100 protein-coding genes and 1 pseudogene (2 of these 101 only partly in view) are annotated in these 111,785 nt (G+C 72.1%); 56 read left to right on the top strand and 45 right to left on the bottom strand.

What is annotated here, in order from left to right; all coding sequences use genetic code 11:
• Nucleotides 1-240, top strand: partial view of a TetR/AcrR family transcriptional regulator gene (locus tag BLV24_RS10270; protein WP_092681344.1) — the end only. Its footprint begins 390 nt before the window's first position; only the last 240 of its 630 coding nucleotides appear in the window; its start codon lies beyond the left edge, outside the window; the stop codon is at nt 238-240.
• Here the strand turns inward: BLV24_RS10270 and BLV24_RS10265 are convergent.
• The 3 genes from BLV24_RS10265 to parA are packed head-to-tail and all read right to left on the bottom strand — an operon-like array spanning nt 237 to nt 2,131.
• Nucleotides 237-872: a GntR family transcriptional regulator gene (locus BLV24_RS10265; protein ID WP_092681342.1), complete on the bottom strand. Its 636-nt coding sequence runs from the start codon at nt 870-872 to the stop codon at nt 237-239. The genes BLV24_RS10270 and BLV24_RS10265 overlap by 4 nt on opposite strands.
• A gap of 51 nt (nt 873-923) precedes the next feature.
• Nucleotides 924-1,496 carry a GNAT family N-acetyltransferase gene (locus BLV24_RS10260; protein WP_092682033.1) on the bottom strand — a complete coding sequence of 191 codons (573 nt, stop codon included), beginning with the start codon at nt 1,494-1,496 and terminating at the stop codon, nt 924-926.
• 20 nt (nt 1,497-1,516) lie between these two features.
• On the bottom strand, nt 1,517-2,131 hold the full coding sequence (gene parA, locus BLV24_RS10255; RefSeq protein ID WP_092681340.1) for a ParA family partition ATPase: 615 nt from the start codon (nt 2,129-2,131) through the stop codon (nt 1,517-1,519).
• Between the two features lie 180 nt (nt 2,132-2,311).
• Between parA and BLV24_RS10250 the strand changes: the two genes are divergently transcribed.
• The gene (locus BLV24_RS10250; RefSeq protein WP_092681338.1) at nt 2,312-2,890 is read left to right on the top strand and encodes a PA14 domain-containing protein; all 579 of its coding nucleotides are present in this window, start codon (nt 2,312-2,314) and stop codon (nt 2,888-2,890) included.
• A gap of 52 nt (nt 2,891-2,942) precedes the next feature.
• Here the strand turns inward: BLV24_RS10250 and BLV24_RS22835 are convergent, their stop codons facing one another.
• Complete coding sequence (locus BLV24_RS22835) at nt 2,943-3,077, bottom strand: hypothetical protein (RefSeq protein WP_281242906.1); 135 nt, start codon at nt 3,075-3,077, stop codon at nt 2,943-2,945.
• Nucleotides 3,078-3,367: 290 nt separating this feature from the next.
• Here BLV24_RS22835 and BLV24_RS10245 point away from each other — a divergent pair, with 290 nt between their 5' ends.
• Nucleotides 3,368-3,760, top strand: coding sequence for a BrnA antitoxin family protein (locus BLV24_RS10245; RefSeq protein ID WP_092681336.1), 393 nt, complete (start codon nt 3,368-3,370; stop codon nt 3,758-3,760).
• 53 nt (nt 3,761-3,813) lie between these two features.
• On the opposite strand, the gene drt2 is transcribed toward BLV24_RS10245, so the two are convergent.
• Entirely contained in the window at nt 3,814-5,154 is a 1,341-nt protein-coding gene (drt2, locus tag BLV24_RS10240; RefSeq protein WP_092681334.1) for an antiviral reverse transcriptase Drt2, read from the bottom strand.
• Nucleotides 5,155-5,415: 261 nt separating this feature from the next.
• Nucleotides 5,416-6,780: a 30S ribosomal protein S12 methylthiotransferase RimO gene (gene rimO / locus BLV24_RS10235; RefSeq protein WP_092681332.1), complete on the bottom strand. Its 1,365-nt coding sequence runs from the start codon at nt 6,778-6,780 to the stop codon at nt 5,416-5,418.
• Nucleotides 6,781-6,987: 207 nt separating this feature from the next.
• Here rimO and BLV24_RS10230 point away from each other — a divergent pair, with 207 nt between their 5' ends.
• From BLV24_RS10230 to BLV24_RS10210, 5 genes are all read left to right on the top strand, one after another.
• The gene (locus BLV24_RS10230) at nt 6,988-7,812 is read left to right on the top strand and encodes a VPLPA-CTERM sorting domain-containing protein (protein ID WP_143040286.1); all 825 of its coding nucleotides are present in this window, start codon (nt 6,988-6,990) and stop codon (nt 7,810-7,812) included.
• 330 nt (nt 7,813-8,142) lie between these two features.
• Nucleotides 8,143-9,423, top strand: a complete 1,281-nt coding sequence (locus BLV24_RS10225) for an MFS transporter (protein WP_092681328.1) — start codon at nt 8,143-8,145, stop codon at nt 9,421-9,423.
• A 152-nt stretch (nt 9,424-9,575) separates the two neighbouring features.
• A complete protein-coding gene (locus tag BLV24_RS10220) occupies nt 9,576-11,081 on the top strand; it encodes an MATE family efflux transporter (protein ID WP_092681326.1) in 1,506 nt (501 codons plus the stop codon).
• A 130-nt stretch (nt 11,082-11,211) separates the two neighbouring features.
• A complete protein-coding gene (locus BLV24_RS10215) occupies nt 11,212-11,532 on the top strand; it encodes a 2Fe-2S iron-sulfur cluster-binding protein (RefSeq protein WP_092681324.1) in 321 nt (106 codons plus the stop codon).
• A gap of 203 nt (nt 11,533-11,735) precedes the next feature.
• A complete protein-coding gene (locus tag BLV24_RS10210; protein ID WP_143040285.1) occupies nt 11,736-11,969 on the top strand; it encodes a hypothetical protein in 234 nt (77 codons plus the stop codon).
• A gap of 82 nt (nt 11,970-12,051) precedes the next feature.
• On the opposite strand, the gene xseA is transcribed toward BLV24_RS10210, so the two are convergent.
• Entirely contained in the window at nt 12,052-13,614 is a 1,563-nt protein-coding gene (gene xseA, locus BLV24_RS10205) for an exodeoxyribonuclease VII large subunit (protein WP_092681320.1), read from the bottom strand.
• 102 nt (nt 13,615-13,716) lie between these two features.
• Between xseA and BLV24_RS10200 the strand changes: the two genes are divergently transcribed.
• Together BLV24_RS10200 and BLV24_RS10195 are read left to right on the top strand one after the other, a co-directional pair.
• A complete protein-coding gene (locus BLV24_RS10200) occupies nt 13,717-14,763 on the top strand; it encodes a hypothetical protein (RefSeq protein ID WP_143040284.1) in 1,047 nt (348 codons plus the stop codon).
• A 150-nt stretch (nt 14,764-14,913) separates the two neighbouring features.
• A complete protein-coding gene (locus BLV24_RS10195) occupies nt 14,914-15,447 on the top strand; it encodes a hypothetical protein (RefSeq protein WP_092681316.1) in 534 nt (177 codons plus the stop codon).
• A gap of 86 nt (nt 15,448-15,533) precedes the next feature.
• Here the strand turns inward: BLV24_RS10195 and BLV24_RS10190 are convergent, their stop codons facing one another.
• On the bottom strand, nt 15,534-15,926 hold the full coding sequence (locus BLV24_RS10190; protein WP_092681314.1) for a hypothetical protein: 393 nt from the start codon (nt 15,924-15,926) through the stop codon (nt 15,534-15,536).
• A 175-nt stretch (nt 15,927-16,101) separates the two neighbouring features.
• On the opposite strand from BLV24_RS10190, the gene BLV24_RS10185 reads away from it, so the two are divergent.
• The 4 genes from BLV24_RS10185 to BLV24_RS10170 all read left to right on the top strand — a co-directional run bounded on the left by BLV24_RS10185 (nt 16,102) and on the right by BLV24_RS10170 (nt 21,483).
• On the top strand, nt 16,102-17,313 hold the full coding sequence (locus BLV24_RS10185) for a hypothetical protein (RefSeq protein ID WP_092681312.1): 1,212 nt from the start codon (nt 16,102-16,104) through the stop codon (nt 17,311-17,313).
• A gap of 137 nt (nt 17,314-17,450) precedes the next feature.
• Nucleotides 17,451-18,473, top strand: a complete 1,023-nt coding sequence (locus BLV24_RS10180; protein WP_092681310.1) for an aspartate-semialdehyde dehydrogenase — start codon at nt 17,451-17,453, stop codon at nt 18,471-18,473.
• Nucleotides 18,474-18,835: 362 nt separating this feature from the next.
• Nucleotides 18,836-20,371, top strand: coding sequence for a hypothetical protein (locus BLV24_RS10175; RefSeq protein WP_092681308.1), 1,536 nt, complete (start codon nt 18,836-18,838; stop codon nt 20,369-20,371).
• A 134-nt stretch (nt 20,372-20,505) separates the two neighbouring features.
• Nucleotides 20,506-21,483, top strand: coding sequence for a hypothetical protein (locus BLV24_RS10170; protein WP_092681306.1), 978 nt, complete (start codon nt 20,506-20,508; stop codon nt 21,481-21,483).
• Between the two features lie 93 nt (nt 21,484-21,576).
• Here BLV24_RS10170 and BLV24_RS10165 read toward each other — a convergent pair whose 3' ends face one another.
• Nucleotides 21,577-21,975 carry a hypothetical protein gene (locus BLV24_RS10165; protein ID WP_092681304.1) on the bottom strand — a complete coding sequence of 133 codons (399 nt, stop codon included), beginning with the start codon at nt 21,973-21,975 and terminating at the stop codon, nt 21,577-21,579.
• 330 nt (nt 21,976-22,305) lie between these two features.
• On the opposite strand from BLV24_RS10165, the gene efp reads away from it, so the two are divergent.
• The 7 genes from efp to BLV24_RS10130 all read left to right on the top strand — a co-directional run bounded on the left by efp (nt 22,306) and on the right by BLV24_RS10130 (nt 29,745).
• Nucleotides 22,306-22,866 (top strand): elongation factor P, encoded by a 561-nt coding sequence (efp, locus tag BLV24_RS10160; RefSeq protein WP_092681302.1) that lies wholly within the window; start codon nt 22,306-22,308, stop codon nt 22,864-22,866.
• Between the two features lie 145 nt (nt 22,867-23,011).
• Nucleotides 23,012-23,809 (top strand): inositol monophosphatase family protein, encoded by a 798-nt coding sequence (locus BLV24_RS10155; RefSeq protein ID WP_092681300.1) that lies wholly within the window; start codon nt 23,012-23,014, stop codon nt 23,807-23,809.
• Nucleotides 23,810-24,014: 205 nt separating this feature from the next.
• On the top strand, nt 24,015-25,229 hold the full coding sequence (locus BLV24_RS10150; protein ID WP_092681298.1) for a hypothetical protein: 1,215 nt from the start codon (nt 24,015-24,017) through the stop codon (nt 25,227-25,229).
• A gap of 3 nt (nt 25,230-25,232) precedes the next feature.
• Nucleotides 25,233-27,011: a peptidoglycan -binding protein gene (locus BLV24_RS10145; protein WP_092681296.1), complete on the top strand. Its 1,779-nt coding sequence runs from the start codon at nt 25,233-25,235 to the stop codon at nt 27,009-27,011.
• A 214-nt stretch (nt 27,012-27,225) separates the two neighbouring features.
• Nucleotides 27,226-28,512, top strand: coding sequence for an aminotransferase class V-fold PLP-dependent enzyme (locus BLV24_RS10140; RefSeq protein ID WP_092681294.1), 1,287 nt, complete (start codon nt 27,226-27,228; stop codon nt 28,510-28,512).
• A 3-nt stretch (nt 28,513-28,515) separates the two neighbouring features.
• Nucleotides 28,516-29,103: a 16S rRNA (guanine(966)-N(2))-methyltransferase RsmD gene (gene rsmD / locus BLV24_RS10135; RefSeq protein ID WP_092681292.1), complete on the top strand. Its 588-nt coding sequence runs from the start codon at nt 28,516-28,518 to the stop codon at nt 29,101-29,103.
• Nucleotides 29,104-29,256: 153 nt separating this feature from the next.
• The gene (locus BLV24_RS10130; protein WP_092681290.1) at nt 29,257-29,745 is read left to right on the top strand and encodes a peroxiredoxin; all 489 of its coding nucleotides are present in this window, start codon (nt 29,257-29,259) and stop codon (nt 29,743-29,745) included.
• 617 nt (nt 29,746-30,362) lie between these two features.
• Here BLV24_RS10130 and BLV24_RS10125 read toward each other — a convergent pair.
• Together BLV24_RS10125 and BLV24_RS10120 are read right to left on the bottom strand one after the other, a co-directional pair.
• Nucleotides 30,363-31,865, bottom strand: coding sequence for a calcium-binding protein (locus BLV24_RS10125; RefSeq protein WP_092681288.1), 1,503 nt, complete (start codon nt 31,863-31,865; stop codon nt 30,363-30,365).
• A 135-nt stretch (nt 31,866-32,000) separates the two neighbouring features.
• Nucleotides 32,001-32,822: an alpha/beta fold hydrolase gene (locus BLV24_RS10120; RefSeq protein WP_092681286.1), complete on the bottom strand. Its 822-nt coding sequence runs from the start codon at nt 32,820-32,822 to the stop codon at nt 32,001-32,003.
• Between the two features lie 344 nt (nt 32,823-33,166).
• Here BLV24_RS10120 and BLV24_RS10115 point away from each other — a divergent pair, with 344 nt between their 5' ends.
• The gene (locus tag BLV24_RS10115) at nt 33,167-34,183 is read left to right on the top strand and encodes a ribose-phosphate pyrophosphokinase (protein ID WP_092681284.1); all 1,017 of its coding nucleotides are present in this window, start codon (nt 33,167-33,169) and stop codon (nt 34,181-34,183) included.
• Nucleotides 34,184-34,265: 82 nt separating this feature from the next.
• Here BLV24_RS10115 and BLV24_RS10110 read toward each other — a convergent pair whose 3' ends face one another.
• Nucleotides 34,266-35,501 (bottom strand): MFS transporter, encoded by a 1,236-nt coding sequence (locus BLV24_RS10110; protein ID WP_176954704.1) that lies wholly within the window; start codon nt 35,499-35,501, stop codon nt 34,266-34,268.
• A 650-nt stretch (nt 35,502-36,151) separates the two neighbouring features.
• On the opposite strand from BLV24_RS10110, the gene rpmE reads away from it, so the two are divergent.
• Together rpmE and BLV24_RS10100 are read left to right on the top strand one after the other, a co-directional pair.
• A complete protein-coding gene (gene rpmE / locus BLV24_RS10105; protein WP_092681280.1) occupies nt 36,152-36,373 on the top strand; it encodes a 50S ribosomal protein L31 in 222 nt (73 codons plus the stop codon).
• 559 nt (nt 36,374-36,932) lie between these two features.
• Complete coding sequence (locus BLV24_RS10100) at nt 36,933-37,739, top strand: division plane positioning ATPase MipZ (RefSeq protein WP_092681278.1); 807 nt, start codon at nt 36,933-36,935, stop codon at nt 37,737-37,739.
• A gap of 206 nt (nt 37,740-37,945) precedes the next feature.
• Here BLV24_RS10100 and BLV24_RS10095 read toward each other — a convergent pair whose 3' ends face one another.
• On the bottom strand, nt 37,946-39,031 hold the full coding sequence (locus BLV24_RS10095) for a D-alanyl-D-alanine carboxypeptidase family protein (protein WP_143040282.1): 1,086 nt from the start codon (nt 39,029-39,031) through the stop codon (nt 37,946-37,948).
• 289 nt (nt 39,032-39,320) lie between these two features.
• On the opposite strand from BLV24_RS10095, the gene BLV24_RS10090 reads away from it, so the two are divergent.
• The 3 genes from BLV24_RS10090 (at nt 39,321) to clpA (ending at nt 42,941) form a co-directional block, all read left to right on the top strand.
• Complete coding sequence (locus BLV24_RS10090; protein WP_092681276.1) at nt 39,321-39,749, top strand: phasin family protein; 429 nt, start codon at nt 39,321-39,323, stop codon at nt 39,747-39,749.
• Nucleotides 39,750-40,006: 257 nt separating this feature from the next.
• Nucleotides 40,007-40,321, top strand: coding sequence for an ATP-dependent Clp protease adapter ClpS (gene clpS, locus BLV24_RS10085; protein WP_245710532.1), 315 nt, complete (start codon nt 40,007-40,009; stop codon nt 40,319-40,321).
• Nucleotides 40,322-40,604: 283 nt separating this feature from the next.
• A complete protein-coding gene (gene clpA, locus BLV24_RS10080; RefSeq protein ID WP_092681272.1) occupies nt 40,605-42,941 on the top strand; it encodes an ATP-dependent Clp protease ATP-binding subunit ClpA in 2,337 nt (778 codons plus the stop codon).
• A gap of 279 nt (nt 42,942-43,220) precedes the next feature.
• Here the strand turns inward: clpA and BLV24_RS10075 are convergent, their stop codons facing one another.
• The 6 genes from BLV24_RS10075 to BLV24_RS10050 all read right to left on the bottom strand — a co-directional run bounded on the left by BLV24_RS10075 (nt 43,221) and on the right by BLV24_RS10050 (nt 49,900).
• The gene (locus tag BLV24_RS10075; protein ID WP_092681270.1) at nt 43,221-43,526 is read right to left on the bottom strand and encodes a 4a-hydroxytetrahydrobiopterin dehydratase; all 306 of its coding nucleotides are present in this window, start codon (nt 43,524-43,526) and stop codon (nt 43,221-43,223) included.
• On the bottom strand, nt 43,526-44,728 hold the full coding sequence (locus tag BLV24_RS10070; protein ID WP_092681268.1) for a GNAT family N-acetyltransferase: 1,203 nt from the start codon (nt 44,726-44,728) through the stop codon (nt 43,526-43,528). Before BLV24_RS10070 ends, BLV24_RS10075 begins: the two co-directional genes overlap by 1 nt.
• 180 nt (nt 44,729-44,908) lie before the next feature.
• Nucleotides 44,909-45,679 carry a glycerophosphodiester phosphodiesterase family protein gene (locus tag BLV24_RS10065; protein ID WP_092681266.1) on the bottom strand — a complete coding sequence of 257 codons (771 nt, stop codon included), beginning with the start codon at nt 45,677-45,679 and terminating at the stop codon, nt 44,909-44,911.
• A 22-nt stretch (nt 45,680-45,701) separates the two neighbouring features.
• Nucleotides 45,702-46,169: a RidA family protein gene (locus tag BLV24_RS10060; protein WP_092681264.1), complete on the bottom strand. Its 468-nt coding sequence runs from the start codon at nt 46,167-46,169 to the stop codon at nt 45,702-45,704.
• A 135-nt stretch (nt 46,170-46,304) separates the two neighbouring features.
• Nucleotides 46,305-48,119, bottom strand: a complete 1,815-nt coding sequence (locus BLV24_RS10055) for an HlyD family type I secretion periplasmic adaptor subunit (protein WP_342707989.1) — start codon at nt 48,117-48,119, stop codon at nt 46,305-46,307.
• Entirely contained in the window at nt 48,116-49,900 is a 1,785-nt protein-coding gene (locus tag BLV24_RS10050; RefSeq protein ID WP_092681262.1) for a type I secretion system permease/ATPase, read from the bottom strand. Before BLV24_RS10050 ends, BLV24_RS10055 begins: the two co-directional genes overlap by 4 nt.
• Before the next feature lie 495 nt (nt 49,901-50,395).
• On the opposite strand from BLV24_RS10050, the gene BLV24_RS10045 reads away from it, so the two are divergent.
• Nucleotides 50,396-51,262, top strand: a complete 867-nt coding sequence (locus BLV24_RS10045; RefSeq protein WP_092681260.1) for an MlaA family lipoprotein — start codon at nt 50,396-50,398, stop codon at nt 51,260-51,262.
• 53 nt (nt 51,263-51,315) lie between these two features.
• On the top strand, nt 51,316-51,960 hold the full coding sequence (locus BLV24_RS10040) for an MlaC/ttg2D family ABC transporter substrate-binding protein (protein WP_176954703.1): 645 nt from the start codon (nt 51,316-51,318) through the stop codon (nt 51,958-51,960).
• A gap of 102 nt (nt 51,961-52,062) precedes the next feature.
• On the opposite strand, the gene BLV24_RS10035 is transcribed toward BLV24_RS10040, so the two are convergent.
• A complete protein-coding gene (locus tag BLV24_RS10035) occupies nt 52,063-53,046 on the bottom strand; it encodes an alpha/beta hydrolase (protein WP_092681256.1) in 984 nt (327 codons plus the stop codon).
• Nucleotides 53,047-53,240: 194 nt separating this feature from the next.
• Between BLV24_RS10035 and BLV24_RS10030 the strand changes: the two genes are divergently transcribed.
• From BLV24_RS10030 to BLV24_RS23030, 3 genes and pseudogenes are all read left to right on the top strand, one after another.
• Complete coding sequence (locus BLV24_RS10030; protein WP_092681254.1) at nt 53,241-54,086, top strand: universal stress protein; 846 nt, start codon at nt 53,241-53,243, stop codon at nt 54,084-54,086.
• Nucleotides 54,087-54,546: 460 nt separating this feature from the next.
• Complete coding sequence (locus tag BLV24_RS22230) at nt 54,547-54,726, top strand: hypothetical protein (RefSeq protein ID WP_245710499.1); 180 nt, start codon at nt 54,547-54,549, stop codon at nt 54,724-54,726.
• Between the two features lie 57 nt (nt 54,727-54,783).
• Nucleotides 54,784-54,963, top strand: a pseudogene (locus BLV24_RS23030) (glycosyltransferase family 4 protein); the annotation flags it as partial.
• A 240-nt stretch (nt 54,964-55,203) separates the two neighbouring features.
• Here the strand turns inward: BLV24_RS23030 and BLV24_RS22510 are convergent.
• Together BLV24_RS22510 and BLV24_RS10015 are read right to left on the bottom strand one after the other, a co-directional pair.
• On the bottom strand, nt 55,204-55,530 hold the full coding sequence (locus tag BLV24_RS22510; RefSeq protein ID WP_245710497.1) for a hypothetical protein: 327 nt from the start codon (nt 55,528-55,530) through the stop codon (nt 55,204-55,206).
• 99 nt (nt 55,531-55,629) lie between these two features.
• Entirely contained in the window at nt 55,630-56,397 is a 768-nt protein-coding gene (locus BLV24_RS10015; protein WP_176954702.1) for an acyltransferase family protein, read from the bottom strand.
• A gap of 593 nt (nt 56,398-56,990) precedes the next feature.
• Here BLV24_RS10015 and BLV24_RS10010 point away from each other — a divergent pair.
• From BLV24_RS10010 to BLV24_RS10000, 3 genes are all read left to right on the top strand, one after another.
• Nucleotides 56,991-58,112, top strand: coding sequence for a CaiB/BaiF CoA transferase family protein (locus BLV24_RS10010; RefSeq protein WP_092681248.1), 1,122 nt, complete (start codon nt 56,991-56,993; stop codon nt 58,110-58,112).
• Nucleotides 58,113-58,323: 211 nt separating this feature from the next.
• Entirely contained in the window at nt 58,324-59,022 is a 699-nt protein-coding gene (locus BLV24_RS10005; protein WP_092681246.1) for an HD domain-containing protein, read from the top strand.
• Entirely contained in the window at nt 59,019-60,512 is a 1,494-nt protein-coding gene (locus BLV24_RS10000) for an amidase (RefSeq protein ID WP_092681244.1), read from the top strand. The genes BLV24_RS10005 and BLV24_RS10000 overlap by 4 nt, the downstream gene beginning before the upstream one ends.
• A 32-nt stretch (nt 60,513-60,544) precedes the next feature.
• Here BLV24_RS10000 and BLV24_RS09995 read toward each other — a convergent pair whose 3' ends face one another.
• The 4 genes from BLV24_RS09995 to BLV24_RS09980 form a co-directional block, all read right to left on the bottom strand.
• A complete protein-coding gene (locus tag BLV24_RS09995) occupies nt 60,545-61,507 on the bottom strand; it encodes a DMT family transporter (RefSeq protein ID WP_092681242.1) in 963 nt (320 codons plus the stop codon).
• A complete protein-coding gene (locus BLV24_RS09990) occupies nt 61,504-62,535 on the bottom strand; it encodes a histone deacetylase family protein (RefSeq protein ID WP_092681240.1) in 1,032 nt (343 codons plus the stop codon). Before BLV24_RS09990 ends, BLV24_RS09995 begins: the two co-directional genes overlap by 4 nt.
• 197 nt (nt 62,536-62,732) lie before the next feature.
• Complete coding sequence (locus BLV24_RS09985; RefSeq protein ID WP_092681238.1) at nt 62,733-63,779, bottom strand: phytanoyl-CoA dioxygenase family protein; 1,047 nt, start codon at nt 63,777-63,779, stop codon at nt 62,733-62,735.
• A 139-nt stretch (nt 63,780-63,918) separates the two neighbouring features.
• Nucleotides 63,919-64,863 carry a LysR family transcriptional regulator gene (locus BLV24_RS09980; RefSeq protein ID WP_092681236.1) on the bottom strand — a complete coding sequence of 315 codons (945 nt, stop codon included), beginning with the start codon at nt 64,861-64,863 and terminating at the stop codon, nt 63,919-63,921.
• Between the two features lie 152 nt (nt 64,864-65,015).
• Between BLV24_RS09980 and chvE the strand changes: the two genes are divergently transcribed.
• From chvE to BLV24_RS09935, 9 genes are all read left to right on the top strand, one after another.
• Entirely contained in the window at nt 65,016-66,089 is a 1,074-nt protein-coding gene (gene chvE / locus BLV24_RS09975; protein WP_092681234.1) for a multiple monosaccharide ABC transporter substrate-binding protein, read from the top strand.
• An 87-nt stretch (nt 66,090-66,176) separates the two neighbouring features.
• Nucleotides 66,177-67,712, top strand: a complete 1,536-nt coding sequence (gene mmsA / locus BLV24_RS09970) for a multiple monosaccharide ABC transporter ATP-binding protein (protein WP_092681232.1) — start codon at nt 66,177-66,179, stop codon at nt 67,710-67,712.
• Nucleotides 67,713-67,726: 14 nt separating this feature from the next.
• Nucleotides 67,727-68,938: a multiple monosaccharide ABC transporter permease gene (gene mmsB, locus BLV24_RS09965; RefSeq protein ID WP_092681230.1), complete on the top strand. Its 1,212-nt coding sequence runs from the start codon at nt 67,727-67,729 to the stop codon at nt 68,936-68,938.
• A gap of 3 nt (nt 68,939-68,941) precedes the next feature.
• Entirely contained in the window at nt 68,942-69,940 is a 999-nt protein-coding gene (araD1, locus tag BLV24_RS09960; RefSeq protein ID WP_092681228.1) for an AraD1 family protein, read from the top strand.
• Nucleotides 69,937-70,746, top strand: a complete 810-nt coding sequence (locus BLV24_RS09955; protein ID WP_092681226.1) for an SDR family NAD(P)-dependent oxidoreductase — start codon at nt 69,937-69,939, stop codon at nt 70,744-70,746. The genes araD1 and BLV24_RS09955 overlap by 4 nt, the downstream gene beginning before the upstream one ends.
• Nucleotides 70,743-72,488: an L-arabinonate dehydratase gene (gene araD, locus BLV24_RS09950; protein WP_092681225.1), complete on the top strand. Its 1,746-nt coding sequence runs from the start codon at nt 70,743-70,745 to the stop codon at nt 72,486-72,488. The genes BLV24_RS09955 and araD overlap by 4 nt, the downstream gene beginning before the upstream one ends.
• A gap of 40 nt (nt 72,489-72,528) precedes the next feature.
• The gene (locus BLV24_RS09945; RefSeq protein WP_092681223.1) at nt 72,529-73,500 is read left to right on the top strand and encodes a 2-dehydro-3-deoxygalactonokinase; all 972 of its coding nucleotides are present in this window, start codon (nt 72,529-72,531) and stop codon (nt 73,498-73,500) included.
• The gene (locus tag BLV24_RS09940) at nt 73,497-74,162 is read left to right on the top strand and encodes a 2-dehydro-3-deoxy-6-phosphogalactonate aldolase (RefSeq protein ID WP_092681221.1); all 666 of its coding nucleotides are present in this window, start codon (nt 73,497-73,499) and stop codon (nt 74,160-74,162) included. The genes BLV24_RS09945 and BLV24_RS09940 overlap by 4 nt, the downstream gene beginning before the upstream one ends.
• The gene (locus BLV24_RS09935; protein WP_092681219.1) at nt 74,159-75,040 is read left to right on the top strand and encodes an SMP-30/gluconolactonase/LRE family protein; all 882 of its coding nucleotides are present in this window, start codon (nt 74,159-74,161) and stop codon (nt 75,038-75,040) included. The genes BLV24_RS09940 and BLV24_RS09935 overlap by 4 nt, the downstream gene beginning before the upstream one ends.
• 39 nt (nt 75,041-75,079) lie before the next feature.
• Here BLV24_RS09935 and BLV24_RS09930 read toward each other — a convergent pair whose 3' ends face one another.
• Complete coding sequence (locus tag BLV24_RS09930) at nt 75,080-76,879, bottom strand: acyl-CoA dehydrogenase family protein (protein WP_092681217.1); 1,800 nt, start codon at nt 76,877-76,879, stop codon at nt 75,080-75,082.
• 339 nt (nt 76,880-77,218) lie between these two features.
• Here BLV24_RS09930 and BLV24_RS21540 point away from each other — a divergent pair, with 339 nt between their 5' ends.
• Entirely contained in the window at nt 77,219-78,130 is a 912-nt protein-coding gene (locus tag BLV24_RS21540; protein WP_176954701.1) for a LysR substrate-binding domain-containing protein, read from the top strand.
• Here BLV24_RS21540 and BLV24_RS09915 read toward each other — a convergent pair.
• The 4 genes from BLV24_RS09915 to BLV24_RS22830 all read right to left on the bottom strand — a co-directional run bounded on the left by BLV24_RS09915 (nt 78,103) and on the right by BLV24_RS22830 (nt 81,158).
• Complete coding sequence (locus tag BLV24_RS09915; RefSeq protein ID WP_092681213.1) at nt 78,103-78,768, bottom strand: DsbA family oxidoreductase; 666 nt, start codon at nt 78,766-78,768, stop codon at nt 78,103-78,105. The genes BLV24_RS21540 and BLV24_RS09915 overlap by 28 nt on opposite strands.
• A gap of 144 nt (nt 78,769-78,912) precedes the next feature.
• Complete coding sequence (locus tag BLV24_RS09910) at nt 78,913-79,614, bottom strand: RES family NAD+ phosphorylase (protein WP_092681211.1); 702 nt, start codon at nt 79,612-79,614, stop codon at nt 78,913-78,915.
• Nucleotides 79,611-80,114: an MbcA/ParS/Xre antitoxin family protein gene (locus BLV24_RS09905; RefSeq protein WP_092681209.1), complete on the bottom strand. Its 504-nt coding sequence runs from the start codon at nt 80,112-80,114 to the stop codon at nt 79,611-79,613. The genes BLV24_RS09910 and BLV24_RS09905 overlap by 4 nt, the downstream gene beginning before the upstream one ends.
• Before the next feature lie 84 nt (nt 80,115-80,198).
• Complete coding sequence (locus BLV24_RS22830; RefSeq protein WP_092681207.1) at nt 80,199-81,158, bottom strand: AEC family transporter; 960 nt, start codon at nt 81,156-81,158, stop codon at nt 80,199-80,201.
• A 104-nt stretch (nt 81,159-81,262) separates the two neighbouring features.
• Between BLV24_RS22830 and BLV24_RS09895 the strand changes: the two genes are divergently transcribed.
• Entirely contained in the window at nt 81,263-82,147 is an 885-nt protein-coding gene (locus BLV24_RS09895) for a LysR family transcriptional regulator (RefSeq protein WP_092681205.1), read from the top strand.
• Nucleotides 82,148-82,173: 26 nt separating this feature from the next.
• Here the strand turns inward: BLV24_RS09895 and BLV24_RS09890 are convergent, their stop codons facing one another.
• From BLV24_RS09890 to BLV24_RS09875, 4 genes are all read right to left on the bottom strand, one after another.
• Complete coding sequence (locus BLV24_RS09890; RefSeq protein WP_092681203.1) at nt 82,174-83,325, bottom strand: CaiB/BaiF CoA transferase family protein; 1,152 nt, start codon at nt 83,323-83,325, stop codon at nt 82,174-82,176.
• A gap of 1,069 nt (nt 83,326-84,394) precedes the next feature.
• Nucleotides 84,395-85,360, bottom strand: a complete 966-nt coding sequence (locus tag BLV24_RS09885) for a hypothetical protein (protein ID WP_092681201.1) — start codon at nt 85,358-85,360, stop codon at nt 84,395-84,397.
• A gap of 136 nt (nt 85,361-85,496) precedes the next feature.
• Nucleotides 85,497-86,801 (bottom strand): replication-associated recombination protein A, encoded by a 1,305-nt coding sequence (locus BLV24_RS09880; protein ID WP_092681199.1) that lies wholly within the window; start codon nt 86,799-86,801, stop codon nt 85,497-85,499.
• Between the two features lie 351 nt (nt 86,802-87,152).
• Nucleotides 87,153-89,477 carry a molybdopterin-dependent oxidoreductase gene (locus BLV24_RS09875; protein ID WP_092681197.1) on the bottom strand — a complete coding sequence of 775 codons (2,325 nt, stop codon included), beginning with the start codon at nt 89,475-89,477 and terminating at the stop codon, nt 87,153-87,155.
• Nucleotides 89,478-89,811: 334 nt separating this feature from the next.
• Here BLV24_RS09875 and BLV24_RS09870 point away from each other — a divergent pair, with 334 nt between their 5' ends.
• A complete protein-coding gene (locus BLV24_RS09870; RefSeq protein WP_143040279.1) occupies nt 89,812-90,552 on the top strand; it encodes a GNAT family N-acetyltransferase in 741 nt (246 codons plus the stop codon).
• Between the two features lie 3 nt (nt 90,553-90,555).
• Here the strand turns inward: BLV24_RS09870 and BLV24_RS09865 are convergent, their stop codons facing one another.
• From BLV24_RS09865 to BLV24_RS09850, 4 genes are all read right to left on the bottom strand, one after another.
• A complete protein-coding gene (locus BLV24_RS09865) occupies nt 90,556-91,416 on the bottom strand; it encodes an amidohydrolase family protein (RefSeq protein ID WP_092681193.1) in 861 nt (286 codons plus the stop codon).
• 4 nt (nt 91,417-91,420) lie between these two features.
• Complete coding sequence (locus BLV24_RS09860) at nt 91,421-92,554, bottom strand: mandelate racemase/muconate lactonizing enzyme family protein (protein WP_092681191.1); 1,134 nt, start codon at nt 92,552-92,554, stop codon at nt 91,421-91,423.
• Between the two features lie 3 nt (nt 92,555-92,557).
• Complete coding sequence (kdgD, locus tag BLV24_RS09855) at nt 92,558-93,460, bottom strand: 5-dehydro-4-deoxyglucarate dehydratase (RefSeq protein ID WP_092681189.1); 903 nt, start codon at nt 93,458-93,460, stop codon at nt 92,558-92,560.
• A 134-nt stretch (nt 93,461-93,594) separates the two neighbouring features.
• Entirely contained in the window at nt 93,595-94,416 is an 822-nt protein-coding gene (locus BLV24_RS09850) for a FadR/GntR family transcriptional regulator (protein WP_092681187.1), read from the bottom strand.
• Between the two features lie 222 nt (nt 94,417-94,638).
• On the opposite strand from BLV24_RS09850, the gene BLV24_RS09845 reads away from it, so the two are divergent.
• From BLV24_RS09845 to BLV24_RS09830, 4 genes are all read left to right on the top strand, one after another.
• Nucleotides 94,639-95,640: a TRAP transporter substrate-binding protein gene (locus BLV24_RS09845; RefSeq protein ID WP_092681185.1), complete on the top strand. Its 1,002-nt coding sequence runs from the start codon at nt 94,639-94,641 to the stop codon at nt 95,638-95,640.
• Between the two features lie 70 nt (nt 95,641-95,710).
• Entirely contained in the window at nt 95,711-96,337 is a 627-nt protein-coding gene (locus tag BLV24_RS09840) for a TRAP transporter small permease (RefSeq protein WP_218133389.1), read from the top strand.
• Complete coding sequence (locus tag BLV24_RS09835) at nt 96,328-97,611, top strand: TRAP transporter large permease (protein WP_092681183.1); 1,284 nt, start codon at nt 96,328-96,330, stop codon at nt 97,609-97,611. Before BLV24_RS09840 ends, BLV24_RS09835 begins: the two co-directional genes overlap by 10 nt.
• Nucleotides 97,612-97,615: 4 nt before the next feature.
• Nucleotides 97,616-98,416: an NAD-dependent epimerase/dehydratase family protein gene (locus BLV24_RS09830; RefSeq protein ID WP_092681181.1), complete on the top strand. Its 801-nt coding sequence runs from the start codon at nt 97,616-97,618 to the stop codon at nt 98,414-98,416.
• A gap of 129 nt (nt 98,417-98,545) precedes the next feature.
• On the opposite strand, the gene BLV24_RS09825 is transcribed toward BLV24_RS09830, so the two are convergent.
• Nucleotides 98,546-98,743 carry a CsbD family protein gene (locus BLV24_RS09825; RefSeq protein ID WP_092681179.1) on the bottom strand — a complete coding sequence of 66 codons (198 nt, stop codon included), beginning with the start codon at nt 98,741-98,743 and terminating at the stop codon, nt 98,546-98,548.
• 300 nt (nt 98,744-99,043) lie between these two features.
• Here BLV24_RS09825 and hisS point away from each other — a divergent pair, with 300 nt between their 5' ends.
• The 4 genes from hisS (at nt 99,044) to BLV24_RS09805 (ending at nt 103,457) form a co-directional block, all read left to right on the top strand.
• On the top strand, nt 99,044-100,552 hold the full coding sequence (gene hisS, locus BLV24_RS09820; protein WP_092681177.1) for a histidine--tRNA ligase: 1,509 nt from the start codon (nt 99,044-99,046) through the stop codon (nt 100,550-100,552).
• A 4-nt stretch (nt 100,553-100,556) separates the two neighbouring features.
• Complete coding sequence (locus BLV24_RS09815; protein ID WP_245710495.1) at nt 100,557-101,693, top strand: ATP phosphoribosyltransferase regulatory subunit; 1,137 nt, start codon at nt 100,557-100,559, stop codon at nt 101,691-101,693.
• A 2-nt stretch (nt 101,694-101,695) separates the two neighbouring features.
• Complete coding sequence (gene hisG / locus BLV24_RS09810) at nt 101,696-102,448, top strand: ATP phosphoribosyltransferase (RefSeq protein WP_092681175.1); 753 nt, start codon at nt 101,696-101,698, stop codon at nt 102,446-102,448.
• A gap of 145 nt (nt 102,449-102,593) precedes the next feature.
• Nucleotides 102,594-103,457 (top strand): pantoate--beta-alanine ligase, encoded by an 864-nt coding sequence (locus BLV24_RS09805; RefSeq protein WP_176954700.1) that lies wholly within the window; start codon nt 102,594-102,596, stop codon nt 103,455-103,457.
• A gap of 40 nt (nt 103,458-103,497) precedes the next feature.
• Here BLV24_RS09805 and BLV24_RS09800 read toward each other — a convergent pair whose 3' ends face one another.
• The 5 genes from BLV24_RS09800 to BLV24_RS09780 form a co-directional block, all read right to left on the bottom strand.
• Nucleotides 103,498-104,190: a hypothetical protein gene (locus BLV24_RS09800; protein WP_092681171.1), complete on the bottom strand. Its 693-nt coding sequence runs from the start codon at nt 104,188-104,190 to the stop codon at nt 103,498-103,500.
• 34 nt (nt 104,191-104,224) lie between these two features.
• On the bottom strand, nt 104,225-104,653 hold the full coding sequence (locus tag BLV24_RS09795) for a DUF1489 family protein (protein ID WP_092682025.1): 429 nt from the start codon (nt 104,651-104,653) through the stop codon (nt 104,225-104,227).
• A 158-nt stretch (nt 104,654-104,811) separates the two neighbouring features.
• Entirely contained in the window at nt 104,812-108,060 is a 3,249-nt protein-coding gene (gene carB, locus BLV24_RS09790; RefSeq protein WP_092681169.1) for a carbamoyl-phosphate synthase large subunit, read from the bottom strand.
• A gap of 111 nt (nt 108,061-108,171) precedes the next feature.
• Entirely contained in the window at nt 108,172-109,503 is a 1,332-nt protein-coding gene (locus BLV24_RS09785) for a glycosyltransferase 87 family protein (protein ID WP_176954699.1), read from the bottom strand.
• Complete coding sequence (locus tag BLV24_RS09780) at nt 109,500-110,846, bottom strand: glycosyltransferase family 87 protein (protein ID WP_143040277.1); 1,347 nt, start codon at nt 110,844-110,846, stop codon at nt 109,500-109,502. The genes BLV24_RS09785 and BLV24_RS09780 overlap by 4 nt, the downstream gene beginning before the upstream one ends.
• A gap of 198 nt (nt 110,847-111,044) precedes the next feature.
• On the opposite strand from BLV24_RS09780, the gene BLV24_RS09775 reads away from it, so the two are divergent.
• A protein-coding gene (locus BLV24_RS09775) for a monovalent cation:proton antiporter-2 (CPA2) family protein (RefSeq protein WP_092681165.1) crosses the window boundary here: on the top strand, nt 111,045-111,785 show its start. It continues 1,011 nt past the right edge of the window; 741 of the gene's 1,752 nt are visible here — the first part of the coding sequence; it begins with the start codon at nt 111,045-111,047; the stop codon falls past the right edge of the window.

The raw sequence follows: 111,785 nt of genomic DNA, 5'->3' as shown, positions 1-111,785 counted from the left end.
GAGGCGCGGCTGGCGGCGCGGTTCGAAGCCGCCCGCGCCGCCGGCGAAGTCCCCGCCGAGGCCGATCCCGCGAAGCTCGCCCGCCGCATGCAGTCCCGGCTGATGGGTCTGCGGGCCTATGCCCAGCGGGCCGGGGCCGAGCAGGACGCCCGCGACATGGCCGAAGATCTGGCCGCCGAGATCGAGGCCATGCGCCCCGTTCCGATCCCGGCCCCCATCGCCGCCCCCGCCCCGGGTTAGCGCTCCGCCTCCACGCTCAGGCGCTTTTCGTAGGCGCGGGAGATGTGGCGCTGCGCGGCGGCGTCGGCGCCGTCCTCGTCCCGCGTCTCGATCGCCTGAACGATGGCGTCATGCTCGTCCACCGTCTCGGCCCCGCGCAGCGGATCGGACAGGGAGGTCATGGTCAGCAGCGCCATCGACCGCCGGATCCCGTCCAGCATCGTGTTCAGATAGCGGTTGTGGGAGGCGAGATGCACCTGCCGGTGAAAGCGCCGGTTGTTGTCGCGCAGCGATTCCGGATCCGCGGTCAGTCGGCGGCTGTCCTCCACCAGGCGGCGCAGCAGGGCCTTTTCCTCCGGCGCCGCGTGGCGGGCGGCGAGGCGGGCGGCCAGGCCCTCGACCACGGCGCGGACCTCATACAATTCGCCCAGCTGGTTGTGGTCCAGAGAGGCGACCACCAGCCCGCGCCGTCCGTCATGCTGGACGACGCCCTGCGTCTCCAGCCGCCCCAGCGCCTCGCGGATCGGGGTGCGGGAGACGCCGAAGCGCTCGGCCAGCTCCGTCTCCACCAGCCGGGCGCCGGGCGGATAACGGCCGCGGTCGATGGCGTCGAGGATCAGGGAATAGGCGTCGGTCGCGCCATCGCGGGACATGGATCGGGCCTCCGGTGGGGAGGGCGGGACCTCCGGGTTCGGGCGACGAACTTAGCGGTCCGGGGCGAAGTCGCAAGCGCGCAGCCGGTATAGCGCGCCGGCGCGATGGGGATGGCCGGGGGGAAAGTCCGGCAGGGCGAAGTCGTCGGCGGGGTCGCGGGTCATGCCCAGCCGCTCCATCACCGCCAGCGAGGGCGCGTTGGCGGCGACGGCGAAGGCCACGATTTCGGCCAGGTCCAGCCCGCCCTCCGCGCGGGGCGCGAAGCCGCGGGCGATGTCGGCGCGGGCGGCCTCCGTGGCGTAGCCTTGTCCCCAGGCGGGACGGGCCAGCCGCCAGCCCACCTCGACGCAGGGCGCGTCGGTCCCCGGCATGACCGAGGCGTGGAGCCCGGCGAAGCCGATGCATTCGCCGGTCGCCTTCAGCTCCAGCGCCGGGAAGGCGGCGAGGGCCGCGGCCCGATGCGCTTCCAGCCGGTCGATCAGCGCGTCGGAGCGGGCGCGATCCAGCGGCGCGGGGAAAAAGCGCATCACCTCCGGGTCCGCGACCAGGGCCGCGAAGGCGTCGCGGTCGCGGTCCTCGAACGGGCGCAGGATCAGGCGGGCGGTCTCCAGGGGCGGGGGCATGGTCGGGTTCACGGGCGCGGTCACAGGCGGGACATCAGGTCCTCGGCCAGCGCCCCGACCTCCTGCGCGGCGCGGGAGCGGGGCGAGACCTCGGAGGCCGCGCGCCCCTGCAGGAAGGCGGTGGAATAGGCCACCCGGGCGCCCAGCGCGGCGGGGGAGATGTCGGCGCCGCTCTCGGCCAGCATGCGCAGCGTCTCCTCCATCGCGCCGCCGCGGGGCGGCACGCGGTTGAGCACGATGACCGCGCGGGTCTTCTCCCTGGCGCACATCTCCAGCGTGGCGCCGGTGGCCCAGGCGTCCATGGGCGAGGGCTGGCAGGGGATGACCACCAGATCGGCCTGGCGCACGGCGGCGCGCAGCAGGATGTCGGCGTTGCCCGGACAGTCCACCAGCACGTGGCCGGCGGCGCGGGCGGCCTTGCGCAGCGCGGCGCCGGCCTGCCAGTCGGCGGCGGCGTCCACGGGGATCTCGGGGTCGTTGCGGATCTCCGCCCAGCGGGTCAGGCTGCGCTGCGGGTCGAGGTCCACCAGCGCCAGCGTGCAGCCCCGCGCCGCCATGGCGACCGCGGTCTGCACCAGCAGCGTGGTCTTGCCGGCCCCGCCTTTCTGCTGCGCGAACACGACGATCTTCGCCATACCCGGCCCCCTTTCCGGTTGCTGCCCGGCGCCAGAGAAGCGCGTTTCCCCAACGCGCACAAGGCCGCGCGGCGCCCGGCGTCGGTTTCCCGCGGTCGGGCGCGAGAAAACCGTTGGCGTCCGGCGCGGGGGCTTCTAGCGTCGGCTCCGGTTCGAGACATGACACCACGGGGGTCCGGCATGAGACGGCAAGTTGCGGCGGCGCTTCTGGCGCTTGGAGCGGTCTGGGCGTCGGGGGCCTGGACGGAGGCGGCGGCCGAGGTCCTGACCCGCGCCGATCCCCAGCCCGAGGGGCTCAAGCCCGGGCTCGAGGTGCGCTACGTCTATCCGCCGGACGTGCGGTTCCTCAACCAGATCGACGGGCTCAAGGGCAACGCCCAGCTTGGCGAGCCGCTGGTGGGCTTCGACTATCCCGACACCGCGCCGGGGCAGAAGGCGCTGACCTCGCAGGCGGCGGAGAAGGTGGCGGCCTACATAAAGGGTTACATCCACTTCGAAAAAGCCGGGAAGTGGAAGGTCCGCCTGCAGTCCAACGACGGGGTCCGGCTGCATATCGGGGGCGTCAACGTCTATGAGCATGACGGCCGGCATGGCTGCATGACCATGGGCTGGAAGGACGAATACGAGGTGCCGGAGCCGGGCTGGTACGAACTGGAAGCCACCTGGTTCCAGCGGCTGTCGACGTCCTGCCTGCTCATGGAATGGGCCGGGCCGGGGGAGGACTTCGACTGGACCCCCAACGAGGCCTTCGGCCACTGAGCCTCTCCCGCGTCCCCGGGGCGTCGGCCCCGGGGACGCGGGGGCCGGGCGATCACTTGCCCTTCTTGGGTTTCGCCTGATTTTCCATGATCTTGGCGGCGAGGGGATGGACGGCCGTGGTGGCGGCCGCCTTCTCCTTCTTGGGTTTCTTGGCTTCCTTGTTGGAACGCATCTGGCCCTTGGCCATGGTGTCTCTTTCGTCCGGCTGAGCCGCGCGAGGCCGGGAGGCCGGGGCGGCGGAGGGCGCGCCGGAATGCGTCCGCCGGCAGGGCGGGCGCGCGCGGTCTCGCTTCGCGCGCGGATCATGCGCCTGTCGGGAGGCGGCGTCGAGAGGGCGCGAAAGCGGGGGGTGACATGCGTGCGCCGGACGTGCGCCGCGCGTATGCCGGGCGAAAGACTCGGGCTTTATGCGAATTTTAAGCGATTTCGACGAGGATCGGCCGCGGGACCGGAGAGCGGAAACGGGAGGCGCGGCCGATGAGCCGGTATGAAATCGACCCCTATGACCCGGATTACGACGGGTCGGACTTCGACCCGGCGGCGGCGCTGGTCGAGGCGACCTCGCTGCTGGAGAAGGGCGACGACGACGAGGCGATGTGGGTGCTCGAAAAGGGCGAGCGCGCGATGAAGCGCTGGGAGGCGTGGAAGGAGTTCGACGCGCGCCAGAAGGCGATCGAGGCGGTGCTGCGCGAGGCCTGGTCGAAGACGACGCAGAAGGTCCCGGTGCGGCCGAAACAGACGCGGGTGACGCTGCGGCTGGACGAGGACGTGGCGAAATGGTTCCGCAGGCTGGGGCCGAACTATGGGCGCCGGGTGAATGCGGTGCTGCGGGATTATGCGATTCTGGAGGGGTTTCGGGCGCGGCGGTGAGGGGGGCGAGGGCGGGAGCGGCGGGTTGGCGCCAGCCCTACGCTAAAACTGCATCAATCTTTATCGATCACATATCGGGTTGCTCTGAACGACTCGCGAATCCATGCACTTTTGAACCAAGTCATGTGTCGCTTGACTTGCTGCCTGATTTCCGGAGCGTTCATCTCATCCGCGCAGCGAAGAGCATACTTCACAAAATTTCGCCGCTTTCCAAGGTGCGTGTATCGACTCAAGAGTTCTCGCTTGTGGGTGTTGGATGCAGGTATTCCATGTTGCCGCGCGGCGAGCATTTTTGCTCGAATGCCACGTTGCATTTTCTTTTTGTAGTTGAGGATTGTAGATTCACGCAGCAATGTCTTCTCACCATCAAATGTGAAGCCCAAATACTGAATGTGTGACGTGTCTTTCGAAGCGATGCCGTCGCGAAATTCGCAAATTTCAGTCTTCTCGTCACTAATAGATAGATGCGATTCGGATGCGACTTTCAGCACGATCTGGGAGATGTGTTTTGCCTTCATATTAGGTGGAATCACTATTGCGATGTCGTCGGAATATCTTCGATAGCTGCCGCCGCACTTCTCGACCATCTTTGAAATGGTTTCATCTAACGTCAGCATGTATATATTCGCAAGTAGACCTGAAATAGGTAGGCCTTGGGGTATTCCGAAAGGCATTTCATTTGACCGGACTAAAGTTTTATCATTCCTGATATGTTCTTTAAAAGCATCTGGCGAACAGATGCGGCCTGGCCGGTCTCTCAATTTCCCTAATATAGTATCTAAATCTGCGATCTCTACCCAAGAAAATTTTGTCACATTTTTAAATATTGACCATTCAACTTCGCTGAGCTCAGTCTCTCCTTTGATGCGGAGAATTTCTTGCCGAAGAAGTTTGTGATCCAGTGTGTCGAAAAATGCGGAAATATCAAGTGCAACTACCGTGCAGTCCTGGCGAAGGCGTATTTCAGCAAAGAGTGATTTTGCATGATCTATATTTGTTAGTCCGGTTGACCTGTACGCTAGAACGTTTTTCGAGAGCGCCCTAGATTTCAGATAGGCCTCGTAGGGTTCATTGAGTGCCAAGCTATAAGCTTCTAGATACGCCGCATCAGAATGGCTGGCATAGCGAATATTTCTCGGCTTGATTTTAGCTTGGATTGTGCCGTCGTCTAATTTTCGGACTCGACGAGTGAAATTAGTATAGCCAAGTAAAGGAAGGAAACGGTGCTTCTCTTTGAATTCGTGAGTTTTCGTGAAGGCGGTGCGCTGTTGATCCGATAGGCGCAGGTCAAAGTGGTCGTAGTTTCGCTCTTTGGTTTGATACGCCTCGGGAAATTTTAGGGTTTTATGATCGGGAATTTCTTCGTCCGATTGAGGCAGGTTCAGCCAGGACATAATGACTCCGTTCGTCCAATGTCCTGGCTATCTTACCTAGCTCCCCAAGCCCTGCGGCCCGAGTTCGTTTTCAACCTAGTGTGGTATGTTGGAACTGCTGACTGCAGAGGAGACCAAGCGATGAGCCCAGCGACCTGGATCCCGCTTGCGCGAACGGCGCTTGCGGTCCTTAACACACCTCGCTCAAGCCTAGCGCCTGAGGCACGACTTACGTAGGGGCGGTCTCGATATGATGCAAGGGGCCGCGGGAACGAAAAGTGATCATCTGAGTGCCTCCCCCCAAAGATCATGCTCCTCGGCCCCGGTCACTTCGACCTCGACGATCTCGCCGACCTTAAGGCCCTCGCCCTCCACGAAAATGCGGCCGTCGATCTCCGGCGCGTCCGCCACCGTGCGGCCGGTGGCCTCGTCCTCCTCGACCTCGTCGAGGATCGCCCAGACCTTCGTCCCCACCTTCGCCTCAAGCTTCTCGGCGGAGATGCGGGCCGAGACCTCCATGAAACGGGCCTGACGCTCGGCGGCGATCTCGGGGTCGACGTGGTTCGCGAGCGCGTTGGCGGGCGCGCCGGCGACGTCCTCATAGATGAAGCAGCCGACGCGATCGAGACGCGCCTCCTCCAGCCAGCCCAGCAGATGCTCGAACTCGGCCTCGGTCTCGCCGGGGAAGCCGACGATGAAGGTCGAGCGCAGGGCGATGTCCGGGTTGATCGAGCGCCAGGTCCGGATCCGCTCCAGCGTGTTCTCGGACGCGGCGGGGCGGGCCATGCGGCGCAGGATGTCCGGATGCGAGTGCTGGAAGGGGATGTCGAGATAGGGGAGCAGGCCGGCGGGCTTCGCGGCGGTGCTCATCAGCGGGATCAGGTCGTCCACCTGCTTGTAGGGATAGACGTAGTGCAGGCGGGTCCAGAGGCCGAGCGAGGCCAGCCCCTCGGACAGGTCCTTGATATGGGCGCGATACTCGGTCCCGCGCCAGTCGCCGGGCGCGTGGCGGATGTCGCGGCCGTAGGCGGAGGTGTCCTGGGAGATCACCAGCAGCTCGCGCACCCCGGCCTCGGCCAGCTTCTCCGCCTCGCGCAGCACGGCGCGCACGGGGCGGGAGGCGAGTTTGCCGCGCAGCTGCGGGATGATGCAGAAGGCGCATTTGTGATTGCAGCCCTCCGAGATCTTCAGCCAGGCGTAATGGCGCGGCGTGAGGCGGAGGCCCTGGGGGGGGAGCAGGTCGAGGAACGGCTCGTGCGGGCGGGGGTTGGCCTCATGCACGGCGTCGAGGACCTGTTCGTATTGGTGGGGGCCGGTGACGGCGAGCACCCGGGGATGGGCCTCGCGGATCGCGGACTCGTCGGCGCCCATGCAGCCGGTGACGATGACGCGCCCGTTCTCGGCCAGGGCCTCGCCGATGGCGTCGAGCGATTCGGCGCGGGCCGAGTCGAGGAAGCCGCAGGTGTTGACGATCACCGCGTCGGCGCCGGCGTAATCGGGCGAGATTGTATACCCTTCCGCACGCAACCGGGTGAGGATACGCTCGCTGTCCACAAGAGCTTTGGGGCAGCCGAGCGACACCATGCCCACGGAGGGCGGGCGCGGAATGGCGGTTCGGTTCGGTTCGTCGGCGGTTTCGTGGGTCATGCGGCGCGTTTACCCTTGTTTTTCGGGCGCGGGAAGGGAAATGCGCCTTGCAGCGGCTTCATTTACCTAACGAATCCTGAATGGTCAGTCTTTCCATGCCAGGGTCCTTCTGCTATCAAGATGGCGAGTGTGGGACTGCGACGTGAGTCGATGTGCCCTCTTTCGGGGAAACCAGCGACTCGTCGCTTAACTGAAACGGAGCTTGAGATGCGGGGTCTTAAGACATTTGCCGGGGGCGTGACCCTCGCCGCGGGAGCCGCCGTTCTGGCGCCCCAGGCGGCGAACGCCCTGGCCACCTATTCCGCCACGGCGGACATTCAGGTGTCCGCCTATTCTTCGACCTACACGCGGGGCTGGAGCCCGGTCGCGCCGTTCACCGGCACGTCCAGCTCGACCTACGCGCTGGGCGGGCCGACGGACGCCGGTGAGACGGTCCTCACCGACATCGGGAACACGACGCATTCCTATGTGGCGGTGTCGTCCGTCTATAACTACGTCTATGCCAACACCTCGCCGCGCAAGGTGGTGAACGCCTCCAAGACGCTGTCGGGTTCGGCCGAGGCGACCGGCGGCGCCGGCGCCGAGGTTCAGGCGGCCGGCGGCCCCTGGACGACCTATGTCTACCTGTTCAACAAGGATCCGAACGGGATCGACGCCATCTTCTCGGCGAACGTCACGCTCGACCTGCTGACCAGCATCTCCGATCCCGGGAACGAGACGGCCTATGCCGGCGGTACCGTGAGCGCGACGCTGAACACGCCCGGCTCCCTGCCCGAGGATGTGGACTCGTTCGATCTGGACACGTTCTCGCTCAACGGATCGGGCACGGGCGACTCGACCGGCGTCTTCACCTACGACTTCTCGGTGGCCTCCGGTTCCTACGCCTACCTGGCGATCACCGTCGATCTGGAAGGCGCCGCGATCTCCAACCCGGAGCCGGTTCCGCTGCCCGCGGCCCTGCCGATGCTGGGTCTGGCGCTGGGCGGTCTGGGCTTCGTCGCCCGCCGTCGCGCGAAGAACGCCAAGAACTGATCCCGACGCGCCAAGCGCGCGAGCCGGGACATTGGACGGGCCGCCCCTTGCCGGGGCGGCCCGTTCGCGTTGCGGGGAGGGCCGTTCCAGCGCGGCGGCGGAGCGGAGCGCGCGCGGCGGCGGCGTTCGCGCGGTCTTGACGCCGGACGGGTTCGCCGAGGATACCCACCGGGTCTGGCGCCGCCCGCCCCAGCTCTCTCCGGTCACGTCGAGCCCGATCCGGCCCGACCTCCGCGCCAGGCGGACGAGCCATACCTGAACCGCAGCGCGGAACATGTATTCCGCCCGATTTCGCTCGCCTTGCACGAGCGGCGAGCGTAAGGATGCCTTATGACAAGACGGCCCGTTCCCATCGCCGAAGCCGCGAACTATCCGCGCTGGAGGCGACCCGAGGCGCTGCTGCTGCTGATGGCCGCCGGCCTGCCTCTGGCCTTCGCCACCTGGAGCGCGCTGCTCAACAATTTCGTGGTCGAGGCGGCGGGCTTCGACGGCTCCGACATCGGTTGGCTGCAGACGGTGCGCGAGATCCCGGGCTTCGCCGCCATCGGGGTCATCGCGGTGATCCTGTTCGTGCGCGAGCAGACGCTGGCGCTGATCTCGCTGGGGATGCTGGGGATCGCGACGGCGCTGACCGCGCAGTTCCCGACCTTCGGCGGCCTGCTGATCACCACCTTCGTGGGCAGTCTCGGCTTCCATTACTACGAGACCGTGAACCAGAGCCTCCAGCTGCAATGGCTGTCCAAGCAGGAAGCCCCGCGGATGCTGGGGCGGATCCTGGCGGCGGCCTCGGGCGCCTCGCTGCTGGCGTACGGGCTGATCGTGGGGGCGTGGAAGGCCTTCGATCTCAGCTACAACACGGTCTACATGGTCGGCGGCTTCGCGACGCTGGCGGTGGCGCTGTTCGCGCGCTTCGCCTATCCGAACTGGGAGGCGCCGCATCCGCAGATCAAGAAATTCGTGCTGCGGCGTCGATACTGGCTGTATTACCTGCTGACCTTCTTCGCAGGGGCGCGGCGGCAGATCTTCATTGTCTTCGCCGCCTTCATGATGGTCGAGAAATTCGGCTACGAGGTGCATGAGGTCACCGCGCTGTTCCTCATCAACTACCTCGCCAACATGCTGTTCGCGCCGCTGGTCGGGCGGATGATCGGCCGCTTCGGCGAGAAGCTGGCGCTGACGCTGGAATATGCCGGGCTGGTCGGGGTCTTCGCGCTATACGCCGGGGTCTACCATTTCGACTGGCCGGCCTGGGCGGCGGCGGCGCTCTATGTGGTGGACCATCTGCTGTTCGCCATGGCCTTCGCGCTGAAGACCTACTTCCAGAAGATCGCGGCGCCCGGCGACATCGCGCCGACCGCGGCGGTGGCCTTCACCATCAACCATATCGCGGCGGTGTTCCTGCCGGCGGCGCTCGGTTACCTGTGGCTGGTCAGCCCTCAGGCGGTGTTCGTGCTGGCGGTGGGCCTGGCGGCGAGCAGCCTGGGCCTGGCCCGGATGATCCCCCGCCACCCCGAAGAGGGCCGCGAGACGGTGTTCGTCCGCGCGCCGGCTCCGAGCGCCACGGGCGCGGTTCCCGTCGCGCCCCCGCCGCCCGCGACGCCGGCGGGGTGAGCGCATGAGGGCCGCCCCGAACGATCCGAGCGCCCGGCCGAAGGCTTTCGGCCCAAACGCGCGGAGCGCTGGCGGCCCAAACGCGCGGAGCGCTGGCGGCCCAAACGCGCGGAGCGCTGGCGGCCTTGACCCGCGCGGCGGAGGGCGGTCCGATGGCTGAGCCCCCCAACCCGACGCCCAATCCCAGTCTCGCCCCCGCGCCCGCCCCCGCCCCCCGCCCGGGGCTGGGCGAGGAGGGCCGCTTCACCCGCGGCTCCACCATGCGGCATGTGGCGGTGATGACGCTGACGGGCTCGCTGGGCCTGACCTTCATGTTCCTCGTGGATTTCGTGACGCTGCTCTACGTCTCGATGCTGGGGGACGAGCGGCTGACCTCCGCCGTGGGCTACGCCTGGACCATCCAGTTCTTCACGGTGGCCATGGGCATGGGCTTCGGCGTGGCGGCGACGGCGCTGGTCAGCCGGGCGCTGGGGGCGCGGGACAAGGCGCGGGCGCGGCGGATCGCGGGGTCGGTGATGACCTCGGCCTTCGTGTTCCTGCTGGTCATGGCCTTCGTGCTGACCGCGATGCGGGACTGGGTGCTGCACCTGCTGGGGGCGGAGGGCTTCGTGCATGCGCAGGCCTCGGATTTCCTGCTGGTGACCATGCCGACGCTGCCCTTCATGGCCTCGGGGATGCTGGGATCGTCGGTGCTGCGCGCGATGGGGGATGCGCGGCGGGCGATGATGGTGACGCTCTCGGCGGGGATCGTGGTGGCGCTGGCGGCGCCGTTCCTGATCTTCGAGGACGTGTTCGGGATCCCGGCGCTGGGTCTCGGCATCTTCGGCGCGGCCGGGGGGCTGGCGTTGACCCGGGTGTGGACGGCGGGGATGGGGTTCTACTACGCGGTGATCCACCACGACCTGGTGCAGCGGCCGCGGCTGGCGACGGTGCTGGCGGACCTGCCGGCGATCGTGCGCATCGCCACGCCCTCGGCGCTGACGCAGCTGTCGACGCCGGTGGCGAATTTCCTGCTGACCGCGGCGATCTCGGGCTATGGCGCGGGCTATGTGGCGGGCTGGGCGGTGGTGAGCCGGATGACCGTGCTCGCCTTCGCCGGGGTCTTCTCGCTGTCGTCGGCGATCGGCGGGATCGTCGGGCAGAACTACGGCGCCGGGCGATTCGACCGGGTGCGGATGACCTATCGCGACGCGCTGATCTTCTGCGCGGGCTATGTGGCGGTGGTCTGGGCGATCATGGCGGCGGCGTCGGACGCGCTGGCGGACGGGTTCTCCCTGTCGGAGGAAGGCTCGGAGGTGGTCCATGCCTTCGGGGAGATCGGGGCCGGCGGGTTCCTTTTCGCCGGGGCGGCCTTCGTGGCGGTGGCGGCGTTCAACAGCCTCGGGCGGCCGGTCTGGTCCACCTGCGTGAACTGGGCGCGGGACGCGGGCGCGATCCCGCTGATGCTGGTGGTGTTCGGCGCGCTGCCCTTCGGGGCGACGGGCGTGATCTACGCGCAGGCGGCGGGCGGGGCGCTGGTGGGCGTGGCCGCGGGGCTCATCGGCTGGCGCTATGTGCGGCGGCTGGAGCGGCGCGCGGAGGCGCAGGCGCCCGCCGGAACCGAGGCCGGAACCGACGCCGGAACAGAGGCCGGGCTGGGCCGGCCGGCCGCCGAATAGGCCGCGCGCGGCGCCCGCGGATTGCGCGAGGGGGCTGGCGAAATCCGCTCAGGCGACCTATCACGGCCAGCGAGCCAGTGGACGAACACCCAAGGCAATACCCAGGACCCAGGCGCCGGAGGCTGCGAGCATGGTCAAGATCACCTATGTCGAGTTCGGCGGGACCGAGCATGTCGTGGACGTGGAAGAGGGCCTGACCGTGATGGAAGGCGCCCGGGACAACGGGATCCCGGGCATCGAGGCCGATTGCGGCGGCGCCTGCGCCTGTTCCACCTGCCATGTCTATGTGGACCCCGCATGGTTCGACAAACTGCCGGAGCGCGAGGCGATGGAGGAGGACATGCTCGACTTCGCCTTCGAGCCGAAGGAGACCTCCCGCCTGACCTGCCAGCTCAAGGTGACGCCGGAGCTGGAAGGCCTGCGCGTGCAGATGCCCGAGAAGCAGGTCTGATCCGGAGCGGCGTTCTCGGGGCCGCGGCGGCGCTTCTGGCGCTCGTCGCCGGCGCCGCGGGGGCCGAACCCCTGACCGGCGAACCCCTGACCGGCGAACCCCTGACCGGCGAGGCCTTCGGCCGGGAGGTCGAGGGCTGGACCCTGGACTTCGGCCAGGGCGGCGCGCCGGCGGGGCGCGAGCAGTATTTCAAGGACGGCGCGGTGTTGTGGGAGAGCGCGGAGGGCGCGTGCCTCCGCGGTCGCTGGCTGCCGGTCGAGGACCTGATCTGCTTCGCCTATGAGGATTTCCCCGAGGACCTGCGCTGCTGGTCCGTGTCGCTGGAGGAGGGCGGCGTGACCGCCCGCCTGCCGGGCGCGGACCCGCGCGACGCGCTGCGCGAGATCGGCCGCAGCCAGGAGCCGTTGACCTGCCCGGGGCCGTCGCTCGGGGTTTGAGCGGGGCGCCCGGCGGGGCGAGGGCGGGGGCGGCGGGTTCGCACCCGCCCTACGGCGTCGCGCCCGCCCTGCGAGGCCTCGGTCAGCCGAAGAGATCGCCCTGGTCGGGCTTTTTCGGCGGGGTCTTGGGTTTGCGGGGTTTGGGCGCGGGGTCGGGCGCCGGCGCCGTTTCGGGCGTTGCGGGCGGCGCGTCGGGGGCGCCGTCGATCACCGCGTTGCGGCGGGTGTCGGCGAACTCGATCTCCACCATCGCGCCGGCGGACAGGGCGCCGCCCTGCGTGGCCACGGCCCCGTCATGCCGGACCACCGCGAAACCGCGGGCCAGCACGTTCTGATAGGAAAAGCTCTCCAGCAACCGCCCGGCGCGGTCGAGCCGCTGACGCTCGGCCGTCATCGCCTGGGCGCCGGCGCGGTCGAGCCGGGCGGAGAGGCCGGCGAGGGTCTCGCGGCCGCGCCGGGTCTCGGCCCGCAGGCCGCCGGGGCGCAGGCGCAGCCGGTCCAGGTCGGCGCGGCGACGCGCGATCAGGCGGGTCAGCAGGTCGGCGGAGAAGCGCCCGGCCTTGCGGTCGAACCCGGCCCGCTTGACCGTGGCGAAGCCGGACAGCGCGCGGGGCAGACGCTCGGCCAGCGCGTCGAGCCGCTGGGCGCGGTCGGAGAGAAGCCCCTCGGGCCGCGGCAACAGGCGGGAGAGGTCGCGCAGGCGCCGGGTCCGGTCGTCGAGCATCCGGGCGACGGCGCGGCGGCGGCGTTCCTCGAACCCGGCCAGCACGGCGCGCAGCTCGGCGCGGACCGGCACGGCCAGCTCGGCGGCGGCGGTGGGCGTCGGCGCGCGGCGGTCGGAGGCGTGGTCGATCAGGGTCGTGTCGGTCTCATGCCCCACGGCGGAGATCAGCGGGATGCGGCTGTCGGCGGCGGCGCGGACCACGATTTCCTCGTTGAAGCCCCAAAGGTCCTCCACCGAGCCGCCGCCGCGGGCGACGATCAGCACGTCGGGGCGCGGCACGGGGCCGTCGGGGGAAAGCGCGTTGAAGCCGCGGATGGCGGCGGCGACCTCGGCGGCGCATTTCTCGCCCTGCACGGCGACGGGCCAGACCACCACATGCACCGGGAAACGGTCGGCGACCCGGTGGAGGATGTCGCGGATCACGGCGCCCGACGGCGAGGTGACGACGCCGATCACGCGGGGCAGGTAGGGCAGGGGGCGCTTGCGCTCGGGCGCGAACAGGCCCTCGGCCTCCAAGGTCTTTTTGAGGCGCTCCAGCTTGGCGAGCAGGGCGCCCATGCCGGCCAGCGCCATGTCCTCGACGATGAGCTGATAGCGGGACTGGCCGGGGAAGGTGGTGAGGCGGCCGGTGGCCACGACCTCGTCGCCCTCCGTCGGCTGGACCGAGAGGCGGCCGGCCTGGCCCTTCCACACGATGGCCGCGAGCACGGCGCGATCGTCCTTCAGGTCCAGATAGATATGGCCCGAGCGGGGGCGCGAGACGCGGCCGACCTCGCCGCGCACGCGGACCCGGCCGAAACCGTCCTCGATAGCCTTCTTCACCGCCCCCGACAGGTCGGAGACGGAGAGCTCCGGCAGGTTGCCGGGGCCGGAGGGGCCTTCGGGGCGCTGGGGCGGGGGATCGTCGAATAGGGCGGCCATGGGGAGATTTCTAGACGGATCGGACGGGGGGCGGAAGGGGCGGGATTTGGCGGATCGGGGGGGCGGCCTAGGTGATGGCGCGAGGTTAGAGGAGGATCAGCGATGACCCGACCCGTTCGAACCAACCGATTTGCGCGACCCGTCCGGCCGATCCTGGCCGGTTCCGCGGTGGCGATGATGGCGGCGCTGGGCGCCCAGGCGGCCAATGCGCCGCTGGCCCCCGCCGCGCCGGAGACGCCCGCCGCCCCCGCCGCCCCGCTCACCGTGGGCGCGCCGCCGCTGGCGCGCGCCGTCGACCCCGCCCAGACCCCCGCCCAGACCCCCGCCCAGATCCCCGCCGACACCCCCGCCGCGGCCCCGATCACGCTGGATGCGGCGCCCGAGGCGCGGCCCATCGTGCTGGCGGCGTCGGACACCGCATCGGCGGCGCCCGCGGCCGCGGGGTCGATCCAGGCGGAGGCCGACCGCGCCGCCGCCGCCGCGCGCCGGGCCGCGGAGGCGTCCCGCGACGCCGCCCGCGCCGCCGCCGAGGCGGAGGAGGCCGCCAACGAGGCCGCCGAAGCCGCCGCCGCCGTGCGCGACGCGGTGGACGCGGGCCAGGCGGCCGCCCCCGTCGCGGCCCCGACCCCCGCGCCGGCCCCTGCCGCGGCCCCCGCCGCAGCGCCGGCCGAAGACCCCAACGATCTGGCCGTGGTGGCGCGCTACGCCGCCGCGCCGGGCTTCAAGCTGGGCGAGGCCGAGCTCGACCGCTGGACCGAACGCCCGGTCTCCGCCGGGGGGAGCAAGGGCGCGGTCGCCCAGGTCAACGCCCGCGGCGAGGGCCGTTTCGCGGTGGTCTGCATGGAGGGCGACCGCGGCGCGCTCGCCTATCGCGCGCCGCTGAAGATGCGCGAGGCGCTGCTGGCCTCGGGCGACACGCTGACCGTCGACTTCATCTTCGACGGCAGCCAGGTGATCTCCCGCACGATGGCGTGGAACGAGGAGGGGCGCTACTGGACCGGCCCGTTCGGACCTGAGAGCGCGCTCGCCGACCGCATGAAGAAGGCGCTGGCGGTGACCATCGACGTGAAGGGGTTCGACGGCGTGGCCTCGGAGTTCTCGCTCGACAACTCGTGGCGCTCGATCGAGGCGATGTTCAACGACTGTTGAACGGCGCTGTCGCATAATGGCGCAGTGCGGCGCGGACTCGAATTAACCGGGTCCGCGCCCGAGTTTCGCCGTGATCCGGCGTATTGCTGACAGTCTGGATTTTCAGCCGCCGCCGCCTTCCGCGTCGCGCCGCCTACGGGAGAACCCGCCTTGAACGCCCTCGCCCTATCGCTTGTTGCGCGTCGCGGCCGCCGGACCGGGGCGCTGATCGCGGCGCTGGCCGTCGGACTGGGGCTGGGCCCCGCGCTGGCGCCCGCGCCGGCCGGGGCCGCGGCGCCGGACCTGCCGCCCGCCATGGCGCAGGGCTGGTCGGTGCATCGCTACATGGGCGGCGGGCTGGCGCAGGTGCGGGCGCGGGACGGCGGCTGGTTCGCGGTGCGCTGCCAGGGTGGCGCGCGCAACGGCGAAATCGCCTACAGCCGGCCCGGCCGGGATGGCGGTGAGGACGGCCGCCTGCGGGTCGAGTTCAGCTTTGACGACGGCCGCGCGCAGGTGAGCCAGGATCTAGGCTGGGACAATGTGGAGCGTCACTGGTCGGCGCGCCTCTCTCCCGCCGAGCCGATGGCCGGCTGGATGCGCGACTCCGGCGTGATGCGGGTGACGGCGGAGGATCGGCCGGGCTCGGACTTCACCCTGCGGGGCGCGTCCGAGGCGCTGAGCCGGATGTACGAGATCTGCGGCTGACCGGGCCGCGGCCCGATCCGACCTGACCGCGCCGTCCGGGGGAGCCCCCGGGCGGCGCGTTCGCGTTCGGGGCGCCCGTTCCGGGGTCAGTCCGCGGGCAGGGCCAGGTCGAACGCCGTCTCCGCCCAGCCGTCGAGGCTGTCGCGGGCGCGCAGGCGCACGGCCTCGGTTCCCTCCGGCACGACGACGCCGCCGAGGCTGCGGGTGAAGGGCTGTTCGTCCACATGGGGGTGGAGCAGTTCCCGCACGCCCAGCGTCTCGCCCTCCGGGCTCTCGACCCGCCAGGCGTCGGCGTAGTGGTCCCAGCCGGTGTCGGGATGCGCGACGGTGGCGGAGAATCGCCAGGTCCCGCCGCCCTCCGGCCGGGCCTCGGCCCCCACCACCTTCGCCTCCGCCGCCGCCGCGGGCGGGGCGGGCAGCGCGACCAGGAGCGCGGCGAGGGCTGCGGGGAGGGCGAGGGCGGTCAGGGCGGGACGCATGGCGGGGCTCCGGGGGCTGCGGCGTGGGGGGCTGGGGCGTGCGGGGGGAGGCGGGGGGCAGTCTGGCACGGGCCGCGTCGGGCGGGGCCTCACGTCTTCGGGGGCGTTGCGGGGAGGGGCGGGCGCGTCCATGCTGGCGCTGCGTAAAGCGTGATCCCGGACCGCGGAGCCTGCCATGCCCATCGACGACGAAACGCTGGAGCTGCTGGAACGCCGCCTGGCCGAGAAGGTCGAGGCGCGGGTGCGCGGGCGGCTGTTCAAGCTCTATGGCGGGATCGGGTCGGGGATCCTCGCGGGGCTGGGGCTGCTGGGTTACGACCTCTACGGCGACTTCAAGGAAGAGGTGAACCGCACTGCGAAAGGCTACGCGCAGGATGCGGTGCGGGGCTCGGTCTCCGACGCGGAGGCCGCCGCGCGCGAGGCCCGCGCCGCCGCCGAGGCCGCCGAGGTGCAGGCCCGCGACGCCGGCGCCAGGCTCGCCGCCATGGACGAGTGGCGGCACCTGGGCGCGGCGAAGCTGCAGGGCGCGCTGGAGACGGTGGGGGCGCTGACCGCCTCCGTCGACGGCTCGAAGGCGGAGCTGGAGTCCCGGCTGGCCGACATGCGCGCCCGGGTGGAGGAGGCCGAGGGGCGGATCGAGAACGCCAAGGCGAGGGGGGAGAGCTATTACCTCAACGCCCAGTACGAGCAGGTGATCCTGGACCTGTCGGCGGAGGTCGAGCGCATGGACCGGGAGCTGGACGAGCTGCACGCGATGTCGCTGGCGATGGCGGGGGACATGCCGCCGGTGGCGATGGGCGCGCCCGCGCCGCCCCGGGCCGAGCCGGAGGAGGCGCCTACCATTTCCAACCCGGTCGCGCCCCATCCCGACGACCCGGATGCGGCGGCGCCCGACGTCGCCGACCGATATGAGGAGAAACCCGACGTCCTGGACCCGGAGCCCGATCCCGAGCCCGATCCCGAGCCGGTCGCGCTCGCGCCGCTCCCCGATCCGCCGGACGTTGCGGACATCCTCCATCCGCCCCGCCAGACCGCGGCGATCACCGACAAGGCCCAGCAGCTCGCCGCGCCGAGCCCGGTCACCATCTTCGTGCAATATGACGGCGTGCCCCGCGCCATGGCCGAGCGCCTGAACCGCGCGCTCTCGGCCGAGGGCTATGCGGCGCCGGGGGTCGAGCGGCTGGACAGCGCCGCGGGCAAGCGGGAGCTGCGCTTCTTCTACGAGGACGACCGCCCCGCGGCCGAGTTCGCCGCCCGCGCCGCCGACGACGCGCTGGCGGCGCTGGGCTTCGCCACCGGGGTGGAGGCGCGGCTGCTCGACCATATCCGGGTCAAGCCGCGGCCCGGGGTGTTCGAGCTGTGGGTGGAGCCGGTTCCGGCGCGCTGATCAGGCGCGCTGATCGGGCGCCTGACGCCGCGCGGGGCGGGCATTTCGCCCGGATCGAGGGGCGCCGCCTTTCCTTTCGCCCCGCGCCGCGCTACATGCCGCCCACTGCAACAGACAGCCGAAAAGGGCTTTATCCGATGGGCTACCGAGTCGCCGTCGTCGGCGCCACGGGCAATGTGGGCCGTGAAATGCTGAACATCCTCGCCGAGCGGGAATTCCCCGTCGACGAGATCGTCGCTCTCGCCTCCCGGCGTTCGCTGGGATCCGAATGCGCATTCGGCGACAAGACTCTCAAGACCAAGGATCTGGACACTTTCGACTTCACCGGCTGGGACATGGCGCTGTTCGCCATCGGCTCGGACGCGACCAAGATCTACGCGCCCAAGGCGGCCGCGGCGGGCTGCGTGGTGATCGATAACTCGTCGCTCTACCGCTACGACGCCGAGGTGCCGCTGATCGTTCCGGAAGTGAACCCGGAGGCCATCGACGGCTACGCGAAGAAGAACATCATCGCCAACCCCAACTGCTCGACCGCGCAGATGGTGGTGGCGCTGAAGCCCCTGCATGACCGCGCGACGATCAAGCGGGTGGTGGTCTCGACCTACCAGTCCGTCTCCGGCGGCGGCAAGGAGGCGATGGACGAGCTGTGGAACCAGACCAAGGGCATGTATGTGCCGGGTCAGGAAGTGGCGCCCAGCAAGTTCACCAAGCAGATCGCCTTCAACGTCATTCCTCACATCGACGTCTTCATGGAAGACGGCTCGACCAAGGAGGAATGGAAGATGGTCGCCGAGACCAAGAAGATCGTCGACCCCAAGATCAAGGTCACCGCGACCTGCGTGCGGGTGCCGGTGTTCGTGGGCCACTCGGAGTCGATCAACATCGAGACCGAGGACTTCCTCGACGAGGACGAGGCCCGTGAGATCCTGCGCGGCGCGCCGGGGATCATGGTCGTCGACAAGCGCGAGGACGGCGGCTACGTCACCCCGACCGAATGCGTGGGCGAATACGCGACCTACATCTCGCGCATCCGCCAGGACGGGACCATCGAGAACGGCCTGAACTTCTGGTGCGTCTCGGACAACCTGCGCAAGGGCGCGGCGCTGAACGCGGTGCAGATCGCGGAGCTGCTGGGCCGCCGGGTTCTGAAGAAGGGCTGAGGCGCGGGCCGGGTCGGGGGTCGCCCGACCTGACGCGCCGATGCGGGAATCGAACGCCGCGGCCCTTCGGGCCGCGGCGTTTTTCGTGATCGCCTCCGGCTGGCGAAGCGGGGCTTCGCGGGGCGGAAAGACGCCGGCCGGACGGGGCGAGACGGGGTGCGGCGGGCGGCCGCAGGGCGCGGATGACGCTGCGTCTCGAATTAGGGCGAACTTGCGGCAGCCGGGCGACGCGGCCATGTCGGTGAGTGGGGGGCGACCTCGAACTTCGAGATCGAGACGCCATGCGACTTCGACATTTTCCGGTCGGGCGGGTCTTCGGGCCCGCTCTCGGACCTGTTTTCGGCCCCGTTTTCGGGGTCGGGATGATCTGCGCCGCGGGGATCGCCGCGGCGGGAGCGCCTGCGCGCGCGCCGGAGCCTCCGGCGCGGCCGGCGGCGCTGGCGGCGACGCTGGGACCCGCGCCCTCGCCCGCGGCGGCCGCGCGCCCCGATCTGCCCGACGCCGCCCTGCGCCCGCCGGCGCTGCGGCCGGACCGCGCCGGCCCCTTCGCCGGTCTGGCGGCGCTGCGCCGCGACCCGCCCGCCTTCTCCTCCCGCTTCGCCGCCCGGGCCGATCCGGTGAAGCCCCGCCCGGTCGCCGAGCCCGGCGCGGCGCCGGCCGAGACCTCGGGCACGCTGGCCCGCAGCGCGCCGCGCATGGACGCGGCGCCGGGGGCGGAGGCGGCCGCGACGCTCTCGGGCCTGCGCGACGCCCCCATCGGCTCGGCCATCGGCGCGCCCCTGGCCGGCGCCTGGCAGGCGGGGATCGAGGCGCTGGGCGCGCGCCGCTACGCCGACGCGGCCGAACGCTTCCGCGCCCTGGCCGAACGCCGCCCCGACCTGGCCCGCCCGCGGCTGGCGCTGGCCCGGGCGCTGTCCATGCAGGGCGATTGCGTGGGCGCCCGCGCGGCGATGGCGGCGGGCGCGGCGAACGCCGCCCGGCTGGCCCCGCGGCTGGCGGCGCAGGTGGAGGGCGACGTGGCCCGCCAATGCGCCGAAGGTCATGACTGGACCGCGGCGCTCGCCCTGCGCTTCGGCCTGCCGGAGCGCGACGTGCGCCTGCCCGGCGAGCTGCCGGAGCTGGGCTTCGGCCCGGCGCGGGTGGCGATGGCGCCGGCCGAGACCGCCTGGGCCGATATCGGGCTGGCGATGACCGAGTCGGTCCGGCCGAGCGCGGGGCTGCGGCTCGACCTCACCGGGCGCGGCGCGCTGCTCTACGCGGGCCGGTCGCCGGCCCGGGCGCTGGCCGAAGCGGCGCTGGTGGCGGCGGCCGACAATCCCCGCGGCGCCGCGCATCGCGCGGGGGCGGAGGCGGCGCTGGACCTGGGGCCGGAGGCGCAGGCGGCGCGCGGGCGGCTCTGGGCGCGGTGGGAGCCCGCGGACCTGCGGCTGGGCTGGGCGGAGGTGTCGACCGGGTTGGAGGCCTCGCAGGCGCGGGCCGCCGAAACCGCCGCACGGATGGAGCTGCGCGCCGCCGCCGGCCATGGGCTGGGCCGTGTCGCGGGCGCGGATTACGAGATGCAGGCCGAGCTGGGCCACGCCGTCGCCGCGGCCGGAGGCGGGGCGCGGCAGGCCTGGGCCGGGCTGGCCCTGCGGCGCGAGGGACGGGCGGAGATGGAGCACGGCGCCGACCTCGCCCTGCGCGGAGAGCTTTTCGCCACGCTCGACGCGGCGCGCGAGCCGGGAACCGGCTGGCGGCCGGCCGCCGTGCGGGCCGGGGCGCGGCTGGCGGGCGTGGGCCCGGACGCGGGCGCGCCGTCCTGGGGCGGGGTCGCGGCGGCGCTGGAGCTGGCGGTGATCCGCGAACTGGGCGCGACCGACGGCGCGGCGGTGGAACTGGCGCTGACCCAGGGCTTCTGAGCGCCCCGATTCCGGGCGCTCCGCCCCCCCGCTTGACCCCCAGGTGAGGGGTGCGCGCAACGGTTCCGCGCGCGATGACACGGACCCCGGGCCAAACGTTGCGAGGCGGCCACGGCGGGACTAACGCTCAGGCGATGAGGCGCATCCTGATTCACCTGCTGGCTTACTGCGTGCCGCTGCTGGGCGGGACGGCGGCGGCCGATTGCGTGGAGGTCGGGCGCGGCGCCGGAGAGATCCTCGCCGGCATGACCCAGGTCGAGCTGAACCCCGCCGAGCATGAGCTGGTCTCCGAACGCTTCGCCCCCGATTTCGCCGAAGCCGCGCGGCTGGGCATCGCCGCCGACGCCTTGTTCCGTTTCGCCCGCTGCGACCTGAACGCCGCGGCGCCGGCCGAGCTGGTCGCGGTCGGCCGCTCTCCGGCGCATTGCGCGGGGGCGGCGGCCTTCGGGGATCGCGGCCGGGCGCCGGTCTGCGGGATCTGGGTCTTCGCCGAGACCTCGGAGGGCTGGGTGCAGGTGCTGGAGACGGCGGGGGCGGCGCGGGTCTCCGGCTCGACCACCAGCGGCTGGCGCGACCTGGTGGTGGAGCGGGGGAACGCCCCCTTCGTGATGAAATTCGGCGGCGCGGTCTACCAGGAGGACCTGGGCGACGCGGACCCGCGGGCCGACGCGCTGGACGATTACGGCGGCTATGGCGTGGGGCCGGGCGGGATCGCCTGGTATGCGTTCGACGACCCGATGCCCGAGCAGGTGGAGCGCGCTTTCCTGTGGTTCTACGGGGCCGAGATCCGGGCCGGGGAGGGCCGCATCGGCGTGCTGCCGGACGCCTTCCGGGTGGGGGTGGCGGAGCTGGACGGCGCGGCGCCCGAGGAGGCCGTGATCCAGGGCGTGTCGCCGGATTTCTGCGGGCCGGAGGGCTGCGAGAACTGGGTGCTCAGCGGGCTGGACGGCGATCCGAAGGTGATCGGCCGGCTGCTGGGCTTCGACCTTCAGGCGGCGAGCAGCGGCGGGGCCGGGGGGCGCGACCTGATCGCCGCGACCCAGGCCGGGTTGCAGGTCTGGCGCAATGACGGCGACGGCTACGCGCTGCCCGAGGGCCTGCCGGCGCGCTGAGCGCCGCCGCCTTCCGATGTTTCATGTCGCGAGCAAGCCCGGCCCCGGCCCGGCCCCGGCCCGGCCTGACCCCGCCCGGCCCCGCCGGCGCTGTCAGCGCGCGGCGGCGTCGAAGGGCAGGGGGGCGCCGTCAAGCTCCAGCCGCGACAGACGCCAGCATTCGGCCCGGTCGAGGCCGGTTTCGCAGATCGGGCTGGCTTCCAGATAGACCGCGGCGGGCCAGCCGGCGGATGGCCCTGACGCAAGCCGGGCGCGGGCGCGCAGTCGCCAGGACGTGTCGGCGCGGGCGTCGGCGGGCGCCCGGTCGGCGACCAGCGGCGCGATCAGCGGCCCGCCGGCGGCGGTCGCGGTCAGCGCGGATTCAGCCAGCGCGGCGAGCCCGATACGGGCTTCGTCCGGCGACGGGGCGGGAAACAAGGGAGGCGGCGCCGCCTGGGCCCAGACCGTGGCGAGCCCTACGAGCGGCAGCAGCAAGGTCGCGGAAAGGCGCATATGCGTCCCCGGTTGACTGACCCGACCCCTCGACCCGTCGCCGAGATTACGCCCGCCGCGCGGCGAGGTCAAATGAGTCGCGACGATTTGTTAAAAATTAACAGTAATTTAACCGGGGTTAACGAAACCTTCGCGCCCGGCGTTCCGCGCCTCCCGCCCCGCGTCCGGAGCCCCCGGCTTGCCAGCCCGGCGGCGCCCGGCTATATCGGCCCGAAACGCGCGACGCCCCACCGGCGCGCGCCTTGCGGCTTGGGCGCGTGATGCGCCTTGACCCACGCGCAGCCCGCGCCGATCCGCTCGGCGCCTTCTCGGACGAGCTTCGACCACGCCATGAAGATCAACGGCAACGAAATCCGCCCCGGCAACATCATCGAGCATGACGGCGGCCTGTGGGTGGCGGTCAAGACCGCCCATGTGAAGCCCGGCAAGGGCGGCGCCTTCGCCCAGGTCGAGCTGAAGAACCTGCGCAACGGCTCCAAGCTGAACGAGCGTTTCCGGTCGGCCGACAAGGTCGAGCGGGTGCGGCTCGACCAGAAGGACCAGCAGTTCCTGTTCGAGACCGACGGCCTTCTGACCTTCATGGACAGCGAGACCTTCGAGCAGACCGCGCTGCCGGCCGACCTGCTGGGCGACCGCCGCCCGTTCCTGCAGGACGGCATGACCGTGGTGATCGAGTATCACGAGGAAGAGGCGCTCTCGATGCAGCTCCCCGAGAAGGTGATCTGCACGATCGAGGACACCGAGCCGGTGGTGAAGGGCCAGACCGCGGCGAATTCCTTCAAGCCGGCGGTGCTCGACAACGGCGTGCGCATCACCGTGCCCCCCTTCGTCGGGACCGGCGAGCAGGTGGTGGTGAACACCGAGACCTTCGAATACGTCGAGCGGGCCTGACCGGCCCCGGCGCCGCCCGGACCCCGGGTCGGCCGCCGCGCAAGACGTCCGAGCCCCTATCCGCCGCCGCGCGACCCCGCGCGGCGGCGCGCCCTTTCGTCCGGGCGCCCGCGCATCCGGCCGGGCGCGACAGGAGAGACAGACCATGTCCGCTTCGGGTTCCGCCAATCTCAACATCATGATCAAGGCCGCGCGCCGCGCCGCGCGCTCCCTGATCCGCGACTTCGGCGAGGTCGAGAACCTGCAGGTCTCGCGCAAGGGCGCCGCCGACTTCGTGTCGCGCGCCGACATCAAGGCCGAGGAGATCCTGCAGAAGGACCTGATGGAGGCCCGCCCCGCCTATGGCTGGCTCGGCGAGGAATCCGGCAAGGAGATCAAGGGCAAGGACCAGACCCGGCGCTGGATCGTCGATCCGCTGGACGGCACCACCAACTTCCTGCACGGCATGCCGCACTGGGCGATTTCGGTGGCGCTGGAATACAAGGGCGAGATCGTCGCCGGCGTGGTGCTGGACCCGGTGAAGGACGAGATGTTCGTGGCCGAGAAGGGCGCGGGCGCCTGGCTCAACGATCGCCGGCTGCGGGTCTCCGCCCGCCGCGACATGACCGAGATGGTGTTCGCCACCGGCATCCCCTTCGCCGGCACGCCGGGCCTGCCCGACATGCTGACCGACCTGTCGCGGGTCATGCCGCGCTGCGCCGGCGTGCGCCGCTTCGGCGCCGCGGCGCTGGACCTGGCCTGGGTCGCCGCGGGCCGCTTCGACGGCTACTGGGAGCGCGGGCTGAAGCCCTGGGACATGGCCGCGGGCCTGCTGATGGTGCGCGAGGCCGGCGGCTTCGTGGACAGCCTGTCGATCCCCGACGCGCGCCCGATCGACACCGGCGACGTGATCGCGACCAATTCCGAGGTGTTCGAGAAGTTCTGCGGCCTGATCCGGGGGTGATCCTTCCCCGGCGAGGGAGAAGCGCGGCGGCGCGGGGCGGCGGGTTGAAACCCGCCCTACGGGCCGCGGCGCCCCGGGATCATACCCCGCGATCGCCCCTCGAATGACGGGGAGGCCGCGACTTGCGGCGTCCCCGCGCTTCCCCGCGCGGCCGGCCTCTGCTAGGGGATGAACCGACAGGGCAAGGGGGAGCCGCAGGCCGCGCATGAGCATCGTCCAGGACCGACGGATCGAATTCTCGCAGCCCATCAGGCAGATCGTGCTGATGGTCATCGTGCTGGGGCTGACCGCGGCGGGGGTTTCCTTCCTCTACGGCCCGATCTCGGCGGTGTTCAACGCCAACCCCTATCTCAACGGATTCATCGGCGGCGTCTTCGTGATCGGCGTGCTGGCCTGCTTCTGGCAGGTCATGGCCCTGATCGCCGCGGTGTCCTGGCTCGAAGGCTTCGCCATCGACCGGCCGGGGCATGAATTCGTCAATCCGCCGCGGCTGCTGACCTCGCTCGCCTCCATGCTGCGCGACAAGCGGGCGCGCGCGGCGCTGACCGCGACGTCGACGCGCTCGATCCTCGACACGGCCGCCCAGCGGCTGGACGAACAGCGCGACATCACCCGCTACATCATCAACCTGCTGATCCTGGTCGGCCTGCTCGGCACCTTCTGGGGGCTGTCCAACGTGGTCCCCGGCATCGTCGAGACCATGCGCAATCTCGGCGCGCAGGACGGCGACGACGCGCTGGCGGTGTTCGAACGGCTGATGGGCGGGCTGAACGCCCAGCTCGACGGCATGGGCACGGCCTTCGCCTCGTCCCTTCTGGGGCTCGCCGGGTCGCTGGTGGTCGGGCTGCTGGACCTGTTCGCCGGCCACGGCCAGAACCGGTTCTACCGGGAGCTGGAGGAGTGGCTGAGCTCGATCACCCGCCTGTCGCGCGGCGGCGAGGACGGCGAGGCCTCGGCCACCGCCATCGCCGCCGAGCTGATCGAGCGCAACGCCGAGCAGATGGAGGCGCTGGTCTCCGCCCTGCGCGACGCCGAGGACCGCCAGCGCGTCGCCGACGCGCGGATGGAGACGCTCGCCGCCGGCCTGTCGGGCCTGGTGCGGGTGATGGAGGAGGACCGCGAGACCCGGCTGGCCGAGACCCGCCAGGCCGCGTCCGTCCCCGCCGCGCCGCCGCTGGACCCGGCGGAGACCTACGCCAAGCTGGACCGTATCGCGACGGCGCAGGAGCGCGCGGCGCATATGCTGGAGAAGGCCCAGGACCGCGAGGAAAGCGACGAGGGGCGTCAGCGCCTGCGCTCCATCGACCTGCAGATCACCCGCCTGCTGGAGGAGGTCTCGGCCGGCCGTCAGGAGGCCACGGCGGAGCTGCGCATGGACATCGCCCGCCTGACCCGCGCGATCACGGGCGAACGGTCCTGATCCATGGCCCTGTCGCGGAGATCCCAGCGCTACGAGGGCAATGTCTGGCCCGGCTTCGTGGACGCGATGACCGCGCTGCTGCTGGTGCTGATCTTCGTGCTGTCGATCTTCATGATCGTGCAGTTCGTGCTGCGCGACCTGGTGACCGGCAAGGACGCGGAGCTGGACAACCTGACGATGCAGCTGGCCGAAATCGCGCAGGTGCTGTCGACCGAACGCAGCCGCGGCGATGCGCTGGAGGGGGAGGTCGGGGACCTGACCGCCAGCCTGGAGGGCGAGCGGGCCGAGGTCGGGCGCCTGTCGTCGCTGGCCGAGAGCCTGGCGAACGAGCGTGACGCGGCGCAGGCCCGCAACGCGGAGTTCGAGGCGCGGGTGGCGGCGCTGCTGGCGGACGTGTCCTCGGCGCGCGAACGCATCGGGGTGCTGACCGCGGCCCGCGACGAACAGGCCGAGCGCGCGGAGGGGGCCGAGCAGGCGCTGACCGAGGCGCGCGCCTCGATCTCCGAGCTTGAGGCGGCGCAGACCCGCGCGATCTCCGACGCCGAGCAGATGCGGCTGGCCCTGGCCCGCCTGCGCGACGAGGTGTCGGAGGGCGAGGAGGCCGCCCGGCTCGCCGCCGCCCAGCGCGAGGCGTTGCAGGCCATGGTCGCGGACCTGAAGGCCGAGGCCGAGGCCGAGCGGCAGGCGCTGGAAGCCGCCCGCGACGCCGCGCGAACCGAGGTCATGGAACTGCGCGTGACGGCGGAGGAGAAGGACAGGGTTCTCGCCGCCCTGCAGGAGGAATTGTCGGAGGAGGAGCAGGCCCGCGCCGCGCAGGCCGCCGCCGCCGACGCCCTGCGCGCCCGGCTGGAAGGCTCGGAGACCGAGCTGACCGCCATGCAGCTGGCGCTGGAGGAGCAGCGGAAGAAGGCGGAGGAGACGCTGACCCTGCTCGCCGCCGCCGAATCCGCCAAGGCGGAGCTGGAAGGCGAGGTGACGGCGACCGAAGACCAGCTCGCCGAAGCCCGCGCGCGGATGACGGAGCGCGAAGCCATGCTGGCCTCGGCCGAACGGCGGCTGGCGCAGGAGAAGACCGTCTCGGCCGACGAGGCCCGGCGGGTGGCCCTGCTGAACGCCCAGGCGGAGGCGCTGCGTCGCCAGCTGGGCGGGTTGCAGGAGCTGCTGAACGCCGAGGAAAGCAAGAACGAGGAGATGCAGGTCCAGCTCTCCAACCTCGGTTCGCAGTTGAATTCGGCGCTGGCCCGCGAGTTGCAGCTGAAACAGCGGGAGGCCGAGCGCAACGCCGAGGAAGTGGCGCGGCTGGAGGCGGAGAAGAAGTCGCTGGAGGCGCGCCGCTCGGAGTTCTTCGGCCGCATCCGCGAGGCGATCGAGGGGCGCGAGGGCGTGAAGGTGGTCGGCGACCGCTTCGTGTTCCAGTCCGAGGTGCTGTTCGACCCCGGCTCCGCCGATCTGGGCCAGGACGGGCAGGCGGCGCTGAGCGAGTTCGCGGAGATCTTCCGGTCCTTCCGCGACGCGCTGCCGGACGAACTGCCCTGGGTGCTGCGGGTGGACGGGCATACCGACGACGTGCCGCTGTCGGGCGGGGGACGCTATCGCGACAACTGGGAGCTGAGCCAGGCCCGCGCGCTGTCGGTGGTCCGTTACCTGTCGCAGGAGCAGAGCTTTCCGCCCGAGCGGCTGGCGGCCAACGGCTTCGGCGAATATCAGCCGGTCGATCCCGGCGACAGCCCCGAAGCCCGCGCCCGCAACCGCCGCATCGAGCTGAAGCTGACCGAACGCTGACCCGAACGCTGGCCCGAACGCTGACCGAATGCTGGCCCGAACGCTGACCGGAGCGCGCCCCGGCGGCCGCCGCGTTTCGTGCGCCGAACCGCGGCGCAGCGAGGATCGGCGTATGCGTCGGGCCGTCAGGCGGTTGCTGGTCGCGCCATATGGCAAGAGGCGGGAAGGTGATATACTCCCCTTATGAACCGCTCATGATGATGGAACGCGCCTGATGCCCGACAGTCGACTGGATGTGGTGGACCTGCCCGAGGGGTTCGACCTCGATTTCGTCCGGTCCCGCTTTCCGGCGTTCCAGGAGCCGTCGCTGGCCGGCTGGGCGCATTTCGAGAATGCCGGCGGGTCCTATCCCTGCATTCATGCCGTCGATCGGCTGGCGGAGTTCTACCGCACCGCCAAGGTCCAGCCCCACGCCCCCTACCCGGCGGCGCAGGAGGCCGGGCGGATGATGGACGAGGGCGCGGAGGCGCTGGCCCCCTGGCTGGGCGTGCCGGCGCGCGCGCTGCATATCGGTCCCTCGACCACCCAGAACGTCTATGTGCTGGCCCGCGCGGCGCTGCCGCTGTTCGGCCCCGGCGACGCGCTGGTGGTGACCAACCAGGATCACGAGGCCAACACGGGCGCCTGGCGCCGGCTGGCCGACGAGGGGGTGGAGATCCGCGAATGGCGGGTGGACGGGGACGGCGCGCTCGACCCCGCGGCGCTGGAGACGCTGATGGCCGACGGCCGCGTGCGGCTGGTGGCCTTCCCGCATTGCTCCAACATCGTGGCGGAGATCAACCCGGTGCAGGAGATCTGCCCGATGATCCGCGAGGCCGGGGCGATCAGCGTGGTCGACGGCGTCGCCTACGCCCCCCATGCGCTGCCCGACATCGGCAAGAAGGGCGCGGACGTCTACCTGTTCTCGACCTACAAGACCTTCGGTCCGCATCTGGGCGTCATGGCGATGGACGAGTCGCTGGCCATGCGCTTCGAGAATCAGGGCCACTATTTCAACGGCGACGACCCTCGCAAGCGGCTGACGCCGGCCGGGCCGGACCATGCCCAGGTGGCGGCGCTGGCCGGCATCGCGGACTACATGGCGGAGCTGGACGTCCGTCATTACGAGGGCGCGGAGGACGACTGCGTGCTGCGCCGCGGCCGGATGCAGGCGCTGCTGCGATCGCGGGAGCGGGCCCTGGCGGCGCCGCTGCTGGACTACCTCTCGGGCCATGCGCAATTGCGGCTGCTGGGGCCGTCGGAGCCGACGCGGCGGGCGCCCACCGTCTCGGTGGTCGTGCCGGGGATGACCGGGGCCGAGGCGGCGGCGGAGATGGCCAGGCACGGGCTGATGTGCGGGGGCGGGGATTTCTACGCCCGCCGCCTGATCGAGGCGCTGGGCGTGGACCCGGATTCGGGCGTGCTGCGCATGTCCTTCCTGCACTACACCGCGGAGGAGGAGATCGAGCGCCTGATCGAGGGGCTGGAAAGCCTCTGCCGCGCGCGCTCGGGTCGGGCCTGACGCATGCGTATCGTCGGAGGCAAGCACCGGGGCGCCAGGCTGGCGACGCCGGAGGACGCGGGGATCGGGGACGACGGCGGCGAGGCGCGGCTGCGGCCGACCAGCGACCGGGTGCGGGAATCGCTGTTCAACCTGCTGGCGCATGGCGGTTACGCCGAGCCCTCGGCGCCGATCGGGATGCGGGCGCTGGACCTGTTCGCCGGGGTCGGCGCGCTGGGGCTGGAGGCGCTGTCGCGCGGCGCGGTCCGGGTGCAGTTCGTCGATGACCTTCCCGCCGCGCGCGCCCTGATCCGGCGCAACGTGGAGACGCTGAACGTCATCGGCCAGTGCAAGATCTTCCGCCGCGACGCGACCCGGCTGGGGGTGTGCCGGGGCGAGCCCTACGATCTGGTGTTCCTCGACCCGCCCTATGGGCGCGGATTGGGGGAGGCGGCGCTGGACGCGGCGCTGTCGGGCGGCTGGTGCGCGCCCGGGGCCCTGGCGGTGTGGGAGGAGGACGCGGCGGCCCCCGTGGCCCTGCCCGTCGGCGCGACCCTGCTGGACGAGCGCCGCTACGGCGGCACGACGATCCGGATCCTGCGGCTGCCCTGAGGGGGCGCGTCGGCCCGGGGGGGGCGGCGCGAGTTTCGCAGCAAGTTTCGGGGCGCGTCGAGGCGCGGGGGTTGGGCCGGGGGCGGCGGCGCGCTACATGGGCGGGGACCTCCCGTTCCGAGGAGGCGCGCTCCCCGACTGGAGGACAGCCTTATGACCATTTCCGTGGGCGACACCCTGCCCGACGCCACCTTCGTCGCCATCGGCCCCAACGGGCCGGAGCCGAAGACCACCGCCGACGTGTTCGCCGGCCGCAAGGTGGCGCTGTTCGCGGTGCCGGGGGCGTTCACGCCCACCTGCTCGCTGAACCACCTGCCCAGCTTCGTGGACAACGCCGCGGCGCTGACCGAGAAGGGCGTGGACGCGATCGTGTGCGTGTCGGTGAACGATCCCTTCGTGATGAAGGCCTGGGGCGAGAGCTCGGGCGCCATCGCGGCGGGGCTTCAGATGATGGCGGACCCGCAGGCCGAGTTCACCAAGGCGCTGGGGCTGGACTTCACCGCGCCGCCGGCGGGGCTGATCTCGCGGTCCAAGCGTTACTCGATGGTGGTCGAGGACAAGGTGGTGAAGGTGTTCAATCTCGAGGAGACGCCCGGCAAGGCCGAGGTGTCCTCGGGCACGGCGATGCTCGACCAGCTCTGAGATTTTCGGGCGGACGGATCGGACGGCGGCGCGGGGGCGACCCTGCGCCGCCGTTCGGCGTTTTGGGGCCGAGGTCGGGCGCCGCGTCGCGGGCGCGCGGGTGGCGAGGGGGCGCCCGCGGCGCGCGGAGAGGGGGGCGCGGGCGGGACCGTTTCCAGGGGGCGGGCGGGGGACGTCGCGGCGGGGCTGCTCGCCGGGTGAGCCGCGGCGTGGGGCGATCCGGGTCAGGTCTCGCAGGACAGGACGCGCGCGCCATGGGCCGTGGCGGTTGATGTAGCGGCGTTCTGCGACCCCCGGTGGAGGGGGGCGGGCGGGATGCTCGGTCCGGCGGGTCGGCGTCCTGCGGATCGGCCGGACGACGCGGCCGGCACAGGTCTCATCCGCAAACAATCTGAGCGCGACGATGGGGCGCCGGGGACGCGTTGGCGACCGGGGGCATCCGGACGTCCGGATGCCCGGGGGGGGCTTCGTGGCCTCTCAGCCCGCGGCCCCGGTTCCGCGCGCCGCGGGCGTGAGCTTGCAACCGGCGCGCGGGTGGACGCGGCGCCTGCGGGACGGCCAGGCCAGGCGCCTCGGCGGGGGAAGCGGCCAGGCGCGGCGAGGCCGGATGCGGGCGCTCAGCCGCGGGCGTCGAGGGGCGGCGGGGGCGGAGGCGCGAGGGGGAGGGCGTCGTCCAGGCCCTCGGGGCCCACCAGCCGCAGGGCGCCGGCCTGACCTGCCCCGAAGATCGCCAGCCGCTCGCCGCCCGAGAGGGTCAGGAGGGCGTCGCCCGCCTCGGTCCACTCGACGGAGACGCGCGCCGCCGGCTCGTCCACGTGGACCTCCAGCGCCGCTCCGGCGGAGATCCGCACCCGGTCCATGCCGTCGCCCCGGCCGAAGACCAGCCCGGCGGCGTCCACGTTCAGCAGGATCACGTCGTTCCCGGCCCCGCCGCTCACCCGCTCCACCGTGCCGGCGGCGACCGAGATCACGTCATCCCCCGACCCGCCCGACGCGTGCCGCACGGTGGCGGCGACCAGCGTCAGCGCGTCGTCCCCGGCGCCGCCCGAGGCGGTGAGGTCCGCCGCGCGGACGGAGATCGCGTCGCCCCCCGCCCCGCCCGAGACCCGCGCCCGGTCCGCGACCACCGCGATGGCGTCCGCGCCGGTCCCGCCGTCCACGGAGGCGCGGCGGGCCGCGACCGTGATGGCGTCCGCTCCGGCCCCGCCCGACACGTCCGCGACGTCCCCGGCGGCGATGGCCAGCGCGTCGTCGCCCGCGCCCCCCGCCACGAAGCCCGAGCCGGCCACGTTCAGCGATACCGAATCGTTCCCCGCGCCTGCGTCCAGCGAAGGCATCGCGTCCAGGGAGCCGGAGAAGGCGTCGTTCCCGTCGCCCAGGCGCACCGCGCCCAGCGACAGCCCGTAGACCTGCACCACGTCGTCGCCGCCGCCCGCGTCGATGTCGGCGCGGGCGCCGCGATCCCCGAACCGGGCGTCGGACATCACCGCGATTTCGATATTGGTGATCGTGTCGGCCTGGTCGCCGCCGGTCAGCCGCTCGGATATTTCGGAGAGGGGCGGGCCGTCGCGTCGCTCCGAATAGGCGGCGTCATAGGCGTATTCGAGGGTCGAGGCGCCGGTCTCGACCCGGAAGCTTTCGGACATGACGAGGGTGACGAGGCCGCCGAGGGCGTTGAGGCTCGCCTCCATCTTTTGCGAGATCCTGGCGGTCTCTCCGTCCAACAGCGCCGAGACTTCGGCCGCGTAGCTGACGGACAGGCGCCCCGAACGGGGGAACCGCCCCTCCGCCGCCGAGAGGGCGAGGCGGGGGCGCAGTCCGGCGAGGTTCTTCATGCGGGCCAGCGCCCGGGACATGCCGCGGATGCGCTGGTTGAGCGCGGCGCGGTCGCCGGGCGACAGGCCGCGGGTGCGGTCATGGTCGCCCTGCCGGGGCGGGTCGCCGCGGCGGGGGGGCAGGGCCTCCGCTCCCGGATCGGCGAAGCCGGGGCCCCGCGCGTCGTCCGGGCCGCCGGTCGCGGTCCCGCGCCCGGCGGAGATCAGGGCGGCGAGCGCCCGCCCGTCCCGGCTGCGCGCCGCGAGCGTGTCGGCGCCGCGCGCCGCGATCGCGAGGTTGAGCATCGGTCGCCCTCCGCCTTCCGTCCGCAGGAGAGCGCAGAGGCTGGACCCGCAAGGTTAGCGAAAGGTGAAACTCGCAATTGGAGGGAAACCGCGCGCGCGCCCGCCCCGCAAAGCTCAGGGCTCAGGGCTCAGGGCTCAGGCGACCGCGGCGGCGTCGGCCTCCGCCGCGGCGAAGAAGGCCTGCAACTCGGCCAGCACGTCCTGCCAGTGGGTCACGGGGCTCATGTGACCGGCGCCGGGAATGTCGCGCCGCCGGGCGCCGGGCAGCACGCCCTTGATGGCGTCGAGCACCCGCAGCGCGTCGGGCTGGCTCTCCGCCCCGCCCAGAAGGAACACCGGCATCGGCAGGCGGGCGAAGTCGGGCAGCTCGATCTGCCCCTGCGGCCGCGCCACCACCCAGGCGTTGTCGAGCCGAAGCTCCCGGTAGCAGCGCATGAAATAGGCGCGGCGCTCGGCCGTCATCTCCTTCACCCGGCCCGGCGCGCCCCAGGCCCCGATGAACTCGTCCAGCGCCTCGCCCAACGCCTCGTCGGAGATGTCGGGGTCGTAGACCGGCGGCTCCTCGCCCGGCTTGTGGAGCAGGTGGAACAGCACCGGCTCGATCATGGTCAGGGAGGCGGCGAGCTCGGGGCGCTTCCAGGCCGCCCGGCTCTGCGCCGCGCCGCCGAGGCTGAGGCCGACGAGATGCGCGGGCCGCCCGAAGCTTTCGGCCATCATGGCCAGCATCTCGGCGGCGAAAAGCTGGAGCGACTCGCCCGCGGGCGGCAGGTCGGAGCGGCCATGGGCGGGCATGTCGGGGGCGATCACGGGCCGGTCGACGGACAGCGCCTCGGCGATCGGTTTCCACAGGCCGCTATGGGCCAGCGAGCAATGGGCGAGCAGCACCGGGGTTCCGGGCTTGTCCTCGCCATAGCTGCGGTATTGCACGCGCGCGCCGCGCAGCATGGCCTCGGGCATCGGGGTCTCCTCTCCGTTTCGCGTCGCGGCCCTTGGCGGGTCGTCGTTGGGCCTGCGGGCCGGGGGCTCGTCAGGCGGGCTTATGATCGGGGGGCGGAGCCCGGAAGGCAAGGGAGCGCGGAGGCGGGGCGCGCGGAGGCGGGGCGCGGGTAGAACCGGGCGCGCGGGGGGGAATCGTGACGGATGCGCGACGCCCGGACGGAGGCGCGCCCCGCGCGGCGGAGCGCGCCCTAGCCAGCCTGCGCCCCCGGTGCTACGGGGACCGAAAGGCCGCGCCGGGCGCGGCGGCAGGGCGGAGCGCGCGGCGGCGGGCTCCCGCCGCGGATCTCGTTGCGGAGGGGCGCATGAAGGCCGACATCAACCTCAAGCTCATCGCCGGCAATTCCAACATGGACCTGGCCCGCGCGATCTCGCGCCGGATGAGCGTCTATCGCGGGATGCCGGTGGATCTGGCCAACGCCAGGGTCGAACGGTTCAACGACAAGGAGATCTTCGTCGAGATCTACGACAACGTCCGCGGCGAAGACGTCTTCATCATCCAGTCGACCTGCAACCCGGCCAACGACAACCTGATGGAGCTGCTGATCATCGCCGATGCGCTGCGGCGGTCCTCGGCGGCGCGGGTGACGGCGGTGATCCCCTATTTCGGCTATGCGCGGCAGGATCGTCGGACCTCGGCCCGCACGCCGATCTCGGCCAAGCTGGTCGCCAACCTGATGGCCCAGGCGGGCATCAACCGGGTGCTGACGCTCGACCTGCATGCCGGCCAGATCCAGGGGTTCTTCGACATCCCGGTGGACAACCTCTACGCCTCGCCGGTGTTCGCCATGGATATCCAGCACAATTTTGAGGATCTCTCGAAGGTCACGATCATCTCGCCCGACGTGGGCGGCGTGGCCCGCGCGCGGGAGATCGCCAAGCGGCTGAACCTCGCGCTCGCCATCGTCGACAAGCGGCGGTCGCGGCCGGGCGAGGTCGACGAGATGACCATCATCGGCGAGGTCGAGGGCCGGACCTGCATCATCGTCGACGACATCTGCGACACCGCGGGGACGTTGTGCAAGGCGGCGCAGCTGCTCAAGGACAACGGCGCGGAGGCGGTGCACGCCTATATCTCGCACGGGGTTCTGTCGGGGCCGGCGGTGGAGCGGGTGAAAAGCTCGGTGATGGAGAGCCTGGTGATCACCGACTCGATCCCCCTGTCGGACGAGGCCAAGGCGGCGAAGAACATCCGCACCGTCTCGGTCGCGCCGATGCTGGCGCAGGCGATCCTGAACGTGGCCAACGACACCTCGGTGTCGTCGCTGTTCTCCGAGGACACGCTGCGGCCGATCTACGAGGCGTTCTACCGCTTCGACTGAGGCGCGCGCCCGCCGTTTCGCGGCCGTCCCCGGGGAGCCCCGGGGGCGGCCGTTTTCGTTTCGGGGGAGGGCGGGCGCCGGGTCAGGCGCGCAGGCGGCGGCGGGCGGCCAGCAGCGGGATGACCGCGGCGAAGGTCAGGACCAGCGCCAGCACGAAGGGCGCGCCGGGGGCGCGGATCGGGGCGGCGGGGCCGGCGAAGGCCTCGAAGATCGCGGTGAAGAGCGGGGGCGACAGCGCGGCGGTCAGCGCCTGGAGGCTGGCCAGCACGCCCTGGAGGCGGCCCTGGGCGTCGGCCTCGACCCGATGGCTCATCATCGCCGCGATGGCCGGGTTGGCCAGCGCCGAGAGCGCGATCAGCGGGATCGCCACCAGCACCCATGCCTCCGGCGGCGTGACGGCGTAGATGGCCAGCGACAGCGCGCAGAAAGCGAGCCCGGCGAAGGCCACCCGCATCTCTCCGAACCGGGCCACCGCGGGGCCCATCAGCACCCCCTGCGACAGCGCGAGGCACAGGCCCACGAAGCCCAGCGACAGGCCGATGGCGGCGGGCGTCCAGGCGAAGACCTCGATGGCGTAGAAGCTCCAGATCGAGGGGTAGACGCCGAAGGCCAGCTCCAGCAGCGCGAGGCAGGCGAGGAAGGGCGCCATGCCGGGCAGGCGGGCGGCGCCGCGCAGGGCGGTGAACGGATCGGCGCGCCGCCAGTCGAAGCGGCGGCGCAGCTCGGGCGCGAGGGATTCGGGCAGGGCGAGCGCGGCGCCGAGGGACATGGCGGCGCACAGGCCGGCGGCGGCGAGGAACGGGGCGCGGGGCCCGAACTCTCCCAGCAGGCCGCCCAGCATGGGGCCGAGCACGAAGCCCGCGCCGAAGCCGGCGCCGATCAGGCCGAAGGCGCGGGCGCGCTGGTCCGCCGGGGTGATGTCGGCCAGGTAGGCCGCGGCGGCGCCGTAGGTGGCCCCGGCCATGCCCGAGAGCGCGCGGGCCACGATCAGCAGCCAGATCGAGCCGGCGAGGGCGGCGATCATGTAGTCGAAGGACAGGGCGGCGAGGGCGGCGATCAGCACCGGCCGGCGTCCGAAACGGTCCGAGAGGTCGCCGACCAGCGGGCCGCAGAGGAAGGCGGCGGCGGCGTAGGCGAAGGCCATCCACCCGCCCCAGGGCGCGGCCTCGGCCGGGCCGAGCCCGGCGATCTCGGCCAGCAGGTCGGGGGCGACGGGCATGATCAGGCCGATGCCCATGGCGTCCACCACCACCACGGCGACCGCGAAGCCGGCCCGGGCGCGGCGGGCGCGGCGGGCGGGGACGGCGGGTTCGGTCATGGGAGGGCTCCGGGGCGGGCGGGGAGACGGAAGCGGGGGACCGGCGGGGAGGCGTGGGACGAAAGCCCTGACCCGGACCCGAGGCGATGGCGCGGCGACATTAGGCCCGCGGCGTGGCCGGGCAATCTTCCCGAGGCGCGGCGCGCGCGTCGGACGGCGGCGCGTGGGCGGCCGGCAACAGTCGCGGCCTTGCGCAAGGACTGGGCGGGGGGCGGGCGGGGGGGCGAGGCCCGGGGGCATCGAGCCCCCGTCCCCCGCCGTCGGCTGCGCCGCCGCGCCCGGTTCGACCGGCGGCGCGAGGGCCTTGGGGGCAGGGCCGGAGGCCGCGGGGGGAGCGCGGGATACGCGCGGACGGGACCGTGTCCGCGGGGGGCTCCGGGGAAAGGGGCGGCAGGCCGCGCCGCGAGTTCCGGGAAGCCGGCGAGGGACGCGGATCGGGGCGCCGGCGCGGCGGGCGGGGCCGCAGGGCGGAGGCGAGCCCGCGCGGCGTGACGCCCCGGCGGCAGCTAATTCCGGCGCGACGCTTGCCGCGCCCCGCGATTCGCGGTATGCGCTCGCGCTCAGTCACGGGGTATGCGCGCCGACCGCGCCGCAACACGCCCCGGCCCCGGAATTGCAAGCCCCGGCGCGGCCCGGGGGAGAGACGCGCCATGAAAGCTGACATCCATCCCGAATACCATGTCATCGACGTGAAGATGCTCGATGGCACCATCGTTCAGATGCGCACCACCTGGGGCGCCGAGGGCGATGTGATGACCCTCGACGTGGACCCCTCGGTGCACCCCGCCTGGACCGGCGGCGGCGCGCGTCTGATGGACACCGGCGGCCGCGTCACCCGCTTCAAGAAGAAGTTCGCCGGCCTGGATTTCTGATCCGGACCGACGCGCGCCGCCGCCCTGCGGGGCGCGCGCCGCGACACGAACTCACGGGCGCGCCCTGACCGGGCGCGCCCGTTCGCATGTCCGGGCCTGACGCCGGCCCTGCCGAGGCGCCTGCGCCGCGGCGGCGGGCCGTTCAGAGGCCGCGGCCGTTCCGCGCCGGGTGAGCCGCGAGGCCGCTTCGGGCTTGCGGACCCTCGGCCTTCCCGCGCCACGCTCTCCTCCATGCCCATGCGCCCCCGGCGGAGGCGGACCCGAACGGGCCGCGCGCGCGTCGCGGAGGCGCCCGCATGCCGCCGAACGGCGCCACGCCGGCGGCGCGAGGCCGGGCGCGGATCGCCCGCCGTCCCCGCCTCCGCGGCGGCGGACCGGCCCGCCCGCGCGCGGCGCCGCGGCGCCGGGGCTTTTCTCCACCGCGCCCGGCGGCTAGGGATTGGACGTCCCCTCCGGAACCGCTCCGGGCGGGGCGCGTTCCGCGTCGGGGGGGGCCGTGCGGAGCGCCTTTCCCGCCGGCCCGGCGCCGGCCCCGCCCCAAGGCAGGAGCGCGGCGCAGTTGGCGCATGTCATCGTCACCGGCAACGAGAAGGGCGGCTCCGGCAAGTCCACCACCGCCATGCATCTTTTCGCCGCCATCGCGCGCGCGGGGTTCGAGGTGGGGGCGCTCGATCTCGACCTGCGCCAGACCACCTTCTTCCGCTACCTGGAGAACCGCGCCGCCTTCGCCCGGCGCACCGGCCAGACCCTGGCGCTGCCCCGGCAGATCCGCCTGCGCCCCTCCGACCTGCGCGACCGGGTCGAGGCCGAGCAGGAGGAGGAGCGCTGGTTCGCCCAGGCGCTGGCCGAGCTCGACCGCGAATGCGATTTCGTGATCATCGATTGCCCGGGCGCCGACAGCTATTACAGCCAGATGGCCCATGCCTCGGCCGACACGCTGATCACGCCGATCAACGACAGCCTGGTGGATTTCGACCTGCTGGCCCGCATGGACCCGGAGACGGGGCAGGTGCTGGGGCCGTCGATCTATTCGGAGATGGTCTGGCAGGCGCGTCGGCTGCGGGCGGGGGCGGGGCTGAAGCCCGTGGACTGGGTGGTGCTGCGCAACCGGCTGAGCCACATCGAGGCGCGCAACAAGCGCAAGGTCGGCGACGCGCTGGAGAGCCTGTCGAAGCGCATCGGCTACCGGGTGGTGCCGGGGTTCTCGGAGCGGGTGATCTTCCGCGAGATGTTCCTCAACGGGCTGACCCTGCTGGACCTGCGCGATCAGGGATTCAGTTTCTCGATCAGCCATGTCGCGGCGCGTCAGGAGATCCGGGACCTGATCAAGGCGCTGGACCTGCCGGGCATGGCCGACGCCGGCTGAGGCCCCGCCTCCCAGGCCCGCCACCAGGGCCCGTCTCCCGATCCTGCGTCCCAGGCCCGCCTCCCCGCCCCGTCTCGCGGTCCGGCCGGTCGCCTTGCGCGGCCCGCCGGCTCCCCGGTCCGCCGTCGAGGACGCCCTGCGCCTCCCACGAAAAAGGGGCGCGCCCGGCCCGGACGCGCCCCCCAAGGTTCCGGTCGATCGCCCCGTCAGGGGCGGCGCGGCGGCATGTTGATGGCGAAGCCGATCTCGGTCACCGGACGCGCCCGGGGCGTCGCGGCCCGGCTGGGGGCATGGCGCGAGGACGAGACCGCCGGCCGCTCGGAGGCCATGGCGGTCGGGGCGATGACCGCGCCGACCCGGTCCAGCAGCGACTGCGGCGCCTGCGGGCGGGTCGGCGGCGTCGCGGCGCGCGCCACCTGGGTGTGCGAGACGTTGCGCGGCGGGATCACCGCGGTGCGGGTCGGCGAGCGCGCGAAGCCCTTGTCGAGCAGCACCGAGACCTTCTGCGTCCGGTCCGCCGAGGACCGGGCCCCGAACACCGTGGCGATCACGTGCTGCTGCCCGCGATGCGCCGAGGCGACCAGGTTGAAGCCGGCGGCGCGGGTGTAGCCGGTCTTGATCCCGTCGGCCCCGCGATAGGAGCCGAGCAGCCGGCGATTGGTGGCGTGAATGGTGCGCCCCATGGCCGTCGTCTTCTTGCGCGCGAACAGGTTGTAATATTCGGGGTGATCGAAGAACAGCCGACGCCCCAGCACCGACATGTCGCGGGCCGTGGACAGGTGGCCCGACTGGGTCAGCCCGTGCGGGTTCTTGAAGGTGGTGTTCGACATCCCCATCGAATGCGCCCGCGCCGTCGCCATCCGGGCCCAGTTCTCGACCGACCCGGCGGTGGCTTCGGCCAGCGCCACGGCGGCGTCGTTGGCGGACTTCACCGCGGCGGCGCGCATCAGATTGCGAATCGACACGCGCGACCCGGCGCGCAGGCCGATCTTCGACGGAGGCTGCTTGGCGGCGCGCGACGAGACCCGCACCTTCTGGTCAAGCGACAGCCGCCCTTCCTTCACCGCCTCGATCGCGAGGTAGAGCGTCATCATCTTGGTGAGCGAGGCGGGGTGCAGCCGCCGGTCGGCGTTGGACGTGTGCAGCACCTCTCCGGTGCGGGCGTCCATGACGAATGCCGCGTAGGGAGCCGCCTTCGCGGTCTCCGGCGTGGTTGCGAGAAGGCCCGCGATCATCGCCAACGCGGCCATCGCCAGGCGCGCGAAGCGCCATGGTCCGGTCCAAAACATCATCACCCTCGATCGTCCGGTTTCGTTGCCTGTCGGCTGTTGCCGCGCTTCCTTCGCGCGATCTCTCCGCTTGTAAGCGTAACATACTGCTATCACGAATCAAACTATGGAATCTTAACCACGTTCAGGAAGTTTCGGCGTGAAATCGGGTTCGCTGCGCCGCAATGATTCTCTTGACGCAGCGCAACATAAAGCCTATCTCCGAGGCGCAGCTCAGGAGGCTGCGCGGCCTCTCCGCGAACGCCGATCGGGGCGGCCTTGCCTGGACATTTCGTTCAATAGGAGCAGCGCCATGAACGCCATGACCGAGACCACCGCCCAGCTCGAGACGTTCGCCGCGGAGGCGCAGAAGTCGATGACCGAGTCGATGGAGAAGGTCGCCAAGTCCTTCGAGGACATGGCCGCTTTCAACCAGGCCAGCCTGGACGCCGTCATGAAGTCGGCCAGCACCTCGATGAAGTCCGCCGAAGAGATCAACGGCGAGCTGGTGACCTACTCCAAGAAGTCCGTCGAGGAATCGATGGCAGCCGCCAAGGACTTCGCCGCGTCGAAGTCGGTGATGGAGCTGGTCGAGAAGCAGTCCGATTTCGCCAAGACCTATTTCGACGGCTACATGAAGCAGATGACCAAGGTCAACGAGATGGCCATGGCCGCCGCCAAGGAAGCGCTGGAGCCGCTCTCGGCCCGCGTCGCCGCCGCCAAGGACATGGCGAAGCTCTGATCCGGAGGCCCGCGAGCGGCCTCCCCGGCGCGGTCCTGAGCGCCGTCAGGTAAAATCCGACGCGAGTCGGGCGAAAAGGGGGCTTCGGCCCCTTTTTCTATGCGGGGCGAGTCATATATGGTCGCTCCATGCAGTCAGTTCCGGTCATCGATGGGGTGAGTCTCCGCCACGGCGTTTCCGACGCCGGGGAGCGGTTGGTTCCCGTGCGCCTCGCGGCCGTCGGGCGTCTCGCCGCCGGCCCCGACGAGGACGCGCCCATCGGCCCCGGCGGCGGCGATCCGGACGGCCAGCTCGCGGTCAAGCCGCGGAGCAAGCCGCAGCGCCCGTCGATGTACAAGGTCCTCCTGCTCAACGACGACTACACGCCCATGGAGTTCGTGGTTCACGTGCTCGAGCGGTTCTTCGGTCTGCGGCATGAGGGCGCGGTGGAGATCATGCTCACCGTGCATCGGCGCGGGCTCGCGGTCGTCGGCGTCTTCTCCTACGAGATCGCCGAAACCAAGGTCACTCAGGTCATGGATTACGCGCAGCAGCATCAGCATCCGCTGCAGTGCACCATGGAAAAAGAATAAGTCGCGCTCCGGCGGCTTCCCGTTCTCAAGCCCTCGTTAACCCCTGTCCCGCAACGCTTCGTCCGCATCGCGCGTGTCGAAGAAGGTTTACGTGCGGGTCCGATCACGAGCTTGTCGGCGCCGCGGCGCTCAAATTTGCAGGATCGCGCTAACCCGCCCTTGATCCGTTGCTGACAAACTCGAAGTTTAGTGATGCACTACGATCCAAGGGCCCGGTTCCACGGGTCTTCCCGGATCGCTCCGCGCGGCGTCCCGCGCGGTTCCAGCGGAAAGGTGACGCGCTATGCCCTCGTTCTCCAAGACCCTTGAGGAAGCCATCCACTACGCGCTGAGCCTCGCGAACGAGCGAAAGCATGAGCTTGCGACGCTCGAACATCTGTTGCTCGCGCTGATCGACGAACCCGACGCGGCCCGCGTGATGAAGGCCTGCGGCGTGGATCTCGATTCCCTGCGCGAAAGCCTGACCCGCTTCGTGGACAACGAGCTGGAAGCGCTCGTCTCCGATGTCGACGGGTCGGAAGCCGCGCCGACCACCGGATTCCAGCGGGTGATCCAGCGCGCCGCCATCCACGTCCAGTCCTCGGGGCGCACCGAGGTCACCGGCGCCAACGTCCTGGTCGCCATCTTCGCCGAGCGGGAATCCCACGCCGCCTTCTTCCTGCAGGAGCAGGACATGACCCGTTACGACGCGGTCAACTACATCTCCCACGGCGTGGCCAAGAACCCCGCCTATGGCGAGGCCCGCCCCGTGCGCGGCGCCGAGGAGGAGGAGAGCGCCCGCGCCTCCAACCCCCGCCAGGAGAAAGAGGCCGAAAAGGACGAGACCGCGCTTGGCAAATATTGCGTCGACCTCAACGTCAAGGCCCGCCAGGGCGACGTCGACCCGCTGATCGGGCGGGAGACCGAGGTCGAGCGCTGCGTGCAGGTGCTCTGCCGCCGCCGCAAGAACAACCCGCTGCTGGTCGGCGACCCGGGCGTGGGCAAGACCGCCATCGCCGAGGGGCTCGCCAAGAAGATCGTCGACGGCCAGACCCCCGACGTGCTGTCCGGCGCCACGATCTTCAGCCTCGACATGGGGGCGCTGCTGGCCGGCACCCGTTACCGCGGCGACTTCGAGGAGCGCCTAAAGGCCGTGGTGAAGGAGCTGGAGGATCACCCCGACGCGATCCTGTTCATCGACGAGATCCACACGGTGATCGGCGCCGGCGCCACCTCGGGCGGGGCCATGGACGCCTCCAACCTGCTGAAGCCGGCGCTTCAGTCGGGCGGCCTGCGCTGCATGGGCTCCACCACCTACAAGGAGTTCCGCCAGCATTTCGAGAAGGACCGCGCGCTCTCCCGCCGGTTCCAGAAGATCGACGTCTACGAACCGACCGTCGAGGACACCGTGAAGATCCTCAAGGGCCTGAAGCCCTATTTCGAGGAGCATCACTCGGTCCGCTACACCGGCGACGCGATCAAGGTCGCGGTGGAGCTGTCGGCGCGCTACATCAACGACCGCAAGCTGCCCGACAAGGCCATCGACGTGATCGACGAGGCCGGCGCCTACCAGCACCTGCTGCCGGACAGCAAGCGCCGCAAGACCATCACGCCCAAGGAGATCGAGGAGGTCGTGGCCAAGATCGCCCGCATCCCCCCGAAATCCGTCTCCAAGGACGATGCCGAGACGCTGCGCGACCTGGAGGCCAGCCTCAAGCGGGTGGTCTTCGGCCAGGACGCGGCGATCGAGGCGCTGTCCTCGGCGATCAAGCTGTCGCGGGCCGGTCTGCGCGAACCCGAGAAGCCGATCGGCAACTACCTGTTCGCGGGCCCGACCGGCGTCGGCAAGACCGAGGTGGCCAAGCAGCTCGCCTCCACGCTGGGGGTCGAGCTGATCCGCTTCGACATGTCGGAATACATGGAGAAGCACTCCGTCTCCCGCCTGATCGGCGCGCCTCCGGGCTATGTCGGCTTCGACCAGGGCGGGCTGCTGACTGACGGCATCGACCAGCATCCGCATTGCGTGCTCCTGCTCGACGAGATCGAGAAGGCGCATCCGGACGTGTTCAACATCCTCCTGCAGGTGATGGACCACGGCAAGCTGACCGACCACAACGGCAAGTCGGTGGATTTCCGCAACGTGGTCCTGATCATGACCTCGAACGCCGGCGCCTCGGAGCTGGCCAAGGCGGCCATCGGCTTCGGCCGCGACCGGCGCGAGGGCGAGGACACCGCGGCCATCGAGCGGACCTTCACGCCGGAATTCCGCAACCGTCTGGACGCGGTGATCTCCTTCGGGCCGCTGCCGCGCGAGGTGATCCTGCAGGTGGTCGAGAAGTTCGTCCTGCAGCTTGAGGCGCAGCTGATGGATCGCGGCGTGGCGATCGAGCTGACCCGGCCGGCCGCCGAATGGCTGGGCGAGAAGGGCTATGACGACCGCATGGGCGCCCGCCCGCTGGGCCGGGTGATCCAGGAGCACATCAAGAAGCCGCTGGCGGAGGAGCTGCTGTTCGGCAAGCTCGCCAAGGGCGGGCTGGTGAAGGTCGCCATCAAGGACGGCAAGATCGATCTGCAGATCAGCCAGCCCGGCGCGCCGAAGCTGGCCAGCGCCAAGAAGCCGCCGCTTCTGACCGCGGACTGACCTCGCGCCCCCCGCTTGCAGGCGGGGACCGGCGGCCTGACGGCCTTGCATTCCCGCCCGGGTCACCGGGCGGGAATTTTATTTCAAGGCGGAACCATGAGGCGCCGCTGACCCGCGATCCGTGGGGGATCGCGGAAATCCGCGCAAAACGAGACGCCGGCCCGGACATGGTCGGTTTGTCGACGGTTCGCCTCGCCAACCATCGGGGGGCGCATCCGGTTCCAGGGCGCCGCCCCGGCCTCCGGGTCGGTCGCGGATCCGTCGCGGATCCGTAGCGGGTCAGGCCAGCCCGGCCAGCCTGTCCATGGCCGCGGCCATCTCCACATCCAGCCCGGTGACCCCGCCGGCGTCATGGGTGGTCAGCTCCACCTCCACGGCGCGGTGGACATTGGACCATTCGGGATGGTGGTCCAGCGTTTCGGCGACCATCGCCACGCGGGTCATCCAGCCGAAGGCCTCCGAGAAATCCCTGAACACAAAGCGCTTGATCAGCGCGTCGCGGTCCTCGGCCTCCGTCCAGCCGGCGGCGAGAAGGGAGGCGAGAGCGGCCGCGCGGGGCTCGCCCTCCAGTTTGGCGGGGCGCATCAATCCTGCTCCTCGGTCGGTTGCGAAAAGTCCTCGCGCCGGAAGGGGGAGCGTTCGGAGAGCCAGTCGATCTCCTCCCCCACCGCCTGGCGCTCGGCCTCCAGGTATTCGGCCACGGCGCGGCGGAACCCGGCATCCCCGACCCAGTGCAGGGAATGGGTTTTCGCCGGCATGTAGCCGCGGGCGAGCTTGTGTTCGCCCTGGGCGCCGGCCTCCACCCGCGCCCGTCCCTGCGCGATCGCCCAGTCGATGGCCTGGTAGTAGCACAGCTCGAAATGCAGGCAGGGATGGTGGGCCGAACACCCCCAGTAGCGGCCGTAAAGCGCCTCGCGCCCGATGAAGTTCAGGGCCCCGGCGATGGGGCGGCCGTCGCGATGGGCGAGGACCAGCAGGGCGTCGTCGCGCAGGTTCTCCTGCACCTCGTCGAAGAAGGCGCGGGTCAGGTAGGGCTGCCCCCATTTGCGCGCGCCGGTGTCCTGGTAGAACTGCCAGAAGGCGTCCCAATGCGCGGGGCGCAAGGCGTCGCCGGTCAGGGTCTCGATCTCCACCCCGGCCTGCGCGGCGGCGCGCTCCTTGCGGATGTTCTTGCGCTTGCGCGACGACAGGTCGGCCAGGAAGGCGTCGAAATCGGCATAGCCGCGGTTCACCCAGTGGAACTGCTCGCCCACCCGCTGCAACAGGCCCAGTTCGGCGCCCGCCTGCCATTCGGCCTCGGTGCAGAAGGTGATGTGCAGCGAGCTGAGCCCGTTCTCCGCCGCGATCCGCACCGCGCCCTGGGCCAGCGCGCCGATGGCGACCGCCTGCGGCGCGTCGGGCGCGGTCAGAAAGCGGCGCCCGGTGGCCGGGGTGAAAGGGGCGGCGGACTGCAGCTTGGGGTAATAGTCGCCGCCCGCCCGTTCGAAGGCGTGGGCCCAGGCGTGGTCGAAGACGTATTCGCCCTGCGAATGGGTTTTGACATAGAGCGGCATGACCCCGATGACCTCGCCGCCCAGCCGCGCGACCAGGTGCCGGGGCGTCCATCCGGACCGCCCGCCAACCGAGCGCGAGACCTCCAGCGCCCGCAGAAAGCGATGCGTGACGAAGGGGTTGTCGGGCGCGCGCCCCGGGGCCCCGCCGGGGTCGGCGCAGCGATCCCAGACCTCCGGCGCGATCTCGTCGAGACCGGCGATCACCGAGATTTCGACGATGTCGGATCCGTCCATGGCGAGGCTCCCCGGCCCGGGCTGCGACCCGTCTAGAGTGGGGCCGTCGCCGCGCAGGTCAATGGTCCGCGCCGGGGGGCGCGACGAAAGGGCCGGCGCGGCGGCTCAGGATGCGATGGCCCAAGATCCGGCGGCCCAGGATCCGGCGGCCCAGGAACCGGCGGCCCAAGGTTCGGCGGCTCAGGCTTCGGGGACGTAGCCCTCGAAGGTCACGTTGTCGGCGTGGCGACGGGCGGCCGCGTCCTCTTCCGGGCTGCGGGTGGTCCAGCACAGGGCGGGAACCCCGGCGTCGCGCAGGGCGCGGGTGCGCGGGGTCGGCAGGTCGCGCCAGCGGTAGGAGAAGAAGTCGGCCTCTGAGGGCTCGAAGCTCGCCATCCGGGTCATGTCGCGGCGGGTCTCCGGGTCGAATTCGCCGCCCGCGTCGTCCCGGTCCCAGTCCATGGAGACGAGCCCGCGGGGGATCTCCGGCGCGTGCTGGTGGAACCAGGCGACGGAGCGGGGATCGAAGCTCATCACCGCCACCGGGCCGCGGCCGGCGGCGACATGCTCGGCGATCAGGGAGGCGGCGCGGAATTCCAGCTTGCCGGCGGCGACCTCCGGCCCCTGGCGCTTGATCTCCACCAGCAGGGGCGCGTCGCCCGCGGCCTCCAGCGCCTGGGCGAAGCTGGGCACCAGGTCGCCGCCGCCGCCCTTGAGCCCGATCTCCGCCAGATCCTCCGACCGCCATTCGCGCACCGCGCCGGGCTCGCCGGTCAGGCGTTGCAGGTCGTCGTCATGGAAGCAGATCGCCTCGCCGTCGGCGGAGCATTGCAGGTCGATCTCGATCCCGTAGCCCGCCGCCGCCGCCGCCCGGATCGCGGACAGCGAGTTCTCGATCACCTTGCCCTTGCGGTCATGCAGGCCGCGATGGGCGATGGGACGGGCGAGGAAGGCGGCGGGCAGGCGGGTCATGGGCGGCGCTCCGGAGACGGGATCAGGCGATCTCGAAGATGCCCTCGACCTCGGTGGCGACGCCGAAGGGCAGGTTGGCGACCCCGAAGGCGGAGCGGGCGTGAGAGCCGATCTCGGCGCCGAACACCGCCACCATCAGCTCGGAACAGCCGTTGATGACCTTGGGGTGGTCGGGGAAATCGGGGGTGGAGTTCACGAAGCCGGTCAGCTTGACCACCTTTTTCACCCGGTCGAGATCGCCGTCGCAGGCGACCTTGAGCTGCGCGAGCAGCGCGATGGCGGAGGTCTTGGCCGCGGCGGCGCCGGCCTCGACATCCGCGTCGGCGCCGAGCTTGCCCTTGATCAGCCCGTCGGCCCCGGCGGAGACCTGGCCGGAGATGTAGACCAGCCCCGCGGCCTTCACGAAGGGCACATAGGCGGCGGCGGGGGCGGGGGGCGTGGGCAGCTCGATGCCCAGTTCGGCCAGGCGCGCGTCGATCTTGCCGGTCATGGGGGTCTCCTCGGGTCCAGGGATGCGGGCGCGCGCCGGGGGCTGCGCGCCGGAAAGCTTCGGGCGGACCGTGCCCCTACTCGTCGCGCCGCGCAAGCCCGCCCGCGCCACCGGGGGCGCCGGCGGGCGGGCGGATCACTCCTCGCGCAGCGACTTGGCGAAGTAGTCTTCCATCGGTTTGACGAGGTAGTTCAGCGGCGTGCGCTCATAGGTCTTGATATAGGCCTCGACCGGCATGCCGGGCACCAGCGTCAGGCCGTCCAGCTTCACGTCCTCGCCCTCGTTCAGCGCCAGCTCCACGGGGAAATAGCTCAGGCCCGTGCGCTCATCGAGGATGGCGTCGGCGGAGACCTTGACCACGTGGCCGTCGATCTCCGGCGTGGTGCGGGTGTTGAAGGCGGAGAAGCGCAGCGTCGCGGCCTGGCCGGGATAGACCTCGTCCACATGGATCGGTTCGATCCGGGCGTTGAACACGAATTCCACGTCCGAGGGCAGGATGTAGAGGATCGGCTGCGCCGGGCTGACCACGGCGCGCCGCGCGAAGACGGTGGAGCCGTAGACGGTGCCGGCGATGGGGGCGCGGACCTCCATGCGCGACAGCTGCTCGTTGATCGAGGCGAGCTGCTCGCGGACCTGATTCTCCTGGTACTGGATGTCCCGGACCTGGGTGATCGCCTGCTCCTGCCGCTGGGTGGTGGCCTGGACGATCTGGATCTCGATCTCCGCGACCTTGCCGCGGAATTCGGCGATGGAGGCCATCAGCGACCCGACCTCGCCCTGAAGGCGGGCCTGTTCGCGCTGCAGCGACAGCAGGCGGTTGAGCTGGGCGAGGCCCTGGTCGAACAGCCGCTGCTGGCCCTCCAGCTCCTGCTCGATCAGCTCGTTCTGGCGGGAGAGGGCGGTGGCCTGGGCCTCGGCCCCCTCGATCTGGCGGGCGATCTGGGCCTGCCGTTCGCGCAGCTGCTCCGTGGTTTCGTTGAGCGCGCGGATGCGGGTGTCGAACAGCGAGGTCTGGCCGTCGACGATGACCTTGATGGCCGGATCGGTCTTGGCCTTTTCGATCAGGCGGGGGTCGAAGTCGACGGCGTCCTGGCCGAACTGCTCGGCCTCCAGCCGGTTGCGGCGAGCGACCAGCTCCCAGTACTGGCCGTCGAGGATGATGGATTCGGAGCGCTGGAGGGTGTCGTCGAAGCGCAGCAGAACCTCGCCGGCCTCCACCACGTCGCCGTCCTTGACCATGATCTCCCCGACGACGCCGCCGTCGGGGTGCTGGACGACCTGTTCGCGGGTCTCCACGTCGACCTCGCCGGCGGCGATGACGGCGCCGGCGATGTTGGTGAAGGCGCCCCAGGCGCCGAAGCCGAAGACCAGGGCGAAAAGCGCGACCAGGCCGATGGTCTGGGCGGTGCGGGCCGGGAAGCGCGACGCGACGCCGGCGGCGTCCAGCCGCTCGGGCCCCGGGCCGTCGCTCGGCGGGGGCGGAGGGGTGAGCGCGCCGCCCCCGCCGGGAGCGACGGCGGGGGGCGCCGCGGCGGCGGCGTTGGCGGCGTTGGCGTTGGCGTTCGCGTTGGCGGGGGCGGCGTTGGCGGTGGTCGCCGGCGGCGGGCCGGCTTTCGCCGCCTCCGCGGTCGGGGGCAGGGGGCGGTGCGGCATTCCGCCGGGCATTCCGCCGGGCGGGGGCGGGCGGCGGCGCGACAGCACGGCCTTGCCCGCGGCCTCGGCGGCGGCGTCGGCCGACGGGTCGGCGGCGGGGGCGCGGCGCAGCTCGGGCGTGGGCGCGCCGGTCCGCTCCGGAGTCGCGGCGGGCGTGGGAAGAGGGCGGGAGGACGGATCGGGGGCGACCGCGTCCTCGGCCCCGGAACGGTCGCGGGGCCGGGGGGCCGGCGTCTCGGCGAAGATGTTCGAGATCTCGGGGCTCTCGTCGGCGGCGTTGCGGCGATCTTCGGTCATCGGGCGGGCTCCGGCGCGGGGGCGGGCGCGGGGCCTGCGGGCGCGCCGCTCTTGCCGCCGGGCGCGGTTCCGGCGCCGCCGACCTGGGGATAGTTGCGCACATGCTGGCGCAGCACTTCGTCCTTGGGTCCGAAGGCTTTCCGCACCCCGTCCTCCATCATCAGGATCAGATCGCAATGCTGGATCGCCGCCGGCCGGTGCGCCATGATGATCACCGCCTTGCCGCGCCCCTTGAGGTCGGCGATGGCGTTGTTCAGCGCGTCCGAGCCCATGGCGTCGAGGTTCGAGTTCGGCTCGTCCAGGATCACCACCGCCGGGTCGCCATACATGGCCCGCGCCAGCCCGATGCGCTGCCGCTGCCCGCCCGAGAGCTTGCCGCCCCCCGCCGCCACCTGGAAATCATAGCCGCCGGGCAGGCTGAGGATCATCTCGTGCGCCCCGGCCCGCTTGGCCGCCATCACCACCGCGTTGGCGTCGGGGGCCATGGACATGCGGGCGATGTTCTCGGCCACGGTGCCGTCGAACAGCGCGATCTCCTGGGGCAGGTAGCCGACATGCTTGCCCAGATCGTCGTCCCCGTACTGGTCGAGCGCGGCGCCGTCGAGCCGGACCTGCCCCGCCGCCGGCTTCCAGATCCCCGCGATGGCCTTGGCCAGCGTGGACTTGCCCGACGCCGACGGGCCGATCACGCCCATCGCCTGTCCCGGCTCCATCCGGAAGGAGACCATGCGGATCGCGGCCGACTGCTCCCCCGGCGCGACCACGGTGACCTGCTGGGCCTCCAGGATGGCGCGGGGGGCGGGAAGCTTGGTGCGCTCCTCGGGCTCCGGCGTCTTCTCCAGCAGCTCGCCCAGCGACTTCCAGCCCTGCACGGCGCGCTGGACCATGGCCCATTGCCCGATCGCCTGCTCGATCGGGGCCAGCGCGCGGCCCATCAGGATCGAACCGGCGATCATCATGCCCGGGCTCAGCTGCCCGTCGATGGCCAGATAGGCGCCCAGCCCCAGCATGCAGGACTGAAGGAAGAACCGCAGGGTCTTGGAGGCGTTGGAGAAGGCGCCCGTGCGGTCCGAGGCCGTGATCGTGGTCAGCAGCGACTTGGAGCGCAGCTTCTGCCAGCGCGCCAGCACCGCCCGGCGCATGCCGAGGCCCTGCACCGTCTCCCCCTGGGCGCGGACGGCCTCGGTGAAGCCCTCGGACTGTGCGGAGGCGACGTTGGCGTCGATCTGAAGCTGCTTGGAGAAATACTGGTTGGCCCAGGTCAGCGCGATCAGCAGGCAGCCGCCGAACACGGCCAGACAGCCGAGCATCCAGTGGAACATGAAGATCGCCGCCAGGAACAGCGGGGTCCAGGGGATGTCGAACACCGCGAAGGGCGCCGGGCCGGACATCAGCCGCTGGATGGATTCCAGGTCGCGCAGGCCGGACGCGGGGCGCGCGCGCTCGGTCGGCGACACGGAGCGGCGCAGCACCGCCTCGAACACCCGGTTGTCGAGCCGCGACTGGAACCGCGCCCCGACCCGCGCCAGAACCCGGCCGCGGGCGTAGTCGAGCACGCCCATGATGAGGAACATGAAGGCCATGATCGCGGTCAGCGCGACCAGCGTCGCCTCCGACCGGCTGGCCATGACCCGGTCGTAGACCTGGAGCATGTAGATCGGCCCGGTCAGCATCAGCAGGTTCACGAACACGCTGAACAGCGCGATGGAGATGAACAGCGTCCGCCCCTCGGCGAGCACCGACCTGAGCTCCGCCCGACCCGCCTGGCCCTGTGCCTTCACGACATCCCCCTAAAATCGCCTGTCCGCGACGCGATCCCGAAGACCCGCGGCCGCCGTGGCGAGCGCCGAGGCGCCGCGTCACGATGCTCGGCGCGCCCCACGCCGCCCCCAAAAGGCGCGAAACGCCGCGCCGGACGTTTCTCCCATACGACTCCGCGCCCCTGCGCGCCAGTGCGAGACGCGCAATCGGGGCTGTGCGAAACATCAGAACGTCGCGATCCGGCGCCCTGTTTCCGCTACGCAACAGCGGCCGGTCTTTCGCATGCGCCTGCGGACGCTTTGTCATTCGCTTAACGGCGAAAGGTTTCTTCTCCCCTACCTGCTCCGGCAGACCGCGGCGCGGGACGCGAACGGCCCGGCGCGCGCTCCGCGCTTCGCGCCGGTCGCGTTCACTTGACGGACACGTCGTCCGCGCCGGATTGCACGCAGGGCCGTGGGCCGCTATCTGGAGACAGGCTTTTGTCGCAACGCAAAAAATCGAGACCTTCCGTCGTGATGCCATTCCGCTCCGACCTGTCCCGGGTCAACGTCGCCGGGACCGCCTCCGTCTCCGCGCCCGCCGCCCCCGGGGCGTCCCCGTCCCGCGCGGTCAGGCCTGCGCTGCGCGTCGCGGGCGCGCTGGCGGCGGCGGCGCTGCTCGCCGGCTGCGCGTCGACCCCGGACGCCGGGGCGACCAATGACGGCTTCGTCTACGATCCGTGGGAAGAGACCAACCGCGAGATCCACGAATTCAACAAGGGTCTCGACACGGTTCTGCTGCGCCCGGCCTCCAAGCTCTATGAGATCGCGACGCCGGGGCTGTTCAAGCACCTGATCCGCAACGGTCTGGACATGCTCCAGATGCCGGCCTTCATCGTGAACCACGCCCTGCAGGGCGACGTGGACAAGACGCTGACCGCGCTGGGCCGCTTCGGGATCAACGCGGTGATGGGCCTCGGCGTGCTCGATCCCGCCACGGAAATGGGCCTGCCCAAGGAATACACCGATTTCGGCCTGACTCTCGCCTCATGGGGGGTGGAGCAAGGGCCCTACCTGGAGCTTCCGGTTCTGGGGCCGGCGAACCTGCGCGACGGGCCGGCGCGGATCGGGCACTGGGCGCTGGACCCGGTGACCTATGTCACCTCGATCTCCGCCTTCGACGGGATCCGCGATACGATGGACCTGCTCGGGTCTCCGTGGATGTACGGCGTGCGCGCGGCGGTGGTGAGGTCGGAGATCGGGTCGCAGGCCGACCAGGTGCTCTATGGCAGCGAGGACAGCTACGTGACCTTGCGGACCTTCTACACCCAGCTGCGCCGGCGCCAGGAAACCGGGGGCGAAACGACGGAAGAATCGCTGCCGGACGTGTTCGCCGACGAGTAGGCCGCGGCCGCGCCGGCGCGGCCTGCTGAGCAACGGAACATGGGGTGGACCCGATGCAGTTTGATCGACGTGGAATTCTCGGGGGCCTTCTGGGGCTCGGGGCGGCCGCGGCGCTGGGCCTGGGCTTCGGCCTGACCGGCGCCGGCCCCGCGCAGGCGGCGGCGAGCGCGGAGGACGCGCAGGGCTTCGTCGCCGGCATGGTCGACGAGGTCACGCAGCTGGTGCAGTCCGGCAAGCCGATCGAGGCGCAGGCCGAGGACTTCTCGACCCTCTTCGCCCGCTACGCCGCGGTGCCGCAGGTGACCCGTTTCGTCATGGGCCGCACCTGGCGCGACATGTCTCCCGCGCAGCATAGCAAGGCCCAGGACGCGCTGGTGGCCTATGTCGGGCGCGTCTACACGAGCCTGCTCAACGACTACCAGGGCCAGACGCTGGAAGTCACCGGCGCCCAGGACTTCGGCGCCAAGGGCGTGCTGGTGAAGACCCGCGGCAAGGGCGAGGGCGTGCAGGACACCGAGGTCGAGTGGCTGGTCTCCGACCGCGGCGGCGACGGGCTGAAGCTGGTCGACGTGGTGGCCGAGGGCGTGTCCCTGCTCCAGTCCCAGCGCCAGGAATTCGCCGCGATGATCGAGCGGCGGGGCGGCGACGTGGACCGGTTCCTCGACGATCTCGCCGCGGGGCGCATCGCCGAGGAGTGACGCGGCCGCGCCCGGTCGCCTGATCCGCGGCGCAGGACCGCCTGCGTTTCGCCGGCGCGCCCGGCCCCTGACGGGGCGGGGCGCGCCGGTTGCGTTTCGGGGTCAGAGCGCCGGCGGCTCTCCGGCGCAGAGCGCCCGCAGGCTCTCCACGATCCGTCCGAACGCCGCCCTGGCCCCGACGGAGCGGTGGCGGGCCCGCAGAAAGCCATGGACCAGCCCCGGCTCCTCGATCGAGATGGCGCGCCCGCCCGCGGCGAGAATCGCGTCGCGGTAATCCTTGCCGTCATCGGCCAGCGGATCGCATTGGGCGTTGATGCACACCGTCATCGGCAGGCCCGAGAAATCCGTGTCGCGCAGCGGGTAGGCGCGGGGATCGTCCTCCGGCACCAGGCTGAAATCCCGTTGCGAGGCGTAGAAGTCCCGGTCGGCTTTCGACAGCATCGGCGCGTCGGCGTTCAGCGCGTAGCTGCCCCGCGTCGGGTCTCCGCCCAGCGACGGATAGATCAGCACCTGCCCCGCCGGCGCCCCGGCCTTGCCGCGGGCGGCCTGGGTGACGGCGGCGGCCAGCGTGCCCCCGGCGCTGTCCCCCGACAGGACGATGGGCCGGCCCGCGGCGCCGGTCTCCGCCGCCCAGGCCCAGGCGGCGAAGGCGTCGTCGAAATAGGCCGGGTGCTGGAATTCCGGGGCCATGCGGTAGTCGACCGAGACCAGCTCGCAGCCCGCGCCGACGCACATCTCGGCGCAGACGTCGTCATGGCTGTCGAGCCCGCCGACCACGAAGCCGCCGCCGTGATAATAGATGATCAGCGCCGCGCCGGGGCCGCCGGGCGGCAGGTAGCGGCGGCAGGGGATCGGGCCGTGGGGGCCGTCGATGGCGAAATCCTCGGTGGTCACGCCGGGGGGATGGCCCGCGTGGAAATGGACGCAGGCCCGGTTATAGGCGGCGCGGCGGATCGCGGCCGTCACCGGTCCGGGCCCCGTGGCCGTCAGCTCTCGCGATTCGCGGATGAAGGCGCGGGTGTCGGGGGCGATGACCCAGTCGTAGTCCGGCCCTGACTTGGCCGTGTTTTCGGCATGTCCATCCATTATGTTCTCCTCCCTTATGGTTGCCGCATCCTTCCGCATCGCCCCGTCGCGATCAAGCATCGGGCAAGCGCCGGGCAAGCACGGCCAAGCGCTGGGCAAGCGTCACGCGACGCCGGGGCAGTTGATCCAGCGCAAGGCGCCGCGCCGGGCAACGCATAAGGTTGCGCCGAACCAATCGATCCGGGAGAGGATTCATGTCCTTCAAGACCATCACCGTGTTCGTCGACGCCTCCACGGCCAGCGCCGCGCGCCTCGAGACCGCCGTCGGGCTCGCCGCCGCGCAGGGCGCGCACCTGGTTGCGGTCGCCTGCACCCGCCAGATCGACCTCGGGGTCTACGCCATGCCGGGCGCCGAGATGGCGGTGGATTTCTCCGCCATCGACCGGTCCCGCGAGGAAGCGCAGGCGCTGGCCGCCCAGGTCGCCGCGAAGATGGAGGCCGCGGGCGCGGGCAATGACGCGCGCTGGGCGTCCTCGATCGCCACGGGCCTGTCGGAGACCGCGGCCCGCTCGGCCCGGCATTCGGACCTGAGCGTGGTCGGCCCGGCCGGCGGCCCCGGCGTGGACGGCGAGATCGCCGACGCGGTGCTGGAGGGGACGCTGTTCAATTCGGGCCGGCCGGTGCTGATGGTCCCCGCCGGCTGGACGGGCGCGAGCCTCGGCAGGACGGTGATGGTGGCCTGGGACGGCAGCCATGTCGCCGCGCGCGCGGTGCATGACGCGCTGCCCTTCATCGAGACCGCGGACAAGGTGACCATCGCGATCGTGGACCCCGATCCGGGCGTCGACGGCACGGGCGAGGAGCCGGGCGCCGACATCGCCGCGGTGCTGGCCCGCCACGGCGCGAAGGTCGAGGTGCAGACGCTGGCCCGCGCCGGCGCCTCGGTGGCCGAGCGCTTGCAGGCCACGGCGGTGGAGATCGGGGCCGACCTGCTGGTGATGGGCGGCTACGGCCATTCGCGCCTGCGCGAGGCGATTTTCTCCGGCGTCAGCCGCACGGTGCTCGAGGCGCCCGCGGTGCCGGTGCTGATCGCGCACTGAAGGGCGTTTCGGACGCCATCCGGGGCCGGGGGCGCGCGCGCCTTCCGGCCCTTTCGCCTGGCGCAGGACGCGGGAGCCGCGCGTCGGCCCGCGCGCCCGGCGGAACCGCGGCGCCCGCGCGGCGCGGCGACGGGGGCGCGTCGGCCGGCGCCGTTTCGGGCGGGACGGGACGCCGCAGGTTGATCCAGGGCATGGGCTGGCGGGCCGGGCGGGATTTGGCCGGGCGCCCCGACGATGACCGCGACCACCACCGCCCCCCCGCACGCCCCCCCCCCGCAGGCCCCGACCCGCGCCCCCATCCCGCCGCGGCGAAGGGCGGGGAGACCGCCGCCCGGCTCGCTCGTTACGCCGGCCGCGCTACACCTCCTACCCTACCGCCCCGCATTTCCGGACCGGCTTCCCCGAGGCCGACTGGCGCGGCTGGCTGGCGGCGCTGGAGCCTGCGGATCTCGCCCGCGCCATGGACGCCCTGCGCGCCCGCTTCGACCTGCGCCCCGGGGCGGAGCTGGCGATCGAGAGCGACCCGCGCACCCTGATCGCCGAGATGGTCGCGAGGATCGGGGAGATGGGCTTCACCCGGATCGACACCGAGGAGGTCGCCCCCATTCTCAGCATAACCTCGAAAGCCGCCTGGTCATGACCTCAGGCCATCCGGGAAATCACACCAGCTTGACGGACGTGACCCTACGCTGCGTGCGACCTGTGGCTGTTCCCGTCCCGCTCCGAAGGGTTCGGGCTGCCGATCCTGGAGGCGATGGCCTGCCGCACGGCGGCGCCGGCGACCGATGCGGGCGCCGCGCCGGACCTGATCGACGGGCGCGACGGGCAGGTCCCGCCCTATGATCCCCAGGCCTTCGCCGACGCCATCGAGGCGTTCTTCGCCCGACCCACGCAGGACTGGCCGCGGATCTCCGCCGCCGCGCGCGCCACGGCCAAGGCCAACGACCGCGCCGCCGCCTCAACCCGGGATGGGAGCTGCGGGTGCTCGACGAGACCTCCCATGCCGAACATGCCGGGATGTCGGACGTGCGGACCGCGCATGTCGCCAACTGGACCGACGTGCTGCGCACCCGGCTTCTGGCCCGACCCGGGACGCGGTTTCCGCCGCGCTGGGCCTTCAGGGCTGAGGCGCGCGGGACCCCGCCCCTTGCAGGCGGGCCCGCGCCGCGCGCCGCCTTTCCGGCGACGCGGCCAGAAGCGTCGACAGCCCCCGCCGCGCCGGCGTCTCGAACCAGGCATGGGACAGATGCGCCAGCGGCAGCAGCACCGCCAGGCACAGCAGCACGAGCCCGCCGCCGACCGCGCGCGGCGCCTCGGCGATCGCCGCCCGGTCGACAAGGTCGGCGCGCATCAGGACCTCCTTCACGATCCAGAAAACCGGCATGCGCAGCATGTAGATGGAATAGGACGCCTCGCCGGGCCAGACCGCCCCGCGGGCCTGCATCGCGCGTCCCCAGGGGCCCCCGACCCTCGTGCGGAAGCACGGTCAGCGCGGCGGCGAAGGGCATGAACTCGACCCCCACCGGCGCCGGCTGGCTCAGCGTCAGGATCGCGCCGCCCGCGGCGACGACCTGCGCGATCCGCCAGCCCGCCGGGATGCGCGACCCGCCCCGGATCCCGCCAGGCGAAGGCCAGTCCAAGCAGCGCCAGCCGCTCTCGCCGTCCTTTCAGAAACAGCGCCGCCAGCAGCGGGAAGACCAGGTAGGCCACCCCATTCCACCGAGATGCTCCAGGAGGGGAAGTTGAAGGTCGCCTCCGGCCTGAAGCCCCAGGACCGGACCATCAGCCGGTTGAGCGTGAGGTCGCCGATCACCTCCTGCGCGGGCAGGTCCGCGTTCTTGCGAAACAGCACGAAGGGCAGCGCCATCGCAAGCGTGGCCAGGTGCGGCGGGTAGAGCCGCGCGAAGCGCCGGTTGATGAAGTCGCGCCACGCGCCGCGTTCGATCTCGGTCGCGAAGACAAGGCCGTAGCGCGCGGTCGGGATATAGCCCGAGCGCACGAAGAAGAGATCCACCGCCGCGTAGCCGTTCGCGAGCACCCGCGAGGCGCCGGCCATCCAGTCGGCGCCGCAAACGAACATCACCTGGTGACAGACGCATACCAGAAGCGCCGCGATCCCGCGCAGGGCGGTGTGAGATCGGATGTATCGCGTCTCGCGGACGCTCCTCTGGCCTGGTCGAAAGATCGGACCGGCGACGACGTTCCGAGCGCGCGTTCGGCCGCCGGCCGGCTCGACCCGGCGCCCGCGCCGCCGGATTTCGAGCGCAGTTTCAGAGAGAAAAGCGAAAAGAATTGTCTGATAATTGGTCAAGGCCCCCGCCTCCCGCCTCCCGCCCCTGCCGCGCAGGCGGCCGCCCACGCGGCGACGTCCGGCCGGCCCGGGCGGAGGCTCGCCGCAACGAGCCCTCGCGGGCGCGCCGTCCTCTCCGGCCGCCAGGCGGCCTTCGGGCGCCCCCTCTTCCTGTCCCTCTCCCCGTGGAGAGAGGGGAGCGGGAGGGGCGCCGACCCAGGGATCGGCGGGGGCATCGCGGGTGGCGGGCAGGAACGCGGTTCCTCTGAAACGGCCAGGAGGCGGGCCATGTTCGCGCACGATGCGAGGCGTCAACCGCCTCAAGGCCGGGACGGCCGCTTCGCGCGTCTTGACCCGGCTGACGACTCGCGGCGCAGGTGGCGCGGGGCGTTCGTTCGCCGCCGCGCGGCAGGGCGCGCGACCTCCCCCCCGGGCGCCCCTTTCCGCCCTTGACCGGGTGCAGCGCCGCGCGGGCGCTCCGGCGCCGCCCTCGGGCGGGTCGACGCGCGGCTTCCTCTCCCCCTTGACCTGCGGGCCCCGCTTCTGTCGAAAGGAAGCGGTCGCGCGCGTTCCGCAGTGCGGTCCGAAAAAATCGAAAGCGAAGGGGAAACGGCATGGGCGATCTCGACGGGCTGCTGGTGGTCTCGCTGGAACAGGCGGTGGCGGCGCCCTACGCCTCGGCCAAGCTCGCCGACGCCGGCGCGCGGGTGATCAAGGTCGAACGCCCCGAGGGCGATTTCGCCCGCCGCTACGACCGCATGTGCAAGGGCGAGAGCGCCTATTTCGTCTGGCTCAACCGGGGCAAGGAATCCCTGCGCCTCGACCTGCGCGACCCGGCCGACCACGCGCTGATGTCCCGGCTGCTGGACAAGGCCGACGTGTTCATCCAGAACCTCGCCCCCGGCGCCGCCGGCCGGCTGGGCTTCGGCGCCGAGGCCCTGCGCGCCAAACGCCCCGAGCTGATCTGCTGCTCCATCTCCGGCTATGGCGAGGCCGGGCCGCGTCGCGACCAGAAGGCCTATGACCTGCTGATCCAGGCCGAAGTCGGCCTCGCCGCCATCACCGGCACGCCCGAGGGCGCGGCGCGGGTCGGCGTCTCGGTCTGCGACATCACCGCGGGCATGACCTCCTTCTCCGCCATCCTCCAGGCGCTGGTCGGCCGGGGCCGCACCGGGGTCGGGCGCTCCATCGAAGTGTCGCTGTTCCACGCCATGGCGGACTACATGAACGTCCCCTATCTGCAGACGCGCTATGGCGGCCGCCCCCCGGCGCGGGAGGGTCTGCGCCACCCCACCATCGCGCCCTACGGCGTCTTCCCCTGCGCCGACGGGGCGCTGCTGATCTCCATCCAGAACGAACGCGAATGGGCGATGCTGTGCGAACAGGTGCTGGGCGACGCCAGCCTCGCCACCGATCCGCGCTTTCACGACAATTCCGCCCGGATCGAGAACCGCGAGACCCTCGACGCCCTCGTCGCCGACCTCTTCGCCCGGCATCCGCGGGAGGAGATGGCGACCCGCCTCGACGCCGCGCGCATCGCCTATGGGCGGCTGTCGGACATGCAGGATCTGATCGACCACCCCCAGCAGCGGCTGGTCACGGTGCAGACCGATGGCGGGGAAATCGAGATGATCGCCCCCGGCGCGGTCATCGCCGGCGAGACGCCGACCTATGGCGCCGTCCCCGGTCTCGGCCGCGACGACGACGCGATCCGGGCCGAGTTCGCCGCGGGCTGAGGCTCGCCCCCTGTCGCCCGGGCGGGCGGCCTGTTCCAACCCGGACAGCGCCCCCCCGCGCTCGACCCCCTGCGCCCCCCGCGCCCACGCCGCGCCTCCTCGCCGCAGCGGGGGGCCCGACGGGCGCGCGGGATTGACGGGCGGGGGGCGTCGCCTGCCTGCTGGCCCCGACGCCGCCCCTCGCCCCCAGCACCACCGAAGGCCCCGCCGCATGACCCCCGCCGACCTCTTCGCCCCGCGCCAGGCGCTCGCCGCCCGGCTGCTGCCCGCAGCCCTGCCGGCCGGGGAGGGCGACGACGGCGCCCATGACCTCGCCCATCTCGGCCGGGTCTGGGCCAATGTCCGCCGCATCGCCGCCGTGGAGGGCGGCGACGAGGAGATCCTCGCCGCCGCCACCCTGCTGCATGACTGCGTGTCGGTGGAGAAGAACTCCCCCGACCGCCCCCGCGCCTCCCGCCTCGCCGCCGCGCGGGCCTGCGAGGTGCTGGCCGCGCTCGACTGGACGGCGGATCGCATCGGCGCCGTCGCCCATGCCATCGCCGCGCATTCCTTCTCCGCCCGCATCCCGCCGGAGACGCCCGAGGCCCGCATTCTCCAGGACGCCGACCGGCTCGACGCGCTGGGCTTCGTCGGCGTGGCGCGCTGCTTCTACACCGGCGGGCGCATGGGCGGCGGGCTCTGCGATCCGCTGGACCCGCGGGCCGAGGCGCGCCCGCTCGACGACGCCCGCTACGCCATCGACCATTTCCCCGCCAAGCTGCTGGGGCTGGCGCAGGGCTTCCAGACCGCCGAGGGCGCCCGCCTCGCGCAGGCCCGCCACGCACGGCTGGTCGCCTTCCATGACGGTTTCCTGGAGGAGATCGGCGCCGCCGCCCCCCGTCAGGAGACGCCCGAGGAGACCCCGGCATGAGCCCCGACGACTATCTGTCCCACGATGCGACCGGGCTGGCGGCGCGGGTCAGGACCGGCGAGACCACGCCCGAGGCCCTGCTCGCCGCCGCCCTGCAGGTGGCGGAGACCCGCGATCCCGCCATCAACGCGCTCACCAATCTCGCGCCCCAGGCGGCGCGGGACGCGATCATGGCCGGCCTGCCCAGGGGGCCGCTGCACGGGGTTCCCTTCCTGCTCAAGGATATGGACGCCGCGGCGCTGGGCCTGCCCTCGCATGACGGCTCCCGTCTCACCCGCGCCACGCGGCACGGTCATGACGCCGAACTGGTGACGCGGCTGCGGCGCGCCGGGCTCAACCTGTTCGGCCGCACCACCGCGCCCGAAGGCGGCATCGGCGTGACCACCGAGACCGCGGTCTATGGCGGGCCGACCCGCAACCCGTGGGACCTGGGTCGGACCTCCGGCGGGTCCTCGGGCGGGGCCGGCGCGGCGGTGGCGGCGGGGATCGTGCCGGCGGCGCATGGCTCGGACGGCGGCGGCTCGATCCGCATTCCGGCGTCCTCCTGCGGGCTGGTCGGCTTCAAGGTCTCGCGCGGGCGGCTGCCGGACGGGCCCTCGGCGGGCGAGGGCTGGGGCGGCATGGCCACCGCCGGTTTCCTCACCCGTTCGGTCCGCGACCAGGCGGCGCTGCTCGACGCGACCGTGGGCGCGGACGAGGGCGCGCCCTATGTCGCCCCCGCCATGGCGACCACCTTCTCCGAGGCGCTGGCCCGCCCGCCCCGGCGGCTGCGGGTCGCGCTGTGCCTCACCACCTATGACGGCGCCCCCATCCACCCCGATTGCCGCGCCGCGGCGGAGGCGGCGGGGCGCCTGCTCGACAGCCTCGGCCATCATGTCGAAGAGGCCCGCCCCGACGCCGACCAGCGCGCCATGGTCCGCGCCTGGACCGACATCGTGGCCTGCGGCACATGGGGCTGGGTCCGGGCCGAAGCCCGCGCCCAGGGGCTGGAAGGCGACGGCCTGACCCTGCTGGAACCCGTCGCCCGCGGCGCCTGCGCGCTGGCCAGGGGGATCAGCGGCGCGGACTACCTCGCGGCGCTCAACCGCATCCATGCCTTCGGGCGGCGCATGGCGGCGTTCCATGCGGGCGAGGGCGGGCGCGCCGGCCACGACGTGCTCGTCTCCGCCACCCTGGCCGAGCCGCCCGCGAAACTCGGCCGCTTCGCCCATGCCCGGCCCGAGTTCGAGGATTTCGCGGCCTATCGGCTGGGCGAGGGCGGCTGCTTCGACTACTCGCCCTTCTGCGTCGCGGCCAACGCCTCCGGCCAGCCGGCCATGTCGCTGCCGCTCGCGATCTCCGCCGAGGGCCTGCCGATCGGCGTCCACGTCTCCGCCCCCGCCGGCGCCGACGCCGAGCTGATGGCGCTGGCCGGAGAGCTGGAGGCCGCCGCCCCCTGGGCCGACCGCCGCCCGCCCTTCCCCTTCGCCGGCGCGCCCGCCTCCGCCTGAAGCCCCGCCGCCGCCTGAAGCCCCGCCTCCGCCTAAAGCTTGGTGGCGGCGGCCGGCGGCGTGGTCTGGCGGGCGGCCATCGCCTCGCGGTGGGAGATGAAGGTGGCCGCGGCCACCACGATCCCGCCGCCCACGATCACATAGGGATCCAGCGCCTCGCCGAAGACGATGATGCCCAGCGCCGTCGCCCAGACCAGCTGCAGGAACTGCACCGGCTGGGTGACGGTGATCGGCGCCGCCTGGATGGCCCGGGTCATGGTGTAATGCCCGCCGGTGGCGAAGACCGCGGTCAGCGCCAGCCAGGCCAGCTGCTCCAGGCTCGGCGTCTGCCATTGCGCCAGCGCCAGCGGGAACAGCGTGATCGTCACGAAGCCCGACAGCAGCCCGACGATCACCGCGCTGTCCTGGTTGGAGGTCAGCCGCTTGGCCATCAGGTAGGATCCGGCGAACAGCGGCGCCGCGGCCAGCTGGGCGAGCTGGCCGGAATTGATCTCCTGGAACCCCGGCCGGATGATGATCATCGCCCCCAGCAACCCGACCCCGACCGCCGCCACCCGGCGCAGGCGCAGCGTCTCGCGCAGGAAGACCGCGGCGCCGATGGTGACGAAGATCGGCGTGATGTAGCCCAGCGCCGTGACCTCGGCGATCGGGATGCGGGCCATCGCGTAGAACCACAGCACGACCCCCAGCCCGTGCAGCACCCCGCGCGCGCCGAACACCCACCAGGTGCGCCGGTCAGGGCGGTTCTTCCGCAGCCCGCCCATGAAGGGCAGGATCAGCACCAGCCCGAACAGGTAGCGCAGGAAGGCGGTCTCCGCCGCCGGCAGGGACGACCCCACATGGCGCACGATGCCGGTGACGCAGACGAACAGCAGCGTCGTCGTCACCATCCAGAACACCCCGGCGCGCACGTCGTCGGGACCGCGATAGGGCGCGGTGGAGGGCTTTTCGGCGGCCGCGGCGGCGGAGGCGGGATCGGCGGGAACGCGGCTCATGCGGCGGCCTCCTCAAAGCCCTGCAGCACGTTGACCGCGTTGATCCCCACCGCCTCGATGGCGTAGCCGCCCTCCATCACGAAGACCGTCGGCAGGCCTGCGCCCGCGATCCTCCGCCCGGCCTCGGCGAAATCCGCGCTCTCCAGCTTGAAGAAGCTGATCGGGTCGTCCTTGAAGGCGTCGGTGCCCAGCGAGACCACCAGCGCCTCCGCCCCGAAGTCGCGGATCGCCGCCAGCGCCGCGTCCAGCGCCTCGGCCCAGGGTCCGAACGGGGTTCCGGGGGGGAGGGGGAGGTTCAGGTTGGCGCCCTCGCCCGCGCCCTCGCCGGTCTCGTCCGCATAGCCGAGGAAATAGGGGAAGGCGTCTTCGGGCGCGCCGTGGATCGAGGCGAAGAACACGTCGCCGCGCCGGTGGAAGATGTCCTGGGTGCCGTTGCCGTGGTGGAAGTCGATGTCCAGCACCGCCACCCGGCCCGCGCCGTCGTCGCGGAACATCTGCGCCGCCACCGCGGCGTTGTTGAGGAAACAGTAGCCGCCGAACAGGTCCGAGGCCGCGTGATGCCCCGGCGGGCGGCACAGGGCGAAGGCCGCGCGCTCGCCCGCCGCCACCGCGCGCTGCGCCGACTGGGCCAGCGCGCAGGAGGCCTGCGCCGCCTCCCAGGTGCCGGCGGTGATCGCGGTCTCGGCGGCCAGGCTGTAATAGCCGACCTTGCCGTCGATGTTGCGCGGCGGCTTCTGGCGCATGCGGCGCACCGGGAAGGAGGTCGCGATGATCTCCCCCCGCGCGCCGGAGGCGACCCAGTCCGCCCAGCAGGTCGCCAGGAATTCCAGGTAGTCGGGGGCGTGCACGGCGCGCACCGGGCCCATGTCCAGCGCCCCTGGCGCGGCGGCCCGCATTCCGGTCTCCTGCAGGCGGCGCAGGACGTATTCCACGCGGCTCGGACGTTCGTATGGGGTCACGAACTGCCCGCCGTCCAGCTCGGCCTGAGGGAAATGCAGGCGGTGACGGTCGTCGTGAAAAAACAGCATGAGCCCCTCGGTCGGCTTGAGATTTGTAAGGGAACTTGACGGAATGTCGCGCGCGGAGCAATGCCCGTGCGCGCGCGCCGACGCCGAAACCGTCCCGCGGGGCGAAACGGAACGCCCCCCCGGCGCGACGCGACGGGGGGCGTTTCAGGACCGGCCGGGAGCGGGTCGGGCGCGCGGCGCGCGGTCGGGCCGGCGGCTCAGATGGAGGCCGGCCCGTCCGCCTTCACCGCCCCGACATCGCGCCACAGGGGCGGCTTGCCGGAGCGGCGGGACCGCCAGTCGGCGTAAGCCAGATACAGGTCCACCTGCCGCCCCCGCACCCCCGGCGCCGCCTGGATGTCGAGCCCGTTCCAGGGCGCGAACGGGTTGCGGCGCAGGTTGCCGTGGATCTCGGTGCGCACGGTCGGCCGGTCGGAGGGCGCGCGGGAATGGAAGCCGTAGGTGTCGGCCACCACCAGCGTGTTGCCCGGCACCGCCACCCGCTTCGGCGCCCCGTAGCCCAGCGCCTTGGCCTGCGCCGGGGTGGCCCGGAACGAGCCCAGCGAATGGTGATGCCGCCCGGCGTCGCGGGCGGTCAGGCTCTGCTCGTATTCCCATTCCAGCCGCTCCGGCGTCAGGCGGTGGGAGCCGGGGAGATAGATGAAGGGCCCGTCCTCCTCGCCCACGTCGTGCAGGAACAGCCAGTATTTGGCGGTGGAATGGAACGTGTCCGCATGCATCGCCGTCTGCGGGTCGCGGCCGCCCGCGCCGGGGCCGGCGGCGGGCTCGGCGATCACGGTCTGGATGAAGGCGTGCGGCTCGCCGGCGCGGCCGGCCACATAGCCGGTCAGGCGGCGCAGGACGGGATTGGCGATCACCGCCCGCGCGGTGGGCAGACGCGCGGCGATGTCGGGGCCCAGCGGGATCATCCGGGTGACGGTCTGGCCCTGGCGCATTTCGCGCGCGGGCAGCGGGTCCGAGAACACCTCGCGGCGCAGGCGGGCGAAGATGTCGGCGGGCAGGTAATCCCGCTTGATGACGAAGCCGTCGCGGTCGAAGGCTTCGCGGTCCTCGGCCGGGATCCCCTCCGCCATGGCGCGGCGGCGGCGGGCGGCCATCGCGGCGGCCGTGGCGACGCGGCGGCGGTGCAGGCCCAGGCGGTTGAGCCTCGGGCTGCCGATGATCGGGTTGGCGGCGAAGGATTTTTCGGCGCCGAACACGCCGGTCACCCAGCCGACGGCTTTCACGGGCGCGAGCAGGTCCATGAGCGGCTCCGGGGTCAGGGATTCTAGATTGAAGAGCATTGTCGCCATGCCCGCGCGCATGTCCAGCCGCCCGACGTCGCGGATCCCGGAGGCCAGGCCCCGGGCAGGGCAGGGCCGGGCGGGGCCGCCGCGCGCCCCTTCAGCCGCCGCGGCGGTGCGGCGGGTCCAGCTCGTCCAGCACCAGCGCCCGCAACCGCTCGGCCACCGGGGACAGCCGCCGCCTGCGCGCGGTGAGCATGTGATAGGGCGCGACCACGATCTCCTCGCGCACCGCCAGCGGGGCGAGCCGGGCGCCGACCTCCGGGCCGGAGAGCAGGTCGCTCATCTCCCGCGCCATGGCGGCGATGGCGGTGGAGGAGGACAGCAGGGCGATCATCACCAGCAGCGACGGCGTGTTGAGGATCGACCGCGGCAGCCGCGCGCCGGCGTCCACGAAGGCGGTCTCCACCGCCACCCGGATCGGCGCGCCGGGGGATTGCATGACCCAGTCGTAGGGCGTCAGCTCGGCCAGCTCCAGCCGCCGGGCGCTGGCCATCGGATGGTCCCGGCGCACCACCAGGTCGACGATCTCGGGCCGCCCCGGAACGGCGTCGAACTCCCGCGGGTCCATGCCGGGCGGGATCCGCCCCAGCGCCAGGTCGTAGACGCCCGCCAGCAGCCCGCGGGCCAGCACGTCCGACGGCTCCACGTCCACATAGACCTCCACGTCCGGGGCCGCGGCCTTCAGCTGCCGGATCGCGGGCACGACATAGCCGACCGAGGCGCCGGTCACCGCCCCCACCCGCACCACGCCGCCGCGGCCCGAGCGCAGCTGGTCCACCTCCGCCGCCAGATCCCGCATCTCCTGCTCCAGCCCCCGCGCGCGGCGGGCCAGCGCGCGGCCGATCAGCGTCGGCTCCATCCCGCGGGCGTGACGGTCGAACAGGCGCGCGCCCACCGCGGCCTCGATCTCGCGCAGCATCCGCGAGGCGGCGGGCTGGGTCATCGCCATCGCCTCGGCCGCGAGGCCGAGCTGGCGCTGCGCGTCGATCGCCGCGATCAGGCGAAGCTGCACGGGCTTGAGGCGGAGGGGCGCGTCGGTCATGCCGCAAGCTATACCGAAATCGATATGAAGAAAGTCAAAAACCGAAATTGATTGCTATGGAACCGCAGGACTAGGGTTGCCGTCGGGTCCGAGGAGGGACCTCGCTGAAAAGCAATCGCGCGCGTCGTCGACGGCGCCGCAGGGAGGACAACATGAAGATCACCGCCAGCCTGGGCGCGCTTGCGCTCGGGGCGTCGCTCGTCGCCTCGGCCTTCGCGACCCCCGCCTTCGCCGCCGAGGGCTATGTGGGCATCGCCATGCCCACCAAGTCGTCGGCCCGCTGGATCGACGACGGCAACAACATGGTCAAGCAGTTCGAGGCCGCCGGCTACAAGGTCGACCTGCAATACGCCGAAGACGACATCCCCAACCAGCTCGCCCAGATCGAGAACATGATCGTCAAGGGCGTCGACGTGCTGGTCATCGCGGCCATCGACGGCACCACGCTGTCGAACGCGCTGGAGAACGCGCATTACGCCGACATCAAGATCATCGCCTATGACCGGCTGATCCGCGACAGCCCCTATGTCGACTATTACGCCACCTTCGACAACTTCAAGGTCGGCGTGCAGCAGGCCTCCACCATCGTCGACGGGCTCAAGGAACGCTTTCCCGACGTGAAGCCGTGGAACGTCGAGCTGTTCGGCGGCTCCCCCGACGACAACAACGCCTATTTCTTCTACAACGGCGCCATGTCGGTGCTGCAGCCGCTGATCGACGACGGCTCGGTCGAGATCGTCTCCGGCCAGATGGGCATGGACAAGGTCGGCACGCTGCGCTGGGACGGCGCCGTCGCGCAGGCCCGCATGGATAACCTGCTGTCCGCCCACTACACCGACCAGCGCGTCCACGGGGTGCTGTCGCCCTATGACGGGCTGTCCATCGGCATCCTGTCGTCGCTGAAGGGCGTCGGCTACGGCTCCGGCGATTTGTCGATGCCGATCGTGTCGGGCCAGGACTCCGAGGTGCAGTCGGTCAAGTCGATGAAGGCGGGGGAGCAGTATTCCTCGATCTTCAAGGACACGCGCGAACTGGCCAAGGTCACCGTGCAGATGGTCGAGGCGGTGCTGGGCGGGGCCGAGCCGCCGATCAACGACACCACCACCTATGACAACGGCAAGAAGGTGGTGCCCTCCTACCTGCTGGAGCCGGTGGCCGTGACCGCCGACAACTGGGAAGAGGTCCTGATCGGCAGCGGTTACTACACCGAAGACCAGATCAACTGAGCGCGCCGGCCCGTCGCATCGCGGCGGCGGGCCGCGCCCCTCCCCCCCATTCCGACAATGACCCCCGAAGCGGGGCGGAGAGCAGCCATGGACGCCATCCTGGAGATGCGCGGCATCACCAAGAGCTTCCCGGGCGTGAAGGCGCTCGACAACGTCTCCCTGACCGTGGCGCGCGGCGAGATCCACGCGCTGTGCGGCGAGAACGGGGCCGGCAAGTCCACGCTGATGAAGGTGCTGAGCGGGGTCTACCCCCACGGCTCCTTCGACGGAGAGCTGGTCTATGAAGGCGAACCCGTCGCCTTCGGCGGCATCACCGACAGCGAGAAGCGCGGGATCATCATCATCCACCAGGAGCTCGCCCTGGTTCCCGAGCTGTCCATCGCCGAGAACATCTTCCTGGGCAACGAGGTCGCCGCCTGCGGGGTCATCGACTGGCCCGAGACCAACGCCCGCGCCGAGGCGCTGCTGGCCAAGGTCGGCCTGCGCGAACGCGCCGCCGCCCCGGTCGGCGGGCTCGGCGTGGGCAAGCAGCAGCTGGTGGAGATCGCCAAGGCCCTGTCCAAGGAGGTCCGCCTCCTGATCCTCGACGAGCCCACGGCGGCCCTCCAGGAAGCCGACAGCGAAAAGCTGCTCGACCTGTTGATGGAGTTCCGGGCCCAGGGCATCACCTCGATCCTGATCTCCCACAAGCTCAACGAAATCAGCCGCGTGGCGGACCGGATCACGGTCATCCGCGACGGGACCGCGGTTTCGACCATCGACGGCCGCGACGCCTCCGGCGCCCATATCCCGGTCGAGGAGGCGCGCATCGTGCGCGACATGGTCGGCCGCGACATGGCCCACCGCTACCCCGAGCGCACGCCGAAGATCGGGCGCACGCTGCTGGAGGTCTCCAACTGGTCCGTCGGCCACCCCACCGACCCGGACCGCGAGGCGATCCGCGACGTGTCCTTCACCGTGGCCGAGGGCGAGGTGGTCGGCATCGCCGGCCTCATGGGCGCCGGGCGCACGGAACTGGCGATGAGCCTGTTCGGCCGCTCCTGGGGCCGCGACATCCGCGGCGAGGCCCGGCTGAAGGGCGAGCCGATCGACGTCTCCACCGTGCGCCGCGCCGTGGACGCCGGCCTCGCCTACGTGACCGAGGACCGCAAGGCGCTCGGCCTCGTGCTGGACGACACGATCCTGCGCAACGTCACCCTCGCCCATCTGGAGGGCGTGTCCGAGCGCGGCGTCATCGACGGAACGCGGGAACGCCAGGTCGCCGAGAAATACCGCGAGGCGCTGGGCATCCGCACGCCCTCGGTGTTCCAGAAGACGGTGAACCTGTCGGGGGGCAACCAGCAGAAGGTGGTGCTGGGCAAATGGCTGTTCGCCGATCCGCAGGTGCTGATCCTCGATGAGCCGACGCGCGGCATCGACGTCGGCGCGAAATTCGAAATCTACAACATCGTCAATGAACTGGCCGGGCAGGGGCGGGGGATCGTGATGATCTCCTCCGAAATGCCCGAGCTGCTCGGCATGTGCGACCGCATCTACGTGATGAACGAGGGCGCCTTCGCCGGGGAGCTGGCCGCGCATGAAGCCAGCCAGGAGAAGATCATGTCGATGATCGTCCGGGCCTGAGGGAGGGGCCGAAGATGACCAGCACGACCGATAACGAGGGCGGCGGCGGCAAGCCGGGCGGAGGCGGCGGGATCGGGGCCTTCCTGAAGGGCCACCTGCGCGAATACGGCATGCTGCTGGCGCTGTTCGCCATCATGCTGTTCTTCCAGGTGGTCACCGACGGCACGCTGATGCGTCCGGTGAACCTGACCAACCTGTTCCTGCAGAACAGCTACATCATCATCATGGCGCTGGGCATGCTGCTGGTCATCGTGGCCGGGCATATCGACCTCTCGGTCGGCTCGGTGGTGGCCTTCGTGGGCGGGCTCGCGGCGGTGATGTCGGTGCATTGGGGCTGGCCCACCTGGATGGTGGTCCCGGTCTGCCTGATCGCGGGCATCGTCATCGGCGCGGCCCAGGGCTACTGGATCGCCTATTGGAAGATCCCCTCCTTCATCGTCACGCTGGCCGGCATGCTGGTGTTCCGCGGCCTGACCCTGTGGCTGCTCGAAGGCCAGTCGGTGGGGCCGTTCCCGCCTAGCTTCCAGCAGCTCTCCACCGGCTTCGTGGGCGACGTGTTCACCGAGGGCCGCCCCAACTGGACCGCCGCCCTGCTGGGCGCGGCCGGGGCCGCGGCGATCGTGTGGATGGCGGCGCGGGCCCGCGGCCGGCGCGTGCGCTACGGGATCGAGGACGAGCCGCTGGGCTTCTTCCTCGCCAAGAACGGGCTTGTCGCGGCGGCGATCGTCTACGTCGCCTGGCTGCTGGCCACCTATCGCGGCCTGCCCAACGTGCTGATGACCATGGCGGTGCTGATCTGCGCCTACACGTTCCTGATGAACTCCACCGTGGTCGGGCGGCGCATCTACGCGGTCGGCGGCAACTACAAGGCCGCCAAGCTGTCGGGCATCAACGCCGAGCGGCTGACCTTCCTGACCTTCTGCAACATGGGGATGCTGGCGGCGCTGGCGGGGCTGATCTTCGCGGCCCGGCTCAACACCGCGACCCCCAAGGCCGGCGTCAGCTTCGAGCTCGACGTGATCGCGGCGGTGTTCATCGGCGGCGCCTCCATGTCGGGCGGCGTCGGCAAGATCATCGGCGCCGTGGTCGGGGCCTTCATCATGGGCGTGATGAACAACGGCATGTCCCTGCTCGGGGTCGGCATCGACTACCAGCAGGTGATCAAGGGGCTGGTGCTGCTCTCCGCCGTGATCTTCGACGTCTACAACCGGAACAAGGCGGGCTGACCCATGCATCTTTCGCAACTCAAGGGCGGCGGCGTGGTCGTGCGCGAGGGCGAGACCGCGCGCCTGGTGCCGGGCGCCGAGACGGTGCTCGACCTCGCCCATGACGCCATCGCCATCGGCGCCGGCCTGGCCGAGATCGTCGCCCGCCGCGGCGAGGGCGACCCGGTCGACCTTCCCGTGCTGCTCGCGGCCGGCCGGCTGGACTGCCCGGTCCGCCATCCCGACCCGGCGCACATGATGCTGACCGGCACCGGGCTGACCCATCTCGGCTCCGCCTCCGCCCGCGACGCCATGCACGCCAAGGCGCAGGCGGAGGGGGAGGAGAGCCTCAGCGACTCCATGAAGATGTTCCGCATGGGGATCGAGGGCGGCAAGCCCGAACCCGGCCGCATGGGCGTGGCGCCCGAATGGTTCTGGAAGGGCGCCGGCGCGGCCGCCGTCGCGCCGGGCGCGCCGCTGGTCTCGCCCGCCTTCGCGCTGGATGGCGGAGAGGAGCCCGAGATCGCCGGGATCTACCTCATCGGCCCGGACGGCGCCCCCTTCCGGCTCGGCTTCGCGCTGGGCAACGAGTTCTCCGACCATGTGACCGAGCGGATCAACTACCTCTACCTCGCCCATTCCAAGCTGCGCCCCGCCGCCTTCGGGCCGGAGCTGCGGGTCGGCGACCTGCCCGCAAGCGTCGAGGGCGTCTCCCGCGTGATCCGCGACGGCGAGACGATCTTCGAGAAGCCGTTCCTGTCGGGCGAGGCCAACATGTCCCACAGCATCGCCAACCTGGAGGCGCATCACTTCAAATACGACCTGTTCCGCCAGCCCGGCGACGTGCATGTCCACATGTTCGGCACCGCGACGCTGAGCTTTTCCGACGGGATCCGCACCCGCCCCGGCGACGTGTTTGAGATCGAGAGCCCCGCCTTCGGCCTGCCCCTGCGCAACCCGCTGGCCGTCGCCCCGGCGCCCGCCGATCCGGACGCGATCCCGGCCCCGGTGAGGGCGCTGTGAGCCCCGCCGCGTCTTCCGCCGCGCCCGCCGCCGAACCCGGCCCGGCCGCGCTGGCGACCTATCCCGACCTGCGCGGCCGCTCGGTGCTGATCTCCGGCGGCGCCACCGGCATCGGAGAGGCGCTGACCCGCGCCTTCGCCGCCCAGGGCGCGCGCGTGGCCTTCGTCGACCTCGCCCGCGAGGCCGGCGAGGCGCTGGCCGCCGAACTGGCCGGGCAGGGCGCGACCATCCGCTTCGCCCCGGTCGACGTCACCGACGCCGCCGCCTACCAGGCCGCGATCCGGGCGGCGGCGGAGGCCCATGGCCCGATCACCGCGCTGCTCAACAACGCCGCCAACGACCAGCGGCACGGCGTGGGAGAGGTCGGCCCCGACCGTTTCGACGGCATCGTCGCGGTCAACCTCAAGCACGCCTTCGTCGCCGCCCAGGCCGCGGCCCCGATGATGCGGGCGGCGGGGGGCGGGACCATCGTCAATTTCGGCTCGATCAGCTGGATGATGGCCGGCGCCGGCTACCCGGTCTACGCCGCCTGCAAGGCCGCGACCCACGGGCTGACCCGCAGCCTCGCCCGCGACCTCGGGCGCGACCGCATCCGGGTCAACACGCTGGTTCCGGGCTGGGTGATGACCGAAAAGCAGCTCCGCCTCTGGGTGGACGACGCGGCGCGCGAGCAGATCGCGCGTTCGCAATGCCTGCCGGGGCCGGTGCTGCCCTGGAATATCGCGCAAATGGCGCTGTTCCTCGCCTCGGACGCCTCGGCGATGTGTTCGGCGCAGAACTTCATTGTGGATGGGGGATGGGTATGACCGCTTTCAAGCCCGCGGACTGGCCGCGCAAGCTGCGCTCGACCGAGTGGTTCGGCTCGACCTCGCGCGATCACATCTACCACCGCTCCTGGATGAAGAACCAGGGACTGCCGGCGGACCTGTTCGACGGCCGCCCGGTCGTGGGGATCTGCAACACCTGGTCCCAGCTCACGCCGTGCAACGCGCATCTGCGCGATCTCGCCGAACGGGTGCGCCACGGCATCTACGAGGCCGGCGGCCTGCCGGTGGAATTCCCGGTCTTCTCCACCGGGGAAAGCGCGCTGCGCCCCTCGGCGATGATGTATCGCAACCTCGCCGCCATGGACGTGGAGGAGGCCCTGCGCGCCAACCCGCTCGACGGCGTGGTGCTGCTGGCCGGCTGCGACAAGACCACCCCGGCTTTGCTGATGGGCGCGGCCTCGGTGGACATCCCCGCCATCCTCGTCTCCGGCGGGCCGATGCTGAACGGCTGGTTCCGGGGCGAGCGCGTGGGCTCGGGCACCGCGCTGTGGCGCATGTCCGAGGACATCAAGGCCGGGAAGATGACCCAGGAGGAATTCCTGGAGGCCGAAAGCGCCATGTCCCGCTCCCCCGGCTCGTGCAACACCATGGGCACGGCGTCCACCATGGCCAGCATGGCCGAGGCGCTGGGCATGGCGCTGTCGGGCAACGCCGCGATCCCCGCGGTGGACAGCCGCCGCCGGGTGATGGCCCATCTCAGCGGCCGCCGCATCGTCGACATGGTGAAGGACGATCTCAAGCCCTCCGACATCCTCACCATGCAGGCCTTCGAGAACGCCATCCGCGCCAACGGCGCCATCGGCGGGTCGACCAACGCGGTCATCCACCTGCTCGCCATCGCCGGCCGCGTGGGGCTGGACCTGAGCCTGGTGGACTGGGACCGGCTGGGCCGCGACGTGCCGACCATCGTCAATCTCATGCCCTCGGGCGAATACCTGATGGAGGAGTTCTTCTACGCCGGCGGCCTGCCCGTGGTGATGAAGATGCTCGGCGAGGGCGGGCTGCTGAACCGCGACTCGATCACCGTCTCCGGCGGCCCGATCTGGGATGAGGTCAAGGACGCCCGCAACTGGAACGAGGAGGTCATCCGCCCCGTCGAACGCGCGCTGACCCAACAGGGCGGCATCGCGGTGCTGCGCGGCAACCTCGCCCCCGACGGCGCGGTGCTCAAGCCCTCCGCGGCGTCCGAGCATCTGCTGACGCATCGCGGCCGGGCCGTGGTTTTCGAGGACATCGACGACTACAAGGCCCGGATCGAGGACGAGGATCTCGATATCGACGAGACCTGCGTCATGGTCATGCGCAATTGCGGGCCGCGCGGCTATCCCGGCATGCCCGAGGTCGGCAATATGGGCCTGCCTCCCAAGGTGTTGCGCAAGGGGATCACCGACATGGTGCGGATCTCGGACGCGCGCATGTCGGGCACGGCCTACGGGACCGTGGTCCTGCATGTGTCGCCCGAGGCCGCGCGCGGCGGACCGCTGGCGGTGGTGCGGACGGGGGACATGATCTCGCTCGACGTGCCGGGGCGCTCGATCACGCTGGAAGTCGACGAGGCCGAGCTTGCGGCGCGGCTGGAGGCGTGGAAAACCCCGGTCGAGGCGCCGTCGGGCGGTTATGCGCGGCTGTTTCACGACCATGTGCAGGGCGCCGACACCGGGGCGGATTTCGACTTCCTGAAGGGCTGCCGCGGAGCCCCGGTGCCGCGGGACAGCCACTGACGGCGCGGGCGCGCCCCACCGCCGCGCGGGAGGAGAGAGCATGAGCGGAGAACGCGCCGACCGGGCCGGCCCCGACTGGATCGCGGTCGACTGGGGCACCAGCAACCTGCGGGCCTGGGCGATGGACGCGGAGGGGCGGGCGCTGGCCGAAACCGCCTCGCCCCGCGGCATGGGCGGGCTGGCGCCGGAGGATTTCGGCCCCGCCCTGACCGCGGCCGTGGCCGACTGGCTGCCCCCCGCCGGCCTGCCCGGCGGGCTGTCGGACCCGGTCCCCACGCTGGTCTGCGGCATGGCCGGCGCCCGCGCCGGCTGGGCCGAGGCGCCCTACGCGCCCGTCCCCTGCGCCCCGCTCGACCCCGCCCGCGCCATCACCCCGCCGGGCGCCGATCCGCGGCTGGACGTGCGCATCCTCCCCGGCCTTTCGCAGGCCAGGCCCGCCGACGTGATGCGGGGGGAGGAAACCCAGATCGCCGGCCTGATCGCCCGCCGCCCCCGTTTCGACGGCGTGGTCTGCCTGCCCGGCACCCATACCAAATGGGCCCATATCAGCGCCGAGGAGGTCGTCTCCTTCCGCAGCTTCATGACCGGGGAGCTTTACGCCCTGCTCTCCACCTCCTCGATCCTGCGCCACGGGATGCGAGAGGACGGCGCGCCCGGCGAGGTCTCGCCCGACGCCGCCGCCGATTTCGCCGAGGCGCTGGACACCGCCATGTCCCGGCCCGAAAGCGTGGCGGGCCTGTTCGCCTTGCGCGCCGAGCATCTGTTGAACGATCTTCCCCCCTCCCGCGCCCGCGCGCGGCTTTCGGGAATGCTGATCGGGATGGAGCTCGCGGCCTCCCGCCCCTGGTGGCTGGGGCGCGAAGTGGCGCTGATCGGCGCCCCCGGCCCGACCGCGGGCTACGCCACCGCGCTGGAGGCGCAGGGCGCCTACGTCACCCGTCTCGACCCGACCGAGGCCGTGCTGGACGGTCTGCGCGCCGCCCATGCCGCGCTGTGGGAGAAAGCGGAATGACCGCCCCGAACACGACCCCGAACACGACCCCGAACTCCGCCCGCAACCTCGTCGCCATCCTCCGCGGCCTGCGCCCGGAGGAGGCCGTGGCGGTGGGCGAGGCGCTGCTCGCCGAGGGCATCGACCGGATCGAGGTGCCGCTGAACTCGCCCGACCCGCTCGTCTCCATCGCCCGACTGGCCGAGGCGTTCGGGGACCGCGCGCTGATCGGCGCCGGCACCGTGCTGACCAAGGCCGAGGTGGAGGCCGTCGCCGGCGCCGGGGGTCGGCTGATCGTGGCGCCCAACGCCGACCCGGCGGTGATCCGGGCCGCCAAGGCCGCCGGGCTCACCTGCCTGCCCGGCGTCTTCACCGCCACCGAATGCTTCGCCGCGCTGGCCGCCGGCGCCGACGGGCTGAAGCTGTTCCCCGCCTTCCTGATGGGGCCGGAGGGGCTCAAGGCCCTGCGCGCGGTGCTGCCCGCCGGCGCCCAGGCGCTGCCGGTCGGCGGCGTCGGGCCTGCGGATTTCCCGGCCTGGCTCGCCGCCGGCGCCTCGGGTTTCGGACTGGGAAGCTCGCTCTACGCGCCGGGGATGGGGGCCGGAGAGGTCGGCGCCCGCGCCCGCGCCACGGTCGCCGCCTGGGACGCCGCCCAGGCCCGGATCGAGGCGGGCGCCGAATGACCGCCCCCATCCCCGCCTCCGCCGCCAGCGCGCACGACCCTCGCCCCTGCCATCTCGGCGAGGGCCCGCTCTGGCACCCCGAGCGCAACCAGTTGTTCTGGTTCGACATCCTTGAGAACCGCCTGCGGTCCTCCGACGCCTCCGGCCCGCTGGAATGGGCGTTTCCCGGCCATGTCTCCGCGGCGGGCTGGGTGGATCGGGACCGGCTGCTGGTGGCCGGCGAAACCGGGCTGAGCCTGCTCGACCTCGCCTCCGGCGCCGTGGAGCCCGTGGCCCCGCTGGAGGCCGACGACCCCGCCACCCGCTCCAATGACGGCTGCGCCGACCCTTGGGGCGGCTTCTGGATCGGGACCATGGGCAAGCGGGCCGAGCCCGGCGCCGGCGCCATCTACCGCCTCCACCGCGGCGAGATCCGCAAGCTCCACCCCGGCATCACCATCCCCAACGCCATCTGCTTCACCCCCGACGGCGGCTTCGCGCATTTCGCCGACACCGCCCGCGGCACGGTCTGGCGCCAGCGCCTGAACCCGGCCGACGGCTGGCCCTCCGGCGACCCGGAGCCGTTCCTCGACCTCCGCCCCCTCGGCCTGAACCCCGACGGCGCGGTGATCGACGCGGACGGACGGATGTGGCTGGCGCTCTGGGGCGCGGGCCGGGTGGCGGTGATCCCGCCGCAGGGCGGGATCACCGACGGTCCGTCCTTTCCCGCCGCCCATGTCTCCTGCCCGGCCTTCGGGGGGGCGGATCTCTCGACCCTCTTCGTCACCACCGCGCAGGAGGGGCTGGATCTCTCCGATCCCGCCCATGCCGGCGCCGGGATGGTCTACGCGGCGCAGGTGGAGGCGAAGGGCCTGCCGGAGCCGCGGGTGATCCTCTGACCCCCCGGCCCCGGCCTGATCCCCGGCCCGCCCCGCCCCTCAGGCCTGAACCAGCCGCGTCGCGTCGGCGAGGCTGACCGGCGCGTCGGACAGCAGCAGGTCGATCGCCTCCTCCTCCCATTTCCGGGCGGCCAGCGAGGGCGGCGAGGCCTCCTTCATCCGGTGCTCCACCACCAGCCGGGCCATCAGCAGGCGGCGGGCGTCGCCCCCCGCCTCGCCCAGCGCCTGGCCCTCGGCGGCCAGCAGCGCGGCGGTCACGGCGTGGTAGAGCTGGCCCGACGCCTCGCGGCTGAAGCGTTCATGCGCGGGGTCCGAGGCCACCTCGTCCGCGAAACGGATCGCCCGGTCCACGGCCCCCGACAAGCGCGTGCGGAACTGGCCGGGCAGCCCCGCGGCCTCGATCCGCTCCGCCAGGTCCTCGGCCAGCGCCTCATGGGCGCGGGCCTTGCCCACGGCCCGCTGCACGGCGTCCAGCGCGTTGATGTTCGACGTCCCCTCCCACAACAGGCCCAGATGCGCGTCGCGCACCAGGCGGGAATTCGGCCAGTCCTCGATATATCCGTTGCCGCCGCGGGCCTCCAACGCCCCCGTCGCCACCGGCACGTTGTCCCGGCAGGCGCGGTATTTGACGATCGGGGTCAGGATGCGCAGCACCCTGGAGGCCCGCTCCGAGCCGTCGCCCGACATCGCCGCCGTATAAAGCAGCGCCGAAAGCGCCTGCTCGGTCGGGATCAGCAGCTTCATCAGCTGGCGGCGCATCAGCGGATGCTGGATCACCCGTTTGCCGAAGGCGTCGCGATGGGTCGCCGCGGCCATCGCCTCGTTCCAGCAGCGGCGCATCATCCCCGCCGCCCGCGTCAGGTGCGAGATGCGCGAGGAATTGACCATCACCAGCATCTGCTTGAGCCCCTGGTCCAGCGCCCCCAGCGGATAGGCCACCGCCCCCTCGAACATGATCTCGCCCGAGGCCATGGATTTCGAGCCCATCTTCTCCTTCAGCCGCATGATCCGGTAGCTGTTGCGGCTCCCGTCCGGCAGGGTCTTGGGCATCAGGAACAGCCCCAGCCCCTTCGAGCCCTCGGGCCCGTCTTCGGGCCGCGCCAGCAGCACCGCGGCCTCGGCGTCGACGTTGGAGCAGAACCACTTCTCCCCCCACAGCCGCCAGCCGTCCCCGTCCTTCACCGCGGTGAGGTCCGAGCGCCCGATATCCGAGCCCCCGGCCTTTTCGGTCATGAACTGGGCGCAGCGCAGCAGCTCGCCCATGTCCTGGGACCACATGCCGGGCAGGAAGCGCGCGCGGATCTCCTCGGTCCCGAACAGGTCCACGAGATGCGAGGAGCTGTCGGTCAGGTTCACCGGGCAGAGCAGCCCGAACTCGGCCTGGCTGAACAGGTAGTGGAAGATGTATTTGGCGATGGGCGGCATCTTGTCGGGCCAGCCCAGCACGCCGGCGCGGTTGGTCATGGCGTGCATGCCGAAGCGGCCGAAGGCGATGGACTCCATCTCCCGGTAGGCGGGGTGGAATTCCAGCCATTCCTCGTCCCGCCCGTAGCGGTCGCGGCGATGCAGGACCGGCTCATGCCGCTCGCAGGTGTCGGCCAGCGCGCCCAGCCGTCCGCCGGCCAGCTCTCCCAGCTCCGCCATATGGGGGGTGAGATGCGCGAGCAGCGCCGGGTCCATGTAGAGCGGCAGCAGCGCGCGCAGGGAGGGGTCGAGGTCCCAGTAGTTCTCCCCCCGCGTATCCGGCGCGATGTTGCGCGACCGGTCGGCGGAGGCCGCGCGGGTGGCGCGGGCCGCGGGCGCGGCGGGGCTGGGGGCGATGGGGGCGGGATGGTTCATGGCGTTTCCTCCGGGGGGGCGTTGGCGCACGCCCTCTGTCGGGGCGCTTGCGGGGCGCTGGCGGGGAGGGCGGCCCGACGGGACGTCCTCGTATGGGCCGGTGCGCGGGTCGTCCTGCGGGGCGGCGCTCCGGTCGGTTCTCTCGGGGGCGGCCGCGGCCGCGGCCGCGCGGGGCGGTCGACGCCGGCGCGTGGGGAACGGCGGCGGCGGGCGCGGACGGGCGGCGGGGCGACATCCTGGGGGCGTCAGGGCCCCGCCATGTCCATTGGCAGGATGGCATTGAGCCCTGCGCACGATCAAACGATTTCGCCGCGGGGTATTTTGAGGCAGGCTCAACCCATGACCACTCGCCGCCTGCCGCCTCTTCCCGCCGTGCGCGCCTTCGAGGCCGCCGCCCGCCACCGCTCCATGACCCGTGCGGCGGAGGAGCTGGGCGTCACGCCCGGCGCCGTCAGCCGGCAGGTGCGCGACCTGGAGGCCCGCATGGAGGCCCCGCTTTTCCTGCGCCGCGCCACCGGGCTGGAGCCGACCGAGGCCGGCGCCGCGCTCGCCGCGGAACTGGGCGAGGCGCTGGACCGCATCGCCGAGGCCGCCCGCGGCGTGCGCCTGCGCCGGCCGCGCCGGCTGAGCCTCGGGGTCTACGGCTTCTTCGCCTCGCGGTTTCTGATGCCGCGTTGGACCGCGATGCGCGCCGCGTTCCCGGACCTGGCGATGGACCTGCACACCTCCTCCAACCCGCTGGAGCTGACGCCGGGGCGGTTCGACGCGGCCATCGTGGTGTCGGACGGGGCGCCGCGCTCGGGGCTGGTGACCCGACGGCTGCTGCCGATCGAGACGCTGCCGGTCTGCGCGCCCGCCCTGCTGACCGCCCTGATGGCCGACGGGGCCCCGGATTTCGCCACGCTGCCCCTGCTGCACGCCCGCCCGCGGCCCGACGACTGGCGGCGCTGGCTCGACCATGCCGGCCTGCGCCACGTCCCCGCCGATGGCGGATCAAGCTTCGAGAGCGCCGGGCTCGCGATCGAGGCCGCCGCCACCGGGCTCGGCGTCGCCATCGGCATCGCCGCCCTGCTGGGCCCCGAGATCGCGCGCGGCGCGCTGGTCGCCGCCCACCCCGCGCGCCGTCCGACCAAGCGCTGGTTCGTGCTCCAGCACGCCCGCCGGGCCGCCGAGGAGCCCGCGCTCGCGGCCTTCGCCGACTGGCTTGCGGCCGAGGCCGCGGCTCAGGTGGCGGCGGGCGCCTCGGCGTAGCGGCGCAGGAGCACGGCGTAGCTGTCCTCGCCCTGGGCGCCGGGGACCAGCCGCCGGCCCTCGAAGATCATCGAGGGCACGGCGCGGATGCCGCGTTCCAGCCACTCGGTCTGATGCTCGCGCACTTTCCCGGCCCGCTCGCCCGCATCCAGCATCGCCCGCGCGGCCTCCGGGTCCAGCCCGACGCGGCCGGCGACCTCGGCCAGCAGGGCGGGGTCGGAGACGTCCTCGCCGCGGGTGAAGAAGGCCTCGAACAGCGCCTGCTTGGTCTCATGCGCGCGGCCCTGCTCCCCGGCCCAGTCGATCAGCTGATGGGCCTTGAACGTGTTCCGCATGCGGCTTTCGTCCGAGTAGTCGAAGACGAAGCCCAGCCCGGCCCCGATCTCGGTCATCCGGTCGCGCGCGGCGCGGGAAGACTCGGCCGAGGCGCCGTATTTGCGGGCCACATGCGCGCGCAGGTTCTCGCCCTCCGCCGGCATGTCGGGGTTCAGCTCGAACGGATGCCAATGCACTTCGACGGGGATGCCGGTGGCGGCCGAGGCGGCGGCGAGCTGGCGCCAGCCGATCACGCACCAGGGGCACACGACGTCGGAGACGATGTCAACGCGGACGGGGTCGACGCGGACGGGGGCGGGCATGGCGGAAACCTCCGGTTCGGGTTGTTCAGCATGACTTAGCATGTCCGGCGCGCCGGGTCAGGCCGTCGCGAAACAAGGCCGCGTGAGCCCTTCGGCGCCCCTTCGGGGCATTTCCATGTCTCCGGCCGCAGGCGGCCTTCGGGATCAGGGCGCTTCGGTCAGCGTGCGCACCACGACCTTGCCGGTCTCGGGCACGTCGATCTCCAGATGCTCGGCCTGGACCACGTCCTGCACGTCCGGGGGACGGAAACAGACCCAGTTCGCGTGGCCGGGCCGCCGCACGCTCTCATAGCGGATGCCCGAGAGGCCCAGCCCCGGCCCCTGGTCCCGCACCCGCCGCCCGAAGGCCTGCGGGACGGGATAGCGCGCCGGGTCCGGGTCGTGGAACTCCGGCGCCGCGCCGAACACGTCCGCATAGCCCCCCGCCAGCCGCGCGGCGTAGCGCCGATAGGTCTGGGTGATGCGCGGCAGGGCGGAGCGCGCGATCTCCGCCCGCAAGCCGTTGGCGATCTCCAGCACCGCGGTGGCGGGCGCGGTCGAGGCGTACCAGGCCCCCAGTTCCGGCCCCGAAAAGCGCAGCCCGGCGGGGGAGCCGTGCAGGAACGCCGCCATCACCACCGAGGCGTTGGGCCGCCCGAACACCCATTCGTCGCGGGACAGTTGCGCCAGGCGGGGGGCGGAGAGGCGGTCGTTGGTCCAGCCCTCCAGCTCGAACAGGGCGTCGAGGTCGTCGGGCGAGGCCGCGTCCTCGAAGGCCGGGACCGGGGGGAAGCGGGAGGGGATCAGGCGGGTGGTGACGGGCGGCGCCTCGGCGACCGGGAAGGCGGCGGGGTCGGGCGCGCTCATGCCCAGACGAGGTCGTCTTCGGCGACGGGCGCGAAGCCCCCCGCGCCGCCCTGGCCCGGATGCCCGCCCCGCCACGCGTCGAGGTAACGGCGCACGGTCAGAATGCCGTCCTGCGCCCCCTCCACCATGAATTCCAGCGGCGCCGCGCCCTGGAACACGGTCCCCCTATGCGGCCCCTGCAGCCAGGCGAGCCCCTGGGCCGGATCGGAAAACAGGATCGCCAGCGCCTTGCGCACCCCCAGCACCGCCGAGATCCGCAACAGCGTGTCGAGCGGCAGGGACAGCGTCTCCCCCGCCTGCGCCTTGCGCATCCACTGGTGATAGGTGGAGCGCGCGGGCTCCCCCAGCAGGGCGAGCCGCTGGCGCTCGGTCAGGCCCCAGGCGTCGGCGATGGCGCGGAAGGCGCGCAGGCCCGGCCCGCTGACCCGGGCGCGGTCGGCGGGACCGATCCGGCGGAATTGCGGGCCCGCATCGGCGGGCAGGGGGGCGGCGCGGCGCATGGCGGGGCTCTGTCGCAACGGAATGTCCAGATATGGACATAAGCGCCGAATCCGGACTTCGCAAGCCCGCAAGCCCGGGCCGCGTCAGACCGGCGGACCCTGCGAAACCGCGAGATAGAGCGACAGGGTCACCATCGACAGCGCCGTGGTGGCCAGCACCACCCGGCTGGTGAGCCGCGCCTCGCGCCCATAGAATTCGGCCAGCATGAAGGGCCCGGTGCCCGTGGGCAGGGCCGCGAGCAGGACCGCCAGATGCACCATCGGCGCCGGCAGGCCCAGCATCGGCCCGGCGATGACCCAGGTGGCGGCGGGATGCGCGATCAGCTTCAGCGCCACCAGCCCGCCCGCCGTTCGCGGCCCGCAAGTCGCCGCGCCTTCGTCCTTTTCCCCGTCCCCCGCCAGGAACAGCCCCAGCGCGATCAGCGCGCAGGGCGAGGCCGCGCCGCCCAGCAGGTCCAGAAACCGCTGCATCGGCGCGGGCGGCTCGAACCCGGTCAGCAGCGCCGCAGCCCCCAGCGCGGGCGCGATCAGCAGCGGGTTTCTCGCCAGCGATTTCGCCGTGCGCCAGGCCACCAGATGCGGCCTCGCCCCCGCCTGCAACCCGCACTCGATCAGCACGATCGCCACCGCGAACAGCACCGAAACCGTGAGGATGGTGGCGACCAGCGTGGCGCCCATGCCGGTCTCGCCCACCACCGCCAGCACCAGCGGGAAGCCCATGAAGCCGGTGTTCGCATAGCTGGCGTTGAGCCCGTCGATGGCCGCATCCGCCAGCCCGCGCCCCTGTCCCATGCGCATCGCGAGGGTGAAGGCGAAGATCGCCGCGCAGCCCGCCCCGAAAGCGAGGATGAAGCGGGGCTGCCAGATCTCCGCGATCTCCGCGCCGGCCATGATGTCGAACAGCAGCGCCGGCAGCGCCAGCCACACCACCAGGCGGTTGACCTCGCGCGTCGCGGCGGGGCCGAGCGCGCCGGTGCGGCGGGCGACCCACCCCGCGAGGATCAGGGTGAAGATCGGCGCCACGACGAACAGGTGGGAAATCATCGGGGGCCGACGCCTCGCTGAGGTGGATCTGGCTTGAGGATAGCGCAGGGGATCAATACCCTCCAATGCAGGTTTCGGCCGGAATCAATGCACGGAGCGCATGGATGGACACGCGGCAGATGCGCTGGTTCGTGGCGCTGGGCGAGACGCTGCATTTCAGCCGCGCCGCCGAACGGGCGAACATGAGCCAGCCCGCCTTCTCCCGCCGCATCGCGGAGCTGGAGCGCGCGCTGGACGTGCGGCTGGTGGAGCGGGACTCGCGCCATGTCGCCCTGACCCCGGCCGGGGCGCGGTTCCTGGAGGATGCGCGCGACGTGCTGGCCCGCTTCGACGCCGCCTGCCGGGACGCGCGGCTGGTGGCGATGGGCGAGAAGGGCGTGCTGCGGCTGGGCTTCATGATGCATGCGGCCCACCGCCTGGTGCCGGAGCTGGCCAAGCGTTACGCGCAGGTCCGCCCCGATGTGCGCCTGGCGCTGGAGGAGACGACGCCGGCGGAGATCGAGGTGAAGCTGGCCCGAGGAGAGCTCGACGCCGCCGTGACCTTCCGCGGGCGCCCCGAGCCGGGGCTGGAGACGCTGCTCCTGCTGCGCGACAAGCTGCGGCTGGCGATCCCCCGGGGGCACCGGCTGTCGAGCCTCGCCGCCGCCACGCCGCAGGATCTTGCGGACGAGCCGCTGATCGCCGCCCCGGCCTCCGTGGTGGCGCCCCTGCGCGAGGCGATCGAGGGCTGGTTCGCGCAGGCCGACGCGCCGCCGCCCCGCTTCGCGCTGGAGCCGCGGTTGCAGCACACCATCCTGCGGCTGGTGGCGGCGCGGCTGGGGGTGGCGCTGGTGCCGGCCTCGATCTGCGACACGCGGATTCCGGGGGTGGACGTGGTGATGGTGAAGGAGTCGCCGAAACTGGAGGTGGTGCTGCAGGCCCCGCGCGACGCCGCCAACCCCGCCGTGGCGCCGCTGCTGGCGCTGGCGCGGCAGGGCGTGCCGGCATAGCCGGGGCGCCGGACCCGACCCGCGCCCTAGCCGGGCGGGGCGGCGAGGAACTCGGCGTTGTGTTCGCCCAGCCGCGGGGGCGGTCCGCCCTCGATCGGGGCCTCGCCCAGCCAGCGCCAGCCGGCCCCCAGCGCGCCGCCGCCGCCGGGCAGGTCGATGCCGCCCATGCGGGGGTAAAGCTCCGAGAGGTATTCGTGCAGGTCGCGGACCCGCGCGGCGGGCACGCCCTGCGCGATCAGGGCGGCCTCCAGCGGCGCGGCCTCGGCGCGGGCGAAGGCTTCGGCGAGGCCGGCGCGCAGGGTCTCGCCCGCCATGTCGGCCAGGAAGGCGCCGTCGGGCAGGCCGTCCGGCAGGTGCGGCGGGGCGGAGAGGTCGGGCCGGTCCAGCACGGCGCATAGCCGGCGGAACTGCCCCATGGTGTTGGCGGCGACCGAGACATGGCCGTCCCGCGTGGCGAAGGTGTCGGCGCCGGGACTGCCGACGAAGCCGCGATTGCCGATGCGCGGCGGCGGTTTGCCGGTGGCCCGCACCTGCGCCACGGTCCCCGCCATCAGCAGCGCCGCGCTGTCGGCCATGGAGACGTCGAGCGTGATGTCGGCCTGATCCCCCCGCGCGCGGCGCAGCAAGGCCGCGAGGATCGCCGAGGCCGCGGTCATGCCGGTGGCGATGTCGATGACCGGAAAGCCGACCTTGATCGGCGGGCCGGACGGGTCGGTCCCCTGCAGGGCCATCATGCCGGTCGCGGCCTGCACCACGTGGTCATAGGCGCGCAGGCCCGCCATGTCGCCGCTCTGCCCCCAGCCGGAGATGGAGCAGCAGACGATCCCCGGCCTGGCGGCCCGGATCGCGGCGGGGTCGAGCCCCAGCCGCGCGGCGGCGCCGGGGCGGAAGTTCTCCACGAACACGTCCGCGGTGGCGACGAGGCGGAGGAGGTCGGCGCGCCCCGCCTCGGATTTCAGGTCCAGCGTGACCGACTTCTTGCCGGCGTTGAGCGCGGCGAAACCCGGCGTGATCCCGCCCAGTTCCGGGCGGGCGGCGAGCGCGCGCATGACGTCGCCATGGCCGGGGCGCTCGATCTTGACGACCTCGGCGCCGAGGCAGCGGAGCTGGTGCGTGGCGAAGGGGCCGGCCAGCACATGCGTCAGGTCGATGACGCGGAGACCTTCGAGCGGGCGCATGGCTCACCCCCTCCGGGGGGGCTGCGGGGCGGTGTCGGGCATCTGGGTTTCCTCCGGCATGCGGGCGCGCGCTCTGACGGCGCGGTCCCGCGAGATGGGGTCAGGGGGGCGTCGGGGGGCGCGGTTCCCTGGCGGGGCTGGGCATGGGGGCGGCGCGGCCGGCCGCGACCCGGGCGCGGGCGCGGGGCGCGGTGGTCTCCGTCCGCCGGCGCGCCGGGGGGGCGGAGGGCGCCGGGAGGACGGCGGCGGCGGGCTGAGGGTCCATGCCATCGACCGTAATCGGGAATATCGGCGCCGCAAGCGATCTCTGCGAACGGAGCGGGGATCGGAGGGCGGCGGCGGCGGCGCAGGGGATGGCCGATGCGCCGCGCGCATGACGAAAACCCGCGCAGGACGGCGCGGAGATGCGGCCGGGCCATCCGGCCCCGGTCGAATTCAAGCCAGGCGCGAAGCTGCAAGCGGCCCGGGGCCCCGCTTGGATCGAGACCCCGGGCCGCTCTGGGCGCGCCCCCGGACCCTCGCGGAGACAAGGGGTCCGATAACGCGCCGCGGCGGAGCGTTCTTCGGCGTCTCCGGCCGATCCCTCGCGACCGCGACCCCTCTCGGGATCTGGAGCGTCCCCACGGCGCTCCGGTCGGGTCGGGCTCGGCCTCGTGCCGACGACTTGGGGGGGCGCCCCGCCGCATCTCCGGTTCAGGCGACCGGTCCGGCCGCCACGCTCAGGCCGTCGCGCCCCGACGGCCAACCCCGAAAGGCATCCCCGAGGCCCATCCCCGTTGGCGGGGCGGAACCGTCGCCACCGAGGGCGACCAAGGCGCGCGTCGGGCCGCGCGCCGGATCGCGAAGCGCGCGGCCTCGCGGCAGACGCTTCAACCCGGAGCAAGGGGGGGCGAAGCGCCTGTGGTCAGAAGGTGCGGGTCGGTGCGCGGCGAGGCAATTGGCATCCTTGGATAATGCGCTGGCATCTTTGGAAGAGTGGTATTCGTCTTTTGTAATCAGGGCCTTGGTGGCGCGTGCGGGGGCGCCTTCAGGCGGCGGATTTCCCGCGCGGACGCGCCTGAAAGGGGTGTCAGAGCGTGCGCAGCCAGAGCCGGTCGGCGATCTCGACCAGCGACGCGATCTCGGAGACCCGGTTCGGGCCGTCGCGCTCGTCCGCCTGACGCAGCCAGCGTCCGAGGTCTTCGGCGAAGCCGGGCGCCTCCCCGATCGGCAGGCCCAGCGCGTCGAGATCGGCGGCGATCCCGGTCTCGTCCTCCAGGTAGCGATTGCTCTCGGCTAGCCGGTCGACGGCCAGGTCGGGAATGCGCAGCGCGGCGATGCGGGTCGCGAAGGGCCGCTGCGCGCCGGGTTGCAGCGACACGAAGCCGGTCTGGAGGCCGGCCAGCAGGCTGCCGGGCAGGGTCGGGCGGACCAGGGCCAGGTAGCTGGGGGACAGGGCCCCGTTTTCATTGCGCAATTCGCCGGACAGGCCCTGCGCGCTCTCCTCGATCAGGCCCGACCAGACGGCGCGCACGCCGGCGAAGGTCTCTCCGAGGCGGGCGGGGTGGCCGGGCTCGGCGGGGTTGGAGGGCCCGAGGGCCAGGTCGCTGCGGATGAAGCGGCCCTCGTAATAGGGCGACTGGGCGAGGCTGTAGACCGCGAAACGGCCGGGCAGGAAGCCGTCCTGTCCGGAGGGCGCGGCGTCGTCCGGGGAGGAGGCTATGGCGGTGCGCAAGGCGGCGGCGGCGGCGCCGTGGCGGGCCTCCAGCGCGGCGACGAAGGCGTCGAGCTCGCAGGTGGCGAGCCATTCGCTGGACCGCCCGGCATCCAGCAGCCTCGCCCATTCCTCATAGAGCTTGGCGGAGCGCGGCGCGGCCCGCCCCTGCATCCATTTGTAGGACCGGGCGATGTCGAAATCAGTGTTGGGGTCGGCCTCGCGGAACAGGGCGTCGAGCGCCTTCTGGTTGTCGCAGCCGAACAGCATGGCGGTCAGGCGCAGCTTGGCGCCGAAATCCCGGAGCTGGCTCGGCCTGCTCAACAGGCGACGGTTGTCCATACGTGGAACGTCTTCCCCCTTGTCGGCCGGATTGCCCCTTGCGCGCAGGAACTTACATGGAGAGCCGGCGCCGGAGCAATGCCGAACGGGCGGCGTTCGGACGGGGCGCCGCAAGGGAAGGCGCCGGGAGGAGGCGTCAGAATCGTCGGGGGGTGCGGATCCCCGCGGCGCTTTCCCAGAACGCGTCGGCGCGTTTCTCGAAGGTGGCGGCCTGCCGCGCGTCGCTCTGGTAGAAGCGGCCGGGTTCGATCCCCGGCGCGTGCTCCTGCGCCACCCAGCCGGCGGGGGCGTCATGGGGGAAGCGGTAGCCGACATGGCCCAGCGCCTTGGCCCCCGTGTAATGCGCGTCGCGCAGGTGCGGCGGCACGGGGATCGGGGGCTCGGACGAAACCGCGTGCATGGCGGCCCCGATCCCCCGGCAGGCGGCGTTGGACTTGGGCGCGCGGGCCACGTGCAGGGCGGCGTGGGCGAGGATGATCCGCGCCTCCGGATAGCCGATCATCGCCACCGCCTGCGCCGCCGCCACCGCGGTCTGCAACGCGCCGTTATCGGCCAGCCCCACGTCCTCGGAGGCGTGGATCATGATGCGCCGGGCGATGTAGCGGGGGTCCTCGCCCGCATGGATCAGCCGCGCCAGCCAGTAGAGCGTGGCGTCCGGGTCCGATCCGCGCATGGATTTCACGAAGGCCGAAACCACGTCGTAATGCATGTCGCCGGAGCGGTCGTGGTTCACCGCCGCGGCGCGGTAGGCCTCTTCCAGCATCGCCTCGGTGATCTCGACCGGCCCGTCCCCCTCATGGCCGAGCGCGAGGCTCTCCAGCGTGGTCAGCGCCCGGCGCGCGTCGCCGCCCGAACGGCCGGCGATCAGGCGGATCTGCTCGGGGGTCAGCGTCGCCTCGATCCCCGCGGCGCGCAGGTGGTCGAGCCCGCGGCGGACCACGCGCTCCATGTCCTCCAGCGACAGGGGCTCCATCTTGAGGATGATGGAGCGCGAGATCAGCGCGGGCGGCAGCGCGTGATAGGGGTTCTGGGTGGTGGCCCCGATGAAGTCGGCGATCCCGTCCTCGCAGATCGCCAGCAGATCGTCGGCCTGGGTGGCGGAGAAGCGGTGCACCTCGTCCACGAAGATCAGGATCGGGCGGACGCGGGCCTCGTCGGCGAGGGCGCGGATCTCCTTCACCCCGGCGCGGGTGGCGTGGAGGGGGCGGAATTCCTTGCCCTGCATCCCCCCGACCGCCCGCGCGATGGAGGTCTTGCCGATCCCCGGCGGCCCGTAGAGCACCACCGAGCCGACCCGGCGCGCGGCGATGCGCCGGCGCAGGATGGCGCCGGGGGCGACCAGCGCGTCCTGGCCGATGACATCGTCAAGCGAGGTCGGGCGCAGCGCGGCGGCGAGCGGCTGGTCGCGCGGATCCCGCGCCGTCTCGAAGAGGTCGGTCATGGCGGGCGTCTCCGGGCGCGAGGGCGTGGCGGCTCCGCCGAGGGATAGGCCAGCCGCGCGCCGGGCGCGAGCCCCCCCGCGGGCCTGGTCGTCGGGTTCGGTCGGGGCGGGGGCGTCGCCGGGCGGCCGCTCCGGAAGGTCAGGGCCCGCGCGGGAGGGGGGGCGGCCGGGACAGGGCCGAAGCGGCCTCATCGCGCAGCCTGGGAAGCCGGGTCGAGCGGGCCTGCGCCCCGGTTCTCGTCGCCCATCAGGCAGCGAGGCGATGTTCCCCCCCCGCGCGGGAGGGGCTGCGGCTCACGCCCCCGACCGGGCGGGACGCGCGCCGGGTCAGGGGGGCGCGATGCCGCGCTTTCAGTCCTCCGCCGGGACCAGCCTGGGCGGATCGAAGGCCTGCACGCGGGGGGCGGGGGCGGTCCAGGCCTCCACCTCGACCAGGCAGGACTGCGCCGAGCAGCCCTGACCCAGCTTCGACGTGCCCTCGTCGCGGGTCAGCACGTTGGGGTTGCCATGGCGCTCGGGCGCGGAGGGGTCGGACAGGTCCGGGTCGAACCACGCTCCCGTCGGCATCCGCGCCACGCCGCGCAGGATCCCGTCCGAGACCCTGAGCCCCGCAAGGCACGCGCCCCGGTCGTTGAACACCCGCACCACGGCGCCGTCCGGAAGGCCGCGCGCCGCCGCGTCGTCGGGATGCATCAGCAGTTCGCCCCGCCCGTCGCGTTTCGAGTCCTGCGCCGGTCCGAACCCGTCGAGCTGGCTGTGCAGCTTGTCCTTGGGCTGGTTGGACAGAAGGTGCAGCGGATAGGCCCCCGCCGTCCCCGCCCATTCCCGCGGCGCGATCCAGACCGGATGGCCCGGGCAATCCGCATAGCCGAAATCCGCGATGGTCTTCGAGAAGATCTCGATCCTGCCCGAGGGCGTGCGCAGCGGCTTGCCCAGCGGATCGGCGCGGAAATCGGCCATCAGGTCATGCCGTTCCGCCGGCTCGGGCAGCTTGAAGAAACCCTCGGCGCGGAAGGTCTCGTAATCCGGCGGGTTGATGCCGCGCCAGGACAGTTCCGAGCCGATCTCGTCGAAGAGCCGCCGCAGCCAGCCGTCCGCGTCCAGCCCTTCATGGAAGGTCTCGCCCGCGCCCAGCCGGTCGGCCAGCGCCGAATAGATCGCGAAATCGTCCCGCGCCTCGCCATGGGCGGGCACCGCGCGCTCCATCGACAGGATGTAGCCGTCGCGCGAGGTGCCGCCGATGTCGTCGCGCTCCAGCGGGATGGTGGCGGGGAAGACGATGTCGGCATGGCGCGCGGTGGCTGTCCACCAGGGCTCGTGCACGATCACCGTTTCCGGGCGCTGGAAGGCGCGGCGCAGGCGATTGAGGTCCTGGTGGTGGTGGAACGGGTTGCCGCCGGCCCAGTAGACCAGCCGGATGTCGGGATATTCGTGCGCCTTGCCGTCGTAATGCAGGGTCTCGCCGGGGTTCAGCAGCAGGTCGGCCACGCGGGCCACGGGAATGCGCAGGTCGCCCTCGCGCACCGGCACCGGCAGGCCGGGCAGGGGGGTGCGGTAGCGCGCGCCGCCGATCCCGCCCATGGAGCCGTAGCCGAAGAACACCCCGCCGCCGGGCAGGCCGACCTGCCCCAGCATCGAGGCCAGCGCGATCAGCGCCCAATAGGGCTGTTCGCCATGATCGGCGCGCTGGATCGACCAGGTGGCGGTCAGCATGACCCGGGCGCCGATCATCGCGTTCGCCAGCTCCGCGATCTCCGCCGCGGGGATGCCGGTCAGGTCGGCGGCCCATTCGGGGGTTTTCGCAATGCCGTCGGTTTCGCCCCGCAGATAGGCGCGGAACGGCGCGTAGCCCTCGACATGGGAGGCTAGGAAGCCCGTGTCCTCGGCCCCGCGGTCCTGCACCACGAAGGCCAGCGCCAGGATCAGGGCGGCGTCGGCGCCGGGCCGGATCGGCAGCCATTCCGCGGCCACGCCCTCGGTGTCGGAGCGCAGGGGCGAGACGTTCAGAACCCGCGTCTTCGCGCCGTCCAGCAGCGCGGCGACCCGCCCGAAGGCGTGCTGGCCGAAGCCCCCCGACTGCACCCGCCAGTTCTTGGCGTTGAGCCCGCCGAAGGCGACCAGCAGGTCGCAATGCTCGGCGATGTTGCGCCAGTCGGTGCCCATGCCCATCACCGCCTCGTTCGAGCCGAGGACGTGCGGCAGCAGGGTCATGCCGGCGCCGTAGCTGTAATTCGTCACCTGCCCGGTGCAGCCGCCCAGCGCCCACATGAAGCGCCGCGTCAGCCCCTGCGCATGGTGCATTCGCCCGGCCCCGGACCAGCCGTAGGAGCCGCCGAAGATCGCCGGCGCGCCGTGATCGCGCCGCACCCGCGCCAGTTCGGAGGCCGCGAGGTCCAGCGCCTCGTCCCAGGGCAGCTCGACATAGGCGTCCTCGCCGCGCAGGCCCTGGGGGATGATCCGCCCGTTCTTCTCGGCCCGTTTCAGCCAGCCGCGCCGGACCGAGGGCCGGGCGACGCGATGGGGGGCATGGGCGGCCTCGGGCCAGGCGGCGACGGCGTCGAGGTCGGGGGCGGCGTCCTCTTCGAAGGGCGCGACGCCGACGACGCGGTCATTCTCCACCTGCGCCCAGAAGGCGCCGGTGTGATGGGCGGAACGGAATCGCTGGCGGGCGGTCATCGGGGCGGTCTCCGGCAAGGCTTGTGCGGGACCACATCAACACCTTCGGGGACGAGGCCGCAACCTCCGACCGGGGCGGAGGACGGGCCGCTCGCGCAGGGGTTTTGTGCGGCGCAGCGCGTTCGCCGAGCCCCGCGCGCCGCGCATCGCTCTCACCCCGGCGACGGTGACCGGAGGCGTTCCGGGTATTGGGTAAAGCGTAGCGTTAACAAAGTGTAAGCGGTGGCGCATCGACAGGGGCGCCCGCGGATCGGGCGAAAATCAGCGACCGGATATGCGCGTGACGCATGGCGTTTTAACTCGCGCTTCGCGCGGGATGCATTATCTGAAGCGCATGGAACATGTTGCGATGCACCATGGCGCGGCGACGGGGCGGACGGCCCCGGACCCGCGCCTTCACGCCGGGGACGCGGGCCATGGCTTCGCGCATCCGCTGATGGCCCCGCGCCGGGCCTGGACCGACGACGCCGCGGCGATCGAGGCGCATCTGCTGCGCCTGGACCTGGCCGATCGGAACCTGCGCTTCTGCGGCGCGATCGGCGAGGCGTCGCTGCGCCGGCACGCGGTCGCGGTGGCGGGGGGGAACCCGTTGAGCCTTGTGGCCCTCGCGCCCGGCGGCGGCTGGCGGGTGCGCGCGATGATCGTGATCGCGCCGATGGACGACGACATCGCCGAAGTGGCGCTGAGCGTCGAATCCCCGTGGCGCGGTTCCGGCGTGGCCGCGGGCCTGATGCGCGCCGCCGCCGGCGTCTGCGCGCGCCGCGGCATCCGCCGGATGATGGCGCTGACCTTGCCGGAGAACGGCGCCATGCAGGGCCTTGGCCTGAAGCTGGGCGGCCGGCTGCGGCGCGGCCCCGACGGCATCGAGATCCATTTCGACGTGGGCGACCTGCTGGCCCTGACCTCGATCCAGGACAGCCCCTGGGCCGAGCCGCGGCCCGCGTGGCGCCCCGCCTTCGGCTTCGGCTTCCCGCGCGGGGGCGCGCGGCGCAAGGCCCCGGCGGGCGCGGGCGTCCCGGCCGTCACGGCGTCGCCGGCCAAGCCCGGACGCGGCGCCCTGAACGCGGCGCGCTGAGCCTCAGTCCGCGCCGAAGCCGTAGAGCGCGGCGGGGTTGTCCACCAGGATCAGCCTGCGCGTCGCCTCGTCCGGCGCCCAGCCCAGCACGGTGTCCAGCAGATCGGCGTCGGAGGGGTAGTCCTCCGCCCTCTTCACCAGGTTATGCGGCCAGTTGGTGCCCCAGATCACCCGCTCCGGCGCATGGGCGATGATCTCGCGCGCCACGGCGCCGATATCGGCGAAGTCCGGGGCGCCGGAGCGCGAGGATTCGTAGCCCCCCGCCATCTTGAACCAGCAATTGCCACGGTCGATCAGGCGCTTGACCGCGGCGATCCGGGCGTCGCCGGGCGCGGCCCCCGCGAAGAATTTCCCATGGTGGTCGAGGATCCAGCGGGCGCGGATGCCCTCCAGCGCAGGCAGGCGGTCGAGGATCTCTCCGCCGTCGAACTGGACGTTGACGGACCAGCCCATGTCGCAGGCCATGGCGTCGACGGGGCCGAGCGCCTCCAGCCCCACGGCGCCGCCGGGCAGGTTCATCAGCCGCGCGCCGCGGATGCCGCCCCTGTGCAGGCGCGCCAGCTCGGCGGCCGGCGTGTCGGGGCTGATCACCCCGACCCCGCGGGCGATGTCCCCGAAATCCGCCAGCGCGGCGAGGATGTTGGCGTTGTCCGCCGCATGGGCGTTGCCCTGCACGACCACCACACGCTCGATCCCCAGCCAGCCCATCACCTGCCGATAGGCGTCGGGGCTGGCGTCGCCCTCGGGCACGGGCAGGGCGCCCGGCGCGCCGGGGAAGCCGGGGAGATAGCAATGCATCTGGGTGTCGGTCGCCCCCGGAGGGAGGCGCAGCGCGGGGGCGGGGCCGGTCAGCGTGCGTTCCATGGGCTCAGCCCTCCACCGTGTAGCGGGCGAGCGCGGCCCGGTTGATCTCCACCCCCAGCCCCGGCCCCTGCGGGATGGCGACCATGCCCCCCGACTGGGCGACCGGGTTCACCAGGATCTCGGCCCGGTAGGGGTTGTAGGTCTGGTCGAATTCCAGAAGCGGGCCGCGTTCCGCATGTCGCGGCGGGGTTGGCGGCAGGATCGCCAGCATGTGCAGCGAGGCCGCCAGCGCCACCCCCGTCCCCCAGACATGCGGGGTGACGCGGATGCCCGCGGTTTCCGCCATCCAGGCGATCTTGCGCATCTCGGTGATGCCGCCGCAGCCGCAGACATCCGGTTGCAGAATGTCCACGGCGCGTCTGGCGATGGCCTCGGCGAAGCCGGTCCGGCCGTGCCAGGTCTCGCCCCCCGCCACCGGGATCGGCTGGCGGGCGCGGATCTCGACATAGGCGTCGAGCAGTTCCGGGACCACCGGCTCCTCGAACCACGCCAGCCGCAGGTCGGCGCAGCGGCGGCCGAGCTCGATGGCCTCGATGGCGTCGTAGCCGTGATTGGCGTCGATCATCAGGGCGATGTCCGGCCCCAGCACGTCGCGCGCCAGGCGGATCGAGGCCTCGTCCACGTCGACCCCGTAGCCGATCTTGATCTTGCAGGCGGTGAAGCCGGCGTCGCGGTAGCCGGCCAGCTCCTCGGCCAGCGCCTCGTCCCGGTCGCGGCCCACGGGGCGGAAGCCGCCGGTGGCGTAGGCGGGGACCTGGGCGCGGTAGGCGCCGCCCAGCAGCCGGTGCGCGGGGGCGCCCGCCGCCTTGCCGGCGATGTCCCACAGCGCGATGTCGATGCCCGATTGCGCGGTCATCGTGGCGCCGCGCTGCCCCTGGTCGCGGAACTGGTTGTAGATCTCGGTCCAGATCGGCTCGATCTCCCGCGGGTCGCGCCCGATGACCAGCGGAGCCATGGCGCGCACCAGCGCGGCGTTGGGGGCCGACGGGCCGAGGCATTCGCCCCAGCCCACCGTGCCGTCGTCGCAGATCACCTCGACCAGGCAGGCCCAGCGGGTCGCGAAGGTCGAGAACGCGCTCTGGAAATGCCGCTCCAGGTCGTGGCGCAGCACATGGGGCCGGATCTCGGCGATGCGCATGGGTCAGGAAACCTTTTCGATCAGGGCCTTGAGCGCCGCCGTCTCCTCCGCCGTCGGCGTGGTCAGGGGCGGGCGGGCGATGCCGGTCCCGTAGCCGAGCGAGGCGACGCCGGCCTTGATCAGCGACACCGCGTAGCCCGGCTGACGGTCGCGCAGCTTGGCGAAGGGGAAGAAGAAGTCCTCCAGCAACCGCTGCATGGTGGGTTTGTCGCCGGCGCGCAGGGCCTCATAGAAGCTGATCGCCATGGCCGGGACGAAGTTGAACACGGCCGAGGAATAGGTGGAGACGCCGGCGCCGTCATAGGCCTCGGCGAACAGTTCGTGGGTGGGCATGCCGCCGACATAGCACAGCCGGTCGCCCAGTTTCGCGGTGATCTCCCGAACCAGGCCGATCTGGCCGGTGCCGTCCTTGAAGCCGATCAGGTTGGGACAGTCGTCGGCGAGCCGCTGCAGGGTTTCGGCGGTGCAGACGGCGTTGTCGCGGTTGTAGACGATGACGCCGAGCCCGGTGGACCCGCAGACCGCCTTGATGTGCTGGAAAAGCCCCTCCTGCGGGACCTTCATCAGGTAATGGGGCAGGAGCAGCAGACCGTCGGCGCCGGCGGTTTCGGCTTCGCGCGCGATCTCCTTGGCCATTTCGGTGCCGTAGCCGCAGCCCGAGATGATCGGGGTGTCGCCGGCGACGGACTTGGCGGCGCGGACCACGTGCCCGATCTCCGGGCGGGTCAGCGAGAAGAATTCGCCGGTGCCGCCCGCGGCGAAGAGCGCGGCGGCGGGGAAGCCGGACAGCCACTCCACATGCGCCGCGTAGGCGTCCAGATCCAGGCCGAGATCCGCGTCGAACGGGGTCACGGGGAAGGACAGCAGGCCGGAGGCGGTCCGGGTCTTGAGGTCTTCGGGGGTCATGCCGACGCTCCGGGTCATATGCGGGAACGAGGCAAGTCATATGATGACATTGGCGGGGCCGTCAACCCTTCCGGCGGCGTCCGGGCGGGGTCGGGACGGGGGCGGGTCGGGGGCGGGGCGCAGGCGCCGCGGGGTCAATCGGCGCCCCGTTCGGCGGCGGCGGCGAGGCGGGCGAGCGCCCGGTAGCGTTCCGCCGACCCGACCAGATGCGCGCGCATCGCGGCCCGCGCGGCGCCGACATCATGGCGGGCGATGGCCTCGGCGACCTCGCGGTGCTCCTGCTCCAGCCGGGCGGCGTCGGCGGGGGGCGGGGCCTCGCCGGAGGCGTCGCGCAGCTTCTCCCGCGGGATGGTGCGGCGGCCGAGCTGGGCGAGGAAGGACTCGAAGCGCGGATTGTTGGTCGCGCGCGCGATGGCCATGTGGAAGGCGTAGTCGGCTTCGGCGCTGGGCGCGCCCTGGCGGGCGAGGCCGGCGAAGCGGCGATGCAGGTCCTCGATCTCCGCCTCCTGGGCCGGAGAGGCGCGCTGGGCGGCGAGGCCGGCGGCCTCGATCTCCACCGCGGCGCGAAGTTCAAGTTCCTCTATCATATCGGAAATCTTGGAGAATGGCGGCAGGTGGATGGCCGCGGTCGCGGGCTCGGGCCGGTCCAGCACGAAAACCCCGACGCCGTGGCGGGATTCCACCAGCCGGTCGGCCCGCAGCTCCGCCACCGCTTCGCGGATCACGGTGCGGGACACGCCGAAACGGTCGATCAGGGCGGACTCGGTCGGCAGCTTGTCGCCGGGGGTGAGCTGGCCGCCGAGGATCTCCGCGCGCAGGTCCTCGATGACCTTGGCGGTCAGGCTCTTGCGCGCCGGGGCGCGGGCGCCGCGAGGGCGGGCCGCGTCGGCCGGGGCGCGCAGCGGGGCGGCGTCGGTCTGGGCGGGGAACAGGGCTCGGTCGGGGCGTGCGCGCATCTGCGTCTCCTGCGGCTGGGTCCGGCGGGACGGCGCGCCCCGCGCCATCGAGGGCCGCCGGTCCTCGCGGCGCGCAGGGTCCGAAATCGGGACGCATTATGCAAGCGCCGATACGTCATATCTCAGTTGACAGGTCATCATATGATGTGCAGGGTCGCCCGACGGATCAGACGCAGCAGGCGGCCGAGGGAGAGCGCGCCGCCGCAGCCGGGGAGGATCGACATGACCCGCACCAACGGAAACCATCGCAAGTTCGCGCTCGGGGCCGCGGCCCTGGCCGCCTTCGCGGCCATCGCCGCCACGCCCGTCGTCGCCGACGACTGGCGCGGCTGGAACATCCATCCGCCGACCTACCCGAACGGCATCGCGCTCGACGCCTTCGCCAAGGAGGTGGCGGAGACGACCGACGGCCGCGTGACGCCCACGGTCTACCACAACGCCGTGCTGGGCGATCAGCCCGACGCGATCGAGCAGGCCCGCAACGGCGCGCTCGACTTCGGCAATTTCAACATGGGGCCGATGGGGCCCATCGTGCCGGCGACCAACATCCTGTCGCTGCCCTTCATCTTCGCTTCCGTCGACCAGATGCACACGGTCATGGACGGCGAGATCGGCCAGCGCTTTTCGGACGCGCTGGCGGAAAAGGGGCTCGTCGCCCTGTCCTGGTTCGATAGCGGCGCGCGCAGCCTCTACAACACCCGGGCGCCGGTGAAGACCCCGGCGGACGTGGAGGGGCTCAAGGTCCGGGTGATGAACAACCAGCTTTATGTCGACATGATCGGCGCGCTGGGCGGCAACGCCACCCCAATGGCCTTCGGCGAGGTCTACCAGTCGCTGAAGACCGGGGTCATCGACGGGGCCGAGAACAACTATCCGTCCTACGAGTCGACCAACCATTTCGAGGTCGCCCGGTTCTACTCGATCACCGAGCACCTGATCATCCCCGAGTGCCTCTGCGTCTCCACCGCGTCCTGGGACGCGCTGTCGGACGAGGACAAGGCGGCGGTGAAGGCGGCGGCGGTCAACGCGGCCGCGATGCAGCGCGAGCTGTGGGCCGAGCGTGAGAAGGCGAGCCTGGCCAAGGTCCGCGAGGCCGGCGCCCAGATCAACGAGGTCGAGGACAAGGCCGCCTTCCAGTCGGCGATGGACCCGGTCTATGCCGGTTTCATCGAGAAGAACCCCGACCTGAAGTCGTGGATCGACGACATCAAGGCCACGAAGTGATGCGGCCGGGCGCGTCGCAGGGCGCCTGCGCGCGCCCGGTCCCCGGACATCCGGGGCGCGGAGGGGCGGCATGAGCGCCGGCCCCTCGCATCCCCCGAGCCCCCCGCCCGGCGCCGACGCGCCGGGCGGGGGCGCGCCGCCCCGGATCGTCGAGGACATCCATGAGCTCACGGGGCCGAAGCCCGATGCGATCGCGCCGCCCTTTCCGGCGGCGGACCGCTGGATGGGCCGCATCGCCAGCCTGTGCATGGTCGTCGCCGGGGTGCAGATGGTGGTGCTGGTCGGCTTCATGGGCTGGCTGGTCTTCGGGCGCTACGTGCTCAACGACACGCCGACCTGGGTGGAGCAGCTGTCGCTGCTGCTGATCGCCTACATCACCTTTCTCGGCGCCGCGATCGGCGTGCGCGACGAAAGTCACCTGTCCATCGACTTCATCCGCGAGGCCCTGCCCCCCGTCCCCCGCGCCATCCTGCGGCTGCTGGCCGACGCGATGGTGATCGTGTTCACGGCGATCATGGCCTGGCAGGGCTGGAAGCTGGTCGCCACCAACCTGACGCGCGAGATCCCGATGCTGGGCGTGTCCGAGAGCTGGCGCGCCGCCTCGCTGGTCGCCTTCGGCGTGCTGGGCGCGGCCTTCGCCATCCTGCGTCTCGCGCAGCGCCTGCGCGCCCCCACCCGGAGCCTTCCATGGGACTGACCCTGCTGTTCGGGCTGTTCGCGCTCGGACTATTCGCGGGGGCGCCGGTCGCCTTCGCGCTCGGCCTCGCGGCGGTGGCCTGCTTCGCCTATGAGGGGCTGCCCCTGTTCGTCGCCTTCCAGCGCATCCTGTCGGGGGTCTCGACCTTTTCGCTGCTGGCGATCCCGTTCTTCATCTTCTCCGGCGAACTGATGCTGCATGGCGGCATCGCCCGCCGGCTGGTCGGGCTGGCCGCCGCCGCCGTGGGGTCGGTGCGCGGCGGGCTGGGGGTGGTGAACGTCGCCTCCTCGATGCTGTTCGGCGGCATTTCGGGGTCGGCGGTGGCCGACACCTCGGCGCTGGGCTCGATCCTGATGCCGGTGATGAAGGAGAAGGGCTACGACGCCGACTACGCGGTGAACGTGACCGTCACCTCCTCGGTCGCGGGGATCGTGATTCCGCCCTCGCACAACATGATCCTGTTCGCGGTGGCGGCGGGGGGCGGGATCTCCGTCTCCAACCTCTTCGTGGCGGGGATCCTGCCGGGCGTGCTGATGTGCCTGTGCCTGATGGTGGCGGCCTACCTGGTGGCGGTGAAGCGCGGCTACCCGGCCGAGCCCTTCCCGGGCTGGAAGGCGCTGGCGCTGCGGGCGGCGGATTCGCTGCCCGGCCTGATGACGGCCGTCATCATCGTCGGCGGCGTGCTGTCGGGCGTGCTGACCGTCACCGAGTCCGGGGCGTTCGGCGCCATCTACGCGCTGGTCATCACCGGCATCGTCTACCGGGAGCTCAGCTGGGCCAATTTCACCGCCGCGGTGAAAAGCTCGGTCAGGACCACGGCGCTGGTGATGGTGCTGGTCGGCTGCGCCTCGGCCTTCGCCTGGCTGCTGGCCTTCTACCGGGTGCCCGAGGGGCTGACCGGCCTGCTGCTGGGCATCTCGGAGAACCCGATCGTCATTCTGCTGATGCTCAACGTCATCCTGCTGGCGCTGGGCATGATCATGGACATGGCGGCGCTGATCCTGATCTGCACGCCGATCTTCCTGCCGGTGGCGCAGTCCATCGGCATGGACCCGATCCAGTTCGGGATCATGCTGATGATGAATCTCGGGCTCGGGCTCTGCACCCCGCCCGTGGGCGCGTGCCTGTTCGTGGGCTGCGTGATCGGCGGCATCCGCATCGATCAGGCCGTGCGCACCATCTGGCCGTTCTACCTTGCGGTCTTCACGGCGCTGATGCTTGTCACCTACATTCCGGCGATCTCGCTGTCCCTGCCTTCCCTGCTTCTGGAGTGAGCGCATGAAACTCAAGCGCCTGCTGATCACCGGCGCCGCCGGCGGCCTGGGCCGCCTCGCCCGCGCCCGGCTCGGCCATGTCGCCGAGACGATCCGCCTGTCCGACCTCTCCGAGATGGAGCCCGCCGGCCCGAACGAGGAGGTCATGCGCTGCGATCTCGGGGATTTCGACGCGGTGCGCGCGGTGGTGGACGGGTGCGACGGCATCCTGCATCTGGGCGGCGTGTCGGTGGAGAACACCTTCGACGCGATCCGAAACGGCAACCTGACGGGGCTCTACAACACCTACGAGGCGGCGCGTCAGACCGGCTGCAAGCGGATCCTCTTCGCCTCGTCCAACCACGCCATCGGCTTCCACACGCGGGAGACGAAGCTGGACGCCGACGCGGCTTTCGCCCCGGACAGCCTCTACGGCGTGTCCAAGGTCTTCGGCGAGGCGGTGGCGCTGCTCTATCACGACAAGTTCGGGATCGAGACCGCCCGGGTCCGTATCGGGTCCTGCTTTCCCGAGCCGAAAGACCACCGGATGCTGGCCACCTGGCTGAGCCCCGACGATTTCGTGCGGCTGGTGGAGGCGGTGTTCCGCGCTCCGCGGCTGGGCTGCCCGGTGATCTACGGGGCGTCGGCCAACGCCGAGACGTGGTGGGACAATTCGGCGGCCGGCTATGTCGGCTGGGTCCCGCAGGACAGTTCCGAGCCGTTCCGCGCCAAGCTCGACGCCGCGATGACCCCGCCCGCGCCCGGCGATCCGGTCAACCGCTACCAGGGCGGCGCTTTCGCCGCCTCGGGCCATTTCGAGGACTGACCGCGGTCCGTCCCTCGAAACCTGCCGGGGGGACATCTCCTCCTCTTCCCCGGACAGGATAAGGGCCCGCGCCATGTCTGACGCGGGCCCTCTTTTTCATCTCGCCGGCCCCGTGGCGGGGCGGCGGGCTCAGTTGCGGGCGAGCCAGTCGTCCACCTGGCGCTCGGCCTCTTCCTTGGCGATGCCGTAGCGCTCCTGCAGCTTGCCTTCGAGCCGGGCGCGATCGCCGTCGATCTGGTCGAGCTCGTCATTGGTGAGCTTGCCCCATTCCGTCTGGGCGGAGCCCGCGACCTGCTTCCACTTGCCCTGCACCTGGTCCCAGTTCATGGCGTGTCTCCTCTGTCTGGCCGGTCGCGCGGAGAGCCGCGCGGCGCCGGCGATGGCGGCCCCCCGCGGGGGGCGGACGGGGCCGCCGGGATGACGGGCGGGGGCGCTGTCGGCGCCGCCCTCCGTCGGCGTCTGAGGGGTAAGTTGGCGCCGCTCGTGACCAAAACCGGGCATGCGCGTGACGATAAAGCGGAAAGCGCGGGCGCCCCGCCGCCTTGCCCCCTCCGGCCCCTTCGGCTAGGACGCGGACGCGCCCCTGGCGGGCGCGCAGGTGCACCGCAAGCGAGGGGCGCGAGGCCCATGGCCAAGGACAAGAAACCCCGTCGCCCGAGGGCCGAGACGCCGCGGGGCTTCCGCGACTATTTCGGCGCCGAGGTGACCGAGCGCGCCGCGATGCTGGCGAAGATCACCGAGGTCTACCACGCGCACGGTTTCGACCCGCTGGAAAGCTCCGCGGTCGAGACGGTCGAGGCGCTGGGCAAGTTCCTGCCGGACGTGGATCGTCCCAACGAGGGCGTGTTCGCCTGGCAGGACGAGGACGAAAGCTGGCTGGCGCTGCGCTACGACCTCACCGCCCCGCTGGCGCGCGTCTACGCCCAGCACCGCAACGACCTGCCCAATCCCTATCGCCGCTATGCGGTGGGTCCGGTCTGGCGCAATGAAAAGCCGGGGCCGGGGCGGTTCCGCCAGTTCTACCAGTGCGATGCGGACACGGTGGGCTCCGCCAGCCCGGCCGCGGACGCGGAGATCTGCGGGATGCTCGCCGCGGCGCTGGAAAACGCCGGCATCGCGCCGGGCGACTACCTGATCCGGCTGAACAACCGCAAGGTTCTCAACGGGGTGATGGAGGCGGCCGGCGTGCTCGACCCCGCCGACCCGGAGGCCCATGCCGCCGCCCGCGGGATCGTGCTGCGCGCCATCGACAAGCTCGACCGGCTGGGCGAGGCCGGGGTGCGCGCCCTGCTGGGCGAAGGCCGCAAGGATGACAGCGGCGACTACACCAAGGGCGCCGGGCTGGGCGCGGACCAGGCCGAGATCGTCATGGGCTTCGTCGCCGCCCGCCGCGACACCGGGGCCGAGACCTGCGCGCGGCTGCGCGAACTGGTCGGCGCCTCGGTCCAGGGGGCGGAAGGCGTGTCGGAGCTGGAGCAGATCGCCGAATTGCTCGACCGCCAGGGGCTCGGCCCCGACCGCATCGTCATCGACCCGTCGGTGGTCCGGGGCCTGGGCTACTACACCGGCGCCGTCTACGAGGCCGAGCTGACCTTTGAAATCCTCGACGAAAAGGGCCGGCCGCGCCAGTTCGGCTCCGTCGCCGGGGGCGGGCGCTACGACGGTCTGGTGAAGCGCTTCACCGGGCAGGCGGTGCCGGCGACCGGCGTCTCCATCGGGGTGGACCGGCTGCTGGCCGCGCTGCGCGCCAAGGGACGCATGAGCGCCGAGGCCGCGGGGCCCGTGGTGGTCACCGCCATGGATCGCGACCGGCTGGGCGATTATCAGGCCATGGCCGCGGAGCTTCGCGCCGCCGGCATCCGGGCCGAGGTGTTCCTCGGCGGCGGGAACATGGGCAAGCAGCTGAAATATGCCGACAAGCGCGCCGCCCCGGTGGCGGTGATCGAGGGCGGGGACGAGAAGGACCGCGGCGTGGTCCAGATCAAGGATCTCGCGCTCGGCGCCCGTCTGGCGGCGGATATCGAGACCAACGAGGACTGGAAGGCCCAGCCCGCCCAGATGGAGATCCCGCGCGCCGAACTGGTCGCGCAGGTCCGCGCCATGCTCGCCCGGGCCGCCGGCCCCGCGGAGGGCTGAGCCGATGTCCGCCGATCGCGCCTATCTGACGGGCGGCCGCATGGGCGACGGGCTCGCCCGGCTTGCGGCCGAGATCGCGCGCATCGACGCGGGTTTCGCCGATGCCGGGGCGCAGGCGGTGGAGCCCGCCGCGCTCCAGCCCTCCGGCCCGCTGCTGGGGCTCTATGGCGAGGACATCCGCGCCCGCGCCTTCGTCACCACCGACCCGGTGGAGGGGGAGCTGATGCTGCGCCCCGACTTCACCGTGCCGGTTCTGCGCCTGCACATGCAGGGCGGCGCCGCGCCGGCCCGCTACCGCTATTGCGGGCCGGTCTATCGGCGGCAGGAGCCGGGATCCGCCCGCCCCACCGAATATCTCCAGGCCGGGGTCGAGATCCTGGGCGAGGCCGATCCGGTCGCCGCCGACGCCGAGGTCTTCGCCCTGATCCGCGAAGCGCTGGGAGAGGTCGCGGAAACCGCGGCCGTGCGCACCGGCGACCTGTCCATCGCCTTCGCCGCGGTGGCCGGGCTGGAGGCGCCGGAGCGCTGGAAAGCCGCGCTGCGCCGGCATCTGTGGCGCCCCGCCAAGTTCCGCGCCGTGCTGGAAGGTTTCGGAGAGCGTCCCGCCCCCACCCCCGCCCGCGCCGCCCTCGTCGCCGCCGCGAACCAGGGGGAGGACGCGCTGCGCGCCCATGTCCGCGCGCTCGGCCCCCTGCATGGCGCGCGGCCCTTCGAGGACGTGCTGGCCCGCGCCCGCGAACTGGCCCAGGACGCCCGCATGACCCTGCCCCGCGGCCAGATCGACTGGCTGGAGGCGGTGCTGGCGGTCAAGGGCCCCTCGGCCGAGGCGCTGGAGGCCCTGCGCGCGCTCGACGTCAACGCCGCCCTGCGCCCGGCGCTGGACCGCATGGCGCGGCGGCTGGACGCGCTGGGGCCGGGGGCGGAGACGCTGCCCTTCGACGCCTCCTTCGGGCGCGGGCTGGAATATTATGACGGCTTCACCTTCGAGTTCTCCGCCCCCGACCGCCCCGGCCTGCCGCCGCTGGCCGGCGGCGGGCGCTACGACGCGCTGACCTCGCGGCTGGGTTTCGTCGGCGCGCTGCCCGCCGTCGGCGGCATCGTGCGCCCCGAGGCCCTGCTCGCCGCCTCGGGAGGGGTGTGACCATGGCCGGACCCGCTTCGGATCGCTCCGCCGACCGCATCATTCTCGGCCTGCCGTCCAAGGGCCGGCTGCGCGACGCCTGCTTCGAATGGTTCGCCGAACGCGGCGTGACCGTCGAGGGCACGGGAGCCGAGCGCGAATACGCCGGCCGCGTGGTGGGGGTGGAGGGCGTGGACCTCGCCCTGCTTTCCGCCGGGGAGATCCCCAAGGAGCTCGCCGCCGGCCGCATCCATCTCGGCGTGACCGGCGAGGACATGGTGCGTGAGCGGATCCCCGACGCCGACGCGGCGGTGCGGCTGCTGGCGGCGATGGGCTTCGGCTTCGCCGACCTGGTGATCGCGGTCCCCGACGCCTGGGCGGATGTGGAGACGATGGCGGATCTCGACGCCGTGGCCGGCCGGCTGCGGGCCGATCTGGGCCGTCCGCTGCGCATCGCCACCAAGTATCACCTGCTGGTGCGCCGTTTCCTGCGCGCGCAGGGGGTGGCGGACTGCCTGCTGGTCGACAGCCAGGGCGCCACCGAGGGCGCGGTGCGCCAGGGCGCGGCGGAGGCCATCGCCGACATCACCACCTCGGGCGCCACCCTGACCGACAACCGGCTGCGGCCGCTGGTCGACGGGCTGATCCTCAAGAGCCAGGCGCATCTGTGCCTGTCCAACCGCGCGGCGCTGGGCCCGGCGCGCGCGGCGCGGCTGGATGCGCTGGGCGAAGCGCTCGGTCTGGGCCCGCTTGCATCGGCTCGGGTCCCGCAATAGCGTCCCTCACCTCGCTCTGAGATGTCAGCGCCCGCGCCGCCCGGCGCCGCCTGTCCGAGGGAGGCCGACCCCCACCGCGCCGGGTTGTTTCGGCTGGGGCCGCCGCGTTGCGCTCGTGCCCCGTTCGGCTAAGGATCACAACAAGATGCACAACCTGCCGCTGCTGCGGTCCACGTCTCAGCTTCGCTCCCGCATCCGGTCCTGGCGGGCCTTCGGGGAAACCGTCGCGCTGGTCCCGACGGGGGCCGGCCTGCACGAGGGCCACGCCGCGGTGATCCGCGCCGCGCGGGCCGAGGCGGACCGGGTGCTGGTGGCCGCCGCCGACTGGTGGGGGGAGCCCGCCGCGCTGACCGATGCCGCGGCGATCGAGGCGCTTTGCGACAGGGCCGACGAGGCCGGGGCGGACGCGGTCTACATCCCCTCCCAGGCCGCGCTGCGGCCGGAGGGCGCCCGCACGCGGCTGGTGACCGGCGCCATGGGCGATGTGATGTGCGGCGAGGACCGGCCCGGCATGTTCGCCGCCTACGCGCTGGCGGGGGTGCGGATGCTCAGCCACGCCCAGGCCGATTTCGCCTTCTACTCGGAGCGCGAATGGCAGCGGCTGGCGATCATGCGCCAGGTCTCCGCCGATCTCGCGCAGCCGACCGAGGTCCGCGCCGCGCCGACGGAGCGGGACATGGACGGCGTCGCCCTGTGCGAAGAGGCCGAGGCCCTGACCGGCGCCGACCGCGACTGCGCCCTGCGCCTGTGGCGGGAGATCAGCCGCGCCGCGTCGTCGATCGAAGCGGGCGGCGCGCCGGACCCGGCGCTGGACGACGCCGCCGACCGGCTCGCCGACGCGGGGGCGGAGGTCGAGTATCTCGACCTGCGCGACGCCGCGACACTGGAAGAAGTCGAGACCTGGAACGCCGAGCGCCCGGCCCGCGTCTTCGTCGCGATCAGGCTGGGCGAGGCCCGGCTGGTGGACAACGTCGCCGTCGGCGGCGGGAGCGACACGACGGTTCTCTGAGGCCGCGCCGCGCCGCGCCGGGGGGGCCGGAGGGCGCGGCTCAGTCGTCGCCGTCGCGGAGCTGGGCGAGAGCGGCGCCGACTTCGGACACCGTGTCGGCCAGCGCCGCCACCGCCGCCACCGGGGCCGAGCCGAAGTCGATGCGCAGCGCCACCGAGCCGGTGGGGCTGTTCCCGTCGGACCCGGCCCGCAGGCTCGGCCACGGCCGCGGGTCCTCCAGCGCGTGCAGCACGCCCAGAAGGTCCGGGGCTTCGGCGGTGACGCCCGACTGGGCGTATTCCAGAAACCAGCGGCGCAGGGGCGCGAGGTCCAGCCCGCGCTGGGCCGGGGCCAGCACCAGGTCGGCGCAGTCCCAGCGGAAGGCGCCGATGACCAGCGGGGCCGGGCCGTCCTCGCCCTGCCAGCCGCCGCCGCCGTCTCCGCCCGGAGCGCCCCCCGGATCGCCGGACGAGGCGATGATCGGCGAGAAATGCTCCGCCACCGCGGCGGGCAGGCGGCTGCGCACCACGGGATGGGCGATGCGCCCGGCGGTCTCGGCCTCGAAGTCATGGCGGGAGGGCAGGGCCAGCACGCCGGCGCGCGCGGCCTTGCCGTCGGCCCCGCGGCGCCACGGTTCCGGCGTCACGTCGGCGCCCGAGGAGATCGCGCGCGCCATCCGGGTCAGCAGTTCGGCGACATGCGCCTCCCGCAGGGGGGCCAGCGCGGCTTCCATGATCGGGCTGACTTCCAGCATCGGTCCCGGCCCTTCCCTCCTGTTCGCGTCGCGCTCAGCGCACGCCGATATCGGCGAGCGCCCGGCGCAGTTCCGGCGGCAGGTCGGCGCCCGGCGTCCCGGTCGCGGCCCCGAGGTCGGCCGGCGCCGCCTCCGGGGTCAGGTAGCGCCAACCCTGGAACGGGCGGCGGGGCGCGGCCTCGGTGCGGTGAATTTCAGGGTTCAGCACGATGGCGCAGCGGGCGACGCCGTCCTCGCCCTCCACCCGCTCCAGCGCCTCGATGCGCTGGCGGGCGAGCACCTGTCCCTTGAACACCCAGTAGAGCGAGCCGCCGGCGACCAGTTCATCCCCGCGCTTGGGCCACATGCGGGTGACATGGCGCGGGCGCGGGTCGCGGCCGGTGGCGAGCCTTTCGGCGGCGCGGGCGCGCTGCCAGCCCTCCAGGTCCTCCACCCGCTCGGCCCCCACGCACAGCTTGACCATGTGCACGGACGGGGCGGGATCGGCGGCGGTGGAGGTCACGGAACGGCGCTCCGGCAATCGCTGAACGGGGGATGCGCCGGGGGCGCGCCCCCGGCGGGGGTGGGCGCCGGCGCGGGGCGCGGCGGGGGCTTCGAAAAGCCCGCCGCCGGCCGCGTGGTTCAGGGAAGGTAGCGCTGCAGGGGGGCGACGTCGAGCGCGCCCGACCGTCGCGCCCGGATGGCGCGGGCCGCGGCGCGCGCCCCGGCGGCGGTCGTGTAGTAGGGGATCCCGGAATACAGCGCGACCGAGCGCAGCTCCTTGGAATCATGGACCGACTGCGCGCCCTCGGTGGTATTGAAGACCAGCGCCACCTCGCCGTCCTTCATGCGGTCGACGATGTTGGGCCGGCCCTCGTAGACCTTCTTCACGGTCTCGGTCTCGACCCCGTTTTCGCGCAGATAGGCGGCGGTGCCGTCGGTGGCGAGCAGGGTGAAGCCCATATCGGCCACCATCCGCGCTGCGTCGAGGATCGCGGGCTTGTCCGCGTCCTTCACCGACAGGAACACTTTTCCGGTCTCGGGCAGGGCGACGCCGGCGCCGATCTGGGCCTTGAGGAAGGCCCGGTCGAAGGACACGTCCAGCCCCATGACCTCGCCCGTCGAGCGCATTTCCGGCCCGAGCAGCGTGTCCACGCCGGGGAAGCGGGCGAAAGGCAGCACCGCCTCCTTCACCGCGAAGCGCGGGATGTCGGGGGATTTCAGGGTGAAGGCCCCGAGCTTCTCGCCGGCCATGACCCGGGCGGCGATGGCCGCGATGGGCGAGCCCACGGCCTTGGCCACGAAGGGCACGGTGCGCGAGGCCCGCGGATTGACCTCCAGCACGTAGATGTCGCCGTCCTTGATCGCGAACTGCACGTTCATCAGGCCGACCACATCGAGCCCCAGCGCCAGCTTCTCGGCCTGGAGCTTCAGTTCGTCCACCATCTCGCGGCTCAGCGAATAGGGGGGGAGGGAGCAGGCCGAGTCGCCGGAATGCACGCCGGCTTCCTCGATATGCTCCATGACGCCGGCCACATGCACCGTCTCGCCGTCGCAGAGCGCGTCCACGTCGACCTCGACCGCGCCGGACAGGTAGCTGTCGATCAGCACCGGCGACGTCCCCGACACCACCACCGCGTCGCGGATGTAGCGGGTCAGGCCCTCGTCGTCGCGCACGATCTCCATGGCCCGGCCGCCCAGCACGTAGGAGGGGCGGATGACCACCGGGTAGCCGACTTCGTTGGCGATGCGCATGGCCTGCTCGCCGGTGGTGGCGATGCCGTTGCGCGGCTGCTTCAGGCCCAGCTTGTTCAGCAGGCCCTGGAAGCGCTCGCGGTCCTCGGCCAGGTCGATGGCGTCGGGCGTGGTGCCGAGAATCGGGATGTCGGCGGCTTCCAGCGCGCGGGCGAGCTTCAGCGGCGTCTGGCCGCCGAACTGCACGATGACGCCGTGAAGCGTGCCGGCCTCCTGCTCCTTGAGCAGGATCTCCAGCACCGTCTCCTCGGTCAGCGGCTCGAAATAGAGGCGATCCGAGGTGTCGTAGTCGGTGGAGACCGTCTCCGGGTTGCAGTTGACCATGATGGTCTCATAGCCCGCGTCGGTCAGCGCGTAGCAGGCGTGGCAGCAGCAATAGTCGAACTCGATCCCCTGGCCGATGCGGTTGGGGCCGCCGCCGAGGATCGCGACCTTCTTGCGGTCCGAGGGCCGGGCCTCGCATTCCACCCAGCCCATCGCGTCGGATTCGTAGGTCGAATACATGTAGGGGGTCTGGGCCTCGAACTCCGCGGCGCAGGTGTCGATGCGCTTGTAGACCGGGCGCACGTCCATGGCGTGACGGGTCTGGCGGACCTTGTCCTCGGGCAGGTTGCACAGCTTGGCCAGCCGCGCGTCCGAGAAGCCCATCATCTTCACCGCCCGCATGGCGCGGGCGTCGGCCGGCAGGCCCTCGGCGATCAGCTTCGCCTCCATGTCCACGATCTCGGCGATGCGGTCGAGGAACCACGGGTCGAAGGCGGTGGCGCGCTGGATCTCGGCGTTGGTCAGCCCCTCGCGCATCGCCTGGGCGACGACGCGGATGCGGTCCGGGGTGGCCTTCGACAGGGCGGCGATGACGGCGCGCTTGCGGTCGGTTCCGGCTTCGTCGGCGCCGGGGATCTCGATCTCGTCGAAGCCGGTCAGGCCGGTCTCCATCGAGGCCAGCGCCTTCTGCATCGATTCGGCGAAGGACCGGCCGATGGCCATGGCCTCGCCCACCGACTTCATCGCCGTGGTCAGGTCGTTCTTGGCGCCGGGGAATTTCTCGAAGGCGAAGCGCGGGATCTTGGTGACCACGTAGTCGATCGAGGGCTCGAACGACGCCGGCGTCACCTTGGTGATGTCGTTGTCCAGCTCGTCGAGCGTGTAGCCCACGGCCAGCTTCGCGGCGATCTTGGCGATCGGGAAGCCGGTGGCCTTGGAGGCCAGCGCCGAGGACCGCGACACGCGCGGGTTCATCTCGATCACCACCATGCGCCCGGTCTCGGGCTCCAGCGCGAACTGGACGTTGGAGCCGCCGGTCTCCACCCCGATCTCGCGCAGCACCGCCAGGGACGCGTTGCGCATCCGCTGGTATTCCTTGTCGGTCAGCGTCAGGGCGGGGGCGACGGTGATGGAATCGCCGGTATGCACGCCCATCGGGTCGATATTCTCGATGGAGCAGATGATGATGCAGTTGTCCGCGGTGTCGCGGACCACCTCCATCTCGTATTCCTTCCAGCCGAGCAGGCTTTCGTCGATCAGGATCTGCGAGACCGGCGAGGCGTCGAGCCCGGATTTGCAGATCCGCTCGTAATCCTCGCGGTTATAGGCCACGCCGCCGCCGGTGCCGCCCATGGTGAAGGCGGGGCGGATGATGGCGGGCAGGCCGATATTGGGCAGCGCCTCCATGCATTCGGCCATGGTCGAGGCGATGGTCGCGGCCGGGTTCTCCAGCCCGATGCGGTCCATGGCCTCGCGGAACAGCTTGCGGTCCTCGGCCATCTCGATGGCGGCGCGCTTGGCGCCGATCAGCTCGACCTCGTATTTCGCCAGCACGCCGGCGTCGTCCAGCGCCAGGGCGGCGTTCAGCGCGGTCTGGCCGCCCATCGTGGGCAGAATCGCGTCGGGGCGCTCGGCCTCGATGATCTTGGTGATCGCCTCCACCGTGATCGGCTCGATATAGGTCGCGTCGGCCATCTCGGGGTCGGTCATGATGGTGGCCGGGTTCGAGTTGACCAGGATGACCCGGTAGCCTTCCTCGCGCAGGGCCTTGCAGGCCTGGGCGCCGGAATAGTCGAACTCGCAGGCCTGACCGATAACGATGGGCCCCGCGCCGATGATCAGGATGGAGGAGATATCGTTGCGTCTGGGCATGTTTCGTCTCCTCGTCCCGCGCGTGCGGGCGGCGTGCGTCGTCTTCGGCGGGGTCGGGTGGGACCGCGCGGGTTATATATCAGCGCGCGGAGGACGCAAGGCGGGGCGCGCTCAGGTCGCGCCGGACCCGGCTGCGGGACGGGGCGCGGGACGGGGGCCGGGGCGGGGGCCGGGGCGGGCGCCGCGCTCCGGCGCGACGACGGCGGCCAGCGCGAGGCCGAGCGCCACGGCCAGCGGCGACAGCGACCAGGCGAAATGCAGCCCGGGGGCCAGGCGAAATGCCGCCGTGGCGGTGATCAGGGCCAGGATCGCCGCGCCCGCGATCCAGGCGCCGAAGCGCAGCCGGAAGCCCAGCGCCACCGCCAGCGGGACGAGAAACGGGAAGTAATGCGTCCAGGCCAGCGGCGCGGCGACGGTGACGAGGATCAGCGCCGCGGGCATCAGCCGCCCCCGCCTCGCCTCGGTTCCGCGGGGCAGGAGGCGAATCGCCGCCGCGGCCAGCGCCGCCAGCACCAGCGCCCAGGTCAGCGGCAGGGCGCCGGGGGGCACGGGAACCACGCCGATCCCCTCGGGCATCTGCGCGCCGAACAACTTCGAGACGGGGTTCAGCAGGCTCTGGTTCATGCCGCCCGATTGCAGCAGCGTCCCGATGCGGCCGAGCTGGTCGAGAAAGGCCCGTGTCTCCTCGACCCCGCCGATGATGAGGTTGACCGCGAACAGCGCCGCCCCCGCGCCCAGCGCCCAGCCCGCCGCCCGCCAGCGCCCGGCGATCAGCCACCAGACCCCCATCGCCGCGGGCGACAGCTTCAGCGCCGCGGCCAGCGCCAGCAGCATTCCTGCGCGCGCCGGGCGGTCGCGCTCGGCCTCGCGCAGGGCCAGAAGCAGCGCCAGCGTCGCCCAGGGCTGCACCTGGTTGAACCAGGCCGAGGCCGCGGCCGGCCAGGCGAAGGGCAGCGCGACGAGGCTGATCGCGGCGACCTGCACGCCCCGCCCCTCCGGCGCCCAGAGCCGCGCCGCGACCCAGGCGCCCGCGGCCAGCGCCCCGGCATTGGCGATCGCGAAGCCCGCATGGAACAGTCGCCAGGGCAGATGCGCGGCGGGAAAGGCCGCGATCTCCGCCCAGATCGGCGCGAAGACGAAGGCCAGAAGCCAGTCTCGATAGCCGCCCGCAGCCGCGGCCGCGCTCCATTCCGGGTCGTGCACCTCGGGCGAAAGCAGCGGCTGGTAGACGTAGAGATGCGCCTCCGCCCCCTCCGCCGCCAGCCGGCCCGCGACATAGAGCGGCGCGAGGTCCAGCCCGCGTCCGCCCAGCCCGATCCAGGTCAGCATCGCCGTGGCGAAGGCGGTCGCGGCCAGCGCCGCGAGCCGCCAGAGCCGGTCGGCGCGGGGATCCGCTCCGAGCGGGGCCGCGAGCGCTCGGAGCCGCGCGCGGCGCGGGCTCATGCCGGGTCCCGTTCCGGGGAAACGCGTTCGGGCGCCAGGATCGAGGTCAGCGCCAGGATCGCCAGCGCCGGCAGGGTCAGCAGGGCGATGTCGTCGCTGAACCCGCGGGCCTTCCAGAACACCAGCGAGGCGAAGAGCATCATCCCCAGCGAGACCGCCGCCGCGACGCCACCGAAGCGGACGCGATAGCGCAGGGCGACCGCCCAGGGGACCATGAAGGTGAAGTAATGCGCCCAGGCCAGGGGCGCCGCCAGCAGCGTGACCGCCATAACCACCGGCATCAGCCGGGTCCGCTGCGCCTCGGCGATCCGCTCGGCGGGGCCTCCCGCGCGCGTCCATCCCGCGAGCCGGCAGGCCGCCAGCGCCAGCGTCCCCAGCGCCAGCCCCCAGGCCAGCGTCCGCGCGCCTGGCGGCATCGGCGCGGCGAAGGCGAAGCCGGGCAGGTCCGCCCCAAGGGCGCGGGCGGCGAAGACCATCAGGCTCTGGTTCATGCCGCCGGTGGAGGCGCCGTCCCCGATGCGCGCGAGCAGGTCGAAGAAGGCCCGCGTCTCCGCCGCGCCCGCCGCCGCGAGGTTGAGCGCGAGCAGCGCCGCCCCGGCGCCCAGCGCCCAGAGCGCCGCCCGCCACCGCCCTGTCATCAGCCAGTACAGCCCGAAGACCGCCGGCCCCAGCTTCACCGCCGCGGCCAGCGCGAGCAGGCAGCCGGCGCGGGCGGGGCGGCCGCGCTCTCCGGCCTCCAGCGCGAGCAGGCAAATCAGGGTGATCGCCGGCTGCGCCTGGTTGAACCAGGTGGAGCTCACCGCCGGCCAGGCGAAGGCCATCAGCGCGAGGCTGGCCAGCGTGGCGCGGGTCCGGACCGACGCGGGGGCCCACATCCGCGCGCCGACCACCGCCACCCCGGCCATGGCCAGGCCCGAGATCAGCGCCGTCGCCGCCGAGAAGGCCGGCCAGGACAGCGCCGTCGCCGGCCAGGCCAGCAGATGCGCCCAGACCGGCGGGAACACCCAGGCGAAAATCGAATGCTCATAACCCGCCTCGGCGGCGATGCGCGTCCAATCCGGATGCTCGATCATCGGCCCGAGCGCGGGCTGGAAGACATAAAGCAGGTCCGCCCGCCCTTCCGCCGCCAGCCGACCGGCGATGTAGAGCGGCGCCAGGTCCAGCCCCCGGCCCTGCAGCCCCCAGGCGGTCAGCAGCCCGGCGCAGGCCGCGAAGGCGAGCGCCATGGAGATCCGCGCGGCGTGGGAGGGCGCGCGCGCCTCGCCATCCCGCGCCTCGTCATCCCGCGCCGCGCCGACCGTCGCGGCGGAGGGCCCGCCCGCGACCTCGATCCTCTCCGCCATGCCACGCCCTCGCCCGATACGCGCCTTGCCCGCGCCCGCCGCCCGGCGAGCATCCCTTCCGGCACGCTCGAAAAGGACGTTTCCAGTCCCTCCGGCGCGCATTGCCCGGTGTCGCGAAACGAAACCCTGGCTTAAGGTCGAGCCTCGCATGATGGGGCGGCGTTCATCAAGCAAGCGGCGAGAAGGACAGGACGAGGCATGGCGGCGGGAGTCGGAACGGGATTTCTGGAAACGGCGGCGGTTTTCCTCGGCGCCGCGGTGGCGGCGGTGCCGATCTTCAACCGTCTCGGGCTGGGCTCCGTCATCGGCTACCTCGCCGCGGGCGCGGCCATCGGCCCCTTCGGCCTCGGCCTGGTGGGCGAGGTCGAGACGGTCATCGCCTTCGCGGAATTCGGCGTGGTGCTGCTGCTCTTCGTCATCGGGCTGGAACTGCGGCCGGCACGCCTCTGGCGATTGCGGGTGGAGATCTTCGGCCTCGGCCTCGCCCAGGTCGGGCTGACCACGGCGGCCTTCTTCCCGCTGCTGCAGGCGGCGGGGCTGGACTGGCGGCCGGCGCTGGTGGTGGGGGCGGCGATTGCGTTGAGCTCCACGGCCTTCGCGGTGCAGCTGCTGCGCGAAAAGGGCGACCTGACCCGGCCCTACGGGGACCGGGCGTTCTCGATCCTGCTGTTCCAGGACCTCGCCATCGTGCCCTTGCTGGCGCTGGTCGCCATCCTCGCGCCCTTCGTCGGGGGCGAGACCCTGCAATGGCGCGGCGTGCTGCTGGCGCTGGGGGCGATCGCGGCGCTGGTCGCGGCGATGCGCTACGGGATGGGGCCGTTGCTGACGCTGATCGCGAAGACCCGCGCCGACGAGGTGTTCACCGCCGCCGCCCTGCTGGCGGTGATCGCCGCGTCGCTGCTGATGCACGCGGTGGGGCTGTCGATGGCCATGGGCGCC

It is taken from the genome of Albimonas donghaensis (genome assembly GCF_900106695.1).
Taxonomy (GTDB): Bacteria; Pseudomonadota; Alphaproteobacteria; order Rhodobacterales; family Rhodobacteraceae; genus Albimonas; species Albimonas donghaensis.
The sequence above is the reverse complement of the archived record's forward strand: the minus strand, read 5'-3'. Positions and strand labels throughout refer to the sequence as shown.

Bases quoted from the DNA above. Each gene is read 5' to 3' on its own strand.
- kdgD (WP_092681189.1), bottom strand. From the start codon at position 93,460: ATGACCCCCGAAGACCTCAAGACCCGGACCGCCTCCGGCCTGCTGTCC.
- BLV24_RS10035 (WP_092681256.1), bottom strand. From the start codon at position 53,046: ATGGATGGACATGCCGAAAACACGGCCAAGTCAGGGCCGGACTACGAC.
- BLV24_RS09815 (WP_245710495.1), top strand. From the start codon at position 100,557: ATGTCCGCCGATCGCGCCTATCTGACGGGCGGCCGCATGGGCGACGGG.
- rimO (WP_092681332.1), bottom strand. From the start codon at position 6,780: ATGACCCACGAAACCGCCGACGAACCGAACCGAACCGCCATTCCGCGC.
- BLV24_RS09995 (WP_092681242.1), bottom strand. From the start codon at position 61,507: ATGAGCCGCGTTCCCGCCGATCCCGCCTCCGCCGCCGCGGCCGCCGAA.
- BLV24_RS10090 (WP_092681276.1), top strand. From the start codon at position 39,321: ATGAACGCCATGACCGAGACCACCGCCCAGCTCGAGACGTTCGCCGCG.
- BLV24_RS10260 (WP_092682033.1), bottom strand. From the start codon at position 1,496: ATGCCCCCGCCCCTGGAGACCGCCCGCCTGATCCTGCGCCCGTTCGAG.
- BLV24_RS10070 (WP_092681268.1), bottom strand. From the start codon at position 44,728: ATGGACGGATCCGACATCGTCGAAATCTCGGTGATCGCCGGTCTCGAC.
- BLV24_RS10075 (WP_092681270.1), bottom strand. From the start codon at position 43,526: ATGCGCCCCGCCAAACTGGAGGGCGAGCCCCGCGCGGCCGCTCTCGCC.
- BLV24_RS09840 (WP_218133389.1), top strand. From the start codon at position 95,711: ATGAGCGCCGGCCCCTCGCATCCCCCGAGCCCCCCGCCCGGCGCCGAC.
- hisG (WP_092681175.1), top strand. From the start codon at position 101,696: ATGGCCGGACCCGCTTCGGATCGCTCCGCCGACCGCATCATTCTCGGC.
- araD1 (WP_092681228.1), top strand. From the start codon at position 68,942: ATGCATCTTTCGCAACTCAAGGGCGGCGGCGTGGTCGTGCGCGAGGGC.
- BLV24_RS10130 (WP_092681290.1), top strand. From the start codon at position 29,257: ATGACCATTTCCGTGGGCGACACCCTGCCCGACGCCACCTTCGTCGCC.
- BLV24_RS10095 (WP_143040282.1), bottom strand. From the start codon at position 39,031: ATGATGTTTTGGACCGGACCATGGCGCTTCGCGCGCCTGGCGATGGCC.
- rsmD (WP_092681292.1), top strand. From the start codon at position 28,516: ATGCGTATCGTCGGAGGCAAGCACCGGGGCGCCAGGCTGGCGACGCCG.
- BLV24_RS10065 (WP_092681266.1), bottom strand. From the start codon at position 45,679: ATGACCCGCCTGCCCGCCGCCTTCCTCGCCCGTCCCATCGCCCATCGC.
- BLV24_RS09795 (WP_092682025.1), bottom strand. From the start codon at position 104,653: ATGGTCAAGCTGTGCGTGGGGGCCGAGCGGGTGGAGGACCTGGAGGGC.
- clpA (WP_092681272.1), top strand. From the start codon at position 40,605: ATGCCCTCGTTCTCCAAGACCCTTGAGGAAGCCATCCACTACGCGCTG.
- BLV24_RS09935 (WP_092681219.1), top strand. From the start codon at position 74,159: ATGACCGCCCCCATCCCCGCCTCCGCCGCCAGCGCGCACGACCCTCGC.
- BLV24_RS10185 (WP_092681312.1), top strand. From the start codon at position 16,102: ATGCCCATCGACGACGAAACGCTGGAGCTGCTGGAACGCCGCCTGGCC.
- BLV24_RS10000 (WP_092681244.1), top strand. From the start codon at position 59,019: ATGAGCCCCGACGACTATCTGTCCCACGATGCGACCGGGCTGGCGGCG.
- BLV24_RS09930 (WP_092681217.1), bottom strand. From the start codon at position 76,879: ATGAACCATCCCGCCCCCATCGCCCCCAGCCCCGCCGCGCCCGCGGCC.
- BLV24_RS09910 (WP_092681211.1), bottom strand. From the start codon at position 79,614: ATGAGCGCGCCCGACCCCGCCGCCTTCCCGGTCGCCGAGGCGCCGCCC.
- BLV24_RS10140 (WP_092681294.1), top strand. From the start codon at position 27,226: ATGCCCGACAGTCGACTGGATGTGGTGGACCTGCCCGAGGGGTTCGAC.
- BLV24_RS09940 (WP_092681221.1), top strand. From the start codon at position 73,497: ATGACCGCCCCGAACACGACCCCGAACACGACCCCGAACTCCGCCCGC.
- BLV24_RS09780 (WP_143040277.1), bottom strand. From the start codon at position 110,846: ATGGCGGAGAGGATCGAGGTCGCGGGCGGGCCCTCCGCCGCGACGGTC.
- BLV24_RS22830 (WP_092681207.1), bottom strand. From the start codon at position 81,158: ATGATTTCCCACCTGTTCGTCGTGGCGCCGATCTTCACCCTGATCCTC.
- BLV24_RS10005 (WP_092681246.1), top strand. From the start codon at position 58,324: ATGACCCCCGCCGACCTCTTCGCCCCGCGCCAGGCGCTCGCCGCCCGG.
- BLV24_RS10165 (WP_092681304.1), bottom strand. From the start codon at position 21,975: ATGCGCCTTTCCGCGACCTTGCTGCTGCCGCTCGTAGGGCTCGCCACG.
- BLV24_RS10040 (WP_176954703.1), top strand. From the start codon at position 51,316: ATGCAGTTTGATCGACGTGGAATTCTCGGGGGCCTTCTGGGGCTCGGG.
- BLV24_RS10010 (WP_092681248.1), top strand. From the start codon at position 56,991: ATGGGCGATCTCGACGGGCTGCTGGTGGTCTCGCTGGAACAGGCGGTG.
- BLV24_RS09835 (WP_092681183.1), top strand. From the start codon at position 96,328: ATGGGACTGACCCTGCTGTTCGGGCTGTTCGCGCTCGGACTATTCGCG.
- BLV24_RS09875 (WP_092681197.1), bottom strand. From the start codon at position 89,477: ATGACCGCCCGCCAGCGATTCCGTTCCGCCCATCACACCGGCGCCTTC.
- BLV24_RS10230 (WP_143040286.1), top strand. From the start codon at position 6,988: ATGCGGGGTCTTAAGACATTTGCCGGGGGCGTGACCCTCGCCGCGGGA.
- araD (WP_092681225.1), top strand. From the start codon at position 70,743: ATGACCGCTTTCAAGCCCGCGGACTGGCCGCGCAAGCTGCGCTCGACC.
- BLV24_RS10170 (WP_092681306.1), top strand. From the start codon at position 20,506: ATGAGGCGCATCCTGATTCACCTGCTGGCTTACTGCGTGCCGCTGCTG.
- BLV24_RS09865 (WP_092681193.1), bottom strand. From the start codon at position 91,416: ATGGAACGCACGCTGACCGGCCCCGCCCCCGCGCTGCGCCTCCCTCCG.
- BLV24_RS09880 (WP_092681199.1), bottom strand. From the start codon at position 86,801: ATGACCGACCTCTTCGAGACGGCGCGGGATCCGCGCGACCAGCCGCTC.
- BLV24_RS09915 (WP_092681213.1), bottom strand. From the start codon at position 78,768: ATGCCCGCCCCCGTCCGCGTCGACCCCGTCCGCGTTGACATCGTCTCC.
- BLV24_RS09805 (WP_176954700.1), top strand. From the start codon at position 102,594: ATGCACAACCTGCCGCTGCTGCGGTCCACGTCTCAGCTTCGCTCCCGC.
- BLV24_RS10115 (WP_092681284.1), top strand. From the start codon at position 33,167: ATGAAGGCCGACATCAACCTCAAGCTCATCGCCGGCAATTCCAACATG.
- BLV24_RS10245 (WP_092681336.1), top strand. From the start codon at position 3,368: ATGAGCCGGTATGAAATCGACCCCTATGACCCGGATTACGACGGGTCG.
- BLV24_RS09885 (WP_092681201.1), bottom strand. From the start codon at position 85,360: ATGGACAACCGTCGCCTGTTGAGCAGGCCGAGCCAGCTCCGGGATTTC.
- BLV24_RS10265 (WP_092681342.1), bottom strand. From the start codon at position 872: ATGTCCCGCGATGGCGCGACCGACGCCTATTCCCTGATCCTCGACGCC.
- BLV24_RS10145 (WP_092681296.1), top strand. From the start codon at position 25,233: ATGGCCCTGTCGCGGAGATCCCAGCGCTACGAGGGCAATGTCTGGCCC.
- mmsB (WP_092681230.1), top strand. From the start codon at position 67,727: ATGACCAGCACGACCGATAACGAGGGCGGCGGCGGCAAGCCGGGCGGA.
- BLV24_RS09990 (WP_092681240.1), bottom strand. From the start codon at position 62,535: ATGCTGTTTTTTCACGACGACCGTCACCGCCTGCATTTCCCTCAGGCC.
- BLV24_RS09825 (WP_092681179.1), bottom strand. From the start codon at position 98,743: ATGAACTGGGACCAGGTGCAGGGCAAGTGGAAGCAGGTCGCGGGCTCC.
- BLV24_RS22230 (WP_245710499.1), top strand. From the start codon at position 54,547: ATGGACGCCCTGCGCGCCCGCTTCGACCTGCGCCCCGGGGCGGAGCTG.
- BLV24_RS22835 (WP_281242906.1), bottom strand. From the start codon at position 3,077: ATGGCCAAGGGCCAGATGCGTTCCAACAAGGAAGCCAAGAAACCCAAG.
- BLV24_RS10110 (WP_176954704.1), bottom strand. From the start codon at position 35,501: ATGACCGAACCCGCCGTCCCCGCCCGCCGCGCCCGCCGCGCCCGGGCC.
- BLV24_RS22510 (WP_245710497.1), bottom strand. From the start codon at position 55,530: ATGCAGGCCCGCGGGGCGGTCTGGCCCGGCGAGGCGTCCTATTCCATC.
- mmsA (WP_092681232.1), top strand. From the start codon at position 66,177: ATGGACGCCATCCTGGAGATGCGCGGCATCACCAAGAGCTTCCCGGGC.
- BLV24_RS10030 (WP_092681254.1), top strand. From the start codon at position 53,241: ATGTCCTTCAAGACCATCACCGTGTTCGTCGACGCCTCCACGGCCAGC.
- BLV24_RS09800 (WP_092681171.1), bottom strand. From the start codon at position 104,190: ATGCTGGAAGTCAGCCCGATCATGGAAGCCGCGCTGGCCCCCCTGCGG.
- BLV24_RS10045 (WP_092681260.1), top strand. From the start codon at position 50,396: ATGCCATTCCGCTCCGACCTGTCCCGGGTCAACGTCGCCGGGACCGCC.
- BLV24_RS10215 (WP_092681324.1), top strand. From the start codon at position 11,212: ATGGTCAAGATCACCTATGTCGAGTTCGGCGGGACCGAGCATGTCGTG.
- efp (WP_092681302.1), top strand. From the start codon at position 22,306: ATGAAGATCAACGGCAACGAAATCCGCCCCGGCAACATCATCGAGCAT.
- BLV24_RS10220 (WP_092681326.1), top strand. From the start codon at position 9,576: ATGGCTGAGCCCCCCAACCCGACGCCCAATCCCAGTCTCGCCCCCGCG.
- BLV24_RS09860 (WP_092681191.1), bottom strand. From the start codon at position 92,554: ATGCGCATCGCCGAGATCCGGCCCCATGTGCTGCGCCACGACCTGGAG.
- BLV24_RS10175 (WP_092681308.1), top strand. From the start codon at position 18,836: ATGATCTGCGCCGCGGGGATCGCCGCGGCGGGAGCGCCTGCGCGCGCG.
- BLV24_RS10120 (WP_092681286.1), bottom strand. From the start codon at position 32,822: ATGCCCGAGGCCATGCTGCGCGGCGCGCGCGTGCAATACCGCAGCTAT.
- BLV24_RS21540 (WP_176954701.1), top strand. From the start codon at position 77,219: ATGACCACTCGCCGCCTGCCGCCTCTTCCCGCCGTGCGCGCCTTCGAG.
- BLV24_RS09785 (WP_176954699.1), bottom strand. From the start codon at position 109,503: ATGAGCCCGCGCCGCGCGCGGCTCCGAGCGCTCGCGGCCCCGCTCGGA.
- BLV24_RS09890 (WP_092681203.1), bottom strand. From the start codon at position 83,325: ATGCGCCCGCTCGAAGGTCTCCGCGTCATCGACCTGACGCATGTGCTG.
- carB (WP_092681169.1), bottom strand. From the start codon at position 108,060: ATGCCCAGACGCAACGATATCTCCTCCATCCTGATCATCGGCGCGGGG.
- chvE (WP_092681234.1), top strand. From the start codon at position 65,016: ATGAAGATCACCGCCAGCCTGGGCGCGCTTGCGCTCGGGGCGTCGCTC.
- parA (WP_092681340.1), bottom strand. From the start codon at position 2,131: ATGGCGAAGATCGTCGTGTTCGCGCAGCAGAAAGGCGGGGCCGGCAAG.
- BLV24_RS09905 (WP_092681209.1), bottom strand. From the start codon at position 80,114: ATGCGCCGCGCCGCCCCCCTGCCCGCCGATGCGGGCCCGCAATTCCGC.
- drt2 (WP_092681334.1), bottom strand. From the start codon at position 5,154: ATGTCCTGGCTGAACCTGCCTCAATCGGACGAAGAAATTCCCGATCAT.
- BLV24_RS10250 (WP_092681338.1), top strand. From the start codon at position 2,312: ATGAGACGGCAAGTTGCGGCGGCGCTTCTGGCGCTTGGAGCGGTCTGG.
- BLV24_RS09895 (WP_092681205.1), top strand. From the start codon at position 81,263: ATGGACACGCGGCAGATGCGCTGGTTCGTGGCGCTGGGCGAGACGCTG.
- BLV24_RS10200 (WP_143040284.1), top strand. From the start codon at position 13,717: ATGACCCGACCCGTTCGAACCAACCGATTTGCGCGACCCGTCCGGCCG.
- BLV24_RS09850 (WP_092681187.1), bottom strand. From the start codon at position 94,416: ATGCGCGCACGCCCCGACCGAGCCCTGTTCCCCGCCCAGACCGACGCC.
- BLV24_RS10055 (WP_342707989.1), bottom strand. From the start codon at position 48,119: ATGACCGAAGATCGCCGCAACGCCGCCGACGAGAGCCCCGAGATCTCG.
- BLV24_RS10125 (WP_092681288.1), bottom strand. From the start codon at position 31,865: ATGCTCAACCTCGCGATCGCGGCGCGCGGCGCCGACACGCTCGCGGCG.
- BLV24_RS10150 (WP_092681298.1), top strand. From the start codon at position 24,015: ATGAGCATCGTCCAGGACCGACGGATCGAATTCTCGCAGCCCATCAGG.
- xseA (WP_092681320.1), bottom strand. From the start codon at position 13,614: ATGGCCGCCCTATTCGACGATCCCCCGCCCCAGCGCCCCGAAGGCCCC.
- BLV24_RS09830 (WP_092681181.1), top strand. From the start codon at position 97,616: ATGAAACTCAAGCGCCTGCTGATCACCGGCGCCGCCGGCGGCCTGGGC.
- BLV24_RS09980 (WP_092681236.1), bottom strand. From the start codon at position 64,863: ATGACCGACGCGCCCCTCCGCCTCAAGCCCGTGCAGCTTCGCCTGATC.
- BLV24_RS10225 (WP_092681328.1), top strand. From the start codon at position 8,143: ATGACAAGACGGCCCGTTCCCATCGCCGAAGCCGCGAACTATCCGCGC.
- BLV24_RS10155 (WP_092681300.1), top strand. From the start codon at position 23,012: ATGTCCGCTTCGGGTTCCGCCAATCTCAACATCATGATCAAGGCCGCG.
- BLV24_RS10180 (WP_092681310.1), top strand. From the start codon at position 17,451: ATGGGCTACCGAGTCGCCGTCGTCGGCGCCACGGGCAATGTGGGCCGT.
- BLV24_RS10060 (WP_092681264.1), bottom strand. From the start codon at position 46,169: ATGACCGGCAAGATCGACGCGCGCCTGGCCGAACTGGGCATCGAGCTG.
- BLV24_RS09985 (WP_092681238.1), bottom strand. From the start codon at position 63,779: ATGGACCTGCTCGCGCCCGTGAAAGCCGTCGGCTGGGTGACCGGCGTG.
- BLV24_RS09945 (WP_092681223.1), top strand. From the start codon at position 72,529: ATGAGCGGAGAACGCGCCGACCGGGCCGGCCCCGACTGGATCGCGGTC.
- BLV24_RS10190 (WP_092681314.1), bottom strand. From the start codon at position 15,926: ATGCGTCCCGCCCTGACCGCCCTCGCCCTCCCCGCAGCCCTCGCCGCG.
- hisS (WP_092681177.1), top strand. From the start codon at position 99,044: ATGGCCAAGGACAAGAAACCCCGTCGCCCGAGGGCCGAGACGCCGCGG.
- BLV24_RS09845 (WP_092681185.1), top strand. From the start codon at position 94,639: ATGACCCGCACCAACGGAAACCATCGCAAGTTCGCGCTCGGGGCCGCG.
- rpmE (WP_092681280.1), top strand. From the start codon at position 36,152: ATGAAAGCTGACATCCATCCCGAATACCATGTCATCGACGTGAAGATG.
- BLV24_RS09870 (WP_143040279.1), top strand. From the start codon at position 89,812: ATGGAACATGTTGCGATGCACCATGGCGCGGCGACGGGGCGGACGGCC.